Here is an 89,492-nt window from a genome sequence, read left to right as displayed (position 1 = left end):
CCGGCGTGGCGAGCTTGCTCTCCCGCGGTCGTAGCACCCAAGGTGTGACGCTCGACCACGCCGGCTCTCGGCATCTAATCTGGCAGATCGCCAAGAGATAAGGGTGCCGAAGGCGGGTGAGGGGCGACGAAGCCGCCGAATGAGAGAGGCATGCGATGCCATCGAAGCATCGCGCTCGCCCCTCATCCGGCCCCGTATCAAGTACGGGGCAGGCTCTCCGGCCACCTTCTCCCCGCCTGGCGGGGAGAAGGAGTCAATGTTGCCGTTGGCGTGGGATTACCTGCACATGCCCTGATCCAGCGTGGTCGTGGGAGCGACGTGAGTCGCGAGCTTTTCGCTTCCCCCAACGAAAAGCATCGCGACTCACGTCGCTCCCACAACAACCGATCAAAGGCCGATCCACACCCGCAACGGATGCTGCGGATCCGCCAGCAGGCGGATCGCCAGCGCGATCGACACTGTCACCAGCAGCGGCTTGATGATGCGGGCGCCCTGCTTCATTGCGAAGCGCGAGCCGAGTTGCGCGCCGAGGAACTGGCCTGCACCCATCAGCAGGCCGATCTTCCACAGCACCGCACCGTGGACGAGGAACACCGCGAACGCGCCGAGGTTGGAGCCGAAGTTGAGGAACTTGGTGTGTGCCGTGGCCTTGAGGATGCCGAAGCCGGCCAGCGCCACGAATCCGAGCATCAGGAACGAACCGGTACCCGGCCCGAACACGCCGTCGTAGAAGCCGATCGCCGGCACGAAGGTCAGCGCGAACACCTGCGGGCGCATGCGCTGCTGGCGGTCGACGTGGCCGATATCGGGCTTCAGGCCGAAGTACACGGCGATGCCGACCAGCAGGAACGGCAGCGCCCACTTCAGCCACGCGACCGGGATCACCGTCGCCAGCAGCGCGCCCCCGACGGCCCCGAGCGCGGCCGTCAGCACCATCGGCAGCTGGCCCTTGAGATCGACGTGGCCATGCCGCGCGTAGGCCCAGCTCGCGGACCCCGAACCGAACAGCGACTGTAGCTTGTTGGTGCCCAGCACCTGCAGCGGCGGGATGCCGGCCAGCAGCATGGCGGGAATGGTCACCATGCCGCCGCCGCCGGCGATGGCGTCGATGAAGCCCGCCAGCATCGCGGCGAGGAACAGCAGCAGGAGCACCTGCAGGGCGAGGTCGGGCATGGGGGTTCCGGGGCGGTGACGATGCGTGTCCACCCAACGACCGATGGGCACGACGCGCGCTCATTCTAGTGGAGACCGGAACCGCGGGCGTCGTTCGTGGTGAGCGTCGGGCTCCGTTCGTGGTGAGCCTGTCGAACCACGCTTCTCGCGGAAAAGCGGGCCGTTCTGGTGCTTCGATCCAGTGCAAACAGCGTGGTTCGACAGGCTGACCACGAACGGTATCCGGGCACGTTGGCCGACGCGGTGGTCCGTCTCAGGTCGTAAGCGTCGATCTGCTTCCCAACGCCAGAGGACGTATGCGGTTAGCATCGCCGTATCCCGTCCGGAGTCCGACACGATGCGCCACGCACGTCCGTTGATCGTTTCCCTGCTTGCCGCCGCACTGTCCACGGCCTTGCCTGCCGTCGCACAGGACGGCGCAACCACGCAGCGTCCCGAGGTCGCCGCCGCCGGCAAGGCCGTACAGCAGCAGGTGGTCGACTGGCGCCGGCATTTCCACCAGTACCCGGAACTGTCCAACCGCGAGGAACAGACAGCCAAGCGCGTGGCCGACGAGCTGCGCAAACTCGGACTGCAGCCGCGCACCGGCATCGCGCATCACGGCGTCACCGCGGTGATCAAGGGCAGCAAGCCCGGTCCGCACATCGCGCTGCGCGCCGACATGGATGCGCTGCCGGTGACCGAGCGCAACAAGCTGCCGTTCGCGTCGAAGGCCACCGCCACGTACCGCGGCGAAACGGTCGGCGTGATGCACGCCTGCGGCCACGATGCGCACACCGGCATCCTGCTGGGCGTGGCGAAGGCGCTGGTGGCGATGCAGGACCAGTTGCCCGGCGAGGTGCTGCTGGTGTTCCAGCCTGCCGAGGAAGGCGCGCCCGCCGGCGAAGAGGGCGGTGCGTCGCTGATGCTGGCCGAAGGCGTGTTCAATGACTTCAAACCGGAAGCGGTGTTCGGCCTGCACGTGTTCTCGTCCATCCCGGTGGGCCAGATCGGCGTGCGCCAGGGTCCGCTGATGGCGGCGTCCGACAGCTTCACGCTGAAGGTCGTCGGCCGGCAGACGCACGGCTCGCGGCCGTGGGGCGGCGTGGACCCGATCGTGGCGATGGCCGACGTGATCGGCACCGCGCAGACCATCGTCAGCCGCCGCACCGACATCTCGAAACTGCCGGCGGTAGTCAGCTTCGGCGCCATCAAGGGCGGCATCCGCTACAACATCATTCCCGACGACGTGGAAGTGGTCGGCACCATCCGCACCTTCGACGACGGCATGCGGCAGAAGATCTTCGCCGACCTGAAAAACGTCGCCACCCACGTGTCCGCCGCGCACGGTGCGAAGGTGGAGGCCAGCGTGCCCGACAACGACGGCAACCCGGTGACCGTCAACAATCCCGCGTTGACTGCGCGCATGCTGCCCAGCCTGCAGGCCGTGGTCGGCGCCGACAACGTCATCACCCCGCCGCTGCAGATGGGCGCGGAGGACTTCTCGTTCTATGCGCGCGAAGTGCCGTCGATGTTCTTCTTCGTCGGCAGCACCGCCAGGGGCATCGACCCGATCAGCGCGCCCAGCAACCATTCGCCGGAGTTCATGCTGGACGAGGGCTCGCTCGACATCGGCCTGCGCTCGCTGCTGCAGGTGACGCTGGACTACCTGCACAGCGCGCGCTGACACACGTGCTACGCATCGCCTCACAGTAACGGCGCGCCCGCGGCGCACGCGGGGATTGATGCGGCCGCCGCCGGGGACAACAATGCGGCTGTCCGGCACGGACTGCCCAGCAGGGATATGGCCATCGCCACTTCCATCGCGCGCATCATCGGCACCCGGTTCCGCTGCGGGAACGTGGCGGGGCACGGCGGCGGGCCGCGCCTGGGCGCAGGGCCGGCATGAACGCCGCCTTCGCCCGCGCCCTGGCGCTGTTCGATGAAGTCGTGGCGCTGCCCGCCGCGCAGCGCGCGCAGCGGCTGGCCACGCTCGCACGCGAGGAACCGGCGGCGCATGACGCGCTGCAACGGCTGCTGGCGACCGACGACAGCCTGGACGACGACGACGCGCACGCACTGGACGGGCTGCACGACGTGCTCTTCGCCGACACCGGCGCGAGCGGCGCCGATCCGCACCTGGGCGCGCGGCTGGGGCCATGGCGGATCGAGGGGGTCATCGACAGTGGCGGCATGGGGACGGTCTACGAGGCCTGGCGCGACGACGGCCAGTACCGGCAGCGCGTCGCGCTGAAATGCATGCGCCACGAACTGTCCTCGCCGCGGCTGGTGGAAAGCTTCCTGCGCGAGCGCGAGACGCTGGCGGCGCTCGACCATCCCGGCATCGCCACGCTGATGGATGGCGGCATCGACGGCGCGGGACGGCCGTGGTTCGCCATGCGCTACGTCGACGGCATGCCCATCGATGCGTGGTGCCACGTGCACCGGGCCAGCATCGAACAGCGCATCGACCTGCTGGTGCAGGCCTGCGGGGCGCTGGCCTATGCGCATGCGCGGCTGGTGCTGCACCAGGACATCAAGCCGGCCAACCTGCTGGTCAACACCGAGGGCCAGGTGCAGTTGCTGGACTTTGGCCTGACCGCCTCGCTGGCGGCCGATGCGCTGGCGCCGCGCATCGCGATTTCCGAGGGGTATGCGCCGCCGGAGGCCACCCGCGGCGATCGTCCGACCGTGGCGTCGGACCTCTGGTCGCTCGGCATGGTGATGTACCGGCTGCTGTGCGAGCGGCTGCCGACCACCGCCTCGCGGTGGTGGCTGACGGACCCCGCCACGGCGCCGCCGCCCGCCCCGATGTCGCAGCTGGCCGTGGACCTGCCCGAAGCCGAGGCGCGCGTGCGGGGCGCCAGGGATGCGCGCACGCTGTCGCGCCGGCTGGCCGGCGACCTGGATGCCATCGCCCTGCGCTGCATCGCCTTCGATCCCGCCGAGCGCTATCCCTCCGCCAACGCGCTGCGCGAGGACCTGCTCGCCTGGCGCAGCCGGCGGCCCGTGCAGGCGCGCAACGGTGGCCTGCTGTATCGCGGCGGGCGCTTCGTCGCCCGCCATCGCGTGGCGGTGGGACTGGCCGGGCTGGTCGGGCTGACCCTCGCCGTCGGCGGCAGCATGGCCGCCTGGCAGGCCGAACGCAGCGCGCGCGAGGCGGCCGCGACGGTGGCGCTGTCGCAGGTGTTCGAGCAGACCCTGGGCGTGGCCACGCTGTCGGGGCTGGGCGATACCGCGCTGTCCTCGCGCGACCTGCTGCAGGACACCGAACGGCGCGTGCGCGCGGTCGCCGGCGACGGACATCCGGCCGTGCTGGCGCGTGGGCTGGCGATCCTGGCGCGCAACTACACCGTGCTGGGCGACTACCGGCGCGCCACCGCGCTCGCCCGCGAGGCCGCCGCGCTGCAGGGCACCGACCGGCTGGCACGCGCCCAGCAGCAGGCCACGCTGGCGGCCCTGCTCACGCTGCAGGGCGAATCGGCCGAGGCGCACCGCATCGCGCAGGCCACCCTGGCAATGCTCGACGACGCGGACCCGGCGCAGACCGGCCTGCGCCTGCAACTGATGACCACGCTGGCCCGCAGCCAGTGGAACCAGATCGAACGCGGCGAGGCGCAGCGCACGCTCAACGCGGCGCTGGCGCTGGCCACGGCGTCCGGCGATGCGGTCGCCCAGGCCGAGCTGTACCTGCTGCGCGGCTATTGGCGCAGCCGCCTGATCCGCTTCCGCGAGGCCGAGGCCGACCTGCGCCAGTCGATCGCGCTCGCCTCCCCGCATGCACCGCTGGTCGCCAACGATGCGCGCCAGTCGCTGGTCAGCGTGATGCTGCTGCAGGAGCGGCCGGCCGACGCGGCCCAGGTCGCCTCTGACCTGCTGCACGAGGCAAGTCAGCGCCTCGGCGAGCAACACCCGCTGGTGGGCCGCGCCTGGCGCATCGTCGCCAACGTCGAGTGCGTGCGCACCGAGCTGGAAGCCTGCGCCTCGTCGATCGCCCGCGCCGAGGCGATCGTGCGCCGGCACTTCGGCGAGGACCATCCGGAATACGCGGACGTGCTGCGCGTGCGCTCGCTGCTGGGCACCTACGGGCAGGACAGCGCGTCCGACGGCCTGGCGCTGCTGCGCCAGGCGCACGCGATCATGCTGGCCTCGTACCCGGAGGAGCACGAGAACGTGCAGCGCATCCGCAGCTTGCTGGCCGGACGCCTGTTCTTCACCAGCACGAGTGCGCCGCCGGCGCAGCGCGGACCGCTGCGCGACGAGGGCATCGCCCTGCTGGAATCCTCGCTCGCCAGGCCCGCCGTCAACGAGTTGCCGCTGCAACCCGCGCACCGGTCGGTACTGGCGCGGGCGCTGATGGCACGCGATGCCGCCGGCGACCGCACCCGCGTGCGCGTGCTGCTCGACGAGAACGCCCGCCTGATGCAGGCCTACCCCGAGCACTACAGCTTCCGCTTCAACGACCGCATCGGCGAAGCCCGGCTGCGGCTGCGCGAAGGCGATGCCGCTGGCGCCGATGCGCTGCTGGTGGCGCTGGAGCCGGCGCTGCGGCGCCACCAGGGCGTCACCAACAACCGCTTTCTGCTGCGCAACCTCTGGCTGGTGCGTGCGGAGATCGCCGCCCGACGCGGCGATCAGGCGAAGGCACGCGGCTTCATCGCCGAGGCGCTGCGGCATACCGCGTCGGCCTTCGGTCCGGAACACCGCGCCACCCTGACGCTGAAACAGCAACTGGCCGAGTTCGACCGCACGGGCACGCTTCCGTCGCTGCCCTAGCGCCTCTCATCGCCGCCGCTGCGGGCCGTTGCCGCCTGCCGGGCGCGGCGCCACAATGCCGCGCGCATGCACCGCCCTCCTCGCCAGCCCTCCGCCTCCGGCTACGCGGCGTACTTCCCGGTTCCCGGGATCCACGCGCCATGAGCCAGGTGTTCGCGCGCGCGCTGGCGCTGTTCGACGACTGCGTGGCCATGCCGCCCGCCGAGCGCGCCGCCCTGCTGGCCGACCTCGCCCGCCGCGACCCGGAAGGCCATCGCGCGCTGCAGCTGCTGCTGGCGTCGGATGCCGCCCTGCAGCGGGCGGGCACGCGCGACCTGCTGCCCTCGACCTCGCTGGACGCGCTGCGCCTGCGGTCCGCCGCCGCGCGTCGCGATGACGCCGATGCGCTGAACAGCAGCGGCGACGCGCGGGTCGGCAGCCGCCTGGGTCCGTGGCGGATCGAGCGGATCCTCTCTTCCGGCGGCATGGGCACGGTGTACGAAGCCTGGCGCGACGACGACCAGTACCAGCAGCGCGTCGCGCTGAAGTGCATCCGCAGCGAGCTGACCTCGCCGCGGCTGGTCGAGAGCTTCCGCCGCGAACGCGAAACCCTGGCCGCGCTGGACCATCCCGGCATCGCGACGGTGTTCGATGGCGGCATCGAACCGGACGGTCAACCGTGGTTCGCGATGCGCTACGTGCAGGGCGCGCAGATCGATGCCTGGTGCGATGCGCGCAAGGCCGGCCTGCGCCAGCGCGTGGCACTGCTGGTGCAGGCCTGCGATGCACTGGCCTATGCGCATGCCCGGTTCGCCCTGCACCAGGACATCAAGCCGTCCAACCTGATGGTCACCGACGCCGGCCAGGTGCAGCTGCTCGACTTCGGCCTGACCGCATCGCTGGCGGCCGACGACGCCCGGCCGCGGCTGGCCGCATCGCAGGGCTACACCGCACCGGAGGCGCTGGCCGGCGCGCCGCCGGCCGTCACCATGGATGTGTGGTCGATGGGCATGCTGGCGTACCGCCTGCTGGGGGGCACGCCGCCGGCCTCCACCCGCGCTCTGTCGAGCATGCTGGAACGGCAGGACGACCCGCCGCCCGCGATGTCGCAGCTGGCCGCACAGGGCCCGGTGGCGAATGCCCAGGCCCGCGGCTTCGCCACGCCGGATGCGCTGGCGCGCGCCCTGGCCGGCGACCTGGATGCCATCGCGGCGCGCTGCATCGCGCACGCGCCCGCACAGCGCTATGCCTCGGTCGCGGCGCTGCGCGACGACCTGCAGGCGTGGCTGCAGCGCCGCCCGGTCAGCGCGCGCAACGGCGGCATCGCCTATCGCGGCGCACGCCTGCTGGCCCGCCACCGGCTGGTCGCCTCGCTGGCTGCGCTGACCCTGGTGGTGGCCACGGCCAGCGTGGGCGTCCTGGTGTCGCAGGAACGCCGTGCCGCGCGCGAGACCGCCTCCGGCCGGGCGCTGTCGCAGGTGTTCGAACGCATGCTGGGACACGCCACCCTGTCGGGCCTCGGCGATACCCCGATGTCCTCGCGCGCGATGCTGCAGGACACCGAACGCCAGGTCCGCACCCTGCCGCTGCACGAGCATCCGGTGGTACTGGCACGCGGACTGTCGATGCTGGCCCGCAACTACGCGGTGGTCGGCGACTACGACCGCGCCACCGGCCTGGCGCAGGAAGCCGCCCGCCTGCAGGGACACGATCCCGCCGCCCAGGCCACCGCCCGGGCCACGCTGGCGGCGCTGCTCAACCTGCAGGGCCGGCCGCGAGAGGCACAGGCGGCGGCGCGCGCCGGCCTGGCCGTGCCGGGCACTGCCGATGCCACGCCCGCACGCCTGCAACTGTTGACCGAACTGGCACGCAGCCACTGGGACCTGGGCGAACACGACCTCGCCCGGCGTGCCCTCGACCAGGCGCTGGCGCTGTCCGAGCGTGCCCAGCTGCCGTCGTCGCAGGCCGAACTGCTGACCCTGCGCGGTTACTGGAACACGCGCCTGGCCCGCTTCGCCCAGGCCGACGCCGACCTGCGCCGCGCCGCGGCCGTCGCCACGCCCGCCTTCCCGCTGGTCGCCAATGAGGCGCGGCGGGTGCTCGCGCAGAACCTGTTGCTGCAGGAGCACATCGCCGAGGGCCAGCAGGTCGCCGACACGCTGCTGGCCGACTACCGGCAGCGCCTGGGCGATTCGCACCCGCTGGTGGGCCGGGCCTGGCGCGTGGTGGCGAACCTGCAGTGCGCCGGCGGACAGCTGGACGCCTGCGCGGCGTCCATCGCGCAGGCCGAGCGCATCGTCCGGCTGCACTACGGCGACGACCATCCGGAGTTCGCCGATGTGCTGCGGGTGCGCTCGCTGCTCGGCATGTGGGGCAAGAACGACCCGCGCGACGGCATCGCGCGCCTGCGCCGCGCCGAAGCGCTGCTGCTCACCACCTATCCACCGCAGCACGAGACCGTGCTGCGCGCACGCTCGATGCTGGCGCGGCGCCTGCTCTTCCTCAGCGATGAGGGCCTGGACGAAGCCATCAGCCTGATGGAGACGGTGCTGGCAGACCACGAGAAAGGCCACCTGCAGCCGCAGCCCATCCACCGCATCACCCTCGCGGAAGCGCTGATCAAACGCGGACGCAGTGGCGACCTGCCGCGCGCACGCCAGCTGTTCGAGCAGAACGAGATCGCCCTGCGCGCCTATCCGCCGACCTACAGCATGGCGTTCTACAACCGCTATCTGATGGCGGACGTCACCCGCAAGGCGGGCGACCCGGCACGCGCCGACGCGATGCTGCAGGACATGCTGGCGCCGCTGCGACAGCACCTGACCACCACCAACAACCGGCTGCTGCTGCGCGACGTGCTGCTGCTGCGCGGGTTGATTGCCCTGCACCAGGGCGACCGGCCTGCGGCGCGGGCGCTCCTGGTGCAGGCGGTGGACCACGCCAAGACCGCCTTCGGCAGCGAGCACCCGGCCTACCTGCGGACGCGCGCGCAACTCGACGCGCTGGATCGCACCGGAACCTTCGCGTTGCTGCGCTGAGTCCGTAGCGCGCCGGCATCGCGCCGGCATCGCGCCGCGCTTCAGTGGTGCTCGCCGTCCACGTAGTACCAGCGTCCGTCGAAGCGCACGAAACGGCTGCGCTCCTGCATGCGCACCGCACTGCCACCGCCGATGCGATAGCGCGCCACAAATTCCACCTCGGCCGTGTCCGGCCCGGTGACGCGATGCGCCTTCACGGTCAGGCCGAGCCAGGTGGTTGTCGCTGACCCCGGCGTGTCCAGGCCGAGCTCTTCCGGACGCGTGTCCGGATGCCAACTGGCGCGCAGGTAGGCGGCATCGCCGAGCACATAGGCGCTGTAGCGCGAGCGCATCAGCGCTTCGGCATCGGGCGCGGGCTCACCGGCGTGGTACCGGCCGCAGCACGCGGCGTAGTCGCGGCCGGTGCCGCAGGGACAGGGGGTCATGCTTGTGACCCCTGTAGGAGCGACGTCAGTCGCGACCGCGCACTTTCCGACAACAGGACGACGGGCGTCGCGGGATACCTCTGCCAGAAGGACAACGACGTCATGCGGTCGCGACTCACGTCGCTCCTACAACATGGCCCTCGGCTCACCGCCTGCCGTTGCCCGTCTCGATGAAGCGCAGGAACTCGGCCCGCGTGCGCGCGTCCTCGCGGAAGGTGCCCAGCATCTTGCTGGTCACCATGCTGACGCCGCGTTTGTGCACGCCGCGGGTGGTCATGCATTCGTGCGCGCCGTCGACCACGACCGCCACGCCGCGCGGGTGCAGCACGTCCTGGATGCACTGCGCGATCTGCGCAGTCATCTTCTCCTGCACCTGGAAGCGGCGCGCATACACGTCCACCACGCGCGCCAGCTTGCTGATGCCCACCACCTTGCCGTCGGGCAGGTAACCCACGTGGGCGCGGCCGATGATCGGCGCCATGTGGTGCTCGCAGTGGCTCTCGAACTCGATGTCGCGCAGCACGATCATCTCGTCGTAGCCGGCGACTTCCTCGAACGTGCGCGCCAGGTACTCGCGCGGATCGATCTGGTAACCGCTGAACCAGTCGCGGTAGGCCTTGGCCACGCGCTTGGGCGTGTCCAGCAGACCTTCGCGGGTGGGATCCTCGCCCGCCCATTCGAGCAGCACGCGCACGGCGTCCTCGGCCTGCGCCTGGCTCACCTTGGCGGATTTGTCGTCGGACTGGCTCATCGCGTGGATTCCTGCGGGGGGCGTGGAGGATAACGCATCTGTCTGGCCGAGCCCTTACGGCGCCACTGCACGACTGGATGCAGTGCACACGCTTTGCCCCATGTGGCGGCATGGCCTTGCGAGTGCCCTCCACCGCCGCCGGGCACTCGCCAAGCCGCGCTCGCACGCGCACGCTGGGCGCGCCTCCCCGTGACGGGCGCTCCCGTCGTCTTTCCATTGCCTGTTCCGGAGTCACTCCATGCTGCGTACGCTGTTGCTCTCCTCCGCCCTCGCCGTCGCCCTGTCCGCCTGTGGCGACCGCCCTGCCGCCGAATCCGCCATGCCCGCCGACACCGCCCTCCAGGACCACAATCCCCTTTACGTCACCAGCGCGCTGCCGTTCCAGGCACCGCCGTTCGACAGGATCAAGGACGCCCACTACCAGCCCGCGATCGAAGAAGGCATGCGGCGGCACCTGGCCGAGGTACGCACCATCGCCGACAACCCCGCGCCGGCCACGTTCGCCAACACCTTCCTCGCGCTGGAACAGAGCGGCATGTTGCTGACGCGTGCGAGCAGCGTGTTCTTCGCGATGACGGGCGCCCACACCAATCCCACGCTGCAGGCCGCCGAGGAAGCACTGGCGCCCAAGCTGGCCGACCACAGCGACAGCATCCACCTCGATCCCAAGCTCTTCGCCCGCGTGAAGTCGGTCTACGACGCCCGCGACACGCTCGGCCTGACGCCCGAGCAGAAGACCGTGGTCGAACACACCTACGACGGCTTCGTCCGCGCCGGTGCGCAGCTCTCCGATGCCGACAAGGCCGAGCTGCGCGCACTCAACAGCGAGGAGTCCTCGCTGACCACCGCCTTCGGTAGCAAGCTGCTGGCCGCCGGCAACGCGGGCGGTGTGTTCGTTAGCGACAAGGCGAAGCTCGATGGCATGGACGAGGGCGCGATCGCCGCCGCGGCTGGTGCCGCCAACGCCGCGGGCAAGGACGGCCAGTGGCTGCTGAGCCTGCAGAACACCACCCAGCAGCCGGTGCTGGCCTCGCTGAAGGACCGCGCGCTGCGCGAGCAGGTGATGGCCGCCTCGCTGGGCCGCGCCGAGAAGGGCGACGGCAACGACACCCGCGCAACCCTCCAGCGCCTGGCCGAACTGCGCGCACGCAAGGCGCAGCTGCTGGGCTTTCCCAACTACGCCGCCTACAGCATCGCCGACCAGATGGCCGGCACGCCGGAGGTGGCGCTGAAGCTGCTGACCGACACCGTGCCCGCCGCCACCGCGCGTGCGCGTGCGGAACTGGCCAAGATCCAGGGCGTGGTCGACGCGCAGCAGGGCGGCTTCACCGCTGGCGCGGCCGACTGGGATTTCTATGCAGAGCAGGTCCGCAAGGCCGAGTTCGACCTGGACGAATCGCAGATCAAGCCGTACTTCGAGCTGGACCGCGTGCTGAAGGACGGCGTGTTCTTCGCCGCCAACCAGCTGTACGGCATCACGGCGAAGGAGCGCAAGGACATCCCGGTTTATCACCCGGACGTGCGCGTGTTCGACATCATCGACGCCGACGGCAAGCCGTTGGCGCTGTTCTACCTGGATCCGTTCAAGCGCGAGAGCAAGCAGGGCGGCGCGTGGATGGGCAATTTCGTCGAGCAGAACGGCCTGACCGGCGACATCCCCGTGGTCTACAACGTGGAGAACTTCACCAAGCCCGCCGCCGGCCAGCCCGCGCTGCTCAGCTTCGACGACGTCACCACGCTGTTCCATGAGTTCGGCCATGCGCTGCACGGCTTCTTCTCGAAAACGAAGTACCCCAGCGTGGCCGGCACCAATGTGCCGCGTGATTTCGTCGAGTTCCCGTCGCAGTTCAACGAGCACTGGGCGCTGGACCCGAAGGTGTTCGCCCACTACGCCAAGCACCACCAGACCGGCGAGGCGATGCCGCAGGCGCTGGTCGACAAGATCGTCAAGGCGCGCACCTTCAACCAGGGCTACGCCACCACCGAATACCTGTCGGCGGCGCTGCTGGATCTTGCCTGGCACCTGCAGCCGGCCGGCGCCGGCAAGCAGGACGTGGATGCGTTCGAGCAGCAGGCGCTGGCGACGTACAAGGTGGACATCGCCGCGGTGCCGCCGCGCTACCGCACCAGCTACTTCAGCCACATCTGGGGCGGCGGCTACGCGGCCGGCTACTACGCCTACTTCGGCGCGGAGGTGCTGGACCACGACGCCTTCCAGTGGTTCCGCGAGCACGGCGGCCTGACCCGCGAGAACGGCCAGGTCTTCCGCGACAAGGTGCTGTCGATCGGCCACTCGCGCGACCTCGCCACGGCCTACCGCGACTTCCGCGGCAAGGACCCCAGCGTCGAGCCACTGCTGGAGCATCGCGGGTTGAAGTAGCACCACGCCGTCATCGCAACACCGAAGAAGGCCCGCGCGAGCGGGTCTTCTTTTTGCCGACACGCGTCCACGTGAGTGTGGGCCGACGGTTTGTCGTACCTGGGTGTACGCACTAGAGTCTGGCGGCATCGGATAGCCGTGCTTACTTAAGGATCACGTGATGACGGACGCATCAACCCGGAGCCTGCGCTTACCTCATCATCCCCTGCCATGCAGCCTGATGGCGTTCGTGCTTTCCACGCTCACCGCCTGCGCGGACGCGGCCTTGGCACCGGACTACTCCCGGGACGCCGTACAGCCCGTCGTCGTGCAGGCAACCGCTGACGGCGAGGCACGCATCCGCTTCGCCTCGCCGCCGGAAAGTCTGTACTACGCGGCCGGCGTGTCCTACCGGGCGAACGGCGATGAACTGCAGGTCGTGATCGACCGCTGCCCCATCCGCGGCGACTGCACGACGATGGCGAAGGGGACGCGCCTCGGCGACGGGCGCACGACCGAGGTCCGCGTGCCGCTCGATGGCAGGCGTCTGGTGATGATCCATACCGACGACGTGCAGTCCCTCGTTCCGTAACGGCGGCCGAGGCGTCGACGCGGCGTGGATCCGGCGATGCGTATCCTGCACGCATGAAACTGCTGATCATCACCTACGGTACCGAGGGCGATACGCGTCCGCTGGCGGCGCTGGGCCATGCGCTGATGCAGGCGGGGCACCAGGTCGAACTGCTCGGCGATGCCAGCACGCTCGGCGTCGCGCAGGCGCTGGGCTTGCCGTCGCGCGCGCTGGCGGGCGACATCCGCGCGACGATCGCCGCCGACGGTGCGATGCGCGACATCACGCGCAACCTGGCCCGCCTGACCATCGCGCACAGTGGCGACTGGCTGGGTCAGGCCATCGAGGCCGGCCGGGGTTGCGACGCGATCATCGTTTCCGGGCTGGCGGCCTTCGTCGGCCTGTCGGCGGCGGAAGCGCTGCGCGTGCCGGCGATCGGCGCGATGCTGATCCCGATCTCGCCGACCGCCGCGTTCGCGTCGCCGTTCCTGCCGCTCACGCCGCCACGCCTGTTCAATCGCGCCAGCCACCATCTGTTCGGCGAACTCAGCTGGCGCCTGTTCCGCACCGCGACCAACCGGGCACGCGCGCAGGCGGGCCTGCCGCCGCGACGGTCGCTGTCGACCGAGCATCCGATGCTCTACGGCGTCTCGCCCGCGCTGGTGCCGCGCCCTGCCGACTGGCCGGACAACGCGCACGTCTGCGGGCAATGGGTGCCGCCGCTGGCGACGGCGTTCACCCCGCCGGACGCTCTGCGTGCCTTCCTCGATGCCGGCGAACCGCCGGTCTACATCGGCTTCGGCAGCATGGCCGGCTTCGACAACGCGCGGCTGATGAGGGCAGTGGCCGGCGCCGTCGGTGAGCGGCGCGCGCTGTTCAACGCGGGCTGGAGCGGCATCGACGCGACGCGGCTGCCGGCCAATTTCCATGCCGTCGGCCACGTGCCGCACGACTGGCTGCTGCCACGCTGTGCGCTGGCGATCCATCATGGCGGTTCCGGCACCACGCATTCGGCCTGCCGCGCCGGGATTCCCTCGGTGATCGTGCCGTTCGCCGGCGACCAGTTCTTCTGGAACGCGCGCCTGCGCGCTGCCGGCGTGATGCACCACGCGCTGAAGGGCACCACGATCACCGCCGACGCGCTGGGCGCCGCGCTTGCGTATGCCGGCAGCGAGACCGCGCGCGAGAGCGCGAAGGCGCTCGGCCACGCCATGCAGCACGAAGATGGCTGCACCACCGCCGTGCGCCTGGTGGAGCGCTACGCGACGCCACGCTGAGCGGGCTCAGGCCGCCGCCTCGTCTCTGCCTGCATCCTCCAGCAGGAAGTCGCGCAGCAGCCGCGCGCTGGGGCCGATGCGGCGGCCGTGCACCAGGAAGATCTCCAGCGGCGCGGTCTCCACCTCGGGCAGCACGCGGACCAGTTCGCCAGACGCCAGCGGTGCGGCAGCGTCGTAGGCAGGCAAGCGTGCGATGCCTTCCCCCGCCAGCACGAAGGCCAGCCGCGACGCCGCGCTGTCGGTGACCAGGTCGCCCTGCACCGGCACATCGACGGCGTGGCCGTTCTCGCGCACCGTCACCGAGCGCAGGCTGGGCGGATAGATCACCCAGCGGTGCTGGTCCAGCTCCGCCACCGTGGCCGGTGCGCGGTAGCGGCGCAGGTAGGCCGGCGCAGCGCAAAGCAGGGTCGGCTCGCGCACCAGGCGACGCGCGACCAGGTCCGAATCGGCGAGCGGCCCGGCCCGCACCGCCAGCTCGATGCCCTGCTGCACCAGGTCGACGTTGACGTCGTTCATCGCCACGTGCAGGCGGATGGCCGGATAGCGGCGGCGGAATTCCAGCAGTGCCGGCAGGATGCGTTTGTTGCCGAAGTGGTGCGAACAGGTGATGCGCACTTCGCCGCGCGGTTCGGCACGCAGCAGTTCCATCCCGCGGATGCCGTCGTGCGCCTCGTCGAGCAGGCGCTCGCAATGCACGCGGAAGGCCTCGCCGGCCGGCGTCAGGCTGAAGCTGCGCGTGCTCCGCTGCGCCAGCGGCACGCCGAGTTTGGTTTCGAGCACGCGGATGTGGTGGCTGACCACGGCGCGGGTCAGTCCCAGCGCGCGGGCGCCCGCGGCGAAGCTGCCGCTGCGCACGACGGTGGCGAACACCGCCATGGCCCGCAGTTCGTCGAGGATCGGGGACGGATGATGGCTCACGGCGGGATTGTCTTATCCAGTGTGACAATGCGTCAATCGCGGCAGTGCTACTCGCGCCGCCGGCATGCGCCTACTGTTCGTTTCGCCCTGAAACCCCGGGCCCATCGAACCCCAAGGAGTATGTCATGAGTGTCAAGCATGTCCTGTTTGTTGTGACAAACGCCGGCAAGATCGGGCCGCACGAGCGCCCGACCGGCTTCTTCTTCCCCGAGATCGCCCACCCGTTCGAGGTGCTGGACCAGGCCGGCATCGCGGTCGAGTTCGCCTCGCCGCAGGGCGGCCAGACCCCGCACGACGGCCTCGACGGCACCGACCCGGCACAGGCCGCGTTCTTGGACAGCGCCGCGTTCCGCCGCCTCAACCGCAGCCGCCCGTTGTCCGAGGTGGACGTGCTGGACTACGACGCGGTGTTCTTCCCCGGCGGCCTCGGCCCGATGGTCGACATCACCGGCAATCCGGAGGTGCAGGCGCTGGTCCGTCGCGCCTGGGACGCCGGCAAGATCGTCGCCGCCGTCTGCCACGGCCCGGCCGCGTTGCTCGGGGTGACGCTCGCCGACGGCACCCCGCTGGTACGCGGCCGCCAGGTCACCGGTTTCTCCACCGCCGAAGAAGATGGCTACGCCCGCGCCGACGTGCCGTTCGACCTGGAAAGCGCGCTGCGCGAAGAAGGCGGTGACTACGAGGCCGCCGCACCGTGGCAGCCGCACGTCAAGGTCGACGACCGACTGATCACGGGCCAGAACCCGGCCTCGGGCACGCTGGTCGGCGAAGCCATCGTCGCGGCACTGCGGAGCGGGCGCTGATGGACACCGCCACCACGATCACCGTGCTCGCGCAGTGGCGCGTGCGGGAAGGCCGCCTCGACGACGTGCTCGCGCACGTCGCCGGGCTGCGCACCGCCTCGCTTGCCGAACCGGGCTGCCTGCACTACGCGGCCTTCCGCTCCCTCGACGCGGCCGACACGCTGCTGCTGGTCGAACGCTACCGCGACGCCGACGCGCTGGATGCGCATCGCCAGTCGGCGCATTACCGGGCGCTGGTGGTGGAACGGATCCTGCCGCTGCTGGCCGATCGCCAGGTGGAGCTGCTGCAGGCCCGCTGAGCGGTCGCGGGGCGCGTTACTCCGCTGCGACTGGCGCGCCCATGTTGCCCTTGCTGTACATGCCCGAGCGGTCGAAGCAGCAGGCGCGGCGCTTGCCGGACGCGAGCATGTCGCAGGCGGTGGCGATGCGCTTCACGCGCGTCTCTGCCTTCTTGCCCGAGGTGATCCAGTGGATCCAGTCGCGACGCGCCACCGGCGTCAGGCTGGTCCACACCGCCTTGGCGGCGGGCGCGGCGGCGAGTGCCTTGCGGACATCGGGCGGCACCACCGGCTCGGGTTCTTCCTTCACCGGCGCGATCACCAGGGCGACCTTGTCGCTGGCTGCGACACCGGCGGCCTCGCGCAGCGTCTTGTCCACCTTCAGCCAGTGGCTGCCTTCGCCATCGGGTTCCAGCGTGGCCTGGAACGGCGCGCCCGCGAAGGTGCCCTCCACTGTCGTCATGCTGCGCGCTGGCAGCTTCGCGCTGGCCGCCTTCGGCAGGACCAGGAAGGTCCAGCTGGCGTTGTCCGGTTCGGCGGGGCGATGCAGCACCGCCGTGAAACGAATGGATGCAGGCGAGGTCATGGCGTGATGGTAGCGCTGGACGACGGAGGGCGGCTGCGCGCGGCCCGTCTTCATGACGACCCGGGGAACACGCCCTCCATCGCGCAGGATTGATCGCGGCGACCGCGTCCTGCGGCACCCACAGCGCGAACTCGCGCATGTTGGCGTCCTGCGCCGTGGCCAGCACGCATGAATCGGCCGACACGCCGGTCAGCACCAGCCGGCGTACGCCAAGCTTGTCCAGCAGGATCGGCAACGGCGTGGCGAGGAAACCGGAATGCTTCGGTTTCAGCACGTGGTCGTCGTGCGGGCGCGGCGGCAACCGCCGCACGATGGCGGCCGATGCGCCGCCCGCCTCATGGCAGGCCGCGACCAGATCGTCGAATCCGCCCTGCCAGCGCGCGACGTGTTCGTTCATGTAGATCGTCGGCTAGTGCCCGGCGTTGAAGCGTTCACGCAGCGCCGTGATCGTCGCCGCGCCCGTTCCACCTTGTGAACGCCGTGCATGCACGTTCGTCACCTCGTGTTTCCTCCCGTGCGCCTAAAAACAAGGCTCTTTTCCACCACGGAGTCTAGCCATGGCACGTTCCGGCCACGTCAACAAGGCGCAAGTCCATGAACTGCTGCTGCAGGCGCTCGAGACCGAGCGCGGCGGCATCCAGATCTACACCGCCGCGATCAAGGCCGCGGTGAACAAGGACCTGAAGAAGGAGTGGGGCGAGTATCTCGACGAAACCCGCACCCATGAGCAGGTGCTCACGCGCGTGTTCGAGCAACTCGGCATGGATACCGAAGAGGCGTCCCCCGGCCGGGCCGTCGTCGCGCACCAGGGCACCTCGCTGGTGAAAGCCATAGAGATGGCCATGAAGCACGCCACGCCCGCGGCCGCCGAGCTGGTCGCCGCCGAGTGCGTGGTGCTGGCCGAGACCAAGGACCACCAGAACTGGGAACTGATCGGCAAGGTGGTCGAACAGGGCGGCGAACTGGCCAAGGTGCTCGAACCGGCCTACACCGCAGTCGAAAACGACGAAGACCATCACCTGTACCACACGATGGGCTGGTGCCGGGAACTGTGGATCCAGTCGCTGGGCATGCCCGCCGTGCTGCCGCCGCCGGAAGAGGTCAAGCAGGTCGAGACCGCCATCGGCGCTTCGCGGGCCGAACAGGCACGCGACCAGATGCTGGGCCGCAAGCACTGACGGCCGCGCGATGCCACGTCCTGATGCATCCGCCACCGGTATGCACCGCGTCGCCGATGTGCCGCCCGTCGATCCCGCCCTGCTGACGTTCGGCATCGACATTTTCCAGGCGGTGATGACCGGCGCCATGCCGGTGGCCGAGTACGACGGCGACGATCTTCCGTGCCTGGGCATGAACGCAATCACCCGCCAGGTCAGTGGGCACGGACTGACGCCGCAGGAAGAAGCAGCGCTGGTGCTGCGCGTGGTCGCGTTCGGCGAACTGATCGGCCAGGCCGAGAGCGACCGCCGCATCGCCGGACACGTCGCCGCGGCGGGCACGGGCTACCACATCACCCACGCGTTCCTGCAGGCGGCCGCGGGCGCGGACATCGTGCAGCGCGCCGATGGCGGCTTCGCCTACGACCTGGAAAGCGTCGCCGCGCGGCTGGTTCACTGATCGTCGCGCGCGTCCCTGTGCTTGCGGCGAATGAAGGTGATCTCGCCGGACGACTCCAGCACCGCCAGCGCAATCTCGCCCAGCGTGGCGTAACCGGCCGAACGCCGCGCGATGGCGAAGTCGTGTTCGCTCAGCGACTGCCGCGCCAGTTCATCGCGGAACAGCCGGCCGTGGCGCACCAGGATCACCGGCTTGCCTTCCACCACTTCGTCGAAGCGTCGGGAGCGCGAGGACAGTTTGCCGACGCCCCAGTTCAGCCCCAGCAGCGTGGCGGCCAGGATCAGGCCGCCCAGCAACGAGGTGTCCTCGCCGATCAGCGAGTTCTGCACCGCCGTGCCCAGCAGCACCACCACCAGCAGGTCGAACGGCGTGAACTGGCCGACCGTGCGCTTGCCGCTCAGCCGCACCATCACCAGCACCACGACGTACACCGCCACGGCCCGCAACACGAATTCCCACCACGGCATCCCCAACGCGAACAGGCTGCGCACCACACCGTCCATCATCGTCACCTCGTCTGCGCTCAGGGCTTGCCCGCGGGCCGCTCGTCGCCGTCGGCGGCGTAGGCGGGCGGCGAGTAGAAGTTCACCGTCTTCAGCGGCGTGTGGCCGTTGGCGCGGATCTCGTGGCGCTCGCCCCGCTCGATCAGCAACAGACTGCCGGGCCGCAGCGCGCGACGCGCGCCTTCCACGATGGCCACGCCCGTCCCCTCGGCGACGAACAGCCACTGGTCCGCGCCGCGATGACGGTTGTCCGCTCCGCCTTCGCTGTCGCCCGGCGCGATGACCATCTGCGCCGCCTGCACGCCGTTCGCCTCGAACAGCGGAAGAAAGCCGATGCCCATGCGCAGATGCCGGGATTTCATGATGTCGCCGATCGGAAGCCGATGAGGCGTGCAGCATCGATCGCCGCGCGTGCAGGGGCTGTCAACGCATGAAGATCCCGCGCACGCCCGACACCGTAGCCCGGGTCCGCGCAGCGAACCCGGGATGGCTTTCCACGGAAGGTGCCCGAGCCCCCGGGTGCGCTGCGCTTACCCGGGCTACGCCTGCTTCGCGGCGCGCATCTCCATCTGCGTCAGGTACAGGCGCAAATCGAACTCCAGCTGGTGGTAGTCCGGCTCCATGTGCGTGCAGAGCTGGTAGAAGGCCTTGTTGTGCTCGGCTTCCTTGATGTGCGCGAGTTCGTGCACGGCGATCATCTTCAGGAAGTCAGCCGGGGCGTCGCGGAACACGGTGGCGATGCGGATCTCGCGGCTGGCCTTGAGCCTGCCGCCGTGCACGCGGGAGATGGCGGTATGCGTGCCCAGTGCGTGCTTCATCACCTGCAGCGTGCTGTCGTAGACCACCTTGCCCAGCGGCACCGAGCGGCGCAGGTACTGCTCCTTCAGCGCCTGCACGTAGTCGTACAGCTGGCCGTCGCTGCGTACCGCATGCGGCTGGGGGTACTTCTTCGCCAGCATCGGGCCCAGCCCGTCCTGTGCGATCAGCGCGCGCACGCGGGCCTGCAGGTCCTGGGGATAGCCGGCGAGGTACTTCAGGGGTTCCATGGGCGCTGCGCGGACGCGGAGGGTCGGGGACGGCGGGTATGATGGACCGTCACACCCGATCAAGAAACCGCGACATGGCGAAGGGAAATCCGCTGCAGGAACAGCTGCTCAAGGCCGGCCTGGTCAAGAAGTCCAAGCTGGCCGAAGTGGCGCGCGAGCAGAACAAGGCCCGGCATGCCAAGGGCGCGGCCGCGCCCAACGAGATCCAGCGCGAGGCCGAACGCGCGCGCGCCGAGAAGGCCGAGCGCGACCGCGCGCTGGAAGCCGAGCGCAAGGCGCAGGCACGCAGCGCCGAACTGCGCGCACAGGCGCGGCAGATCATCGCCGACCGCAAGGTGCCGCGCAGCGGCGAGCTGGAGTACCGCTTCACCGCGAACGGCGCCATCCGCACCCTGCTGGTCAACGAGGACCTGAAGAAGAAGCTGGCCGCCGGCGTGCTGGTGATCGCACACATCGACGACCGCTACGAACTGCTGCCGCGCGTGGCCGCCGACAAGGTGCGCGAGCGCGATGCCGGCCTGATCGTGCTCGACCACGGCCAGGGCACGCCGGCCGACGCGGCCACCTCCGAGGACGACGACTACTACGCCCAGTTCAAGGTGCCCGACGACCTGATGTGGTGATCCGCCCGGCGTTGCGCTGCTGACGCGCGCGCCGGGATGTGGGGAGACGTCGCCAACCCACACACGATCAGATCCCGTGCGCCTTCCTGATGATCTCCGCCGCCCGCTCGCCGATCACGACGCACGGCGCCATGGTGTTGCCGCTCGGGACGTTGGGCAGGATGGACGCGTCGGCGATGCGCAGGCGGTCGATGCCGTAGACCTGAAGCTGGGCGTCGACCACCGACATAGCGTCGCGTCCCATCTTCGCCGTGCAGGCCTGGTGCCAGAAGGTCACCGCGGCGTCGCGGAGGTAGGCGTCCATCTCGGCCGGGCCCAGGTTTCCCGGCATCGCTTCGCGCTTCAGCAGCTTCCTGAAGGGTGAGGCGTGCGCCATCTCGCGGGCCAGGGCGATGGTCGCCATGGCACCGCGCACGTCGTCGGGGTGCGACAGCGTGTTGGCTTCGATGCGGACGGGCGCGTCGGCATCGGCGCCGGTCAGGTGCACCGAGCCGCGGCTCTTGGGATGCGACAGCCCGGCGAAGGTCATCCAGCCATGCTCCGGCACGCCGCGATGCGCGGTTTCCGGCGTGGGCACCGGGAACTCCAGCTGGCAATGGAAGACGTCGGGCGCGGCCAGTGCGGGGTCGGTCTTCCAGTACAGCGTGGCCTCCGATCCGCCGTTGCCCACGGCCACCGGTGCGTTCGCCTCGAACAGGCAGCCGAAGGACACATGGTCCTGGTGGTTGCGGCCGACGCCGGGCAAGGCCTGGATCACCGGGATGCCGTGCGGCGCCAGTTCCTCTTCCGGACCGATGCCGGACTGCATCAGCACCTTGGGCGTGTTGATGGCGCCCATCGACAGGATCACTTCGCGGTCGGCCAGGATGTGCGTGCGCTGTCCGCCCTGCATGACCTCGACGCCGGTGACGGTGGTGCCGGTGAACAGCAGTCGGCTGACCTGGGCGTGGGTCATCACCGTCAGGTTGGGCTGCCCGAGTCTGGGGAAGATGTACGAACGGAACAGCGACGAGCGCCGGCCCGCCTTCACGATCAGGTCGTTGAGGGCCACGCCGCCACGGCCTTCCATCATGGCGCCGTTGGGACTGTCGAACGTCGGCATGCCGAGGGCTTTCGCCGCCTCGACCATGGCGATGGCCACGGGCTGGGGATGCGGTGGCGTTTCCACGTGCACGGGTCCGCCCTTACCGCGACGGGCGGCGTCGGGCAGGCCGCGCCAGTCTTCGATGCGCCGGTAGATGTCCAGCACCGCGCGGTAGCCCCACGCGTCATCGCCGGCTTCTTCGGCAACATGGTCCCAGTCGGCCTGGTGACCGCGCGCCCACACCATCACGTTGATGCTGGAACTGCCGCCGAGCACCTTGCCCATGTTCAGCGGAATGGCGCGGTGGTTGAGGTGCGGATTGCGCTCGGCCACGAAGGCCCAGTCGCGATCGGAGCCGAGGTTCAGCGGCCACTGCGTCGGCTCCAGGACCTCGGGCACTTCATCCGGGCCGCCCGCCTCGATAAGCAGTACGCGGACGGCGGGATTCTCGGCCAGCCGGCCGGCCAGCGCGCAGCCGGCCGGACCGGCGCCGCAGACGATGAAGTCGTAGCGGCCCGGAGGCCGGGCATCGCTTGGGTGGGAAACAGGAAAGGGACGGTGAGAACGGGACATGGCGGCAGGGACTCCGGGCGCAGGGGGACAGCCGGGCGGCCCGGGGTGGCCGCCCGTCGTGGGGGGAGAAGATGCGAAGGGGACACCTGCGGACGCGCCGGTGAGGCGCGTCCGTAGGCGGGGCTTACCGGGCCGGCTGGCCGGCTTCCCTGGCGGCGCGATCGATCGTGTCGGCCACGACCTTCGGCTGTGTCATGAAGACCGCGTGGCTGGCGGAGACCTTGGTGATGCGGGCTTCGATGCGCTCGGCCATGTGGATCAGCATCGCCTGGTCGAAGGCCTTGTCCTCGGTCGCGATCACCGCCCAGCTGGGCTTGCTGCGCCAGGCCGCGTGCGTCAGCGTGGTGCCGAAGGCGGACATGTTGATGGGCACCTGCGAATCGCGCAGGAACGCCGCGTCGGCATCGGTGGTGTCGTGAGCGAAGCCGGCCTTGAACTTGGCTGGGCTGATGAAGCCGAAGCCGTCGCTGGAGGTGTCGATCACGAACTCCGGCGTGGGCGCGAAGCCGGTGTACTGCTGCGCCGTGGTTTCACCGGCATCCGGTGCGAGCGCCGACACATAGACCAGGCCGGCGACCTTGTCGTGCACACCGGCTTCGGTAATGACCGTGCCCCCCCAGGAGTGTCCGACCAGGATGACGGGGCCGTCCTGCCGATCGAGCACGCGCCGGGTGGCCTGCACGTCATCGGCGAGCGAGGTCAGCGGGTTCTGCACGATCGACACGCGGTAGCCGCGCGCGGTGAGGTCGTCGTAGACCGGGCGCCAGCCGGATCCGTCGGCGAAGGCGCCATGCACCAGCACGACGTTCTTGACCGGACCGGTGCCGCGGGCGGCATCGTCGGCATGGGCGGAGGGCGACAGGCTGGTGGCCAGGGCGGCGGCGAGCAGGGCGGGGATGAGCTTGAACATGGTCGTGTCCTCGGGAAGTGGTGGGCAGCGTTCGGCGTGCGGCGTTGGCCGGCAGGGATACTTTGCGGGCGCATCCGGAACTTTCGGTCACGAATAGTCCTGATAACTTGATCGAACGTACTCTTCCGGCGATGACCTCCTGCCGCGCTGCCCGTCGGGCAAGCGACGGGCAGACAGCTCCTCGGAGGGCGGGGCCTACGCGGTCGGCACGGTGCCGCCGTCGATCACGTGTTCCGACCCCGAGACGGACGCCGCCCGCGGCGACACCAGGAACGCGATGAGGTCGGCGACCTCGCTCGGCTGGGCAGGCCGTCCCAGGGGAATGCCACCCAGCGCCTCCATGACCATCTGTTTGGCGCCTTCGTAATCCGTGCCCGCATTGGCAGCGATGCCGCCGAGGAAATCGACCGAGGCTTCCGTCTCGACCCAGCCCGGCGACACGCGGACCACGCGCACGCCCTTGGGCGTGACTTCCTTCGAGAGCGCCTTGCTGTAGGTCGACAGCGCGGCCTTGGCGGCGGCATAGGCGATCGTGGCGTCGTGCAGCGGCAGCACGCGCTGGATCGACGTCACGTGCAGGATCACGCCGGACCCCTGCGCGATCATCGCGGGCAGCAGTGCGCGATCCATCCGCACGGCCGACATCAGGTTCACGTCGAGCGCCTTCGCCCACTCCGCATCGTCCAGCACGGCGAAACCGCCTGCGGGCGCCGACGACCCGCCGACCACGTTGATCAGGATGTCGATCCCGCCGAGCCGGTGCCGGGCCGCTTCCACCGCTTCGCGCACCCCGTCGGCGGTGGCCAGGTCGGCGGCGACGTAGTGGACATTCCCGATGGACTGTTCCGGCGTCGAGCGCGCGGTCGCCACCACCCGTGCATCGAGCCGGGACAGCAGGTCGACGACAGCCGCACCCACGCCCCGCGTACCGCCCGTGACCAGAACACGCTTGCCCGCCAGCTGGAGGTCGAAGCTCATGGCGCGATCTCCAGCGAGGCGATCTTGCCGCGTTCCAGCGTGAAGCGATAACGCAGGTCCAGCGGACTGCCCGGGAAGTCGCCCGACACCTGGCTGGTCACGAGGTAGCTGCGTCCCTGCGTCTCCAGCGTGTGGGGGGTTGCGGTGTAGGTGTACTTGGATGCCGCGTCGGTTTTCCACGCTTCGATGGCGGCGGGGCCGGCATGGGTGTGGCCTTCGTCCAGGACGACACCGTCCTTGGTGAAGCAGCGGGCGACGGCTTGGCCGTCGTGGCGGTCGGCGTCGAAGTAGGCCGCGATCGGCTCGGGCAGGTCCAGCGCTTTCATTGCGATGCTCCGGTTGGGTGTGTGGAGCCAGCTTGAAGCGTCCTGCCGGGTTAGAGAATCACCTATGATCCGATCAGGCTATGCAGGAATCAGTACACAATGCGCGGCTCCGAATTCGCCGAACTCAAGGCCTTCGTGGCGGTGGTCGACCGGGCCAGCTTCGCCCGCGCCGCCGACCACCTGGGGCTGTCGCGGTCGGCGCTCAGCCAGACCATCCGGCAGCTCGAATCCCGCCTGGGCGTGCGCCTGTTGAACCGGACCACGCGCAGTGTGTCGCCGACCGAACCGGGCCGGCGGCTGCACGCACGCATGGCCCCGCTGCTCCGCGACATGGACGAGGCCGTCGCGCAGGCCGCAGGGACCAGTGCGCGTGCCGCGGGGACGCTGCGGATCAACACGCTCAGCATGGCGGCGAAGAAAGTGATCGCCCCCCGACTGGGACGGTTCGCCCACGCGCATCCCGACGTGGTGCTCGACATCGTCATCGAGGACGGCCTGAGCGACATCGCCGGCGAAGGATTCGATGCCGGCATCCGGGTGGGCGGTCGGCTGCAGAAGGACATGGTCGCGGTCCGGCTCACGCCGGACTTCGAACTCCTCGCCGTCGCATCGCCCGACTACCTTGCCCGGCATGGCGAACCGAAGACGCCTCCCGATCTCGGGCGTCATGCCTGCATCAACTGGCGCTTTCCCGGCAGCGGCAAGATCGCGGGCTGGCCGTTCGAGAAGAAGGACAAGGCGGTCGAGTTCTTCGGCGAGGGCAGCGTGATCTCGAATCACCAGGACATCATCGTGCCGGCTGCGCTGCAGGGACTCGGCATCCTGTACGCGTACAACGACGGCGACATCGCCGACGCGTTGCGCGACGGCCGCCTCAAGCGCGTCCTCGCAGACTGGTCACCGACCGTGCCCGGCCTCTTCCTCTACTACTCGAGCCGGCGCTACATGCTGCCGGCGCTGCGTGCGTTCATCGACTGCCTGCTGGATCGCGATCTTTGAAGGCGTGAAGGCGATTGGCCGGGCGGATACCGCGGCGGCGGCGTGGACACGGCAATCAGCACGAAAGCAGCGTCTGCGCCGCGGCGACTGCACATCGAGCCGATGCAACGACGGATGTTCAGGTGACCGTTCGCCTGTTTGCCAGGCTGGTCGTGCGCAACGTGATCTGCTGCGCCGCTTCGCACACAAAGGCAACCTGCCTGCGCGCCCGTTATCGACGGGCGGAGCGTGCGCGCCCTGCGTCGTCGCCTTGCGTCGTCGCGCGACCCTGGGCGAACTCCGGGAAGGTCTCTGCCAACGAGTCCTTGTCCGGCAGGATGTAGAACACACCGCCACGCTCGAACGTCGGACGGATGATCTGCTCGTAGAACGCGGGCGACACGTTGATGCAGCCATGGGTGACGCGGTTGTCGTCCGGTGTCGCCGACGCGAGGCGCTCGGCGCGCTTCTCGGCCGGAACGCCGGTCGCGGTCGGGTGGATGGAGACTGCGGACTCGTAGTCCACCCACAGCACGCGTCCGGCATCGATCGACGGACCGTAACCACCCACGAAGCGGCCTGCGGGTGTGGTGCGATCACGCCCGGGAATCTCGCGAAGCGCGAGGCCGGCAACGCCGGGGGCGGTGTGATCGCCCTTTGCCGAGCCGAAGAGCCCGGGTGCCGCACCGCGCAGCCGTCCGTCACCGCCGAACACCAGGATCTGCGCGGCGGCCTTGTCGATGACCGCGAACGGGTAGCCCTGGGTGTCCTTGGCGGCGACCACCCAGCCGGCGAGCTCGATCACCGTGGGCGACACCTCCTGCCCTTGCGGAAGTTCGTCGACGGAGGCGATGGGCGGCGTGTCGGCCTTCTTGTCCCTGGCGCTGGCCATACCGATGCTGCTGCACGCAAGCGCGAGCGCCAGCGCCAGCGCGATGGATGCCTTGCGGATCGCTGTGTGCTTGTGCGTACGGATGGGACGGTTCCTTCGAAACGTGGTGAAGACAGGGAATCCGGTGGCAGCAAGGCCACCGGGTCCCGGCTCAGGCCGCCAGTCGCGGCCTGCGCTGAGCGCGGTTAACCGCGCGGCACGCGGCGCGGGGCCGTTTCGAGACGCTGGACGCGGCCTTCGATCTGGTCCAGCCGCTGGTTGGCCTGCTGCGCGGACTGGTTGGCGGACTCGGCGCTCTGGGCCGCGCCCTGCACCTTGGTGTCGAGCTGGTCGAGGCGCGAGTTGATGCCGGCGAACTCGTCGTCGTACGTGGCGCAACCGGAAAAGGCGAGTGTGGCAAGTAGCGCCACGGCGAGTGTCAGGTGTTGTTTGTTCTGAATCATTCCAATCCTCCTTCGTCTGGGGGAACCGGAATATAGCGGCCTTTTCGTTGTCGCCACCAACCGCCTTCAGCTGGAATTGGCGTACGTAGAGACACTGTGAAGATGGTGTTCACGCGTCGGCCGTCCGTCAGAAAGAAATCGCGTCATGCAGCGGCGGAAAGCGTGAAACCTGTTGGAAAACCGCTCGACGGAGGTTGACGTCCCTCGGTGAATCAACGCGGCATTTCGTCCATCCGCTCGCCGACCCACACCTGCATGTCCAACGTCTGCAGCCAACCGTGGTTGGTCAGGAACGCCACGTCGGCGGCATCGCGACCGTAGGCGACCACGATGCGACCGCCGCGGGGTGCGGACTGCGTGGGATCGAAGGTGTACCAGCGTCCGTCCAGATACGCCTCGAACCAGGCGTGCAGGTCCATGGGCTCCAGTCCGTACAGATAGCCCACTACCATGCGGGCGGGAATGCGCAGGCTCCTGCACAGCGTGATGCCGACATGCGCGTAGTCGCGGCAAACGCCTGCCCCGGCTTCCATGGTGCCGAGCGCATCCGTGGTGGCGTCGCTCACCCCGTACCGGTACGCGATATGGGTGCGGATCCATTCCACGATCGCGCCGACCTGGCCACTGCGGGGCGCGGCCGCATCGATGATCGCCTGTGCCTGGTCGAAGGTGCGATCGCTCGGGCAGTAGCGACTCGGCAGCAGGTACTGCAGCGTGTGATCGGGCAGCAGCGCAGCCGGTACCGGCGCGACCCACGGCGCAAGGGCGATGTCGCGCTCGGTTTCTACCTCAAGCTCGGCGCGGATCCGCATGCGTCCACGCCGCACCACGAAACGCTGGCACAGGTTGCCGAACACATCGACGAACTCGGTCGGCCGGACGTGCGGGTCGAAGGCATAGCTTTCGCTGATCAGCCACTGGGCTTCGCCGCTGCGCGGCCGCAGCATGGCGACCACCGCACAGTCCTCGATGGATTCGACAGTCAGTTCGCATCCGGCCAGCAGGCGCATGTTCGATCCGATGGCAGGTGGGAGGTCATTGCGGGGTTGCCGTCCGTTCGAGGCATCGCCGATGTTGCGGCATGCATCCTCGCACGGCGCGCGCAGGTCCGGGTTCGCGTGCCACTGAAGCCTGCCGTGTACGAACGAGGATGCGCAGGGTGCGGGTCATGTCTCCGCACTTCGGGCGCCGATCATGGCGACGCGCAGGCATCCCGTCATGAGCGCGCATTACGGCACACATGCGCTCGTGGACGGCGGCTATCGGCCCGACGCCCGAGCAGAAGCGCCGGCGCCCGGCCAGCGACGCTTCACGACGCCAGCGGCGCCTGCTCGGCCACCACGCGGATCAGCGCGGCCTGGCGTTCCAGCATCCAGCGCGTGGCCCACCCGGCACCCGCGTCCAGCGACCGCACGGCGATCTGCTCCTGGCGCACGCCCTTGCCGCTGATCAGGATCTTCGCCATCCAGCCTTCGCGCTCAGGGCCGATCTCCAGGATCGGCACGCCGTTGCACACCAGCGTGCGGCGGCGCTCGCCGATATCCCAGCTGAATCCCTCCGGCAGCGGCGCGGAAATGCGTGTGTTCACGGTGTGCCCCGGCGAAGATGAGACTCAGCTTCGCACAGCCACCGTACCGGCCGCGTGAGGGACGGAACAGGCCGACAGCGACGTGCGCACCGCGCGGTGACGCGTCAGCGCCAGCTGGCCTTGCGCGACGGTGTGGGCGGCGTGGGGGTGGGATCGATGGTGGGCACCAGCAGCGACAGGCGCGCCTTGGCGTAGTCGCCGCTGCCCTCGACATCCAGCTTGCCGGCGCTGTTGGGGTTGATGAGGGCGGTGTCGAGGAAGACCTCTTCGCCGACCGCCACGCGGTGGCGCGCACTGCACACCTTCACCGGCACCTGCAACACGCTGATGCCGTCGCGCTGCCACTTCGTTTCAGGCGCCAGGCGCCGGACGATGGAGCCGTCCACCCAGACATCCACCGAATCCGATTGCACCGACCGGCACTTGCCGATCCCGACATCAAAAGTCATGCACCCTCCTACAGGGCGGTATGCGTCAACGTGAAATGGAAACCGCGTGCTTCCAGCAGGCTGCGCATGCGCTTCTCCGCCGGGACGCGATGGAACTGCCGGCCCGCCCACAATCCGAAGCAAGGCCGGCCGCTGGCGTGGTGTCCGTGGGCCGGGGGACGTCGCGAAACCGCGATGTCCATCGACTCGCACGCCGTCGCCCACATCACCCGCAGATCGTCCGGACCGATGGATTGCTGCTGCCCGAGATGGAGAATGAAAACCTGGACCTGCTGGTGGGACACATGCACCTCGTCGGCACGCGCGCGATCGCGTCGTCAAGCCGAGAGGGAGAAAGTTCAGCCCGCAGGAGGCGGCGGAGGCGACTGCCAGTCAGCCTGGACAGGTATACGCGGTTGGGGGGGTTATCGCAAATGCGTGAGCCCCATCAGCGCGTGCGGGCGACGAAGCACTGGATCAGGCGTCGGTGGGCTTCATGCGTGCCTTGAGCTGCTTTTCAGCCGCATCCAGCGCTTTCAGATCGTCGGCGTCGGCCGTCAGCGCCGCAGCGCGCCGCCGCTGTGCATCGAACGCGTCGTATCGCTGGTGAGCGATGTCCTTCATGGCGGAATTGCTGACCGACCCGGCGTTGTCCAGCACCGCGCGATCATTGAAGGCCAGCAGGCGATCCATGTTCTCACGCCAGTAGTCCAGCGTGAGGGTCTTGCGATCCTTCACACGCAATTCGGCCTGCTCCAGGAAGATCACGACCAGGCGGTTGAGCGAATCGACTTCGTCAGCGGTCAGGTAGTTCTTGGCGACAATGACGTCCGCCTTGCGCACGCGACCGCCTTCCCACGTGAAGAGCCCCATGTTGGGCTGCGCCGAGTCCGCACGCGCCACCACCAGTTCAGCGGCCGTGCTGCCGGTCACCGCGTAAAGCAGTTTGTTCTGCACTTCGGCGAAGAACAGCGATGCCTGCTGCTCGCTGTCTGCGTAATCGATGCTCAGCGCGAACAGGTCCCGGACCTTCTGGTAGAAACGCTTTTCCGACGCGCGGATGTCGCGAATGCGCGCCAGCAACTCGTCGAAGTAGTCCCCGCCACCAGGATTCTTCAGGCGGGCGTCGTCCATGACGAAGCCCTTGACCAGATATTCGGAGAGCTGCGCCGTTGCCCATTGGCGGAACTGCGTGCCGCGCGAGGAGCGGACCCGGTAGCCCACGGCCAGGATGGCGTCGAGATGATAGTGGTCTACCTGCCGCCTCACCTCGCGCTGACCTTCCGTTTGAACTATCCGGAGTTTCCGGACAGTTCGTTCAGGTTCGAGCTCACCCTCGGCAATGATGTTCTGCAGGTGCTCGCTCACGGTCTTGACGGTGACCTGATAGAGCTCCGCAAGCTGCGCCTGTGTCAGCCATACGGTTCCTCCCTCCAGCCGTACCTGGATGCGCGTCTTGGCATCTTCGCTACGGAACAGGATCAGCTCGGACACCGAGGCCTCGTTCTCTTCTGCGCTCATGCCACCTCCGTGTGTGTGTCCGAACCCGCCATCAGCCTACCTTCTCCGTTCCGTGCCGTAACCGCCACCCCAGCCCCGACCAACGGCTCGCATGCCGGGCCAGTGCCTCGCGGATCACCGCGTCGCTGCCGGCCACGTGCAGTTCGCGACGGGCGCGGGTGATGCCGGTGTAGACCAGTTCGCGCGAGAGCACGCGGTTGCCGCGGGCGGGCAGCAGCAGCCAGACCGTGTCGAACTCGGAGCCCTGGGCCTTGTGCACGGTCATGGCGAAGGCCGATTCGTGCGCCGGCAGGGCGGCCGGATGGAACGCACGCGGCTGGGCGGGATCTTCGCCGGGGAACCAGGCCACCAGCGCACTGCGGTCGTCGCGCAGGCAGATGCCGATGTCGCCGTTGAACAGGCGGTGGCGATAGCTGTTCTCGGTGACGATCAGCAGCTGGCCGTGGAAGCGGCCGCCACTGCCGCGGGGCGTGCCGGCCCCGGTATCGACCAGCAGGCGTTCGATGCGGGCGTTCAAGGTGCGTGCACCCTGCGGGCCTTCGCGCACTGCCGTGAGCAGGCGCAGGCGCGTGGACTGCGCCAACGCTTCGGCCGGGGTTGCGGCATGGGCGAGTGCGCGCCAGTGTGCGAGCAAGGCCTCGCGGTGCGCGTCGAGCGGGTCTGCCAGGCCTTCGTGGAAATGCACGTTCGACAGCGTGTTGCTGCGGAGCAGGTCCAGTGCCGTGTCGGCCTCGCCCTGGCGCACGGCGGCGGCGAGCGGGGCGAGCTGAAGTGCTTCGCTCTGGCGCCAGCCACGTTGCAGGTGCACGCGGATGCCGGGGAACGTCGGCAGCAGCGCCATCGGGTCCCCGCCTTCGCGGGGATGACGGCGGGGAGATTCACCGAGCAGCGGGCGCAGCGCTGTTGCATCGTCCTGCGACAGCCCGTCGCCTTCACCGGCGGCGCCGAGGATCGCTGCCAGCACGTCACCGGCTTCCACCGAGGGGAGCTGGTCGGGGTCGCCAAGCAGTACCAGCCGCGTGCCGTCGGCGACGGCATCGACCAGCTTGGCCATCAGCGGAAGGTCGATCATCGAGGCTTCGTCGACCACCACCACGTCGAACGGCAACGGGTTGTCGCAGGCGTGGCGGAAGCGCGGCGAATCCGGAATCGTGCCGAGCAGGCGATGCAGGGTGGTGCCGGTGGTCGGCAGTGCGGCCAGCAACGGCGCATCCACACCGGCGATCGCCAGCGCGCGCACCGCATGGCGCACGCTTTCGGCCATGCGCTCGGCGGCGCGACCGGTTGGCGCGGCCAGCGCGATGCGCGGCGCGGCGGCACCCGCCTGCGCGGCCTGCGCGGCCAGCAGCACCAGCACGCGCGCGGTGGTGGTGGTCTTGCCGGTGCCGGGACCGCCGGTGACCAGCAACAGGGCATGGCGCAACGCGAGCGCGGCGGCGCGCGCCTGGTGGTCGTCGTCGCGGGCCTGCGGGAAGAGCCTGGCGAACAGCGGCGCCAGCGCGTCCACATCGCCTGCAACGGGCGCGCGCGTGGCGATGCGATGCAGGCCCAGCGCCAGCGCGCGTTCGTACTCGCGGTAGCGGCGCAGGTAGAGCAGGTCGCCTTCCAGCACCAGCGGCGCCTGCGGATCGGATGCCACCACGGCGTCGCGCGGCGTGCCGACCCAGCGCGATGCCACGAGCTGCGCGCGCCATGCCTCCCCGGCGGGCCAGGGAAGTTCGACGGCATCCTCGAGCAACCGCCATGGAGCCGACAGCGCGACCCCGGCGTGTCCCTCGGCCACCGCCAGCGAGGCCAGTGCGGCCGCGGCGAGCACGGCGTCGGGCGTGTCGCGGTCCAGCCGGCGCAGGCTCTGCGCCAGTGCATGGTCGAGCGTGCGCAGGTGGCCGCCCTTGTAGAGCGCGTCGAGCAGGCTCATGCGGCGGCCCCCGGCGATGCACCGGCGAACAACGCATCCAGCGCATGCACCAGGTCGGGCGAAAAGCGCTGCGCATGCACGCCGGGCGAGGGTTGGCGCGCGAGATCCAGGCCCCGGCAGAACAGGTAGCGGATGCCGCCCACATCGCGCGCATAGTCGTAAGCCTCGCCCAGGCGGAAGCGCAGCCAGCGGTGCAGGGCGAGCGTGTAGATCAGCGCCTGCAGGTCGTATTCGCTGTGCGCCATCGCCTGCTGCATGGCCGGAACGTCGTAGCCGGGCAACTGGTTGGACTTGTAGTCGAGCACGTACCAGCGGCCGTCGTGGACGTAGGTGAGATCGATCAGGCCGGTCATCAGCCCTTCCAGCCGCTGGCGTGCACCGAACGCGGTGCGCTGGCGCAGCAGGCCGTGGCGATGCAGCAGCGCGAGCAGGTCGGACACGCGGGTGGGCTGCATGGCGAAATGGAACTCGATTTCCGCACGGCGCTGCTCGACCGGCAGCTCCGCCAGGCGGAGGCCCTCGGGCATCGCGGTACCCAGCGTGTGGCCGACCAGCGGCACCAGCACGGCCAGGCCATCGGCGACCTCGGCTTCGGCATAACCACCCTCGCGCAAGGCCTCGGCGATGACGGCGTCCTGTCCCTCCGGTGCGGCGTCGCCGGGACGCCAGTCGCGCCAGTCGGCGAAGTCGGCGTGTTCCAGCGCGGCATGCATCACCACACCGAAGCGGCTGCCGGCGAAGCGCGGATCGACGGTGGAGGCGGGCAGCGCGATGACGTCGGGCAGCGCATCGACGTCGGACGCCGGCGCTTCGTCCTCGCCACCGGGATCGGCCTGGGTCGAGGCCGCCAACGGATCACCGCCGCCGTCCGCATGCGCGAGCTGGGTGAAGCTGTAAACCCACCAGTCGGGCGCGATGCGACGTGTAGCTGTGCGCGCGGGAGCGACGGCGGAGGCGCGTTCCGGTGGCAGCCTCGACGGCGGCGGTTCGGGCGGGCCTTCGACGATGCGGACGTCGGCATGCGTACCGAGCGCCGCGAGGTCGGCGATGAGTGGCGCGAGCCGGCTCCTGGCGAGGTCGGCCACGTCGCCGGCGGCGATCCACAGCGCGTGTTCGGCGCGGGTCAGGCCGACGTAGAGCAGGCGTGCATCCTCGGCGATGGCCTCGCGGCGAACAGCGTCGCCGGCGGCCTTCCACGCCGGATCGTCCTTGTCGATCTTCCACAGCAGCACGCGCTGCGTGCCGTCGTGGATCACGCGATGGCGCCCGCTGTCGGGACGCGAGGTGCCCAGACCGGCGAACGGCAGGTAGACCAGCGGATACTCCAGTCCCTTGCTCTTGTGCAGGGTGACGATCTGCACGCGCAGCGCGTCGGATTCCAGCCGCAGCAGCTGCGTTTCATCGTTCGCATCGGCCTCGGCGATGCGGGCCTGCAGCCAGTCCAGCAGGCCGTGCAGGCCCAGCGTCTGCGCGCTGGCTTCCTGCAGGTGTTCGCCGAGTTGCAGGTAGTTGGTCAGGCGGCGCTCGCCGTCGAGCAGCCCGAGCAGGCGCTCGGCCTGCCCGGCGCACAGCTCGGACACCAGCGCGAACGGTCCGCTGCGCTGCCAGCGTTCGCGCCAGTGCAGCAGCCGCGCCTGGTGCTGGCGCTGGGCCTCGCCGTCTGCGTCCAGCGCGGCGAGCGTGTTGGCGTCTTCGCCCAGCAGCACGGTGGCGAGCGCGGCGCGCAAGCGCCCATTGTCGGACGGATGCAGCAACCCCAGCAGCAGCGTGCGCAGTTCGCCTGCTTCGGTGCTGGCGAACAGGCTCTGCTTGCCGGCGGCCACGGCCGGCACGCCGGCACGCGCGAGGGTCTGCTGCACGCGGGTGGCTTCCTTGTGGTTGCGCACCAGCACGGCGATGTCGCCGGGTCGGACGGGATGCCCGTCGATGCGTGCACGACCCGCACGCGCGTCGCCGAGCACGCGATGGATGTCGGCCACGCAGGCGGCGGTCGCGGCCTCACGCGAGCCATCGGCATCGAGCGGCGCGCCGTCGCCGCTGCGCAGCAGGCGCAGGGTGAGCGCGGGCGCGGCCGTGTCGCCGTGGCGGTAATCGTCGTCGCCGCGCTTGCCGCCCGGTTCGACCGGCTCGAAGCGGATGTCGGGGTGCGCGAACGCCTCCTGTCCCGCCGCTGCAGCGCCCTCGTACAGGGCACGCACCGCGCGCAGCACGGCCGGACGCGAGCGGAAGTTGTGCGTCAGCCGCGGCGCTTCGTCCGCCGCGCGCCGGGCGAGCAGGTAGGTGGCGACATCGCCGCCGCGGAAGCCGTAGATCGCCTGCTTGGGATCGCCGATCAGGAATAGCGCGGGCGTCTCGCCCAGCGCGCGGACCTCGTCGGAATCGCCGAACACGCGCGCGAAGATCCGCCACTGGCGTTCGTCGGTGTCCTGGAATTCGTCCACCAGGGCCACCCGGTACTGCGCGCGCAGCGCCGCCACCAGCGCGTGCCGGCGCGGACCGTCGAGTGCGATGGCGACGCGTTCGATCAGGTCGTCGTAGGTCTGCACGCGGCGCGTGCGCTTGAGGTCGTCGAGCCGGCGGCGAGCATCGTCGCGCAGGCGATGCAGCAGACCGGCGCGCAGGCGCAGCTGCAGCTGTTGCCAGGCGTCGTCGGCCTCGCACCAGTCGCGCCAGGCGTCGAACAGCGGCGAGGCGGGCACGCGGGCATCGCCCGTGTCCTTGCAGAAGCCACTCAGCGCGTCCGGCAGCAGCTTCTGCACATGCGTCTTGTCGGTGCGCGGCCACTCGGCCAGCGCGGCACCGGCCTGCAGTTCCTCGAACGCCTTGTCGAAACTGGGGCGCCGCGCGCGACGACCGTCGAAGACCTTGTGCTCAAACGCGGCGGCGATCGCCGCCTGCGCGTCGGCCAGGTGCAGTCCGATCATCTCCACCAGATGCGCGGCGCGGCCGGCGCGCGTGGCCTGCACGGCGACCTGGCGTTCGCTGTCGTCGCCGGACGGCGCCGGCGGCAGCAGCGGCAACGGACCGCACAGCGCGGGCAGGTCTTCCGCTAGCGCATCGGGGCTGCTCCACATGCCCACCAGCGCATCGACCGTCGCGGGATCGACCGCATACCGGCGCCACAGGTCCGCGGCGAGTTCCGCATGCAGCGCGCGCGTGTTGCCGAGCAGCTCGCCCGCGTCGAAGCCCTGCCCGGCATCGAGCGCATGTTCGCGCAGCACGCGCGCGCAGAAGCCGTGGATGGTGAAGATGGCGGCGAGGTCGGTTTCCTCGGCGGCGATACGCAGGCGGCGTGCCAGCTGCGCCGCGGTTTCATCGCCCTGGGCGAGCTGGCGCTGGATCACGAAGCGGGTCAGTGCGGCCTCGTGCTTCTCGTCGTCGCGCGGTGGCGTGCCGACCAGGTCGGCGGCCAGGGCCAAGCGCTCGCGGATGCGCTTGCGCAGTTCCTGCGTCGCGGCCTCGGTGTAGGTCACCGCCAGCACCTGACCCATGCGCAGGCGCTGTTCGACGATCAGGCGGGTGAACAGCGTGGCCAGCGTATAGGTCTTGCCGGTACCGGCGCTGGCTTCGATCAACTGCACGCCATCTAGCGCACGCGTCAGGTACGGCTCGCGGGCGGGATCGAACGCGCTCATGCGGCATCCTCCGCACCGGTGCCGACCACGGCCGCATACACGCGCAGGCTGGTGTCGATGAAGTCCTGCATGCCGGCCGCGTCGGCGAGCGGATCGCGGCCGCGGAAGGCGAGCTGGATCGCGTCGCCGGTACTCTCGCCCCAGCGGTAGTCGCCCGGATACCAGGCCTCGCGTGCGGCGGCCTCGCGCGCGCCCGGCTCGGCCGTGTGGATGGCCCAGCCGGTATGCGGCGCAAACAGCAACGGCGCGCGCAGTCCGTCACGGCGCAGACCCAGCAACACACGCAGCGCATCCTGCGCCTGTTCGGCCGGGCGCGCGGGCGTGACGTAGGCACGGACGCCGTCCTCGCCGTCGTGGATCTGCACCAGCGGAACCGGAACGCCGCTGGCGTTGAGCAGCAGCGCATCGAGGCCATGGCGGATGGCGGATGGCCCATTGAGCGCACCGATATGCACGCGCACCAGCCCGTGCGGATGGAGATCCGCGATGCGGCCGTGGACGCGCACACCGTCGAGCATCACCTCGTGGCGCGCGGCGGCCGCCTCCACGGGCACGGTGTTCCCGATCCCGTCGGCGAACGCCTGCGCATACGGCGCCACATCGGCCAGGGCACGCGCCGTGGCATGTTCGCCCAGCGGACCGCTCGGTACGTGGCCGCGGGCCCGCAGGCGCGCGTACAGCGCATCCGCCGCTTGCGCCGGCGGTGCAGGTGCGTGGTGGAGCAACCAGTCGAACACCTCGCGCTGCAGCCGTGCGCGTTCGCGGCCACGCAACGATGCGGCCAGCGGTTCGACATCTTCGACGGTCTCGATCGCCTCGGGCAGGCGCAGGCCGGGGCGGGATGCCAGGAAGGCGCCTGCGGGATCGAGCAGGAAGCGGCGCAGCGCGTCCAGCGGCACGTCGCACTCGTCTTCGACCGGCGCCGGCAACGATGCGGGTGCCCATGGCGGCAGGGCGCCACGTGCGGCGTCGACGCGGTCGGCCGCTGGACGCCAGGCGGCGCGATAGCTGAAACGGCGTGGCTCGTCGGCGCTGCCGAACGCCGCCGGTGCGAACGGCTGCAACGTGTGGCGCACGACCAGTCGCGACTTCGCTTCCGGATCGGCGTGGTAGTGCGCGGCGACATCGAGCAGCTCGCTCACCAGCACCGACGGCTCGCGCACGCTGCCGTCGCGTGGATCGGCACCGAGATAGCTGAGATAGAACACGTCCTGCGCGGCGGCGAACAGTTGCAGGAACAGGAAGCGGTCGTCTTCGCGGGTGGAACGGTCGCCGGCCTTGCGGCGGCCGGCATGCAGCTCCGCGGTCAGCTTGTTGAGGCCGGCGGCGGGATCGCGGCGCGGGAAGTCGCCGTCGTTCATCCCGAGCAGGCAGATGGCGCGGAACGGCAGCAGCCGCATCGGCACCATCCGGCCCACGCTGATGCCGCCAGTCAGCAGCGGCGCGCGCGTGTCGGCCTGCGACAGCTGATCGGCGAAGTGCGCGCGCACGACCTCCGGCGGGACGACGCCCTCATAGCCCGCCGTTGCCGCGTCGCGGGCGAAGCGGTCGATCAGCGTGCGCAGGCGGTCCAGTGCGCGCTGCGCGCGCGGGGCACTGGGCTGTTCCGGCAGCAGCACGGCGAGCAGGTGCAGCAGCCGTTCGCGCCATTGCGCGGGCGTGGCCGCCTCGCCGAGCACGCGGCGCTGGCGGGCGAGTTCGCGCAGCAGGCGCACCAGCGTGTCCAGCGCGTCGAGGGCGCCGCCTTCCAGATCCGGCCAGGGCGCGACGCCGCCGATCATCTCGTCCGCGCCGCTGGCATGGCCCAGCAGCAGGCGATCGAGCGCGAACTGCCAGGTATAGGCATCGTCGGCCGGCGCGCCGGACGCGGCACGGTGGCCGGCATCCAGTCCCCAGCGCGCGCCGGCCTCGCGCAGCCAGCCGTGCAGGCGATCGATCGCGTCGGTGTCGAGGCCCGTTGTTTCGGCCACCGGCGCACTGGCGATCAGATCCAGCACTTCGTCCAGGCCGAAGCGCGACAGCGGCAGGTCGAGCAGGCGCAGGAACACCTCGGCCAACGGCTCGCTCGCCAGCGGACTGGTGTCGGCCAGCGCCCACGGCAAGGCATCGTCGTGGCCGCTGCCGCCGAACACGGCATCCAGGTACGGCACGTAGGGATCGATGTCGGGCGCGAGCACGGCGATCTCGCGCGGCTGCAGCGGCGGATCGAAGCGCGGATCCTCCAGCAGCGCGCGCAGCTGGTCGTGCAGCACTTGCAGTTCGCGCAGGCGCGTGTGGCAGGCGTGGATCTGCAGGCTGGGATCGGCCAGGTCGACGACAGCGCGCGGCGGCGGCAAGGCAGGCGCACGACGATGGAACAGGTCCGACTGCAGCCGGCGCAGCAGGGTGTCCTCGCCGTCGGCGCCGAGCGGATCGGCGTAGACGTCGATCTCGGCGCGCGGATGCACCACTTCGTAATCACCGAGCAGCGACATGAAGTCGCGGCCGGCGGCGCCCCAGGCCTGCAGCAGGGGGTTCTCCTGCACGTCGTCGGCGAACAGCCCGGTTTCGCCTTCCCGGCGACGCTCGCGCAGGGTCTGCAGGTCGCCCCAGTAGCCGCGCGCCGGCGTGGGCAGGTAGAAGTGCAGCGTGCCGACGCGGGCCTGCGTGGCCAGCACGCGCAGCACGTCGGGCGAGATGTTGAGCGTGGCGAACACCAGCAGCCGCGGCGGTAGCCCCTGCGGCAGCGGCCCGTCGTCGCGGCCGAAGCGCGCGAGGTAGGCATCGATGCGGCGCGCGCGGTAATCGCGGCCGGCGGCGACGGCGCGCCACAACCGCGCCTGCGGATCGTCGCGGTCGGCACCGGCTTCCCAGCGCAGCAGCCAGTCGCGGCGCCACGCCTGGTACTTCTCGTACACGCCGGCCAGCTCGCCGGCCAGCCGCCAGGGCTTCAGCGGATCGCCATCGGCCATCCAGTCATCGAGCGTGGCCAGGGCGGGATCGCGGCGCAGGGCCGGTGCGTCCAGCGCGCCGTAGAGCCGCCACTGCAGCGAGGCGGCATCGAGATCGTCATCGCCGGCCGGCCCGAGGTTGGCCTCCAGCGCGCGGGCGACGAACTCGCCGGGGGTGAGGAATTCCAGGTTGGCGGCGATGCCGTATTCGGCCGCCAGCGTGGCCTGCAGCCACCGGCGCATGGCGACCTGCGGAATCAGCACCAGGTCCGGCGCCAGCGGAGACTGTCCCGGCACCGGCCGCCGCAACTCATCGGCCAGCAGCGCCGCCAGCAGCCCCAGCACGTTGGACGGATACAGGCGGAAGTCGGGCGTGGAGGCGGCAGGCATCACGCCATCTTGCCGCAGCCCTGTCGCGAATGCCGAGACATCGGCGACGCGGCGGCAGGCTTAAGACCTTCTTAAAGTGGTCGGTCCAGCATGCACCGGTGGCATCGCGGGCCAGGGAGGCCCGGCACCGATGGACGGATCTGCGCACGCGCATGCGCGACGCCCCGGTGCGATGCCACAATAATCAAACTGCGCGGTACGGTTTATGTTCAGCCGCTGGCCGCGAAGCTACATCGTTGTTTTTCCGTTAACCCCCTTGCTGGTCTGCCGACGACGCCCATGACGCCCGCCGACGCCCCTGCCGTGCACCTGTCCGGCCTCCGCCTTGATCGCGGCGGCCGCACGATCCTGCGCGGGATCGACCTGAGCGTTCCGCGCGGCAGCATCGCCGCGGTGCTCGGTCCGTCCGGCAGCGGCAAGTCGACGATGCTGGCCGCACTGACCGGCGAGCTGCCGCCTGCGGCAGGCACGGTCGAGGTCTTCGGCCAGCCCGTGCCGCACCGCAGCCGCGCGCTGCTGGACATGCGCAAGGGCATCGGTGTGCTGCTGCAGGGCAACGGCCTGCTGACCGACCTGACCGTGGCCGAGAACGTGGCGCTGCCGCTGCGCACGCATACCAAGCTGCCGGATGCCTTGATCCGCCGGCTGGTCGACTTCAAGTTGAATGCGGTCGGCCTGCGCGCCGCCGCCGATGCGTATCCGCGCGAGCTCTCCGGCGGCATGGCGCGCCGGGTGGCGCTGGCCCGCGCGCTGGCGCTGGACCCACCGCTGATGATCTACGACGAACCGCTGACCGGGCTGGACCCCATCGCCTCGGGCGTGATCATGAGCCTGATCCAGCGCCTCAACGACACCCTCGGACTGACCAGCATCATCGTCACCCACCACGTGCACGAGACGCTGCCGATCGCCGACCAGGCGGTGGTGATCGCCAACGGCGGGCTGGTGTTCTCCGGCACCCCGGCCGAACTGGAAGCCAGCGCGGACCCGCTGGTGAAGCAGTTCCTGCGCGGTGAGCCCGATGGGCCGATCGCGTTCGATACGGTGAAGCGCGGGGAGGCGGCGTGATGCTGTTTTTCGCACCCCGGTTCATCCCGCTCGTCATCCCGGCGAACGCCGGGATCCATCTTGATTTGGCTCGCGAGGCCCGGAGCAACCGCAAGAGCACAATGGATTCCGGCTTTCGCCGGAATGACGGCCCGAACGCGGTAGATGGCGTTGTTGGGGAGGTTTGCTGATGCCCTTCGTCGCCGCCACCCGCTCGCTCGGCCGCGCCGGCCTGTTCTCGCTGTCGGTGTTCCGCGCGTCGAAGCCGACCCGCGACTTCTTCGCCGAGCTGACCCGCGAGATCTACAAGATCGGCGGGCGCTCGCTGCCGATCATCGCCGTGGGCGGTGCCTTCGTGGGCCTGGTGCTGACGCTGCAGGGTTACCGCACGCTCACCACGTTCGGCGCCAGTGATGCGCTGTCCACGCTGCTGGGCCTGTCGCTGTACCGCGAGCTGGGCCCGGTGCTGACAGCGCTGCTGTTCATCGGCCGCGCCGGCAGTTCCATCGCCGCCGAACTGGGCCTGATGCGCGCCACCGACCAGATCAAGGCGCTGGAACTGATGGCCATCGATCCGGTCGCCAAGGCCGTGGCCCCGCGCTTCTGGGCGGCGGTGCTGACGGTGCCGCTGCTGACCGGCTTCTTCTGCTCGCTGGCGATCAGCGCCAGCTACTTCGAAGCCGTGCACGTGCTCGGCCTCGACAACGGCACGTTCTGGTCGGCGCTGCAGAACAGCGTGGATTTCTGGGACGACTTCGGCGTGGCCTTGCTGAAGTCGGCCGTGTTCGGCGGCACCGCCGCGCTGGTCGCTGCCTACGTGGGTTTCCACGCCGAGCCGACCATCGAGGGCACCTCGGTGGCCACCACCCGCGCGGTGGTGAACGCCTCGTTGCTGGTGCTGATGTTCAATTTCGTCATGTCTGCATTGCTGTTCAGGAGCTGACCCCATGTCCGTCCGTGGACCCCGTCTTGAGTTCGCCGTCGGCGCCTTCCTGCTGCTGGCCCTGGCCTCGCTGCTGGTGCTGGCGCTGGCATCCACCAACAAGCGCTTCGGCGTGGGCGGCGGCAGCTACGAGCTGACCGCGCGCTTCTCCAACCTGGGCCAGCTGCGCAAGCAAGCGCCGGTGAAGATCGGTGGCGTGGTCATCGGCCAGGTGGCCGACATCCGGCTGGACCCGGTCAAGTTCGATTCCCTGGTGACCCTGTCGATCGACAGCCAGTACAAGGACCTGCCGGCCGACACCGCCGCCGGCATCTTCACCAGCGGCCTGCTGGGCGAGAACTACATTGGCCTCTCGCCGGGCGGTGACCCGGAGGTGCTGAAGCCCGGCGCGGAGATCGCCTTCACCCAGCCAGCGGTGGACCTGCTGCAGCTGGCCGGCAAGTACATGTTCAGCGGCGGCGCCAACAATGCCGACGCAGGCTCCGGGGAATCCCCGGCCAGCGGCGACCCTGCCGCGCCCCCCGTTACGGAAGAACCCACGCCATGAAGAACCCGATCAAGCCCTCCCTCCTGTCCGTCGTGCTGTCGGCCGCGCTGCTGGCGTCCGCGCCGGTCGTCGTGTCGGCGCAGACCGCCGCACCGGCGGCCGCCACCCGGCAGGCCAGCGCCAGCCAGGTGGTGCTGGGCAGCAGCACGCGCATCCTGACCACGCTGGAACAGCGCCGCGCCGAGTTCAAGTCCAATCCCGCCGCGCTGCGCCAGTACGTCACCAGCGAGTTCAACACGCTGTTCGACGGCGACTACGCCGCCCGCCTGGTGCTGGGCGTGCACGGTCGCGGCGCTTCCGAGGCCGACGTGAAACTGTTCGGCCAGGCCCTGACCGAGCGCCTGCTGTCGGCGTACGGCGCGCGCCTTTCGGACTTCAACGCGCGGCTGAAAGTGCGGGTGAAGTCGGAGTCGCCGCTGCCCGGCGGCCGCGGCGTGAAGGTCGACACGGAATTCGTGCAGCCCGACCAGACCGTCACCCCGATCACCTTCTACGCGCGCAATGTCGGCGGCCAGTGGAAGGTGTTCGACGTGCTGCCGGAAGGCGTGTCCTTCGTGCAGACGTTCAAGACCCAGTTCGACACGCCGCTGCGGCAGAAGTCCATCGCCCAGGTGGCGGCGGACCTGAAGTCCGGCAGGCTGCAGGTCAACGGCAGTGCCGGCGGCAACTGACGCCGGCCTCCGCCGCGACGGCGACGCGCTCGTGTTCACGGGCGCGCTGGACCGCAGCGCCGCCGCCACGCTGTGGCCGCAGGCCTCGGCGCAGCTGGCCGGCGTGCAACGCATTGTCCTGACCAACGTCACTACCGTCGACAGCGCCGGGCTGGCACTGTTGGCCGAGCTTGCCGCCCGGCTGCGCGCCAGCGGCAGCGCGCCGCGTTTCGAAGGACAGCCCGCGGGTCTCGCCGACCTGCAGGCCGCTTACCGTTTGACGCCGGAACTGGATTTCCCGGCCTGACCCCTCCCCGCCGTTTCCCAGGAATCAGGATGACTCTGTTCCGCCTCAGCACCGTGGTCCTGCTGGCCGCCCTGGCGACCGCATGCGCCTCGGCCCCGACGCCGTCGGCGAATGCGCCCGCCGAGGCGGTGGTGGTCGACAGCACGGCCACCGCGGCAGCCCCGCTGCCGCCCGAGCCGCCGATCGACCCCGCCACGATCGATGCCGCCCCTGCCGTCGATGCGACCGCGGCCGGCGCCGAAGACGACTTCGCGGCGATCTACGGCCAGGGCGCCTACGACCCGGTCGCCGACCCGACCCTGCCAGCGCCCGCCCAGCTGCCGACCTCCTACGACCCGTGGGAGAAGTTCAACCGCAAGGTGCACGCGTTCAACAACGTCGTCGACCGCGCGGTCGCCCGTCCGCTGGCCCGTGCCTACGTGGCGGCGGTGCCGCGACCGGTGCGCCTGGGCGTGGGCAACTTCTTCGACAACCTGCGCCAGCCGCTGACGATGGTGAACCAGCTGCTGCAGGGGCGTCCGCGTGATGCCACGCAGACCTTCGGCCGCTTCCTGCTGAACTCCACGGTCGGCATCGGCGGCATCTTCGACCCCGCCAGCGACCTGAAGATGAAGCGCCGCAGCGAGGATTTCGGGCAGACGCTCGGTACCTGGGGCTGGAAGCGTTCGCGCTACGTGGAGCTGCCGTTCTTCGGCCCTCGCACCGTGCGCGACGTGCTCGGCCTGGCCGGCGACATGCCGCTCAGTCCGACCCGGTACGTGGAAGAGGACAAGACCCGTATCTTCCTGCAGGGCCTGAACCTGGTGGACACCCGCGCGCAGCTGCTGTCGCTGGACAGCCTGCGCGAAGGCGCGGTGGACGACTACGCGCTGGTCCGCGACTCGTGGCTGCAGCGCCGCAACTACCAGATCGAAAGCCACCGCACGCAGCAGCAGCCCGACGAGGAACTGCCGGAATACCTGCGCGACGACGAGATCAACCCGACCGTCCCGGTGGATGCCATGCCGATGCCGGAGATCAGCGGCGGCGGTTGAGGCCGATCAGATAGAGATGAAGGAAAAACGGCGCCTCTCGGCGCCGTTTCCTTTTAGCTGTTGCCGCCTCCCTGCACAGCGGGGACAGGGTACCGAAGCCTGCCCCGTACTCGATGCGAGGACCGGGGAGGGGCGAATGGAGAGGGGATATCTCCGTTGAGATCAGCGGCAAGCATCCGCCCGCAATCAGGGAGCGGACACTTCTGCACCAACAGCGCCCCTCATCCGCCCCCGTATCAAGTACGGGGCAGGCTCTTCGGGCACCTTCTCCCCGCAGGCGGAGAGAAGGAACATCGACCTGGCGGAGCTGTGTCTGCACTCCCCTCTCCCTGCGCAGCGGGGAGAGGGTGCCGAAGGCGGGTGAGGGGCGAACGGAGCGTTGATGCCTGCGCGCGCAGTTCCTCACCGCGCTCGCCCCTCATCCGCCCGCTGGGCACCTTCTCCCCGCACGCGGGGAGAAGGAACAACGCCCGACGCCTCACTCTGCTTCGTCTTCACCCAGCAGCTTCGTGCCATCGCCGCTGGGCAGCGATTCCACCTCGCGCAGGCTGCGCTCGATGGCGCGCGTACGCACGCCGGTCTGGTCGATCTGCTTGCTGGCCTGGTCGAGCTTGGTCTTCACCGAATCCATCACGTCACCGAACTTGCCGAACTCGCGCTTGGCGTTGGCCAGGATGTTCCAGACCTCCGCCGAACGCTTCTCGATGGCCACGGTGCGGAAGCCCACCTGCAGGCTGGTCAGCAGGGCCAGCAGCGTGGTGGGTCCGGCAATGGTGATGCGCAGATCGCGCTGGATCGCCTCGAACAGGCCCGGACGGCGCAGCACTTCGGCGTACAGGCCCTCGGTGGGCAGGAACATGATCGCGAACTCGGTGGTGTGCGGCACCGAGATGTACTTGCGGATCTCCTGCGCCTGCTTGCGTACGGCGCGCTCCAGCGCGTCGCTGGCCTGCTTGACCGCATCAGCGTCCGCACGCTCCTGCGCATCGAGCAGGCGCTCGTAGTCCTCGCGCGGGAACTTGGCATCGATCGGCAGCCACACCACCGCATCGCCGGTGGAACCGGGGAACCGCACGGCGAACTCCACGCGCTCGCCGCTGCCGGGCACGGTGGCCACATTGCCTGCGTACTGGTCGGGCGCGAACACCTGTTCCAGCAGGCCCGCCAACTGCACTTCGCCGAACACGCCGCGACTCTTCACGTTGGTCAGCACGCGTTGCAGGCCGCCGACATCGGCCGCCAGCTTGTTCATGTCGCCCAGACCCTGGTGCACCTGCGCCAGCATGCGGGTGACGTTGCCGAAACTCTCTGTCAGCCGGGTCTCCAGCGTCGCGTGCAGCTTCTCGTCCACCGTCGCACGCATCTGCTCAAGCTTCTGCGCGTTGTCGGCCTGCAATTCCTTCAGGCGATCCTCCAGCGTGGCGCGCATCTCGCCGATGCGCTGCTCGTTGCGCTGGGTCAGTTCGTTGAGCCGCTGGCCCAGCGTATCAGCGAAGCGCTGCTGCGACTCGGACGCTTCCAGGCGGCCCTTGCGCGCGTCTTCGGTCAAGGTATCGCGCAGCACGTCCAGGCGCTGGTCGGTACGGGTGCTCAAGTCGGCCAGGTTGCGGGCGAAGCCGTCGATGCGCGCTTCCTGCGCTCGCGACAGGCCTTCCAGCTGCTCGCGCAGCTCGCCGCGGCCTTCGCGTTGTTCGTCGCGCAGCGCGCGCTCCAGCAGGTCGCCGATGCGCGCTTCCGGGCGGCGCAGCACCAGCACCGCCAGCAATACCACGGCAATGGCGACGAGGACCAGCAGGAGAATGAGCAGGGTCTGGGAATCCATGCCGACAGTGTAGCCGCTGCCGTCTCACCGCCTGCGCCAGGGTCGGCGGCAAGGGCGTCGCAATGGAAGCGCGCGCACCGTCACGGGACGCGCAGATGCGCATTGACCCGCCGGTTCCGCCAGCGCACAGTCGCCGCGCACTGACCGCTTGGGGAAAGCCGGCATGCTGCAACGCCTCCGCACACTGATGGGCGCCGCGCCCGATCCGTTGCCTGCCCTTGCGGCGGCGCGTGCGGCCGCCTTGCGCGACGCATGGGGCGAACCCGAACGCATCGACCACGACCGCGACCGCCAGCACCGCGTCGACGTGCATGTGTATCGGCGTGCGTTCCCGGAAGGCGATGGCGAGGGCTACGTGCTGGCCACCAGCGGCATGAGCGACCGGCTGATGACGCTGCCGGCCCGCTACGACGGCGACGAGTCGGCCGCGCGCGAGCTGTTCTGGTACGTGCGCGAACCGCATCCGGCCTTCATCGAACGGCTGCGCTGGCTGGCGAAACTGCCGTTCGCCGAAGGCAGCTGGCTGGGCTACGGACACACCGTGCCGCTGCCGGCGCCGCCGCTGGACGGCTCGCCGTTCTCGACCTTCCTGCTGCTGCCGCCCGCGCTGGCCAGCGACCGGCACCTGTTCGACAACCTCCACCTGCACGGCCATGGCGTGGAAGCGCTGGTGGTGCATCTGCTGTCGGACGCCGAGTACGACCTGGTGCGTTCGGACGAAGGGCTGGACGTGTTCCTCGACCTGCTCGACGTGCACCGCTACCCACCGGTGTTCGATCCTGCGCGCGCGTCGTATCTCTGAGCCGCACCGGCGCGGCGTGATGCGCCGCCGATTGCCAGCGCCGGCCCGGGCCGCTTAGGCTGCGGGCGGTCGCGGGCGACACGCCACCGGCTATCCCCCCGACCCGCCTGCGCTGGCGCCCCGCCCGCGCGCTGTTCCGTTGACGCATCCCGAGGAGTTTCCATGACCTGGCTACGGCGCAAATCCATCGACCGGATCACCGAGCATGAAGAAGGCCGTCGACTGGTCCCCACGCTGAGCTGGCCGCACCTGGTGGCGCTGGGCATCGGTGCGATCGTCGGCACCGGCATCTACACGTTGATCGGCGTGGGCGCCGAGAAGGCCGGCCCGGCGGTGCTGATCTCCTTCGTCGTCGCCGGCGTGGTCTGTGCCTGCGCAGCACTGGCCTACGCCGAGCTGTCGACGATGATGCCGGCCGCCGGCAGCGCCTACACCTACAGCTACGGCGTGCTGGGCGAAGCGATTGCGTGGATCGTGGGCTGGAGCCTGATCCTGGAGTATTCGCTGGTGGTCAGCACGGTGGCGGTGGGCTGGTCGGGCTATTTCGTCGGCTTTCTCGAATGGGTGCAGCAGAACTTCGGCTGGAACGTCACCCTGCCCGCGGCACTGTCGGCCGGCCCGCATGCCGGCGGCGTGATCAACCTGCCGGCCATCGTCATCACCTTCCTCGTCGCCGGCATGCTGATCGCCGGTACGCGCGAGAGCGCCACGCTCAATGCCGTCCTGGTGGTGCTCAAGCTGATCGCCCTGGCGGTGTTCATCGCGGTCGCGCTGCCGGCCTTCAATCCGGACAACCTGCAGCCGTTCATGCCGTACGGCTTCCCGAAGTCGATCGGAGCGGATGGCGTCGAGCGCGGGGTGATGGCGGCGGCGGCGATCATCTTCTTCGCCTTCTACGGCTTCGATGCGATTTCCACCGCCGCCGAGGAAACGAAGAATCCCGGCCGCGACCTGTCCATCGGCATCATCGGCTCGATGGTCGGCTGCACGCTGATCTACCTGGTGGTGGCGGTGGCGGCGGTCGGCGCGCTCAGCTACACCGTGTTCGGCCAGAGCGCCGAGCCGCTGGCGCTGATCATGCGCGAACTGGGCCACGGCACCGCTGCGCTGGTGATCGGCATCGTGGCGATCATCGCCCTGCCGACCGTGCTGCTGGCGTTCTTCTACGGGCAGAGCCGCATCTTCTTCGTGATGTCGCGCGACGGCCTGCTGCCGCGCAGCCTGTCGAAGGTCAATCCGCGCACCGGAACGCCGGTGGCGATCACCGTGTTCACCGCCGTGCTGGTGGCCGCGCTGGCCGGCGTGGCGCGGCTGGACGAAATCGCTGCGCTCGCCAATGCCGGCACGCTGGCGGCGTTCGTCGCGGTCGGTGTCTGCCTGCTGGTGCTGCGTACGCGCGAACCGAACCGTCCGCGCGTGTTCCGCACGCCGCTGGCGTGGGTCGTCGGGCCGGTGGCGATCCTCGGCTGCCTGTACCTGTTCTGGAGCCTGCCGCACCGCACGCAGCTCTGGTTCCTGGTGTGGAACGTGGTCGGCATCGTCGTCTATCTGGCCTACAGCCGCCGCAACAGCATGCTCGCCAGGGGCGGCGACGCCTGATCGCGTAGCGTGCGCTGCGCGCACGACCTCGGGATCTTTCATTCGATCCGGGTCGTGCGCATGGCGCACGCTACCTCCATACGCCTGCGTGTGCAGGCGCGGTGCTTCATTCCCGGCGCCCGCGGCACTAAGATGCCGCGCAGGCACACCATCCCCCGGGTTACCACGTTGATCATCCATCCCAAAGTCCGCGGCTTCATCTGCACCACCACCCATCCGCTCGGATGCGAGCTCAACGTGCGTGACCAGATCGCCGCCACGCGCGCGCAGGGCGTGCGCAGCGACGGACCGAAGAAGGTGCTGGTGATCGGCGCATCCAGCGGCTACGGCCTGGCGGCGCGCATCAGCGCGGCGTTCGGCTTCGGCGCGGATACGTTGGGCGTGTTCTTCGAGAAGCCCGGCAGCGAGAAGAAGGCCGGCACCGCGGGCTGGTACAACTCGGCCGCGTTCGACAAGTTCGCGAAGGACGCCGGCCTCTACAGCAAGTCGATCAACGGCGATGCGTTCTCCGACGAAGCACGCGCCAAGGTCATCGAGCTGATCAAGAACGAGATGGGCGGCCAGGTCGACCTGGTGGTCTATTCGCTGGCCTCGCCAGTGCGCAAGCTGCCGTCGACCGGTGAAGTGAAGCGCTCGGCGCTGAAGCCGATCGGTGCGCCGTACACGTCCACCGCCATCGACACCAACAAGGACCAGATCACCCAGGCGACAATCGAGCCGGCGACCGAGCAGGAGATCGCCGACACCGTCACCGTGATGGGCGGGCAGGACTGGGAGCTCTGGATCGATGCGCTGGACCAGGCCGGCGTGCTGGCCGACGGCGCGCGCACGGTGGCCTTCAGCTACATCGGCACCGACATCACCTGGCCGATCTACTGGCACGGCGCGCTCGGCCGCGCCAAGGTCGACCTGGACCAGACCGCGCAGCGCCTGGACGCACGCCTGAAGGCCACCGGCGGTACCGCGAACGTCGCGGTTCTCAAGTCGGTGGTGACGCAGGCCAGCTCCGCCATCCCGGTGATGCCGCTGTACATCAGCATCGTCTTCAAGGTGATGAAGGAACTGGGCCTGCACGAAGGCACCATCGAACAGCTGGACCGCCTCTACCGCGAGCGCATGTACCGCGCCGACGGCGCGCCGGCCGAGACCGACGACGAGAACCGCCTGCGCCTGGACGACTGGGAACTGAAGCCCGAAGTGCAGACGCAGGCCAAGGCGCTGTGGCCGCAGGTCACCACCGAGAACCTGTTCCAGCTGACCGACTACACCAACTACAAGCACGAGTTCCTCAAGCTGTTCGGCTTCGAGCGCAGCGACGTGGACTACGACGCCGACGTCGACCCGGACGTGAAGTTCGATTGCATCGAGCTGTCGCCGGAGAGCTGATCGTCCGGAGGGCCTGGCAGGCCGCTGTAGGAGCGACGTCAGTCGCGACCGCACGGTCGGACGGCAGGCACCTCATCAAACAGTCAGTGGCGCGTCGGATGCATCATCCGGCGCCATCGATACCTGTCAGCGTGTGGTCGCGACTGACGTCGCTCCTACAGTGAAGCCGGCTTGCACTCTGGACCCAGCGCGCGAATGCGCATCTTGCGCAGGTGCACGGGGTTGCCATGGTCCTGCAAGGCGAGATGGCCGCGGCGCGCCTTGGCGAACTCCGGCTGGCCGGCGAACTTGCTCGCCGCCACGCGCCGGCGCCAATCGTCGCTGTCCAGATCGTACGCCGCGACACGCACGCCATTGAGCCAGTGCTCCACGCGCGGGCCGCAGGCGACGATGCGCGTTTCGTTGTACTCATCGATCGGACGCAATACGTCGCGCGCCGGTGCGATCAGGTCGTACACGGCACCGGCCCGATGGCTGGGGATGACGCGATCCTCGGCGTCCCGGTCGTCGAGCAGTTGGTACTCCACCGCGCGCGCCCACACCGGTGACGCATCGACGGCGCGATAGAACAGCCCGCTGTTGCCGCCCGCAGGCAGGCGCCATGCCAGTTCCAGTTCGAAGTCGTCATAGGCCGCGACGCTGATGATGTCGCCGCCCCCCGCCGCCGTCAGCGCGAGCTCGCCGTCGCTTGCCTGCCAGCGCGCATCCAGCGTGGACGCGCCGACGCTGCGCCATTGCGCGGTATCCGCGAGCGACTGCCAGGGGGCGGCCGGCGTGGAGGCACAGCCGGATGCCAGTGCGGCCAGCAGGATCGATACGATCCGCCGGCCGCGCATGCTCAGTCCACCACGCGGCAGAACACCGCCTTCAGGTAGCGCGATTCCTGCACGTGCGCCATGAAGGGATGGTCGGGACCGGCACCGGCGACCTTGAGGATCTGGATGGTGCGGCCGGAGAAGTAGGCGGCACGGCGCAGCATGTCGAGGAACTGCTCCTCGCTGACCAGGCCGGTGCACGAGAACGTCGCGAACAGCCCGCCCGGCTTCACCACGCCCAGCGCCAGCTTGTTCATGTCGAGGTATTTCTTCAGCGCGGCGATCACCTGCTCGCGGTCGCGCGTCATCTTGGCCGGGTCCAGGATCACCACGTCGTACTGCTCGCCGCGGTTCGCCGCATCGCGCAGGTACGGGAAGATGTCGGCCTGCACGAACTTGGGCCGCGCGTTGTTGAGCTTGGCGTTGCCCTTGGCGATCTGGATAACGTCCTGGTCGATGTCCACGCCGACCACCTCGGCCGCGCCGCGCGCCGCCGCATACACCGCGAAGCCGCCGGTGTTGCAGCACAGGTCGAGCACGCTCTTGCCTTCCACCTGCCGGCTGAGCCATTCGCGGTTCTCGCGCTGGTCGGCGAAGAAACCGGTCTTGTGCGCGCCGGCCGGGTCGGCGCGGAACTTCACCCCGTACTCGGTGATCACCGACGCTTCGGTGGTGGTGTTGCCGTGGAACTCGAAGCTCTCCTGCTTCTGCACGTGCTCGTCGGCGAAGCTGTGGAAGCGGCAACCGGGGAACTGCTCGCGCAGCGCCTCGTAGATCCATTCGCGATGGCGGAACATGCCGGCAGCGAAGAACTCCACCACGATCAGGTCGCCGTAGCGGTCCACGACCAGGCCGGACAGGCCGTCGCCTTCGGCATGCACCACGCGCCAGGCATCGCTGATGGCGTCCAGCTTCAGCACGTCGCGGCGCAGCGAGACGGCGGCAGCGATCTTGCGCGAGAACCAGCCGGCGTCGATCGGGATGTCCGGGTGGGTCTCCAGGATGCGCACGGCGATGCGCGAGTGGCCGTTGTAGAAGCCGCGGCCGATCCACTCGCCATCCACGCCGACCACCTCGACCACCGTGCCCGGCTTGGGCTTGGCGGCGGGCTTCTCGACCAGTTTCTGGAAGATCCACGGGTGGCTGGAACGCCAGGCGTTCTTCAGGCGTACGGTCGGGTTGGGCGTATTCATGAACGGCATTTTACCTGCCCGGTTGACCGCGCCGGGCGCCGCCCGGACAATTCGCCGCAGAAGGGGAGTAGCTCCCAACGTGCCGGCCGTCATTTCGAGCAGCGATGCTCCGGTCCCACGGCAGCCCAACGGGCTGTGAGCGAGACCTTCGCCGCGATGGCGAAGGCATACCCCGGATCCCCGTTTCCCGGTTCCGAGATGTCCGCGCCCGCGGCTGTCCTCCACTTTTTTCGGGAATCTCGATGGAAACGATAGGCAACCCCTGGTTGTGGGCCGGCTTCGGCGGCTTGGTGGTGATCGCGCTGCTGGTCGATCTGGTGCTGATGCGCCACGGCGGCGCGCACAAGGTGACGTTCAAGGAAGCGACCTGGTGGAGCCTGGGCTGGATCGCGCTGGCGATGGTCTTCAATGGCGCCCTGTGGTGGTACGTCAACGAGACGGCGGGGCTGGTCGAAGCCAACCGCGTGGGCCTGGAGTTCCTGACCGGCTATCTGGTCGAGAAGGCGCTGGCAGTCGACAACATCTTCGTGTTCCTGATGGTGATGACCTATTTCGCGGTGCCGGAGGAACAGCGCCAGCGCGTGCTGGTGATCGGCATCCTGGGTGCCATCGTCCTGCGCAGCATCCTGATCTTCGCCGGTGCCGCGCTGCTGGCGAAGTTCCACTGGCTGCTCTATGTGTTCGGCGCGTTCCTGCTGCTGACCGGCATCAAGATGTGGTTTGCCGCCGGCCAGGAACCGGACCTGGAGAAGAACCCCGCGCTGCGCTGGATGCGCAATCACCTGAAGCTCACCGACGGTTACCGCGGCGCGGCCCTGAGCGTGCGTGAGAACGGCGTGCGCTGGTACACGCCGCTGTTCGTGGTGCTGGTGCTGATCGGCGTGACCGACGTGATCTTCGCGGTGGACAGCATCCCGGCGATCTTCGCGATCACCTCGGACCCGTTCATCGTGCTGACCTCCAACGTGTTCGCGGTGCTGGGCCTGCGCGCGATGTTCTTCCTGCTGGCCGGCATGGCCGACCGCTTCCACCTGCTGCCGTACGGCCTGGCGGTGGTGCTGGGCTTCATCGGCACCAAGATGCTGCTGATCGACGTGTACAAGATCCCGGTGCCGTGGGCGCTGGGCACGGTGGCGGCGATCCTGGGCATCACCGTCGCGCTGAGCCTGGCGCGGCCGCAGAAGGCCGACCCGGCCGCCTGACGCGATGCCGGCAGACCATCCCGCCCACGGGATGGTCTGTCCATCGTGGCCCGGACTTGCATTCGCGCCGGGCGTCGCCAGAACTGGACCATGGACCTGCACCCCGACGACCCGGCGTTCGACCCGGACACCCAGCAGCGCTACGACCGCCAGCGCCTGCTGCGCGCGCTCAACCTGAGCCTGGCCTTCGTGCTGGTGCTGGCGATGGTGTATTCCGCGCAGAACAGTTTCGACGTGCGGGCGTTCACCATCGCACCGCTGTCGGTGGAGGGCCTGCTCGGCATCCTCACCGCACCGCTGCTGCACGGTTCGCTGGAACACATCGCCGCCAACGCATCGGCGCTGCTGATCCTCGGCACGCTGGCCGGCGCGGTCTATCCGCGCGCGACGCTGTGGGCGATCCCGCTGGTGTGGCTGGGGGCGGGCCTCGGCCCGTGGCTGCTGGCCGATCCGGGCACACACACGCTCGGTGCCAGCGGCCTGACCCACGGCCTGATGTTCATGATCTTCATGCTGGGCCTGCTGCGCCGCGACCGCGCGGCGATCGCGGCCGGCATGATCGCCTTCCTGTTCTACGGCGGCATGGTGCTGACCATCCTGCCGCGCGAAGCCGGCGTGTCGTGGCAGGCGCACCTGGGCGGCGCGGTGGCGGGACTGATCGCAGCGTTCCTGTTCCGTCGCCTGGACCCGGCGTTGCCGAAGAAGAAGTACAGCTGGGAGATCGAGGAAGAAGAAGCCGCCGCTCGCAGCAACGACGAACTCGAACTGCCGGCGCCGCGCGAAGTCCCGCTGCTGTGGGTGCGCCCGGAACATCCGGAAGAAGAACAGCGTGGCGTGGTGCTGCGCTTCCCTCCTCGCGAGCCACCGACATCCTGATGCCTCCTGTGGGAGCGACGTGAGTCGCGAACGAGGCATGCTGTCGATGAGGCACAGGGAAAAGGCAGGCCGTACTGGTCTGCCTTTTCTTCGTGCGAGTGAAGGATCGCGCCCTTTCGCGACTCACGTCGCTCCCACGAGGGACGGCTCGTGCACATAGCGTGCGCCATGCGCACGACTGCGGTGTTTCCCGGGGATCATGAGGTCGTGCGCATGGCGCACGCTACATACAACACGGGCGCCCTGCGGCGCCCGTGTGTCGATTGCGCTTCTGTGTGGATCAGAACTTCGCGCTGAACTCCACGCCCACCGTACGCGGCTCGTTGATGAAACCGGTCAGGTTGTTGAAGTCGATGCCGCCGACGATGCGGCGCTGGTCGGTGATGTTGCGGCCGAACAGGGCCACTTCGTAATCGCCGTAGCCCCAGCCGTAACCGACGCGCAGGCCACCTTCCAGCGACGACTTGCCGGTGAACTCGACGGAGTCGTACAGGAAGAAGTTCACTTCGCTGCGGTAGGCCCAGTCGGTGTAGACATACAGTTCGCTGCCATCGCCCAGGCCGAAGCTGTAGCGGGCGGTCAGGTTGTGCACCCACTTCGGCGCCTGCGGCAGCTGGTTGCCGTCGATCAGCGCCAGCCCGCCCACGTTGCGCGGATCGGTGACGGTGCAGGCGGCGCAGACCGCCACGGCCAGGTCGTTGTCCTGGATCTCGGTGTCGTTGTAGCTGCTGCCCAGCGTGAGCAGCAGGTTGTCGAGCACGTAGGCCTGCATATCAAGCTCGAAGCCCTTGCCCACCGACTTCTCGGCATTGAGCAGGATGTTGGCGTTGGCGGCGCCACCGACGGCCGTCAGCTGCTGGTCCTTGACGCGGTAGTAGAAGACGCCCGCGCTCATGCGCGCACGCTTGTCCCAGAAGTCGGCCTTGATGCCGGTCTCGACCGAGGTGACGGTTTCAGGACCGGCGACGGACTTGCCGTTGAACGCACCGGCGGCCTGGATGCTGCTGCCGCGGAAGCCGGTAGCCGCGCGCGCGTACAGGTTGATGTCGTCGCTGACCGCGTAGGTCGCCGACAGGTCCCAGTTGAACTTCTTGTCTTCCGGCGATGCGGAGAGATCGCCATCGGGCTCAGCCGCGATCAGGTCCTGTTGCGTGCACCGGATCGGCGGCGGAAGGAACCCGAGCGTGGGACCAATGCAGGCGGCGAAACCGGTGTTCCAGTAATCCTCGGACGTCAGCTTCTTCTCGTCGACCGTGTAGCGCAGGCCCGCGCGCAGTTCCAGCTTGTCGGTCGCCTGCCAGGTCGCCGCACCGAACACCGCCCACGCGTCGTTGGTCTGGCGGATGCGCTGGTAGCCGTCCTGCACGCTTGCGTTGGTCGAGTCGTAGCTGAAGCTTTCGACGCGGTAGTCTTCCTTGAAATAGAACACGCCCGCCTGCCAGTTCCACGGACCGGCGTATTCGGATTCGATGCGGAATTCCTGCGTCCACTGCGAGTGGTCGGGAATGCCGTCGGCGGTCTCGGAGGCGAACGGGATGACCCCTGGGCCGGCAGGCGTGCCGCCGTCGATGTCGCCGCGGTTGATCGTCTCGACGCTCTCGTAGCCGGTGATCGAGTACAGCTTGTAGTCGCCGACGTCCCAGTTGAGCCGCGCGCTGGCGCCCTGCGACTCCAGCTCGGAGTAGTTCAGGCCATCCTGCGAGACCTTGTCCTCGTCGAAGCCGGGGACGAAGTTGTTGGTGCCCGGATCGATGATGTTGGCGCGGAACAGGCGCGCGGTGCCGTTGAGCTTGCGCGCATGCGCATTGAGCAGCGCCTCGAAACCGTCGCCCTCGTACAGGAACTGCACGCGGCCGGCGGATTCGTCATACCCCTCGAAGCCATCGTTCGGGCCGGGATAGGTGTTCTCGACCCAGTCGTCGCGACGCTGGTAGAGCACCGACGCGCGGGCGGACCAGTTCGCGCTCAGCGCGCCGCCGACGGCGCCTTCCAGGTTCCACATGTTGTCGCTGCCCACGCCGACCTTGCCGTAGCCGCTGGTTTCCTGCGTCGGCTTGGCCGACTCGAACTTCACCACGCCGGCGGGCGTGTTGCGGCCGAACAGCGAGCCCTGCGGGCCGCGCAGCACTTCGACCTGCTCCAGGTCGAACAGCGGAAAGCCCTTCAGGATGGGGTTTTCCTGCACCACGTCGTCGTACACCAGCGACACCGGCTGCGAGGTGTTGAGGCGGAAGTCGGTGTTGCCGTAGCCGCGGATGTAGAAGCGCGGGAACGCGCGGCCGAACGAGGATTCGATGTTCAGGCTGGGCACGCGGCCGGACAGGAAGCGGATGTCGGTGCCGCCAGAGGCCAGCACGCCGAGCTGTTCGCCATTGATCGTGCTGATGGAGACCGGCACGTCCTGGATGTTCTCGACCTTGCGCTGCGCGGTGACCTGCACGGTGTCGAGCGTGGCGGCATCCTTCTCGGCCGTAGTGGCGGCGTCCTGGGCGAGGGCGGTGCCGAAGGGCAGCAGCGCGGCGATGGCAAAGGCGAGGCGATGCGGCCGGACGGCGGCCGGGCGGACTGGGGACATGGCGGTGGCTTTCCGGGTGGGTGGGAGTCGGGCGCCGGGCGGCGCTAGCACGCGAATGTTGCATTACAGCAACAGGGGGAGCAATGGCCGGAAGTCCCGCTTCGGACGAAGGCCGGGCAAGTCGCCCTGCAACCCCGGCTTTCCATACGGCCGCGGTCTCCCGGGTACGTTCCGCACGGGGTACGTGTCGACGGCCGGGCGGTACCCGAGCGCCTTGGGCGATGGCCACGGTTGGCGCTGGTTGCGACCGCGCACGGTATGCTCCGCCGCTCGTTGCCCTCCCCTGCCTCGCCCCCATGCGCCTGATCCGTCGTTCGCGTCCCTTCCTGTTCGCCTGCTGTGCCGTACTGCTGGCCGCGTGTGGCGGCGACAACGTCAGGCCCGCGCCGCCGCCGGTCCCGGTCGCGACGGTGCCGCCCGCGCCCAAGCTGAAAGTCGGCATTGCACTGGGTGGCGGTGCGGCGAAGGGCTTCGCGCATATCGGCGTGATCAAGATGCTGGAAGCCAACGGCATCGAACCGGTCGTCGTCTCCGGCACCAGCGCCGGCAGCGTGGTCGGCGCGCTGTACGCCAGCGGCATGGACCCGTTCCAGATGCAGAAGACCGCCTTCGCGCTGGACGAGGCGAAGATCCGCGACGTGCGGCTGTTCTCCGGCGGCCTGGTGCAGGGCCAGAAGCTGCAGGACTACGTCAACGACCTGGTCGGCAAGCGCACCATCCAGCAGTTGAAGAAGCCGTTCGCCGCCGTGTCCACACAACTGGAGAACGGCGAGCGTACGGTGTTCGTGCGCGGCAACACCGGCCAGGCGGTGCGCGCGTCGAGCAGCATCCCGGGCGTGTTCGAGCCCGTCGTCATCGGCAAGGCCAGCTACGTGGACGGCGGCGTGGTCAGCCCGGTACCGGTGGATGCGGCGCGCCAGCTGGGCGCGGATTTCGTCATCGCGGTGGACATCTCCACCAAGGCGCCCGGCACCAAGCCCGGCAGCATGCTGGGCATCGTCAACCAGTCCATCGGCATCATGGGCCAGCGCCTGGGTGAACAGGAGCTGGCGCGCGCCGACATCGTCATCCGCCCGAAGGTCAACGACATCGGGCCGGCCGACTTCGAGCAGAAGAACAACGCCATCCTCGAAGGCGAGCGCGCCGCGCTGGCGGCGATGCCGCAGATCAAGGCGAAGATGGCCGAGCTGCAACGCACCCGCACCGCCGCGCATGCGGCGAAGCACGCACCGCCGAAGCCGGACCCGCGCTGCCTGGAAGAACCCTCGCGGCTGGGCCGCCTGTTCGGCCGCGACGTGACGTGCGACGCCGCCGGGCAACCGGTCAAGCAATAAGCCAGCGCGTCAGCCGGTCACGCGGCGCAGGTTGTCGCGCGCCCGCGCCTCGAGCGCGTCATGGAAATATGGCGTGCTGTAGATCGCGGGACGGTCGAGGAAGCCCTTCAGGATTTCGCGCCGCTTGCGCCGGAACAGGAAGCCGGGGACGTAGGCGTATTCCCTGCGGATCTGCTGCTCGTATTCGTCGAAGCGCGTGCGTTCCGCGCCAAGGATCGACAGGTCGATGTCGACCAGCAGTCGTTCGTCATGGCCTGAGGGAACGGCGGTATGCCGCGTCGCCATGACCAGGTCGTGCACGCGCTGCGCCGCTGCGCCTGCCACGCCGGCATCGCGCAACGCCTCGCGCGCCCAGTCGGCACTGCGCTGCTCGTTGTCGTGGCCCTTGATGTCGTAGATCGCGTCGTGGAACCACAGCGCCAGTTCCACCTCGTCCGGGTGCGCTGCCAGCGTGCGTGCCGCGTCGAACGCGGACAGGCATTCGCCGAGGTGCTGCAGCGTGTGGTAGTGGCGCTGCGGTTCGGCGTAGGCCGCCTTCAGCTGCGCGAACAGCGCGCTGCCGTCGCCGGCTGCGCCGATGCCGGTCCATGCGCGTTGCCAGGAGCGGGAGAAAAGATCCATGCGGCAGTCTAGGCCGAGCGAAGCGCAAATGGCGTTGGTGGGAGCGACGTCAGTCGCGAAAACAGATCCGCGATGGTTCATCGCGACTTACGTCGCTCCCACAACGACGCTGCGTTCTCTCAGTGCGGAGACGGCAACCCCTGCCCGCCCACTGGCACGGTCTCGACATGGCTGTCGAAGCCGGCGATCAGCGGCCGTGCCTTCGCGATGGCCTGCTGCACGGCGGGCAGCGACAGTGAGGCCTTGTGGCTGGCCGCATCGGTCCAGACTTCGGTGATCCAGATCGCGTCGGCGTCGGCGGGGTCCTGCGCGATGACATAGCTCAGGCAACCGGGCATGGCGTCGGTGCCGTCCAGCAGGATCGCGAGCAGGGTGTCGCGCTGGCCGGGCGTGGCGCGCATCTTGCCGATCAGTCCGTACATGGGGGATCTCCGAAAGGGGGGACGCGTTGTAGCACGCGATGCGGACAGCCGATGTCCGCGTCAGGCCTTCGGCAGCGGCAGGCCGGCGTCGGTCTTGACCGCGCGCAGCACGAAGCTGGAATTCACGTCGGCCACGCCGCTGGCGTTGAGCAGGTTGTCCAGCAGGAAGCGCGAGAAGTGCTCTAGGTCCTGCACCACCACGTGCAGCAGGTAGTCCATGTCGCCGGTCAGGGCGTAGCAGGCCACCACTTCGTCCCAGGCCCGCACGCTGTCGCCGAAGTGCTGGACGCTGGCCGGGTCGTGCTTTTCCAGCTGCACGCGGACGAAGGCCTGCAGGCCCATGCCGATGGCCTGGGGGTCGACGCGGGCCGCATAGCCGGCGATCACGCCCGTCGCCTCCAGCCGCTGGATGCGGCGCAGGCAGGCCGACGGCGACAGGTTCACCTGGGCGGCGATGTCGGCGTTGGTGGCGCGGCCGTCGCGCTGCAGCAGGGCCAGCAGGCGCAGGTCGGTACGGTCGAGGGCGGTCGATTCGGCCATTTGCTGCGCAGGATAACCTGTTCATGCACGATCATTGCGCCACCAGCCGGAACAGGCGCAATTTTGCAAGCCTGTTGCGCGGCGGTGGCGCTAGCATCGTGGCTTCACCAGTCCGTCCCGGGGGAACCGCCATGAACGAGCCGCGCCGCGTCGAGCACCAGCAGACCGACAAGGGCTACGTGCCGGTCTACACCACCGCCATCGTCGACCAGCCGGCGGACTACCCGGCCGACGACCACGCCACCTGGGGGGCGCTGTACGCGCGCCAGCGCGCCCTGCTGGTCGGCCGCGCCTGTGACGAGTTCCTGCAGGCGCAGGACGCCATGGGCATGACCCCGGACCGCATCCCGCGCTTCGATGCGCTGAACGAGGTGCTGCGCGCCACCACCGGCTGGACGCTGGTCGGCGTGGAAGGCCTGCTGCCAGAGCTGGAGTTCTTCGATCACCTGGCCAACCGCCGCTTCCCGGTGACCTGGTGGATCCGCCGCCCCGACCAGATCGACTACATCGCCGAACCGGACCTGTTCCACGACCTGTTCGGCCACGTGCCGCTGCTGATGAATCCGGTGTTCGCCGAGTACATGGAGGCGTACGGCAAGGGCGGCGTGAAGGCGCACGGCATCGGCCCCGAGGCGTTGCAGCACCTGACCCGCCTGTACTGGTACACGGTGGAGTTCGGCCTGATCGACACGCCCGACGGCCTGCGCATCTACGGCGCCGGCATCGTGTCGTCCAAGGGCGAGTCGCTGTACTCGCTGGATTCGGACGCGCCCAACCGCATCGGCTTCGACCTGGAGCGGATCATGCGCACGCGCTACCGCATCGACACGTTCCAGAAGACCTACTTCGTCATCGACAGCTTCGAGCAGCTGATGAACGCCACGGCGCCGGACTTCACGCCGATCTATGCGGGACTGGAAAGCCAGGACGCGATTCCCGCCGGCAACGTGCTCGAGGGCGACACGGTCTACACCCGCGGCACCGGCGAAGGCTGGGCCGAGGGCGGCGATGTCTGACGGGTGTGCGATCGTGGAGCGGAGCTTGCTCCGCTGCGTCTGCCCGCTGCGTCGAGCGTGATCGATTCCGGGAAGCATTCACCCTCACGGCCCGGGACGGAAGAGCAGCCGAGCAAGCTCGGCTCTACAATCCGCCGTCCCTCCTTCGCACGTACTGCCATGCCCCGAGCGCTTTCGCTTTTCGCCCTGCTGGCGTTCTCGTCCGTGACCGCGCCGGCTCTCGCCCGCAACTGCGTGGTGACGATCGAGGCGACGGACATGATGACCTTCGACCTGAAGACGATCCGCGTGCCCGGCGACTGTGCGCAGCTGCGGGTGGTGCTGAAGCACACGGGTCGCATGCCGGCGCAGGCGATGGGGCACAACTGGGTGCTGACCGAGACGCGCCACCACCGCGAGGTCGGGTTGGCCGGCGGGCGCATGACGCTGGCCGACGCCTACGTGCCGCGCAATGACGCGCGGGTGCTCGCGCATACGCCGGTGATCGGCGGCGGGCAGACGACCGAGGTGGTGTTGCCGACGTCGCGCCTGCGCAAGGGCGGCGACTACACCTTCTTCTGCTCGTTCCCCGGCCACTGGAACATGATGAAGGGCCGCCTCGTCTTCGAGTGAGCCGAGCGACCCGCTCGCCGCGACCTTCGCGGCGGGCCGCCGTTGGTATGATGCGCGCCGGTTCTGTGACGGAGTTCTCGCGATGGCCTCTGCCGAAGCACTGTGGCGCTGGCTGCGCCAATGGCGGCGCGAGCACCTGCAGGTCGACCGGGTCGCGGTGCTCCGCAACGTCGACGAAGGCGGGCAACTCGGCCCGCGCTACGCCTTCATGACCGTCATGGCCTGCGGCATCGCCACGCTGGGCCTGTTGCAGAACTCGGTGGCCGTCATCATCGGCGCGATGCTGATCTCCCCGCTGATGGGGCCGATCGTCGAACTGGGCATGTCGCTGGCCACGTTCGACTTCCGCAGCCTGCGCGAATCGCTGAAGACGCTGGCGGTGGGAACCGCGGTGGCCCTGGCGACCGCGACCGCGATCGTCCTGGTCTCGCCGCTGCAGGAAGCGACGCCGGAAATCCTGGCCCGTACCGAACCCACCCTGTTCGACCTGCTGGTCGCGGTGTTTTCCGGCCTGGCCGGCGCGTACGCCACCATCACCCGCAAGGGCGAGACCATCGTCGGCGTGGCCATCGCGACCGCGCTGATGCCGCCGCTGGCCGTGGTCGGCTTCGGCATCGCCACCCTCAACGCCAGCATCGCCGGCGGCGCACTGTTCCTGTTCATGACCAACCTGCTGGCGATCGCGCTGTCGGTCACCATCATGGCCCGCTGGTACCGGTTCGGCGGCGACGATTCGCCCAAGCAGACCGCGTGGCAGGCCACGATGATCGTGGGCACGTTCGTGCTGCTGTCGGTGCCGCTGGGACTGGCGCTGCGCGACATCGCGGCGCGCGGCGTGGCCGAGCGCACCATCCGCAACGTCATGGACGAAGCGGCGCGCAGCAACGGTGGCCAGGTCACCACCCTGCGCGTGGACCGCAACAACGAGACGCTGCGGGTCGATGCGGTAATGCTGGTGCCCCGGCACCGGCCGCAGCTGGACCGCGAATTGGAGCGCAAGCTCGAAGGCGTGCTCGGCCGGCCGGTGGAGGTGTCGCTGCGCGAATTGCTGACCGCCGACGAGAAGGCGCTGGCAAGCGAACAGGCCTCGCTCGCCCAGCTCCGCGAAAGCGTGCTGCGCCTGCAGAGCGTGGCCGAACGCGACGCGGCCCAGCGCAGCGCCGGCACGCGTGCGAGCGAAGCCATGCATCAGCGCGTGCTCGCGCATTTCGGACAGCTTGAGATCCTCGAAGGCGGGCAACGGGCGCGCTGGCAGCTCAACGGGACGGCCGGCCTCGACATCGTCGAGGCGCGCCGCCTGGAACAGGCGCTGGCGACCGATGACACCGGCGCCCTGCAGGTGCAGGTGGTGCCGGCGCTGCAGGCATTGCCGCCGGTGGCCTTCGGCGACGACCAGTCGGATCTGGATGCGGCGGGCACTGCGCAGGTGGACGCCATCGCGTGGGCACTCCAGCGCTGGGGCGTGAACCAGGTGTCCGTCGACGGATACGCCGGCAACGACGCGGCGCTTGCGCTCGCACGCGCCGAAAGCGTCGTCGCCATGCTCGACAGGCAGGGCATTCGTGGCGCCACGGCGCGGGCCGTGCCGGGCGCCGATGCGCGAAGCGTCGCCGCGGCCGAGGGCTCGACGGTACTGCGCGAAGCCCGCATCCGGCTCGCGTCGCCGTAGCCGCGCACCGCACCGCACCCGCCACGTGTGTCATCGCGTGGCGTGGCGTGCATGTTGACGGAAACCGTCAACGGATCGGGAGAATGCGCGGCGATGTCCGGCAAGCGGACAGGTTTGCGGCGACGCGGCGCGCATAATGGCCTCCATAGCGCGCGCATCGCGCCGCGCGACCTGTTCACAGCCGACGGCACGCCATGAATACCGACTACCGCACCTCGCTCCCGGGCACCACGCTCGACTACTACGACGCGCGCGCCGCCGTCGATGCCCTGCAGGCCGGCGCCTGGGCCACGCTGTCGTACACGGCACGCGTGCATGCCGAGAACATCGTCCGCCGCGCCGATCCCGCGCGCCGCGACGACTACCTGCGCCAGCTCATCGAGCGCCGGCGCGACCTGGATTTCCCGTGGTTTCCGGTGCGCGTGGTCTGCCACGACATCCTCGGCCAGACCGCGCTGGTCGACCTGGCCGGCCTGCGCGACGCCATCGCCGACATGGGCGGCGATCCGGCGCAGGTGAACCCGGTGGTGCCGGTGCAGCTGATCGTCGACCACTCGCTGGCGGTGGAGTGCGGCGGCTACGACCCGGACGCGTTCGCCAAGAACCGCGCGATCGAGGACCGCCGCAACGAGGACCGCTTCCACTTCATCGACTGGACCAAGCAGGCGTTCAAGAACGTCGACGTGATTCCGCCGGGCAACGGGATCATGCACCAGATCAATCTGGAGAAGATGTCGCCGGTCGTGTACGTGCAGGACGGCGTGGCCTTCCCGGACACCTGCGTCGGCACCGACAGCCACACGCCGCATGTCGACGCGCTGGGCGTGATCGCCGTGGGCGTGGGCGGGCTGGAAGCGGAAAACGTCATGCTCGGCCGCGCGTCGTGGATGCGCGCGCCGGACATCGTGGGCGTCGAGCTGGGTGGCCGACCGCAGCCCGGCATCACCGCGACCGACGTGGTGCTGGCGCTGACCGAATTCCTGCGCCAGTCGAAGGTCGTCGGTGCCTATCTCGAGTTCCGCGGCGAAGGTGCGGCGGCGTTGACCATCGGCGACCGCGCGACCATCTCGAACATGGCGCCGGAGTACGGCGCGACCGCGGCGATGTTCTTCATCGACGACAACACGCTGGACTACCTGCGCCTGACCGGCCGCAGCGACGAGCAGGTCGCGCTGGTCGAAACCTATGCGAAGGCCGCCGGCCTGTGGGCTGACGACCTGGCGACCGCGCAGTACGAACGCACGCTGCACTTCGATCTGTCCACCGTCGTGCGCAACATGGCCGGCCCGTCCAACCCGCACAAGCGCCTGCCGACCAGCGCGCTGGCCGAGCGCGGCATCGCCGACGAGGCCAAGCTGGCCTCGGGCCGGGCCGAGGAAGCGCAGGGCCTGATGCCGGACGGCGCGGTGATCATCGCCGCGATCACCTCGTGCACGAATACCTCCAATCCGCGCAACGTCATCGCCGCCGCGCTGCTGGCGCGCAATGCCAACGCGAAGGGCCTGGTGCGCAAGCCGTGGGTGAAGAGCTCGCTCGCACCGGGCTCCAAGGCCGTGCAGCTTTACCTCGAAGCGTCGGGCCTGCTGCCCGAGCTGGAGAAGCTGGGCTTCGGCATCGTCGCGTTCGCGTGCACCACCTGCAACGGCATGAGCGGCGCGCTGGACCCGAAGATCCAGCAGGAGATCATCGACCGCGACCTGTACGCGACCGCCGTGCTGTCGGGCAACCGCAACTTCGACGGCCGCATCCACCCGTATGCGAAGCAGGCGTTCCTGGCGTCGCCGCCGCTGGTGATCGCCTACGCCATCGCCGGCACCGTACGCTTCGATATCGAGAAGGACGCGCTGGGCATCGATGCCGACGGCAATCCGGTCACGCTGAAGGACCTGTGGCCGAGCGACGAGGAGATCGACGCCGTGGTCAAGGCCAGCGTCAAGCCGGAGCAGTACCGGTCCGTCTACAACCCCATGTTCAACGTCCGCGTCGAACATGGCGGCAAGGTCGAGCCGCTGTACGCGTGGCGTCCGCAGAGCACCTACATCCGCCGTCCGCCGTACTGGGAAGGCGCGCTGGCCGGCGAACGCACGCTGCGCGGCATGCGCCCGCTGGCGGTGCTGGGCGACAACATCACCACCGACCACCTGTCGCCGTCCAACGCGATCCTCGCGACGAGCGCGGCCGGCGAGTACCTGGCGAAGATGGGCCTGCCGGAAGAGGACTTCAATTCCTACGCCACCCATCGCGGCGACCACCTCACCGCGCAGCGCGCGACCTTCGCCAATCCGCAGCTGGTCAACGAGATGGCGGTGATCGATGGTCAAGTGAAGAAGGGCTCGCTGGCGCGCATCGAACCGGACGGGCAGGTGGTGCGCATGTGGGAAGCCATCGAGACCTACATGGCGCGCAAGCAGCCGCTGGTCATCATCGCCGGCGCCGACTACGGCCAGGGCAGTTCGCGCGACTGGGCCGCCAAGGGCGTGCGGCTGGCCGGCGTGGAAGCGATCGTCGCCGAGGGCTTCGAGCGCATCCACCGCACCAACCTGATCGGCATGGGCGTGCTGCCGCTGGAGTTCAGGCCGGGCGACACCCGAATGACCTGGGGCATCGACGGCAGCGAGACGTTCGACGTCATCGGCGAGCGCAGGCCGCGCGCCGAGCTGACCCTGGTGATCCACCGGGCGAATGGCGAAACGGTGCAGGTGCCGGTGATCTGCCGACTGGACTCGGACGAGGAGGTGTCGATCTACGAAGCCGGCGGCGTGCTGCAGCGGTTCGCGCAGGATTTCCTGGACGCGTCGAAAGCGGCCTGAGCCGTTCGTCGCATCGGCACACCCACCGCACAGGAAACCGATCATGTCAGACACCCCCACCCCCGGCACCGTCCGCCTGCACCGCGTGCTGCGCGCACCGCCGGAGCGCGTCTACCGCGCCTTCCTCGATCCGGACGCGATGGTGAAGTGGCTGCCGCCGCACGGCTTCACCGGCAAGGTCCATGCGATGGACGCGCGCGTGGGCGGCGGCTACACCATGTCGTTCACCAACTTCGGCACGGGTACCCGCCATTCCTTCGGGGGCACCTACGTGGAACTGGTGGAGAACGAGCTGCTCCGCTACACCGACCAGTTCGACAACCCCGGCCTGCCGGGCCAGATGCAGGTGACGGTGTCGCTGAAGAAGAGCATCGCCGGCACCGAACTCAACGTCGTGCAGGAAGGCATCCCCGCCGCCATCCCGGTCGACTTCTGCTACCAGGGCTGGCAGGAATCGCTGGAACTGCTGGCGAAGCTGGTGGAGCCGGAGATTCCGGACGGGGCGTGAGCGGGCGGGAGGCGCTGGTGTGCGCCCGCCGAGGCGTTGGACCTGGACCCGCTTTGCAGCCCGCCTCTTGCGGCGCGGGTCGTGCAGCCCCGTCGGTTACGATGCCGGCAGGAGTGCCAGGCCCGAGCGCTGGACAACACCAATGCCAACCGGGCCGCCCGCTAAGGTGGCGACGGCAAGTTGATGCGCGTGCACAAGCGCCTGGTGGAATCACGCCGCCCGGGTGCCAGCCAGACCCGGCGGCATGCGACGCCGATCAGCATCAAGCACGCCGTGGATGAGGCCGTGCTGGGCAACCGGGCCTTGCTGGGCAACCCGGCGTTCTTCGAGCGCAGCGCCACGCCCATCGTGTTGCGCAGTTTCCGCAACAGCCCGCCCGGACCGGATGCCGGGACCCGTCGCCTGATCCAGCAGTTGCTGAATAATCCCGGGGCCGGTTGCCGCTGCAGTGAGCCTCAGCGGTGGGCTGGTTGTGCCCGCCGCCGCATGCTAGATTTCGCATTGCAAATGCAACGCAACGCGACAGGAGCTCGCCATGAAAACCGCCAACTTGCCATCGCTGCGCGTGGATCCCGAATTGCGCGAGGCGGCAGAGTCCGTGCTCAACAAAGGTGAAAGCCTGTCCAGTTTCATGGAGCAGTCACTGCGCGATGAAGTGAATCGTCGGCGGAATCGAGCTGAGTTTATCGCCCGTGGCCTGGCATCACGCGACGAGGCAAAGAGAACGGGCGAGTATTTCGACGCAGACGTTGTCCATGCAGAGCTGCGAGGAATGCTGGTTGACGCCAAGGCAAAAGCCAAGAACAAGGGCGCTGCTTGAGCTGGCGGGTCCGCTATACGCGGGCGGCGCGCGAGGATCTGCGAAGGTTGTACGGTTTCATGCTGGAGCGCGACACCTCCGCAGCGCAGCGCGCTCTGGTCGCCATCGACAAAGGGGTTGCCTTCCTTCGCCAGTTCCCCTTTACCTGCCGAAAGGTGGAGACCGACAACCCGTTGCTGCGCGAGATGCTGGTTCCGTTTGGTGATTCCGGCTACGTCCTGCTGTACGAAATCAGCGCAGATAGCACGTTGACCGTTATTGCCGTTCGCCACCAGCGCGAAGACGACTACCACTGAGTCCCATGAACCCAACCAGCATCCAGCAACAGACCCGCGACCTGATCGATGGCCTCGCGACTGGCTGCTCCCCCCTGCTGATGAACGGCCAGGTCCGCGTCGCATGACCGTCCTACGTTGTACGGGCAAACTGCTCAAGCGCTTGCGGCAACCCGCCAAGTTGCCGGAACCGGAAGCGCACACCAACCCGTTGGGCGAGTGGTACGCCGACATCGACTCCTGGAAGCGGCAACCGTTCGTCGTACTTCTCAACGCCGCCACCGGCGCGGTGCTGGTGCTGGCCGGCAACGCCGACAACCTGCGCCGCCTGCACGAACGCGCCCTGATGCAGTTCGCCGCCCTGTGCGGCCACCTCGGCCTGCAGGGAAACGGTGTGGATGCCGAGCTGGCGGGCTTCCACGCCGGCTTCGCGTGGGCCAATACCCGCGACCGCAGCCTGCTGGCCTCGCTCAACCAGCGCAAGTTCGGCATCTGGATGGGCTTTGAACACAACGGCTACACCTTCGCCGACTCGGCCCTGCTGGAGTGGGACGGCATGTTCAGGCACCCCGCCCTGGCCGCCGGTGAAGGACGCTACCGGAACTACCATCGCCCACTCGACTTGATCCGCCGGCACCTGCTGCCGTGGGCAGAGGTGACTCCCTTCCCTGCAGCGCAACCATGAACCATGCCGCGCGCCGCCGACGCGGCACGCGCACCCGCCCGCTCCAGAAAAGGGCGGCAGAAGAACGCCCCACCAAAAGAGTACCCACCATGTCCCACATCCCCCAGATCCGCATCCCCGCCACCTACCTGCGCGGCGGCACGTCGAAAGGCGTGTTCTTCCGCCTGCAGGACCTGCCCGAACGCGCGCAGGTGCCGGGACCGGGGCGCGATGCACTGCTGTGCCGCGTGATCGGTTCGCCCGATCCGTATGGCAAGCACACCGACGGCATGGGCGGGGCGACGTCGAGCACCAGCAAGGTGGTCATCATCTCGGCGAGTTCGATGCCCGGGCATGACGTGGATTACCTGTACGGGCAGGTGCCGATCAACGAGGCCTTCATCGACTGGAGCGGCAACTGCGGCAACCTGTCGTCGGCGGTGGGCCCGTTCGCCATCGCCAACGGCTTCATCGACGCGGCGCGCATTCCCGACAGCGGCATGGTCACCGTCCGCATCTGGCAGGCCAACATCCGCAAGACCATCGTCGCCCATGTGCCGGTGACGAACGGGGACGTGCAGGAAACCGGCGACTTCGAGCTGGATGGGGTTACCTTCCCGGCCGCGGAAGTGCAGCTGGAATTCATCGATCCGGCGGACGAGGGCGATGGCGACGGGGGTGGTGCCATGTTCCCGACCGGAAACCTCGTCGACGATCTCGACGTGCCGGGCGTGGGCGTGTTCAAGGCAACGATGATCAATGCCGGCGTGCCGGTGGTGTTCGTCGAGGCGGGGGCGCTGGGCTACGACGGCACTGAGCTGCAGGGCGCGATCAACGAGGACAAAGCGGCGCTGGAGAAGCTCGACGCGATCCGCGCGCAGGGTGCGGTCCGCATGGGCCTGGTCGCCGATGTCGCGGCCGCGGCCAAGCGTCCGCTGACGCCGAAGGTCGCCTTCGTCGCGCCGCCGAAGGACTACGTGTCGTCGAGCGGCAAGCCCGTGCACGCGGCGGACATCGACCTGCTGGCGCGTGCCATGTCGATGGGCAAGCTGCACCACGCGATGATGGGCACGGCCTCGGTGGCCATTGCGACCGCCGCCGCCGTGCCGGGCACCGTGGTCAATGCGGCGGCCGGTGGCTGCACGCGCGAGGTGCTGGTGTTCGGACATCCCTCCGGCACGCTGCGCGTCGGTGCCGACGTCAAGCAGGCGGACGGCAGCTGGGTGGTGACCAAGGCGGTGATGAGCCGCAGTGCGCGCGTGCTGATGGAAGGCAGCGTGCGCGTACCGGGCGACGCGTTCTGACGACATCCGGCTGACCTGCCGGAAGTCACCACTTGCGCTGAAGCCATTGCCTCGGCGCGGGGCAGGCGACAGCATGGGCGCATGTGGACGGCCCTGACCCGACTTCGCGAACCCATGACGCTTGCCGGCGTGTTCACGCTGGCCGCGGTGTCGCTGGGCCTGCGCTTCCTGCCGGCGGACGTACTCCCGGCCGCCGCCGCCGCATTGGCGGCTTACGCGCTGGGATTCCTCCTGTTCGCGCTGGCACCCGAAACGTGGGGACCGCAGCGACGGGTCGCACTGGTGGCCATGGCCGGCCTCGCCCTGCTGCTGGCCTGGCTGACCCCGCGTGTGGGCACCGCGCAGGTGCTGCTGGTGGTCTGGGTGGCGTGCGCGGTCAACGTGCTGTCGCCACGCTGGGTCGTGGGTGCTGCGCTGGTGTTGAACGTGGCCTTCTACCTGCTGATGGTGCACCACCGGTTCGGTGCGCCCCTGACGATGACCCTGATCAACATCGGGTTCCAGGCGCTGGCCGGACTGTGCGTGCATTACGCGCGCAGCTCGGAGGAGTCGCGTCATCAGCTGGCGCTGGTCAACGCCGACCTGCTGGCCACCCGCGCCCTGCTGGCCGACAGCGCGCGCGATGCCGAGCGCCTGCGCGTGGCGCGCGAACTGCATGACGTGGCCGGCCACAAGCTCACTGCGATGAAACTCAACCTGCGCGCGCTGGCCAGCGACCCCGTGTTCGCCGCGCGCGACGAGGTCCGCGTGGCGCAGCAACTGTCCACCGAACTGCTGGACGACATCCGCAACGTGGTGCAGGCCCTGCGCGATGCGCGCGGACTGGATCTGCAGACGGCGATCCGTGCACTGGCGGCACCGCTGCCGCGGCCGTCGCTGGCCCTCCACATCCAGGACGGCGTGAAGGTCGACGATCCTGCTGTTGCCGAATCGCTGCTGCGCATCCTGCAGGAGTGCCTGACCAACGCCGCGCGCCACGCCGGTGCGGACACCTTGACCGTGTCATTGACGAAGGAGGACGCCGGCATGCGCCTGCGCATCGAAGACGACGGACGCCTCAAGGGCGGCCTGCGCGAAGGCAACGGGCTTTCGGGCATCCGCGAGCGCGTGGCCGCCCTGGGTGGCGAGGTGCAGCTGGGCAGCAGCGCGAGCGGCGGCCTGCGCCTGGACGTGAGGCTGCCCGCATGAGCGTGCGCGTCGCCCTGGCGGACGACCAGGCGCTGGTGCGCGCCGGCCTGCGCGCCCTGCTGAAGGCGCAGCAGGTGGAGGCGGTGTTCGAGGCCGACGACGGCGCCGACCTGCTGGCGAAGCTGGCGTCGCAGCCGGTGGACGTGGTGCTGAGCGACATCCGCATGCCCGGCGTGGACGGCATCGATGCCTTGCTCCGCCTGCGCGAACGCGGCGACCGCACCCCGTTCCTGCTGCTCACCACCTTCGACGACAGTGACCTGCTGCTGCGGGCCACCGAAGCGGGTGCGCAGGGCTTCCTGCTGAAGGACGCCGCGCCGGAAGACCTGCACGACGCCATCCGCCGCGTGGCCGCCGGCGACACGCTGCTGCAGCCGGTCAGCACCGATCCGGTCCGCGCGCGCTTCCGTTTCCGCGATGAAGCGCCGCCCACCGATACCTTCAGCGAACGCGAGGTCGCCATCCTGCGCCTGCTCGCCGGCGGCTACTCGAACAAGGAGATCGCGCGCACGCTGTTCCTCGCCGAAGGCACGGTGAAGAACTACGTCTCCACCATCCTCGACAAGCTCGGCACCCGCGACCGCACCCGCGCCGTGCTGAAGGCGATCACGCTGCGGATCATCTGAGGCGCCGGCTTCGGGGTGCCTGCTGTGGGTTCTTGGTGCCTCCTGTGGGAGCGACGTGAGTCGCGATGCTTTTCCACCGGATGGCCGATCGCGACTGACGTCGCTCCCACTCCCAGCATCACCCGCACCTCAGAACACCCACACCATCGCCGCACCCGCCGCCAGCGCCGCCATCAGGCCTGCGGACACACGCATGCCGTACGCCGCGCCGCCACTGACCCAGGCGATCACCGACTTGGCGATCAGGCTGGCCGCCAGCAACGCCAGCATCCACCAGCGCGCCTCTTCCGCTGCGAGTCCGCCCCGCGCGAACTGGGTGGCCAGCGTGGCCACCGCGGCGTGCAGTTCCGCCAACGCCGACATTGCCGCTGCGGCCATCGCGCCGCGCGGCCCGATCCACGCCGCCAATGCCGCCGCCACAAAGGTCAGCGCCGCGACCAGCAGCGCGAACCCCAGCGCCTGGCCGAAACGGAACATGCGGCTTTCCGACGTCGGCGGTTTCACCGCGTCGTCTTCGCTGCGGTGCAGGCCCAGCAGGCCACCGGCCAGCAGCACCGCGCCAATCGCGCCCAGTTCCGGCAGCAGGTCGCGCACCAGCGGCGGCGACACCGTCCACAGGATCGGCACGCACAGCGTCAGCGAGGCCAGATTGGACAGCAGCGCGGCCGCCACCGCCGAGCGCAGCAGCGCCGGCGTCTCCTTCGCACGTTGACCGAAGCCGATGGTCGCCGCGGTCGACGATACATAGCCGGCGAAGAAGCCGGCCGCCGCCAGTCCCCAGCGATTGCCGACCAGCCGCAGCACGATGTGGCCCAGCGCGCTGACCGCCATCACCAGCACCACCAGCGTCCAGATGGTCGCCAGGTTGATCGCATCGAACGGACCGATCGGGCGGTCCGGCAGGATCGGCAGGATCACCAGCGCCGACGCCAGCAGCAGCAGGCCGTCGAAGACCTCACGCTCGCTGAAGGTGTCGCGGGTGAGTTCGTGCAGCGGCTGCTTGGCGTACAGCAGCACCGCCACCACCACCGCCAGCGCGGTGGCGAGCGCCGGGGTACGCATCGCCAGGGCGCCGAGCAGGAAGGTCACCACCAGTGTCACCTCGCTGGTCAGGCCGGGGTCGTCGCGGCGCGTCGCCCGGTACCCCATCGCCGCCAGCACGCCGGTCACCGCCAGCGCCACCAGCAGCACCGGCTGGCCGAGCGCGGCCGCGACGGCCGCGCCGAGCGCCACCAGCGCATGCGTGCGCAGCCCGGCAATGCCGTGCGCGCGACCGGGGCTGCGTTCGCGCACCAGTCCGATGAGCAGGCCCAGCCCGAGCGCCGAGGACAGCGCCAGCCAGGTGCCGGGAGTTGCTTCGTCCATCCTGCCTTCCTCGTCCAGGGCCGCCAGCATAGCGAGTGGTCTTGCATTGGTCTCGTCAACCCGGACAATGCGCGCCACCTTTGCCGTGGACCCCATCATGCCCGCTCCCGCTCCGTCCGCCGTCTCGCTGAGCCGCTACCTGATCGAGGAGCAGCGCGCCGGCCGCATCAGCGCCGACCTGCGCCAGCTGATCGCGGTGGTCGCCCGCGCCTGCACCAGCATCTCCATCGCGGTCAGCAAGGGCGCGCTGGGCGGCGTGCTGGGCGACGCCGGCACCGGCAACGTGCAGGGCGAGGCGCAGAAGAAGCTGGACGTACTGAGCAACGACATCCTGCTGGAAGCCAACGCCTGGGGCGGCCACCTGGCCGCCTGCGCATCGGAAGAGATGGACCACAGCCAGCCGATCCCGGACGCCTACCCGCGCGGCGGCTTCCTGCTGCTGTTCGATCCGCTGGACGGCAGCTCGAACATCGACGTCAACGTCTCGGTGGGCACCATCTTCTCGGTGCTGCGTTCGCCGGACGGCGTGACCACGCCGGGCGACGAGCACTTCCTGCAGCCCGGCCGCGACCAGGTGGCCGCCGGCTACTGCATCTACGGCCCCAGCACGATGCTGGTGCTGACCACCGGCAACGGCACGCATGCCTTCACCCTGGACCGCGAACAGGGCGCCTTCGTGCTGACCCAGCGCGACATGCGGATTCCGGAAGAGACGAAGGAGTTTGCCATCAACCTGTCCAACCAGCGCCACTGGGAAGCGCCCATGCAGGGCTACGTCGGCGACCTGCTCGCCGGCAGGGACGGCCCGCGCGGCAAGGACTTCAACATGCGCTGGATCGCCAGCATGGTGGCCGACGTGCACCGCATCCTGACCCGCGGCGGCATCTTCATCTACCCTTGGGACCGCAAGGACCCGGGCAAGGCCGGCAAGCTGCGGCTGATGTACGAGGCCAACCCGATGGGCCTGCTGGTGGAACAGGCCGGCGGCGCCGCCAGCACCGGCCGCGAGGACATCCTGTCGCTGCACCCCACCCAGCTGCACCAGCGCGTGCCGGTGTTCCTGGGCTCGAAGCAGGAAGTCGAAGCGGCGGTCGGCTATCACCGGGCGCATGACGCCGCGGCGGCGTGAGCAGAGCGGTAAAGTGGCGACTGGAGTTCGATCTCAAGTGCACACAATATGCAGCGCCACTTCTTTGCGACGCCGGATGACTTGCTGCCCGTCTTCGAGCAAGCAGAGAAGAAGCTCAATCTCGCTTATTCGCTGACCGGACTCTTTGAGTCGCCTCAGCCCATCATCATCGAAGCGGGTGCACGACTTCCCAGTCTCCGCTTGGCCGCAGAGGGCTCGTCGAGCAGCAATCCCACGTACCTGGTCACGGCGTTCGGCCATGCCGTCAACGTCCGCCCAGTCCCACAGAGCACGGGTGATATTCGGTACGCGGTCGATCAACTGGCGAATCCCGACAGCGTCACCATTACGCATGGCGGTCTTTTTTCGCCCGACACACTCATTTCAGGACGAGTCGGCACCGTGTCGGACACACCAATTGCGAGGGCGATTCAATCGGTTTTTTCCAATGCCATCGGCACGCTCTTCACTCGTATCAACGCGTTCTATGTAGGCCCCGGCGCCTCAGAGATGCTCGCACGCGGCTGTAGGCTCACACATGCCGTGCAATCCCCGCGCGAGTACGATCTGCGTCGCATACCCAACAATCCACTCGCAAAGTGACCCGGCAGCCCGCCAGGCCGACATCGCTTGGCGGAGCGACTAGAATCCCGGCATGACCGCTACTGCCGCCGACTTCATCGAGGTCTACCCCGACGCGCTGGACGCGGACACCTGCCGCGCCATCGTGGCGCGTTTCGATGCCAGCGGGCAGGACCAGCCCGGGCGGGTCGGCGGCGGCCTCTACCCCGAGCTCAAGCACAGCCGCGACATCAGCATCACCGGCCAGGCCGCGTGGCGCGACGTGGAACAGCGGCTCAACCTGGCCGTGCTCACCGGCCTGCAGCGCTACCTGCGCACCTATCCCTTCAGCCTGATCGCGCCGCTGATGCTGCAGCAGCCGGATGCGGAAGGCACGTTGCGGCGGTTGCGCCATGACGACATCGCGGGCATGGACGATGCCGCGTTGATGAAGCTGGTGATGAAGGTGTTCGTGCCGGGGCGGATCAACCTGCAGCGCTACACCGACGGTGAGGGCGGTTACCCGTACTGGCACTGCGAGCTGTTCCCGAAGGCGGCCGACGCCGAGACCCTGCACCGCCACGTGCTGTGGACGATCTACCTCAACGACGGTTTCGGCGCGGGCGAGACCGAGTTCTTCCACCAGCAGCGCAAGATCGTGCCGCGCACCGGCAGCCTGCTGATCGCGCCGACCGCCTTCACCCACACGCACCGCGGCAACCGTCCGCTCGGCGGCGACAAGTACATCGCCACCAGCTGGGTGCTGTTCCAGCGCGCGGAACGGCTGTACGGCGGCGGCTGAAGCGGGTTAGCGGCGGCGGCTCACGCGCCGCACGCGCGTCAGAACAGTTCGCCCTGCGGCGAGGGTGCGCGCGGCGGCACGAAGCGCGTCACGTCGAACGGCGGATGCCGCCGTCCCGCGAAGCCATGACGCTTCAGCGCCAGCGCGAAGCGTCGCGCCAGCAGATCCGCATACACGCCCTCGCCGCGCAGCCGCGTGCCGAAGCGGCTGTCGTAATCCTTGCCGCCGCGCAGTTGCTGGACCGTGCTCATCACGTGCGCCGCGCGGTCCGGCAGATGCGTCTGCAGCCAGTCGCGGAACAGCGGCGCCACTTCGTGCGGCAGGCGCAGCAACACGTAACCGGCGGCGGTCGCGCCGGCCTCGCGTGCCGCTTCGAGGACGGCTTCCAGCTCGTGGTCGTTCACCCAGGGAATCACCGGCGCGAACATCACCCCGACCGGCACGCCCGCTTCGCTGAGCCGCTTCACCGCCCGCAGCCGGCTGTGGGGCGCGGACGCACGTGGTTCCAGTCGCGACGACAGCGCGTTGTCCAGGGTGGTGATGGAGAAGTACACGTGCACCAGCCGTTCCCGCGCCATCGGTGCGAGCAGGTCGAGGTCGCGTTCGACCAGCGCGTTCTTGGTGATCAGCGAGAACGGATGCTTCGTCTCCGCCAGCACCTCGATGATGCGGCGGGTCAGCTGCAGTTTCCGTTCCGCCGGCTGGTAGGCATCGGTATTGATGCCCAGCGAGATCGGGCGCGGTTCGTAGCCGCGCCTGGCCAGTTCGCGCCGCAATGCCTCCGGCGCGTTGGTCTTGGCGAAGATCTTCGTTTCGAAGTCCAGCCCGGGCGAGAGATCGAGGTAGGCGTGCGACGGACGGGCGAAGCAGTAACTGCACCCGTGCTCGCAGCCGCGATAGGGGTTCAACGACTGGTCGAACGGGATGTCCGGCGACTGGTTGCGGGTGATGACGCTGCGCGCGAACTCCTCGATCACCTGCGTGTGCGGCGCGGACGCGATGTCGCCCTCGGTGTCGGCGTGGTGCCAGCCATCGTCGATCGCATCCGGCGTGGTCACGGCGAACCGGCCCGGCAGGTAGCCGGTGGACCCGCGTCCCTTGATGCCCGGATGTTTCGGTGCGCCCATCGCCGCACCTTACGGCAGCGGCGTCGCAGCGCTGGAGATCCGCGCGATGGCCTACGGGCGGCGTTCGTCGAAGTGCGTGTTCAGTTCCATCACCAGCCGGCCGATTTCCGGCGTGATGCAAGTGTTGAACTGGGCCGGGTCGTGACAGGCCTGGTCGATCCGCTCGGCATGCGTCCTGAGGCCATAGCGCGCCAGCAGGTTGCGCGCCTCGCGGAAGCAGGTCTCGCCGCGCGAGCCGACGCGCAGCGGACCGTGCGTCTTCATGCAGTACGTCATGGCGGTAGCAAGCGAGGCGGCGTTGACGGCATACAGCGACGCGCTGACGGCGCCTGTCGACGGCGTGGCCGCCGGCCGCGCGGACTGTGCGGCGGCCGGCAGGGCGATGGCGACCGCGAGCAGCAGGACGACCGTGATCGGGGAAGCGAAGACGCTGCGCATGCCCTCACTCCACCACATAGCCACTGAGGCGCGCCGTGCCGTCCTCGTCCATCCGCAGCGACACCAGTTCGCGCACCAGCTTGCCGTCGCTCGCCTGTGCCAGCAGTTCGACACTGACGTAATGGCCGGCAGGCACGCCCTGCTTGCCGTCATGCACCTGGCGGCGCACGGCCAGCCACTGCCGGTTGGCCAGCGCGCCCTGGCGCTTGCGCGCGGCCGAGATGCCCGCCACGAAGACCTCGCGCGTGACCGCACGCTTGGCGACCGCTGAGGCGCCATCCCACAGTTCGCCGACCCGACCGGCGTCGACCATCAGCGCGGCCTGCACGGCGGCATCGAGCGCCGCACCGGGGGCCAGCACGCGTGCGGCGTTCGGCGGTTTCGCCGCCGTTGACGACGCCTGCGCCCATGCAGGACCGGCCGCTACCGACGCCAGCAGCACGGCGAACAGGCACGCCCGGACACCCTCAACGCACGCCATGCGCCAGGACCTCCACGCGGCGGTTGGGCTGCTCGCAGGCGATCCTGGCCGGCAGCGCAAGCGTGGCGTCGCAGGTCTTCAGCGGTTGCGATTCGCCCGCCCCCAGCGCGGTGACCATCGCCGGCGCGATGCCCTGTTCGATCAGCAGGCTGCGCACCGACAACGCACGTTGCTGGGACAGCCGATGGTTGTAGCGGTCGTCGCCCAGCAGGTCGGTGTGGCCGATGACCTGCAACGAGCTGATGTTGCTGTCGCGCAGCTCGGCGGCGATGGCCGCGATCTGTTCGCGCCCGCCGGGCAGGATGTCGGCGACGGCGTGGCGGTCGAAGGCGAACAGCGCATCGCCCGACAGTTCGAACCGGTTGGTCGCGGCCGTCGGCGCGGCGGCGGGCGCGTCCAGCAGCGCGGCGCACGAGGCCGGCGCCCAGTGGAAGCTGCGCCCGGTGTAGTCGCGGTCGAACAGGACCTTGTACTGGCAGGTGGTCAAGCCCTGCGCCGTGCGGAAGTGGAACAGGTAGTCCCACTCGCGCGCGCGCAGGCCTTCGCGGAAATGCGGCCGCCCCAGCAGGTCGTACAGCTGCGGCTTGGTGACGCCGGCGGCGATGGCGCGCAGGTTGTCGCGGTTCGGGAAGGTGCCGTGGTTGAACAGGACGTCGGCCGGGTCGGGAAACACGACCTCTCCGGCAACGCCCGCCGGCGAGATGTCGTGACTGACATGGCGCGTGCCGCACGCACTCAGCGCCAGCCCGACGGCGCAGGCGATCCACAGCGGCACCGCAGGCCGGCGCTTGGACGACAGGGACATCAGCGGACTCCTTGAAGGACGGAAGGGGCGAGTCATGCGATCACCACTGCAGGCCGGCGCCGACCGAGAAACCCCAGTCGCGCGTGGTGTTGCCGGTGGCCTGCGCCTTGTAGACCCAGCGACCGTTGTCGCTGATCGTCGACAGGCCGAACGCCATGCCGTACTCGCCCTGGTAACCACCGAACGCGAACGACAGCATGCTCTTGCCGGGCAGGTAGGCCTGCGGCAGGCCCGCCATCGCCATCGCCGACGCGGTGCCGCCGCGATAGCCGCGTTCGAGGTTCCACATGTCGCCCTCGAACTGGTTGAAGCGGGTGTCGGTGTAGGCGTTGGCCTGGTTGATCGCGTAGTCGACGCCGGCATCGAGCTGGTTGACGTTCACGGCATCGGTGCCGGCGATGCCGGGCGCCACGCCGCTGATCGTGCGGCCGCCGATGTTGACCTCGCCGGTGGACGTGCTGGTGCCGACGTACGCAGCGTTGTAATCGCGCTGCGCGCCGACGGTGGTGGCCGAGCCGCGACCGAGCGCCACGCTGTTGTCGTGGCTGGCGACCGCGCCCTGCCCGATCGCCGTGCTGTTGTCGCCGCTGGCCACCGACTGGTTGCCGACGGCCGTGCTGTTGTCACCGCTGGCGACGGCGCCGTTGCCGCCCGCGCTGGCGTTGGCACCGGTCGGCGCAGGTGCCACGTAGGTTTCTCCCTGCGTGACCTGGAACGGACCGCTGCCGCCGCGTTCGAGGTTGGTCACCCGGTTGTCGAACTGGTTGACGGTGGTGGTGAGGCTGGCCACGTCGCCTTCCACGTCGCCGACGCGCGTGTCCAGATTGGTGATGTCGCCCTCGATGCGCACGATGTCGCCCTGGATGTCGGTGATGTCGCCGCGGATGTCGACCAGGTCGCCCTCGATGGTGGCGATGCGCGCGTCCGTGTAATTGTTGGCCTCGGTGATCGCCTGCGTCACGCCGCCCTGCAGCTGGCTGACGTTGACCGCATCGGTCGCGGCCGAACCCGCGGCGACGCCGGTGAGCTGGCGCCCGCCGATGTTCATTTCACCGGTGGAACTGCTGCTGCCGACGTAGGCACCCTGGTAGCCCGCGCGCGCACCGACCGTGGTGGCGGAACCGGCGCCCAGCGCGATGCTGTTCTCGTGCGAGGCCACCGCACCCGCGCCGATGGCGAGCGCATTGAGCGACAGTGCCTGGGAACCTGCACCCAATGCCATGCTGTCGTCTTCGGTCGCGCGCGCACCGCGGCCCATCGCGACCGCGTCCTGGCCTTCGGATTCGGCGTCCTTGCCGAGCGCCATCGCATCTTCGCCGGTCGCGCCCTCGCCCAGCTGGTTGCCGCCGCCCAGCGAATTGACGCCGTAGTAGCGCGTGGGCGGGGTGAACCCGCTGGTGATCTCGTTGCGCACCAGGCGCAACTGCTCTTCGGTCGCCGCGCGTCCGGCCGTGGCGAAGGTCGGGTCGATCAGGGTCCGGTTCGACAGCCCGGTAATGTCGTTGCTCACGCCGCTCAGCACCACGTTGCCGCTGCTCACGCCGGTACCGCTGACGATGGTCGTCGTGGTGCCGCCGATCACGGTCAGGCCACCGCTGCCAAGCGCCACGTTCGTGCCCACCGCCACGCCCGCGTTGTTCATCAGCGTGTCGCCGGTGGTGACACTGCCTGCGGCCGTCAGGTCCAGGTTGTTGCTCAGCGTGATGTCCACCACGCCATCGTCGTCGGCACCGGTCTGGCTCACCGCGATGTTCGTGTTGCCGCTCTCGAACGTCACCGTGCCTCCGGGACCGATGTTGGCGGCATTGCCGTTGGCGTCGGTCGCGTTCCAGCCGGCGTTGGCCGACTGTTCGACCAGTTGCAGCTGCTCTTCCGTCGCCGCGCGTCCGGCCGTGGCGAAGGTCGGATCGGTCAGGGTCGTGTTCGACAGACCGGTGATGTCGTTGCTCACGCCGCTCAACGCGACCGAGCCGCTGGTCAGTCCATCACCATTGACCACCGTCGTTGTCGTGCCGCCGATGACGGTCAATCCGCCACTGCCGAGCGCCACGTTCGTGCCCACCGCCACGCCCGCGTTGTTCATCAGCGTGTCGCCGGTGGTGACACTGCCTGCGGCCGTCAGGTCGAGGTTGTTGCTCAGCGTGATGTCGACCACGCCGTCGTCGTCCACGCCGGTCTGGCTCACCGCGATGTTGGTATTGCCGCTCTCGAACGTCACCGTACCGTTCGGGCCGATGTTGGCGGTGTTGCCGGCGGCGTCGGTGGCGTTCCAGCCGGCGTTGGCTGTTGTCGCTACGGCCTGCAACTGGGCCACGTTGACCGCATCGCTGGCCTGAGTGCCGGCGGCGACATTGATAATCTGGCGATTCCCGCCCGCCGCGCCCGTGCCGACGCTGACCGCGCCCAGGTTGGTGCTGTTGGTGGCCTGGATCGTGGCAATATCCGTCGCCGTGGCACCTGCCGGCGAATAGCCTGTCGATCCTGCTGCGCGATTCGCGACCGAACCGAAGCCCAGCGCCACACCGAAATCCGCCGCGACGTTCGTCGCCGCACCCAGCGCCACGCCACTCGCCACCGTGGCATTCACCACCGCCGAATTGCCTATCGCGACGCTGCGGGCGCGGATGGCTTGCGAATCGGCGCCGATCGCAATCGAGCCTGCGCCGTTGGAAACCTGGCCGGCAAGCGCGTTGCGCCCGAGGGAGATGGCATCCGTGCCCTGTGATCGCGCCAGCGAGCCGATGGCGACGCTGCCAATGCGACTCGCTTGCGCACCCGACCCGATCGAGACGGCGTCGGCCCCGACGGCTGTCGCGTTGACGCCGGCCGCCAGCGCATTGAGACCGGTCGCGCCATCGTTGTTGTAGTTGCCGGTCGGCGTGCCATTGTCGTTGACGCTGTAGTAGTGCGTGGTGGCCGCATCCTGCGCCGCCTGCAGCTGCGCCACGTTCACCGCGTCGGTGTCTTCGGTGCCTGCCGCGACGTGGGTGATCTGGCGGGTGTTGCCTGCACTGCCCACGCTGACGGCGGCCAGCGTGCTGACCCAGGTGGCGGAGATGTCGGTGGACGGCAGGCCGGTGCGCGGGTCGTAGCCTGCGACGCCCGCCGCGGTGCTGGCGATGGAGCCGCTGCCCAGTGCCACCCCGCCGGCCTGGGTCACGCTCGTGGCGTGGCCCAGCGCGGTAGCGTTGTCGACGTTGAGGTTGGCGTTGTTGCCCAGCACGAACGTGTTGTTGGCTTCGATCACGTTGCCCGAACCGACGGCGTAGCTGTTGCTGTAGCGTGAAGGTGTCGGCTGGGGGGGAGGCTGGATTTCACCGACGCGGTTGTTGAATCCGAACGCGCCGGACTGGTCGCTCCAGACCTGGTTGCTGTCGCCGACCGCCGTGCTGCTCACTGCCAAGGCCAGGTTGTCGTGGCCGACAGCGGTGCTGTACTGACGAATCGCGAAGTTCTGCGAGCCAACCGCCGTACTGCCTTCGCCAAATGCAAAGGTGTCCACACCGGCCGCCAGGGAATTGGTTCCCAGCGCACCATCGTTGTCGTAGTTGCCGCCGATGACGCCGTTGTCGTTGACGCTGTAGTAGTGCGTCGTGGCGGCGGCCTGTGCTGCCTGCAGCTGCGCCACGTTGACTGCATCGGTCTCTTCTGTGCCGGCGGCGACGTTGGTGATCTGGCGCGTGTTGCCCGCGCTGCCCACGCTGACGGCGGCCTGCGTGCTGACCCAGGTGGCGGAGGTGTCGGTGGACGGCACGCCGGTGCGCGGGTCGTAGCCCACGGCGCCCGCGGCCGTGCTGGCGAGCGAACCGCTGCCCAGGGCCACGCCGCCCGCCTGGGTCACGCCGGTACCGTTGCCCAGCGCCGTGGCGTTGTCCACGTCGATGGTGACGTTGTTGCCCAGCACGAAGCTGTTGTTCGCCGCCGCGCCCAGCGTGTTGTTGTTGCCCACGCTGTAGCTGTCGGATGCATCGATGATGCTGGGATCGCCGATCGCTCCGCTGCGGTCGCCGTTCACGACATTGCCTGTGCCGATGCTGATGCTGTTCTCGCCGTTGGCGCGCGCACCGGTACCGATGGCCATGGAGGAGACGCCGTCGGCAATCGCCTCGGCGCCGATCGCCAGGCTCTGGTCGCCATTGGCTTCCGACACCCAGCCCAGGACCGTGCTGCGATTGCCGCGTGCCACCACCTCGGTACCGATCGCATTGCTGTTCTGGCCCAGCGCCAGACCATCGTGGATGGACAACGAAGCGGCGCCGACGGCCCGTCCTCCCAGTGCGGTGGAGGAATCCCCTTCGGCGACACCGTCAATCGCGGTGGACGCCAGACCGGTGGCCTGCCCGCCGATGGCGAGGGAGTCGCCGCCCGAGGCCAATGCATCCCGGCCGATGGCGATGTCGTCCGCGTTCACGGCGCGGGCATTGGTGCCCATCGCCAACGCATTCTCGTAGGTCGCGCTGGCGCCTGTTCCAAGCGCAATCGCGTTGTCCCGGGTCGCCGAGGCGAAGGTACCCATGGCCGTGACGTTGGCTCCCGTGGTAGCTGCGCCGTGGCCGATGGCGATATTGCCCGCGCCTGCCGCCTGCGCCACAAAGCCGATAGCCACCGCACTCTGGCCACTGGCTTCAGCGCTGTAACCCATCGCCGTCGCATGCGATTGCAAGGCGCGCGCCGAGGTACCGATGGCGATGCTGTTGGACCCCGACGCCTGGCTGTCGAACCCCATGGCCGTGTCCGCCTGGCCTTCGGCACGGGCGCCGACACCTGCCGCCAGCGCGCTGACGCCGGTGGCGCCGTCGTTGTTGTAGTTGGCGCCCGGGACGCCATTGTCGTTGACGCTGTAGTAGTGCGTCTGCGCCGCCTGCAACTGCGCCACATTCACCGCATCGGTGTCTTCCGTGCCGGCGGCGACATTGGTGATCTGGCGCGTGTTGCCTGCACCACCCACGCTGACCGCACCCATGGTGGCGACCCATGTGGGCGAGGTGATGGCTGCAGGCAAACCGGTGCGCGGGTCATAGCCGATCACGCCGGCTGCTGTGCTGGCCACCGACGCGTTGCCGATCGCCACTCCATCGACGGCCGTGGTGATGGCGGCGGTACCCAGCGACAGTCCACCGTCCACGTTTGCACGAGCGCCGTATCCGAACGCGGCACTTTGCGACCTGCCAAGGCGGGCATCACTGATGGCCTGCGCACCATAGCCGACCGCCACGCTGCCGCCGCCATAATTGGATGCATCGAAAGAAGGTGTCGTGGTGGCGTTGGCACCAATGGTGACGCTCTGGCTGTGGCCGATGGCGTTGCTGCCGATTGCGATAGAGTCGGCTCGGGCCGCCCCGGCGTTGTTGCCGATCGCGATACCCCCTGCATGCGCGTCGGCAAATGAGCCACCGACACGCGCATTGGTGCCGATCGCGATTGTATTGGCGCTCCAGACATTAGCGCCCTGTCCCATGGCAATGCCACCCGCGCCGCGCGCAGCCTGCGCTGCCGTGCCAATGGCAATCGTGTTGGCCGCTCCTGACGTGCTTGGGCCCGCGCCGCGGCCAGTGTTTGCACCATCACCAATCGCGATGGACGACGTGCCCGTCGACACGGCCGTGCCACGCACCAGGGCACCTTCGCCGATGGCGATGCCCTGCGTGGCGTTGGACTGCACGCTGGCATCAGGGCCCAGCGCGATGGAATCGATGCCCGCTGCCACGGTCTCCACGCCAATCGCGATCGCCCGGTTCGCCAAGCCTGCAGCCTGGTGGCCAATGCTCACCGTTTCGCTGAAGGCGGCGGGGGTGAGCACCGCCGGGGTGCCGTCGGCGGCGAAGGTGGTCAGCGTGCCGGCCTGCCGGCCGATCGCGACATTGTCGTCGCCGGTGACCAGGGCGCCCGCACCGTTGCCTTGTGCGATGTTGTGGTCGCCATTGGCGCCGGCCAGGGCGAACGTGCCATTGGCGACGTTGAAGTCGCCCACCGACTGCGCGCCCGCCCGCGAGCCGACGAAGGCGTTGCTGGTGCCGCTGCTCTGGGCGCCGGCGGCGAAGCCGACGAAGGTTGATTGGGCGACAAGGGTGGAGTTCGCGCCGGCCTGGTAGCCGACGGCGGTGGTCTGGGTGGAACCGGTGGAGCCGATCAACGCGGCGGCGCCGATCGCGACGTCGAAATCACGCGCCTGGGCGTTGTTGCCCATGGCATAGGACGATTGGCCAAGCGCCACGGCACCGCCACCCAGAGCCACGCTGTACTCGTCTTCGGCCCGTGCACTGAAGCCGACGGCCACGGCACCCGTGCCGGTGGCGCTTGCGCGGTCGCCCAGCGCGATGGCGGTGTCCGCCGTGGCGCGGGCACCGGGACCGATCGCCACCGCGCCGTCGGCGCTGGCCTGGGTGGTGGTGGTGCCGATCAGCACGGCGTTCGGGCCCAGTGCGCCCGCCAGGCCCGTCAGGTCGGGCGCACCGGTGGCGGTGGCATTGATGCGGGAAATGATGGCGTAGCCGCCGCTGCCGTTGGGGACCTGGCAGGTCCATGCCGCGACGGCGTTGGGGGCCGGCGTGCCGACCGCACTGCAGATGGCGCCGTCGGGCGACACGAAGCTGTTGCTGCCGATGGTCGTGTTGGCCTGGGCGCCTGCCGCCATGCCGCCCGCCAGGAGCGCGATGACGAGCGCGTGCCGATGCGGCAGCGTCCTTCGCTGCGCGCCGGTGACGCCGGCACTGTCACCACGCGCCAGCTCGGAGGCGACGACCCACTGGCCCAGCGCCCGATTCCATACCTTGCAATAGATCCTGTTCACGGCATTCCCCCTGTCCTTGCCCGTTCGCGGCGCGCGTCGGCCGCAAAGATGTGATGTAAGTCGCAGAAAAGAGACGCAACCTCACGTCATTCGGCGTGCGGACGTTCCACAGGACACGCGGGGAGATCGCGCGGGTCGGCGTGGCCTGCGGCTCGCCGACATCGCCGGGACGCCGGCAGTCAGGACCGCGCCGTCACCTCACGGCGGCAGCCGCCCTCTAGAATCCGCGCATGTCGGAATTCCTGAACGCGGTGCACGGGGCCTGGTCCTCGCTTCCCCACCTGGGCTGGTGGGTGACCCTGGCCTGGCTGCTGTATCTGGTGCCGCTGTGCGCCTGGATCGTCCTGCAGAAGCGGGAACCGGTGGCGACGTTGAGCTGGCTGCTGTCGCTGGCGCTGCTGCCCTACGTGGGCTACCTGATCTACTTCCTGCTCGGCCCGCAGCGCATCAAGCGGCACCAGCTGCGCCGCAGGCGCTCACGCGAGGGCGTGGGGAGTTACGAGGTGTTCGCACCCAGCGACGGCAACAGCGCCGAGCTGCCGATGCTGGCGCAGAAGACGACCGGGCTGCCGCCCGCCACTGCCACGTCGGTACAGCAACTGGTCGACGGCTGCGCCACCTATCAGGCCATCCTCGACGCCATCGCGCTGGCCGAGAACCACATCCATCTGGAGTACTACATCTTCAACGGCGACCGCACCGGCCAGCGCATCCTTGAAGCGCTCACGGTGAAGGCGCGCGAGGGGGTGAAGGTGCGGCTGCTGCTGGACGCCGTGGGCTCGAACCGGTTGAAGAGCCGGGCGCTGCGTGCGCTGATCGACGCGGGCGGCGAGCACGCCTGGTTCCACCCCACCCGCTTCCGGCCCTTCACCCGCCCGTGGCTGAACCTGCGCACGCACCGCAAGATCGTGGTGGTGGACGGGCGCATCGCGTTCACCGGTGGCATCAATGTCACCGACGACGAGGACGAGTCGCTGCGCGAGGACGCCTTCCGCGACCTGCATCTGCGGCTGGAAGGCGAGATCGTGCGCAGCATCCAGCAGGTGTTCGTCGAGGACTGGGTGTATGCCACCGGACAGCAGCGCAAGGACTTCCAGGGCACGCGCCTGTGGAGCGCGGAGGATGCGAACGTGCGCGGCGGCATTGCGGTGCAGGCGCTGGTCTCCGGCCCGGACTCGGCGTGGGAGCCGATCCATCGCGCCAAGGTGGCGGCGATCCACGAAGCGAAGCAGCGCGTGTGGCTGGTGACGCCCTACTTCGTGCCCGGCGAAGCCGCGCGCATGGCGCTGACGTCGGCGGCGCTCGGCGGCCTGGACGTGCGCCTGGTGGTGCCCAAGGTCAGCGACTCGCGGCTGGCCACGCTGGCGGCGCGTTCCTACTTCGACGAGCTGCTGGCGGCCGGCGTGAAGGTGTACGAGTACGGCCCGCGGATGATGCACAGCAAGGCGCTGCTCTGCGACGACACGCTGGCGATCGTCGGCAGCGCCAATTTCGACCACCGCAGTTTCCGGCTGAACTTCGAGATCTCCATGATGTTCCGCGACCGCGGCGTCGCCGGCACCCTGGCGCAATGGATGGAAGGCGAGATCGCCGCCAGCCAGGTCGTCAAGATGCAGCGCGACCGCGCGCTCTGGCGGCACCGGCTGCCCGAAGCGCTGGCCCGGCTGATGTCGCCGCTGCTGTGAAGCACGGCCGTTTTTGATGTCGGAGGGAAGCGGTAAGATGCGGCCACCAAGCTGCGGGGGTGGATGATGCACTGGCTTTTCCTGTTGATGGCCATCGGCTGCATGTTCATGGCCGTGCGCACGACGTCGATGCCGCTGATGGTCGTGTTGATGCTGGTGTCGCTGGGCCTGTTCGTGGCGTGGATCCTGGGCCGGCACGCGCGCCGCCTGGGCGAGACCAGCCGCGACCCGTCGATGATGATCGACCCGGTCGAACTGCGGCGACTGCGCGAGCTGGCCGAGGCGCGCCGCCAGGCGCCGCCGCCTGCGGAGCCGCCGGCCCCGTGACCCTGCTCAGCGTCAACGTCAACAAGATCGCGGTACTCCGCAATTCCCGTGGCGGCAGCGAGCCCGACGTGGTCCGCGCCGCACGCACCTGCCTGGCGGCCGGCGCGCACGGCATCACCGTGCATCCACGGCCGGACCAGCGCCACATCCGCCCCGACGATGTCCGCGCCCTGTCGCAACTGACCCGCGCGCAAGGCGTCGAATTGAATGTCGAAGGCAATCCGTTCGCGCCACCGAGAGCGGGCTATCCCGGCTTCCTCGCGCTCTGCGATGACGTGCGGCCGGCGCAGGCGACCCTGGTGCCGGACGGCGACGGGCAGATCACGTCCGACCACGGTTTCGACTTCGCCCGCGACAGCGAGCGCCTGCGCCCACTGGTGGCCGCGCTGAAGGCCTTGGGATGCCGGGTCAGTCTGTTCGTCGACGCCGGCTGCGAAGGGCTGGAGCAGGCGACGCAGCTCGGGGCGGACCGCATCGAGATCTACACCGGTCCGTACGCCGAGGCGGCCGCACGGGGCGAGCCCACCGGCGAACTCGACCGCTGCGTCGCGACCGCGCGCCAGGCCCAGGCGCTGGGCCTGGGCGTCAATGCCGGGCACGATCTGAGTCAGGAAAACCTGGGCCGTTTCCTGGCCACGGTGCCCGACGTGCTGGAAGTGTCCATCGGCCATGCCCTGATCGGCGAGGCGCTTTACGCCGGCCTGGACGCGACGGTACGCCGTTACCTGGGCATCCTGGACACCGCCGCCGCCGGCCGGCACTGACGCCGGTCCCGGCGTCGCGGGCGGCTCAGTTCCTCATTGCGATGTTGCCGATCCCGCTGGCTTCGGCCTGGGCCAAGGCACTGACCAGCTGCTGGTAGTCGGCGTCATCGGCCGCTTCCACCTGCAGCACGGTGCGAGGATCGGCGATGCGGGCATCCTCCAGCCGGGCGCGAAGTTCGGACAGCGTCACCGGCCGGTCGTCCAGGGTGTAATGCCCGGCCATGCCAACCTTGAGCACCAGGTCGTTGGGAGGCTCGATCCGCGTCACCGGCGGTGTGGCCTGCGGCAGCATCGCCTCGATCGGCCGCGACAGCATGGGCGCGGTGACCATGAAGATCACCAGCAGGACCAGCATCACGTCCACCAACGGCGTGATGTTGATTTCGGCCAGTTCGGAACGGCTTGCGGGAGCGGAGAACGCCATGGCACACCTCCTTCTGTCAGGACCGTAAGCCGGACGCTACGCCCGTCCCCGGGGCGCCGCAAGAGGGTTCGCTTCGTCCAAACAAAAACGCCGCCCCGGAGGGCGGCGTTCAAAACGGCGTTGCGCGTCAGGATTACTGCACGAAACCGATCTTCAGCATCTGCGCGTTCTTGGCGGCGGCCAGGACCCTGGCCATCACTTCGTAATGCGCTTCCGAGTTGGCTTCGATGCGCAGCTCGGGCTGGTTGGTCGGATCACGCTGGACTTCGTTTTCCATGCGGGTCTGCAGGTCCGCCACGTTCACCGGACTGTTGTTCCAATAGATCGTGCCGTCAGCGTTGATCCGCAGGTCGATCGGCGGCGGCGGTTCCTTGATCTGCGGCGGCGGGTTGATCACACGCTGCGGCAGGGCCACTTCGATCGGGTACGTCATGATCGGGGCGGTCACGATGAAGATGATCAGGAGCACCAGCATCACGTCCACCAGGGGCGTGACGTTGATGTCGGCCATGGGGCCCTTGCTTCCACCACTGCTGAATGCCATGGCTTACTGCCCCTTCTCTTTCGTGGCCACGTAGCCGATGTCCAGCATGCCCTGACCCTGCGCGATCTTGGTGACGTCGGCAATGACGCCCATCTTGGTCGTCTTGTCGCCACGCAGGTTGAGCTTCGGCTGCGGCTGCAGCTGGGCGGCGCTGGACAGGCGCGACTCGAGGATTTCCTTGCTGACCGGCTCGTCGCCCCAGTACAGGTCACCGTTCTCCTTCACGGAGATGGTGATCGGCGGGGTCTTCGGACCGTCCTGCTCGTCCTTCGCGATCTGGGGAGTTTCGGGCAGGTCGATCTTCACCTTGTGCGACATCAGCGGCGCCGTGATGATGAAGATGATCAGCAGCACCAACATCACGTCCACGAGGGGCGTGACGTTGATCTCGGCCATCGGGCCACCGCTATTACCACTACTGAAAGCCATGACGGGCTCCGTCTAGAACGTTGCGTTGACTGCTTGTACCGCCGGCTCAGCGAACGCGCGAGCCGGTGGCGAAGAAGTCGTGCAGGTCGTGCGCGAACGTGTCGAACTTGGCGATGACCGCGGCGTTCGTCTTGCTGAAGAAGTTGTAGGCGAACACGGCCGGGATGGCGACGAACAGACCGATGGCGGTCATGATCAGCGCTTCACCCACCGGGCCGGCAACCGCGTCGATCGACGCCTGGCCGGTCGCACCGATGCGGATCAGGGCGCCGTAGATGCCCCACACCGTACCCAGCAGACCCACGAACGGCGCGGTCGCACCGACGGTGGCGAGCAGCGTCATGCCGCCCTGCAGGTTGGTGCTCTCGCGGGTCACAGCCTGGCGCAGGGCGCGGTCCACGAACTCCGAGCGGCTCAGCGTTTCGCCCGAACCTTCCGAACGCTGGTGGTGAGCGGCAGCCTGGGCGGCGTCCAGCGCGATCTTGGAGAACGGCTCGTTCTTCGGCTGTTCTTCCATCAGGCGGATGGCGTCCTGCGCGTTGGGGGTTTCCCAGAAGGCACTCGTCACGCGGTCAGCCTGGCCCTTCAGGCGGCTGCTGCGCAGCACGTTGATGACGGTCCAGTACCACGACATGGCCGACATGATCACCAGGGTGAGCAGCACGACCCAGGAGACGATGAACTCGCCGGGCTTGCTGACCATCTCGGAGATCATGTGCTCGAAGCCCATCTGCGACAGGGCATTCGCGGCGTTGTTGCCCCCGGCGGCGGCGGCGAAAAGGGTTTCCTGCAGCATGACGCTTACCTTTATATAAGTGTTGATTGAGAGTGTTGCGGGTTACGTTGAACTCTGTCGATGCCTGATGGCATCAGCCGCCCATGTTGAAGTCCACCGGCACGCGGACGCGGCCTGCAGCCTTCTGGCCATTGACGACGGAAGCATTGAAGCGCCACTTGCGTGCGGCGTCCATCGCGGCGCGATCGAGATCGCGGTTGCGGCTGGACTTCTCCACCGACACGTTGGTCACGTTGCCGTTGGCATCGACGTCGATGATCAGGATGACCGTACCTTCGATACCGGCGCGCGCGGCGGCGGGCGGGTAACGCGGCGGGTTCATGTTCTTCGACGAGATGTCCACGCTGGCGCCGATGTCCGGCGTCGGAGCGGGCGGAGCCGGCGGCGACGGCGGCGTCACGATATCGGTCGGACGCGGCTCGGCGATATCGACCGGCGGCGCCTCAGGCGGCGGCGGCAGCGGCGTGGTCTTCGGCGGCGCCAGGTTCTTGACCGGCGGCGGCGGCGTGTCCTGCGGCGGCG

General features: G+C 69.1%; 79 protein-coding genes and 2 pseudogenes. 41 read left to right on the top strand and 40 right to left on the bottom strand.

What is annotated here, in order from left to right; translation table 11 throughout:
* Positions 1–387: 387 nt before the first annotated feature.
* Positions 388–1,173 (bottom strand): TSUP family transporter, encoded by a 786-nt coding sequence (locus MMG85_RS10455; RefSeq protein WP_241045989.1) that lies wholly within the window; start codon positions 1,171–1,173, stop codon positions 388–390.
* A gap of 337 nt (positions 1,174–1,510) precedes the next feature.
* Here MMG85_RS10455 and MMG85_RS10450 point away from each other — a divergent pair, with 337 nt between their 5' ends.
* The 3 genes from MMG85_RS10450 to MMG85_RS18465 all read left to right on the top strand — a co-directional run bounded on the left by MMG85_RS10450 (position 1,511) and on the right by MMG85_RS18465 (position 8,945).
* On the top strand, positions 1,511–2,839 hold the full coding sequence (locus tag MMG85_RS10450) for an amidohydrolase (protein WP_241045988.1): 1,329 nt from the start codon (positions 1,511–1,513) through the stop codon (positions 2,837–2,839).
* A gap of 218 nt (positions 2,840–3,057) precedes the next feature.
* Positions 3,058–5,928 carry a serine/threonine-protein kinase gene (locus tag MMG85_RS10445; protein ID WP_241045987.1) on the top strand — a complete coding sequence of 957 codons (2,871 nt, stop codon included), beginning with the start codon at positions 3,058–3,060 and terminating at the stop codon, positions 5,926–5,928.
* Between the two features lie 140 nt (positions 5,929–6,068).
* A complete protein-coding gene (locus tag MMG85_RS18465; RefSeq protein ID WP_277399825.1) occupies positions 6,069–8,945 on the top strand; it encodes a serine/threonine-protein kinase in 2,877 nt (958 codons plus the stop codon).
* Between the two features lie 41 nt (positions 8,946–8,986).
* Here MMG85_RS18465 and MMG85_RS10435 read toward each other — a convergent pair whose 3' ends face one another.
* Together MMG85_RS10435 and folE are read right to left on the bottom strand one after the other, a co-directional pair.
* Positions 8,987–9,370 carry a YchJ family metal-binding protein gene (locus MMG85_RS10435; protein ID WP_241045986.1) on the bottom strand — a complete coding sequence of 128 codons (384 nt, stop codon included), beginning with the start codon at positions 9,368–9,370 and terminating at the stop codon, positions 8,987–8,989.
* Positions 9,371–9,515: 145 nt separating this feature from the next.
* Positions 9,516–10,121 carry a GTP cyclohydrolase I FolE gene (gene folE / locus MMG85_RS10430; protein WP_055938462.1) on the bottom strand — a complete coding sequence of 202 codons (606 nt, stop codon included), beginning with the start codon at positions 10,119–10,121 and terminating at the stop codon, positions 9,516–9,518.
* 238 nt (positions 10,122–10,359) lie between these two features.
* Here folE and dcp point away from each other — a divergent pair, with 238 nt between their 5' ends.
* The 3 genes from dcp (at position 10,360) to MMG85_RS10415 (ending at position 14,328) form a co-directional block, all read left to right on the top strand.
* Positions 10,360–12,501, top strand: a complete 2,142-nt coding sequence (gene dcp / locus MMG85_RS10425) for a peptidyl-dipeptidase Dcp (RefSeq protein WP_241045985.1) — start codon at positions 10,360–10,362, stop codon at positions 12,499–12,501.
* A gap of 160 nt (positions 12,502–12,661) precedes the next feature.
* A complete protein-coding gene (locus MMG85_RS10420; protein ID WP_241045984.1) occupies positions 12,662–13,072 on the top strand; it encodes a hypothetical protein in 411 nt (136 codons plus the stop codon).
* Positions 13,073–13,125: 53 nt separating this feature from the next.
* Positions 13,126–14,328, top strand: coding sequence for a glycosyltransferase (locus MMG85_RS10415; RefSeq protein ID WP_241045983.1), 1,203 nt, complete (start codon positions 13,126–13,128; stop codon positions 14,326–14,328).
* A 6-nt stretch (positions 14,329–14,334) separates the two neighbouring features.
* Here the strand turns inward: MMG85_RS10415 and MMG85_RS10410 are convergent, their stop codons facing one another.
* A complete protein-coding gene (locus MMG85_RS10410) occupies positions 14,335–15,246 on the bottom strand; it encodes a LysR family transcriptional regulator (RefSeq protein WP_241045982.1) in 912 nt (303 codons plus the stop codon).
* A gap of 125 nt (positions 15,247–15,371) precedes the next feature.
* On the opposite strand from MMG85_RS10410, the gene MMG85_RS10405 reads away from it, so the two are divergent.
* Both MMG85_RS10405 and MMG85_RS10400 read left to right on the top strand, forming a co-directional pair.
* Complete coding sequence (locus tag MMG85_RS10405; protein ID WP_241045981.1) at positions 15,372–16,049, top strand: type 1 glutamine amidotransferase domain-containing protein; 678 nt, start codon at positions 15,372–15,374, stop codon at positions 16,047–16,049.
* The gene (locus MMG85_RS10400) at positions 16,049–16,348 is read left to right on the top strand and encodes a putative quinol monooxygenase (RefSeq protein WP_241045980.1); all 300 of its coding nucleotides are present in this window, start codon (positions 16,049–16,051) and stop codon (positions 16,346–16,348) included. Before MMG85_RS10405 ends, MMG85_RS10400 begins: the two co-directional genes overlap by 1 nt.
* A 16-nt stretch (positions 16,349–16,364) precedes the next feature.
* Here the strand turns inward: MMG85_RS10400 and MMG85_RS10395 are convergent, their stop codons facing one another.
* On the bottom strand, positions 16,365–16,913 hold the full coding sequence (locus tag MMG85_RS10395; RefSeq protein WP_241045979.1) for a YdeI/OmpD-associated family protein: 549 nt from the start codon (positions 16,911–16,913) through the stop codon (positions 16,365–16,367).
* A gap of 85 nt (positions 16,914–16,998) precedes the next feature.
* Positions 16,999–17,310, bottom strand: a pseudogene (locus MMG85_RS10390) (isochorismatase family cysteine hydrolase); the annotation flags it as partial.
* Between the two features lie 160 nt (positions 17,311–17,470).
* Between MMG85_RS10390 and MMG85_RS10385 the strand changes: the two are divergent.
* Both MMG85_RS10385 and MMG85_RS10380 read left to right on the top strand, forming a co-directional pair.
* The gene (locus MMG85_RS10385; RefSeq protein ID WP_241045978.1) at positions 17,471–18,091 is read left to right on the top strand and encodes a hypothetical protein; all 621 of its coding nucleotides are present in this window, start codon (positions 17,471–17,473) and stop codon (positions 18,089–18,091) included.
* A 40-nt stretch (positions 18,092–18,131) separates the two neighbouring features.
* Positions 18,132–18,530, top strand: coding sequence for a hypothetical protein (locus MMG85_RS10380; RefSeq protein ID WP_241045977.1), 399 nt, complete (start codon positions 18,132–18,134; stop codon positions 18,528–18,530).
* Here MMG85_RS10380 and MMG85_RS10375 read toward each other — a convergent pair.
* The 3 genes from MMG85_RS10375 to MMG85_RS10365 form a co-directional block, all read right to left on the bottom strand.
* On the bottom strand, positions 18,524–19,021 hold the full coding sequence (locus MMG85_RS10375; protein WP_241045992.1) for a YetF domain-containing protein: 498 nt from the start codon (positions 19,019–19,021) through the stop codon (positions 18,524–18,526). The genes MMG85_RS10380 and MMG85_RS10375 overlap by 7 nt on opposite strands.
* Before the next feature lie 32 nt (positions 19,022–19,053).
* Positions 19,054–19,395: a cupin domain-containing protein gene (locus MMG85_RS10370; protein WP_241045976.1), complete on the bottom strand. Its 342-nt coding sequence runs from the start codon at positions 19,393–19,395 to the stop codon at positions 19,054–19,056.
* 177 nt (positions 19,396–19,572) lie between these two features.
* Complete coding sequence (locus MMG85_RS10365; protein WP_241045975.1) at positions 19,573–20,079, bottom strand: M48 family metallopeptidase; 507 nt, start codon at positions 20,077–20,079, stop codon at positions 19,573–19,575.
* 74 nt (positions 20,080–20,153) lie between these two features.
* Here MMG85_RS10365 and MMG85_RS10360 point away from each other — a divergent pair, with 74 nt between their 5' ends.
* Positions 20,154–20,702, top strand: a complete 549-nt coding sequence (locus MMG85_RS10360; RefSeq protein WP_241045974.1) for a DUF2058 domain-containing protein — start codon at positions 20,154–20,156, stop codon at positions 20,700–20,702.
* Positions 20,703–20,769: 67 nt separating this feature from the next.
* On the opposite strand, the gene MMG85_RS10355 is transcribed toward MMG85_RS10360, so the two are convergent.
* The 4 genes from MMG85_RS10355 to MMG85_RS10340 all read right to left on the bottom strand — a co-directional run bounded on the left by MMG85_RS10355 (position 20,770) and on the right by MMG85_RS10340 (position 24,573).
* A complete protein-coding gene (locus tag MMG85_RS10355) occupies positions 20,770–22,359 on the bottom strand; it encodes a GMC family oxidoreductase N-terminal domain-containing protein (protein WP_241045973.1) in 1,590 nt (529 codons plus the stop codon).
* A 124-nt stretch (positions 22,360–22,483) separates the two neighbouring features.
* Entirely contained in the window at positions 22,484–23,269 is a 786-nt protein-coding gene (locus tag MMG85_RS10350; protein WP_241045972.1) for an alpha/beta hydrolase, read from the bottom strand.
* A gap of 195 nt (positions 23,270–23,464) precedes the next feature.
* Positions 23,465–24,247, bottom strand: a complete 783-nt coding sequence (locus MMG85_RS10345) for an SDR family oxidoreductase (RefSeq protein ID WP_241045971.1) — start codon at positions 24,245–24,247, stop codon at positions 23,465–23,467.
* Positions 24,244–24,573 (bottom strand): nuclear transport factor 2 family protein, encoded by a 330-nt coding sequence (locus MMG85_RS10340; protein WP_241045970.1) that lies wholly within the window; start codon positions 24,571–24,573, stop codon positions 24,244–24,246. Before MMG85_RS10340 ends, MMG85_RS10345 begins: the two co-directional genes overlap by 4 nt.
* 99 nt (positions 24,574–24,672) lie before the next feature.
* On the opposite strand from MMG85_RS10340, the gene MMG85_RS10335 reads away from it, so the two are divergent.
* Positions 24,673–25,572, top strand: coding sequence for a LysR family transcriptional regulator (locus tag MMG85_RS10335; protein ID WP_241045969.1), 900 nt, complete (start codon positions 24,673–24,675; stop codon positions 25,570–25,572).
* A gap of 211 nt (positions 25,573–25,783) precedes the next feature.
* On the opposite strand, the gene MMG85_RS10330 is transcribed toward MMG85_RS10335, so the two are convergent.
* The 9 genes and pseudogenes from MMG85_RS10330 to recC form a co-directional block, all read right to left on the bottom strand.
* Positions 25,784–26,476 (bottom strand): hypothetical protein, encoded by a 693-nt coding sequence (locus MMG85_RS10330; RefSeq protein WP_241045991.1) that lies wholly within the window; start codon positions 26,474–26,476, stop codon positions 25,784–25,786.
* A gap of 152 nt (positions 26,477–26,628) precedes the next feature.
* The gene (locus MMG85_RS10325; RefSeq protein ID WP_241045968.1) at positions 26,629–26,886 is read right to left on the bottom strand and encodes a hypothetical protein; all 258 of its coding nucleotides are present in this window, start codon (positions 26,884–26,886) and stop codon (positions 26,629–26,631) included.
* Between the two features lie 212 nt (positions 26,887–27,098).
* The gene (locus tag MMG85_RS10320; protein WP_241045967.1) at positions 27,099–27,896 is read right to left on the bottom strand and encodes a transglutaminase family protein; all 798 of its coding nucleotides are present in this window, start codon (positions 27,894–27,896) and stop codon (positions 27,099–27,101) included.
* Positions 27,897–28,195: 299 nt separating this feature from the next.
* Positions 28,196–28,474 carry a hypothetical protein gene (locus MMG85_RS10315; RefSeq protein ID WP_241045966.1) on the bottom strand — a complete coding sequence of 93 codons (279 nt, stop codon included), beginning with the start codon at positions 28,472–28,474 and terminating at the stop codon, positions 28,196–28,198.
* 104 nt (positions 28,475–28,578) lie between these two features.
* On the bottom strand, positions 28,579–28,923 hold the full coding sequence (locus MMG85_RS10310) for a hypothetical protein (RefSeq protein ID WP_241045965.1): 345 nt from the start codon (positions 28,921–28,923) through the stop codon (positions 28,579–28,581).
* 8 nt (positions 28,924–28,931) lie between these two features.
* Positions 28,932–29,207, bottom strand: a complete 276-nt coding sequence (locus tag MMG85_RS10305; RefSeq protein ID WP_055938546.1) for a hypothetical protein — start codon at positions 29,205–29,207, stop codon at positions 28,932–28,934.
* A 172-nt stretch (positions 29,208–29,379) separates the two neighbouring features.
* Complete coding sequence (locus tag MMG85_RS10300; protein WP_241045964.1) at positions 29,380–30,423, bottom strand: virulence RhuM family protein; 1,044 nt, start codon at positions 30,421–30,423, stop codon at positions 29,380–29,382.
* A gap of 31 nt (positions 30,424–30,454) precedes the next feature.
* Entirely contained in the window at positions 30,455–32,341 is a 1,887-nt protein-coding gene (gene recD / locus MMG85_RS10295; RefSeq protein WP_241045963.1) for an exodeoxyribonuclease V subunit alpha, read from the bottom strand.
* Positions 32,338–39,296 (bottom strand): annotated as a pseudogene (gene recC, locus MMG85_RS18535) (exodeoxyribonuclease V subunit gamma). Before recC ends, recD begins: the two are co-directional and overlap by 4 nt.
* Positions 39,297–39,575: 279 nt before the next feature.
* On the opposite strand from recC, the gene MMG85_RS10280 reads away from it, so the two are divergent.
* The 6 genes from MMG85_RS10280 to MMG85_RS10255 all read left to right on the top strand — a co-directional run bounded on the left by MMG85_RS10280 (position 39,576) and on the right by MMG85_RS10255 (position 43,824).
* Positions 39,576–40,364, top strand: a complete 789-nt coding sequence (locus MMG85_RS10280) for an ATP-binding cassette domain-containing protein (protein WP_241045961.1) — start codon at positions 39,576–39,578, stop codon at positions 40,362–40,364.
* A 169-nt stretch (positions 40,365–40,533) separates the two neighbouring features.
* Complete coding sequence (locus tag MMG85_RS10275; RefSeq protein ID WP_055938560.1) at positions 40,534–41,286, top strand: MlaE family lipid ABC transporter permease subunit; 753 nt, start codon at positions 40,534–40,536, stop codon at positions 41,284–41,286.
* A gap of 4 nt (positions 41,287–41,290) precedes the next feature.
* Entirely contained in the window at positions 41,291–41,833 is a 543-nt protein-coding gene (gene mlaD, locus MMG85_RS10270; RefSeq protein ID WP_241045960.1) for an outer membrane lipid asymmetry maintenance protein MlaD, read from the top strand.
* A gap of 8 nt (positions 41,834–41,841) precedes the next feature.
* Complete coding sequence (locus tag MMG85_RS10265) at positions 41,842–42,504, top strand: ABC transporter substrate-binding protein (RefSeq protein WP_241045990.1); 663 nt, start codon at positions 41,842–41,844, stop codon at positions 42,502–42,504.
* The gene (locus MMG85_RS10260) at positions 42,488–42,790 is read left to right on the top strand and encodes an STAS domain-containing protein (RefSeq protein ID WP_241045959.1); all 303 of its coding nucleotides are present in this window, start codon (positions 42,488–42,490) and stop codon (positions 42,788–42,790) included. The genes MMG85_RS10265 and MMG85_RS10260 overlap by 17 nt, the downstream gene beginning before the upstream one ends.
* Before the next feature lie 29 nt (positions 42,791–42,819).
* Positions 42,820–43,824 (top strand): VacJ family lipoprotein, encoded by a 1,005-nt coding sequence (locus MMG85_RS10255; protein ID WP_241045958.1) that lies wholly within the window; start codon positions 42,820–42,822, stop codon positions 43,822–43,824.
* 478 nt (positions 43,825–44,302) lie between these two features.
* On the opposite strand, the gene rmuC is transcribed toward MMG85_RS10255, so the two are convergent.
* A complete protein-coding gene (rmuC, locus tag MMG85_RS10250) occupies positions 44,303–45,646 on the bottom strand; it encodes a DNA recombination protein RmuC (RefSeq protein ID WP_241045957.1) in 1,344 nt (447 codons plus the stop codon).
* Positions 45,647–45,809: 163 nt separating this feature from the next.
* Between rmuC and MMG85_RS10245 the strand changes: the two genes are divergently transcribed.
* The 3 genes from MMG85_RS10245 (at position 45,810) to fabV (ending at position 49,433) form a co-directional block, all read left to right on the top strand.
* Entirely contained in the window at positions 45,810–46,448 is a 639-nt protein-coding gene (locus MMG85_RS10245; protein ID WP_241045956.1) for a suppressor of fused domain protein, read from the top strand.
* A 162-nt stretch (positions 46,449–46,610) separates the two neighbouring features.
* Positions 46,611–48,047: an amino acid permease gene (locus MMG85_RS10240; protein ID WP_241045955.1), complete on the top strand. Its 1,437-nt coding sequence runs from the start codon at positions 46,611–46,613 to the stop codon at positions 48,045–48,047.
* Positions 48,048–48,215: 168 nt separating this feature from the next.
* Complete coding sequence (gene fabV, locus MMG85_RS10235; protein ID WP_241045954.1) at positions 48,216–49,433, top strand: enoyl-ACP reductase FabV; 1,218 nt, start codon at positions 48,216–48,218, stop codon at positions 49,431–49,433.
* Positions 49,434–49,588: 155 nt separating this feature from the next.
* Here the strand turns inward: fabV and MMG85_RS10230 are convergent, their stop codons facing one another.
* Positions 49,589–50,269 (bottom strand): DUF1080 domain-containing protein, encoded by a 681-nt coding sequence (locus tag MMG85_RS10230; protein WP_241045953.1) that lies wholly within the window; start codon positions 50,267–50,269, stop codon positions 49,589–49,591.
* Positions 50,270–50,271: 2 nt separating this feature from the next.
* Positions 50,272–51,441: a class I SAM-dependent rRNA methyltransferase gene (locus tag MMG85_RS10225; protein WP_241045952.1), complete on the bottom strand. Its 1,170-nt coding sequence runs from the start codon at positions 51,439–51,441 to the stop codon at positions 50,272–50,274.
* Positions 51,442–51,683: 242 nt separating this feature from the next.
* Between MMG85_RS10225 and MMG85_RS10220 the strand changes: the two genes are divergently transcribed.
* Both MMG85_RS10220 and MMG85_RS10215 read left to right on the top strand, forming a co-directional pair.
* The gene (locus MMG85_RS10220) at positions 51,684–52,643 is read left to right on the top strand and encodes a TerC family protein (RefSeq protein WP_241045951.1); all 960 of its coding nucleotides are present in this window, start codon (positions 51,684–51,686) and stop codon (positions 52,641–52,643) included.
* Positions 52,644–52,733: 90 nt separating this feature from the next.
* Positions 52,734–53,519 (top strand): rhomboid family intramembrane serine protease, encoded by a 786-nt coding sequence (locus MMG85_RS10215; protein ID WP_241045950.1) that lies wholly within the window; start codon positions 52,734–52,736, stop codon positions 53,517–53,519.
* Positions 53,520–53,799: 280 nt separating this feature from the next.
* Here MMG85_RS10215 and MMG85_RS10210 read toward each other — a convergent pair whose 3' ends face one another.
* Positions 53,800–56,094, bottom strand: a complete 2,295-nt coding sequence (locus tag MMG85_RS10210) for a TonB-dependent receptor (protein WP_241045949.1) — start codon at positions 56,092–56,094, stop codon at positions 53,800–53,802.
* A 296-nt stretch (positions 56,095–56,390) separates the two neighbouring features.
* Here MMG85_RS10210 and MMG85_RS10205 point away from each other — a divergent pair, with 296 nt between their 5' ends.
* Complete coding sequence (locus tag MMG85_RS10205; RefSeq protein WP_241045948.1) at positions 56,391–57,428, top strand: patatin-like phospholipase family protein; 1,038 nt, start codon at positions 56,391–56,393, stop codon at positions 57,426–57,428.
* 9 nt (positions 57,429–57,437) lie between these two features.
* Here MMG85_RS10205 and MMG85_RS10200 read toward each other — a convergent pair whose 3' ends face one another.
* The 3 genes from MMG85_RS10200 to MMG85_RS10190 form a co-directional block, all read right to left on the bottom strand.
* Complete coding sequence (locus tag MMG85_RS10200) at positions 57,438–58,049, bottom strand: N-methyl-D-aspartate receptor NMDAR2C subunit (protein WP_241045947.1); 612 nt, start codon at positions 58,047–58,049, stop codon at positions 57,438–57,440.
* Positions 58,050–58,168: 119 nt separating this feature from the next.
* A complete protein-coding gene (locus MMG85_RS10195; RefSeq protein WP_241045946.1) occupies positions 58,169–58,471 on the bottom strand; it encodes a putative quinol monooxygenase in 303 nt (100 codons plus the stop codon).
* 60 nt (positions 58,472–58,531) lie between these two features.
* Complete coding sequence (locus tag MMG85_RS10190; protein ID WP_055938612.1) at positions 58,532–59,011, bottom strand: Lrp/AsnC family transcriptional regulator; 480 nt, start codon at positions 59,009–59,011, stop codon at positions 58,532–58,534.
* A gap of 131 nt (positions 59,012–59,142) precedes the next feature.
* On the opposite strand from MMG85_RS10190, the gene phhA reads away from it, so the two are divergent.
* From phhA to MMG85_RS10135, 11 genes are all read left to right on the top strand, one after another.
* Positions 59,143–60,027 carry a phenylalanine 4-monooxygenase gene (gene phhA / locus MMG85_RS10185; protein WP_241045945.1) on the top strand — a complete coding sequence of 295 codons (885 nt, stop codon included), beginning with the start codon at positions 59,143–59,145 and terminating at the stop codon, positions 60,025–60,027.
* Between the two features lie 159 nt (positions 60,028–60,186).
* Positions 60,187–60,639: an azurin gene (azu, locus tag MMG85_RS10180; protein ID WP_241045944.1), complete on the top strand. Its 453-nt coding sequence runs from the start codon at positions 60,187–60,189 to the stop codon at positions 60,637–60,639.
* 82 nt (positions 60,640–60,721) lie between these two features.
* Positions 60,722–62,308 (top strand): TIGR00341 family protein, encoded by a 1,587-nt coding sequence (locus tag MMG85_RS10175; protein WP_241045943.1) that lies wholly within the window; start codon positions 60,722–60,724, stop codon positions 62,306–62,308.
* A 194-nt stretch (positions 62,309–62,502) separates the two neighbouring features.
* On the top strand, positions 62,503–65,118 hold the full coding sequence (gene acnD / locus MMG85_RS10170; protein WP_241045942.1) for a Fe/S-dependent 2-methylisocitrate dehydratase AcnD: 2,616 nt from the start codon (positions 62,503–62,505) through the stop codon (positions 65,116–65,118).
* 43 nt (positions 65,119–65,161) lie between these two features.
* Positions 65,162–65,626 (top strand): SRPBCC family protein, encoded by a 465-nt coding sequence (locus MMG85_RS10165; protein WP_241045941.1) that lies wholly within the window; start codon positions 65,162–65,164, stop codon positions 65,624–65,626.
* 535 nt (positions 65,627–66,161) lie between these two features.
* Positions 66,162–66,446, top strand: coding sequence for a YlcI/YnfO family protein (locus MMG85_RS10160; RefSeq protein WP_241045940.1), 285 nt, complete (start codon positions 66,162–66,164; stop codon positions 66,444–66,446).
* Positions 66,443–66,742: a type II toxin-antitoxin system RelE/ParE family toxin gene (locus MMG85_RS10155; RefSeq protein WP_241045939.1), complete on the top strand. Its 300-nt coding sequence runs from the start codon at positions 66,443–66,445 to the stop codon at positions 66,740–66,742. Before MMG85_RS10160 ends, MMG85_RS10155 begins: the two co-directional genes overlap by 4 nt.
* A 103-nt stretch (positions 66,743–66,845) precedes the next feature.
* Positions 66,846–67,406 carry a hypothetical protein gene (locus MMG85_RS10150; RefSeq protein WP_241045938.1) on the top strand — a complete coding sequence of 187 codons (561 nt, stop codon included), beginning with the start codon at positions 66,846–66,848 and terminating at the stop codon, positions 67,404–67,406.
* 89 nt (positions 67,407–67,495) lie between these two features.
* Positions 67,496–68,689 (top strand): 2-methylaconitate cis-trans isomerase PrpF, encoded by a 1,194-nt coding sequence (gene prpF / locus MMG85_RS10145; RefSeq protein WP_241045937.1) that lies wholly within the window; start codon positions 67,496–67,498, stop codon positions 68,687–68,689.
* Positions 68,690–68,770: 81 nt separating this feature from the next.
* Complete coding sequence (locus MMG85_RS10140; RefSeq protein WP_241045936.1) at positions 68,771–69,877, top strand: histidine kinase; 1,107 nt, start codon at positions 68,771–68,773, stop codon at positions 69,875–69,877.
* Complete coding sequence (locus MMG85_RS10135) at positions 69,874–70,503, top strand: response regulator transcription factor (RefSeq protein WP_241045935.1); 630 nt, start codon at positions 69,874–69,876, stop codon at positions 70,501–70,503. Before MMG85_RS10140 ends, MMG85_RS10135 begins: the two co-directional genes overlap by 4 nt.
* Positions 70,504–70,632: 129 nt before the next feature.
* On the opposite strand, the gene MMG85_RS10130 is transcribed toward MMG85_RS10135, so the two are convergent.
* A complete protein-coding gene (locus tag MMG85_RS10130) occupies positions 70,633–71,868 on the bottom strand; it encodes a DUF4010 domain-containing protein (protein WP_241045934.1) in 1,236 nt (411 codons plus the stop codon).
* 97 nt (positions 71,869–71,965) lie between these two features.
* Here MMG85_RS10130 and MMG85_RS10125 point away from each other — a divergent pair, with 97 nt between their 5' ends.
* From MMG85_RS10125 to MMG85_RS10115, 3 genes are read left to right on the top strand one after another with little or no spacing between them, the layout of a single operon-like run.
* Positions 71,966–72,997 (top strand): class 1 fructose-bisphosphatase, encoded by a 1,032-nt coding sequence (locus MMG85_RS10125; RefSeq protein WP_241045933.1) that lies wholly within the window; start codon positions 71,966–71,968, stop codon positions 72,995–72,997.
* Positions 72,998–73,045: 48 nt separating this feature from the next.
* Positions 73,046–73,600 carry a hypothetical protein gene (locus tag MMG85_RS10120; protein ID WP_241045932.1) on the top strand — a complete coding sequence of 185 codons (555 nt, stop codon included), beginning with the start codon at positions 73,046–73,048 and terminating at the stop codon, positions 73,598–73,600.
* A gap of 52 nt (positions 73,601–73,652) precedes the next feature.
* Positions 73,653–74,360 carry a 2OG-Fe(II) oxygenase gene (locus MMG85_RS10115; RefSeq protein ID WP_241045931.1) on the top strand — a complete coding sequence of 236 codons (708 nt, stop codon included), beginning with the start codon at positions 73,653–73,655 and terminating at the stop codon, positions 74,358–74,360.
* Between the two features lie 38 nt (positions 74,361–74,398).
* On the opposite strand, the gene MMG85_RS10110 is transcribed toward MMG85_RS10115, so the two are convergent.
* Genes MMG85_RS10110 through MMG85_RS10090 form a run of 5 tightly spaced genes read right to left on the bottom strand, consistent with a single transcriptional unit; the run spans position 74,399 to position 84,001 of the window.
* On the bottom strand, positions 74,399–75,487 hold the full coding sequence (locus tag MMG85_RS10110) for a PA0069 family radical SAM protein (protein WP_241045930.1): 1,089 nt from the start codon (positions 75,485–75,487) through the stop codon (positions 74,399–74,401).
* Between the two features lie 51 nt (positions 75,488–75,538).
* On the bottom strand, positions 75,539–75,925 hold the full coding sequence (locus tag MMG85_RS10105; RefSeq protein ID WP_241045929.1) for a hypothetical protein: 387 nt from the start codon (positions 75,923–75,925) through the stop codon (positions 75,539–75,541).
* Between the two features lie 4 nt (positions 75,926–75,929).
* Positions 75,930–76,406 (bottom strand): DUF4019 domain-containing protein, encoded by a 477-nt coding sequence (locus MMG85_RS10100; RefSeq protein WP_241045928.1) that lies wholly within the window; start codon positions 76,404–76,406, stop codon positions 75,930–75,932.
* A complete protein-coding gene (locus tag MMG85_RS10095; RefSeq protein WP_241045927.1) occupies positions 76,393–77,211 on the bottom strand; it encodes an OmpA family protein in 819 nt (272 codons plus the stop codon). Before MMG85_RS10095 ends, MMG85_RS10100 begins: the two co-directional genes overlap by 14 nt.
* Positions 77,212–77,251: 40 nt before the next feature.
* Complete coding sequence (locus MMG85_RS10090) at positions 77,252–84,001, bottom strand: YadA-like family protein (protein WP_241045926.1); 6,750 nt, start codon at positions 83,999–84,001, stop codon at positions 77,252–77,254.
* Between the two features lie 230 nt (positions 84,002–84,231).
* On the opposite strand from MMG85_RS10090, the gene cls reads away from it, so the two are divergent.
* The 3 genes from cls (at position 84,232) to MMG85_RS10075 (ending at position 86,777) form a co-directional block, all read left to right on the top strand.
* Positions 84,232–85,686 carry a cardiolipin synthase gene (gene cls, locus MMG85_RS10085; protein WP_241045925.1) on the top strand — a complete coding sequence of 485 codons (1,455 nt, stop codon included), beginning with the start codon at positions 84,232–84,234 and terminating at the stop codon, positions 85,684–85,686.
* A gap of 66 nt (positions 85,687–85,752) precedes the next feature.
* On the top strand, positions 85,753–86,013 hold the full coding sequence (locus MMG85_RS10080; RefSeq protein WP_241045924.1) for a hypothetical protein: 261 nt from the start codon (positions 85,753–85,755) through the stop codon (positions 86,011–86,013).
* Positions 86,010–86,777 carry a pyridoxine 5'-phosphate synthase gene (locus MMG85_RS10075; RefSeq protein ID WP_241045923.1) on the top strand — a complete coding sequence of 256 codons (768 nt, stop codon included), beginning with the start codon at positions 86,010–86,012 and terminating at the stop codon, positions 86,775–86,777. The genes MMG85_RS10080 and MMG85_RS10075 overlap by 4 nt, the downstream gene beginning before the upstream one ends.
* A 25-nt stretch (positions 86,778–86,802) precedes the next feature.
* On the opposite strand, the gene MMG85_RS10070 is transcribed toward MMG85_RS10075, so the two are convergent.
* The 5 genes from MMG85_RS10070 to MMG85_RS10050 form a co-directional block, all read right to left on the bottom strand.
* Entirely contained in the window at positions 86,803–87,201 is a 399-nt protein-coding gene (locus MMG85_RS10070; RefSeq protein WP_241045922.1) for a biopolymer transporter ExbD, read from the bottom strand.
* Between the two features lie 133 nt (positions 87,202–87,334).
* The gene (locus MMG85_RS10065) at positions 87,335–87,745 is read right to left on the bottom strand and encodes a biopolymer transporter ExbD (RefSeq protein ID WP_055938717.1); all 411 of its coding nucleotides are present in this window, start codon (positions 87,743–87,745) and stop codon (positions 87,335–87,337) included.
* Between the two features lie 3 nt (positions 87,746–87,748).
* Positions 87,749–88,174: a biopolymer transporter ExbD gene (locus MMG85_RS10060; protein ID WP_241045921.1), complete on the bottom strand. Its 426-nt coding sequence runs from the start codon at positions 88,172–88,174 to the stop codon at positions 87,749–87,751.
* A gap of 46 nt (positions 88,175–88,220) precedes the next feature.
* Positions 88,221–88,970, bottom strand: a complete 750-nt coding sequence (gene exbB / locus MMG85_RS10055) for a TonB-system energizer ExbB (RefSeq protein WP_241045920.1) — start codon at positions 88,968–88,970, stop codon at positions 88,221–88,223.
* A gap of 73 nt (positions 88,971–89,043) precedes the next feature.
* Positions 89,044–89,492, bottom strand: a 449-nt coding sequence (locus MMG85_RS10050) for an energy transducer TonB (RefSeq protein ID WP_241045919.1), incomplete at its 5' end; no start/stop codon positions are given.

This window comes from Pseudoxanthomonas sp. LH2527, from assembly GCF_022539275.1.
In the GTDB taxonomy this organism is placed as follows: Bacteria; Pseudomonadota; Gammaproteobacteria; order Xanthomonadales; family Xanthomonadaceae; genus Pseudoxanthomonas_A.
The sequence above is the reverse complement of the archived record's forward strand: the minus strand, read 5'-3'. Positions and strand labels throughout refer to the sequence as shown.

Bases quoted from the DNA above. Each gene is read 5' to 3' on its own strand.
- MMG85_RS10455 (WP_241045989.1), bottom strand. From the start codon at position 1,173: ATGCCCGACCTCGCCCTGCAGGTGCTCCTGCTGCTGTTCCTCGCCGCG.
- MMG85_RS10450 (WP_241045988.1), top strand. From the start codon at position 1,511: ATGCGCCACGCACGTCCGTTGATCGTTTCCCTGCTTGCCGCCGCACTG.
- MMG85_RS10445 (WP_241045987.1), top strand. From the start codon at position 3,058: ATGAACGCCGCCTTCGCCCGCGCCCTGGCGCTGTTCGATGAAGTCGTG.
- MMG85_RS18465 (WP_277399825.1), top strand. From the start codon at position 6,069: ATGAGCCAGGTGTTCGCGCGCGCGCTGGCGCTGTTCGACGACTGCGTG.
- MMG85_RS10435 (WP_241045986.1), bottom strand. From the start codon at position 9,370: ATGACCCCCTGTCCCTGCGGCACCGGCCGCGACTACGCCGCGTGCTGC.
- folE (WP_055938462.1), bottom strand. From the start codon at position 10,121: ATGAGCCAGTCCGACGACAAATCCGCCAAGGTGAGCCAGGCGCAGGCC.
- dcp (WP_241045985.1), top strand. From the start codon at position 10,360: ATGCTGCGTACGCTGTTGCTCTCCTCCGCCCTCGCCGTCGCCCTGTCC.
- MMG85_RS10420 (WP_241045984.1), top strand. From the start codon at position 12,662: ATGACGGACGCATCAACCCGGAGCCTGCGCTTACCTCATCATCCCCTG.
- MMG85_RS10415 (WP_241045983.1), top strand. From the start codon at position 13,126: ATGAAACTGCTGATCATCACCTACGGTACCGAGGGCGATACGCGTCCG.
- MMG85_RS10405 (WP_241045981.1), top strand. From the start codon at position 15,372: ATGAGTGTCAAGCATGTCCTGTTTGTTGTGACAAACGCCGGCAAGATC.
- MMG85_RS10400 (WP_241045980.1), top strand. From the start codon at position 16,049: ATGGACACCGCCACCACGATCACCGTGCTCGCGCAGTGGCGCGTGCGG.
- MMG85_RS10395 (WP_241045979.1), bottom strand. From the start codon at position 16,913: ATGACCTCGCCTGCATCCATTCGTTTCACGGCGGTGCTGCATCGCCCC.
- MMG85_RS10385 (WP_241045978.1), top strand. From the start codon at position 17,471: ATGGCACGTTCCGGCCACGTCAACAAGGCGCAAGTCCATGAACTGCTG.
- MMG85_RS10380 (WP_241045977.1), top strand. From the start codon at position 18,132: ATGCACCGCGTCGCCGATGTGCCGCCCGTCGATCCCGCCCTGCTGACG.
- MMG85_RS10370 (WP_241045976.1), bottom strand. From the start codon at position 19,395: ATGAAATCCCGGCATCTGCGCATGGGCATCGGCTTTCTTCCGCTGTTC.
- MMG85_RS10365 (WP_241045975.1), bottom strand. From the start codon at position 20,079: ATGGAACCCCTGAAGTACCTCGCCGGCTATCCCCAGGACCTGCAGGCC.
- MMG85_RS10360 (WP_241045974.1), top strand. From the start codon at position 20,154: ATGGCGAAGGGAAATCCGCTGCAGGAACAGCTGCTCAAGGCCGGCCTG.
- MMG85_RS10355 (WP_241045973.1), bottom strand. From the start codon at position 22,359: ATGTCCCGTTCTCACCGTCCCTTTCCTGTTTCCCACCCAAGCGATGCC.
- MMG85_RS10350 (WP_241045972.1), bottom strand. From the start codon at position 23,269: ATGTTCAAGCTCATCCCCGCCCTGCTCGCCGCCGCCCTGGCCACCAGC.
- MMG85_RS10345 (WP_241045971.1), bottom strand. From the start codon at position 24,247: ATGAGCTTCGACCTCCAGCTGGCGGGCAAGCGTGTTCTGGTCACGGGC.
- MMG85_RS10340 (WP_241045970.1), bottom strand. From the start codon at position 24,573: ATGAAAGCGCTGGACCTGCCCGAGCCGATCGCGGCCTACTTCGACGCC.
- MMG85_RS10335 (WP_241045969.1), top strand. From the start codon at position 24,673: ATGCGCGGCTCCGAATTCGCCGAACTCAAGGCCTTCGTGGCGGTGGTC.
- MMG85_RS10325 (WP_241045968.1), bottom strand. From the start codon at position 26,886: ATGATTCAGAACAAACAACACCTGACACTCGCCGTGGCGCTACTTGCC.
- MMG85_RS10320 (WP_241045967.1), bottom strand. From the start codon at position 27,896: ATGCGCCTGCTGGCCGGATGCGAACTGACTGTCGAATCCATCGAGGAC.
- MMG85_RS10310 (WP_241045965.1), bottom strand. From the start codon at position 28,923: ATGACTTTTGATGTCGGGATCGGCAAGTGCCGGTCGGTGCAATCGGAT.
- MMG85_RS10300 (WP_241045964.1), bottom strand. From the start codon at position 30,423: ATGAGCGCAGAAGAGAACGAGGCCTCGGTGTCCGAGCTGATCCTGTTC.
- recD (WP_241045963.1), bottom strand. From the start codon at position 32,341: ATGAGCCTGCTCGACGCGCTCTACAAGGGCGGCCACCTGCGCACGCTC.
- MMG85_RS10280 (WP_241045961.1), top strand. From the start codon at position 39,576: ATGACGCCCGCCGACGCCCCTGCCGTGCACCTGTCCGGCCTCCGCCTT.
- MMG85_RS10275 (WP_055938560.1), top strand. From the start codon at position 40,534: ATGCCCTTCGTCGCCGCCACCCGCTCGCTCGGCCGCGCCGGCCTGTTC.
- mlaD (WP_241045960.1), top strand. From the start codon at position 41,291: ATGTCCGTCCGTGGACCCCGTCTTGAGTTCGCCGTCGGCGCCTTCCTG.
- MMG85_RS10255 (WP_241045958.1), top strand. From the start codon at position 42,820: ATGACTCTGTTCCGCCTCAGCACCGTGGTCCTGCTGGCCGCCCTGGCG.
- rmuC (WP_241045957.1), bottom strand. From the start codon at position 45,646: ATGGATTCCCAGACCCTGCTCATTCTCCTGCTGGTCCTCGTCGCCATT.
- MMG85_RS10245 (WP_241045956.1), top strand. From the start codon at position 45,810: ATGCTGCAACGCCTCCGCACACTGATGGGCGCCGCGCCCGATCCGTTG.
- MMG85_RS10240 (WP_241045955.1), top strand. From the start codon at position 46,611: ATGACCTGGCTACGGCGCAAATCCATCGACCGGATCACCGAGCATGAA.
- MMG85_RS10230 (WP_241045953.1), bottom strand. From the start codon at position 50,269: ATGCGCGGCCGGCGGATCGTATCGATCCTGCTGGCCGCACTGGCATCC.
- MMG85_RS10225 (WP_241045952.1), bottom strand. From the start codon at position 51,441: ATGAATACGCCCAACCCGACCGTACGCCTGAAGAACGCCTGGCGTTCC.
- MMG85_RS10220 (WP_241045951.1), top strand. From the start codon at position 51,684: ATGGAAACGATAGGCAACCCCTGGTTGTGGGCCGGCTTCGGCGGCTTG.
- MMG85_RS10215 (WP_241045950.1), top strand. From the start codon at position 52,734: ATGGACCTGCACCCCGACGACCCGGCGTTCGACCCGGACACCCAGCAG.
- MMG85_RS10210 (WP_241045949.1), bottom strand. From the start codon at position 56,094: ATGTCCCCAGTCCGCCCGGCCGCCGTCCGGCCGCATCGCCTCGCCTTT.
- MMG85_RS10205 (WP_241045948.1), top strand. From the start codon at position 56,391: ATGCGCCTGATCCGTCGTTCGCGTCCCTTCCTGTTCGCCTGCTGTGCC.
- MMG85_RS10200 (WP_241045947.1), bottom strand. From the start codon at position 58,049: ATGGATCTTTTCTCCCGCTCCTGGCAACGCGCATGGACCGGCATCGGC.
- MMG85_RS10195 (WP_241045946.1), bottom strand. From the start codon at position 58,471: ATGTACGGACTGATCGGCAAGATGCGCGCCACGCCCGGCCAGCGCGAC.
- MMG85_RS10190 (WP_055938612.1), bottom strand. From the start codon at position 59,011: ATGGCCGAATCGACCGCCCTCGACCGTACCGACCTGCGCCTGCTGGCC.
- phhA (WP_241045945.1), top strand. From the start codon at position 59,143: ATGAACGAGCCGCGCCGCGTCGAGCACCAGCAGACCGACAAGGGCTAC.
- azu (WP_241045944.1), top strand. From the start codon at position 60,187: ATGCCCCGAGCGCTTTCGCTTTTCGCCCTGCTGGCGTTCTCGTCCGTG.
- MMG85_RS10175 (WP_241045943.1), top strand. From the start codon at position 60,722: ATGGCCTCTGCCGAAGCACTGTGGCGCTGGCTGCGCCAATGGCGGCGC.
- acnD (WP_241045942.1), top strand. From the start codon at position 62,503: ATGAATACCGACTACCGCACCTCGCTCCCGGGCACCACGCTCGACTAC.
- MMG85_RS10165 (WP_241045941.1), top strand. From the start codon at position 65,162: ATGTCAGACACCCCCACCCCCGGCACCGTCCGCCTGCACCGCGTGCTG.
- MMG85_RS10160 (WP_241045940.1), top strand. From the start codon at position 66,162: ATGAAAACCGCCAACTTGCCATCGCTGCGCGTGGATCCCGAATTGCGC.
- MMG85_RS10150 (WP_241045938.1), top strand. From the start codon at position 66,846: ATGACCGTCCTACGTTGTACGGGCAAACTGCTCAAGCGCTTGCGGCAA.
- prpF (WP_241045937.1), top strand. From the start codon at position 67,496: ATGTCCCACATCCCCCAGATCCGCATCCCCGCCACCTACCTGCGCGGC.
- MMG85_RS10140 (WP_241045936.1), top strand. From the start codon at position 68,771: ATGTGGACGGCCCTGACCCGACTTCGCGAACCCATGACGCTTGCCGGC.
- MMG85_RS10135 (WP_241045935.1), top strand. From the start codon at position 69,874: ATGAGCGTGCGCGTCGCCCTGGCGGACGACCAGGCGCTGGTGCGCGCC.
- MMG85_RS10130 (WP_241045934.1), bottom strand. From the start codon at position 71,868: ATGGACGAAGCAACTCCCGGCACCTGGCTGGCGCTGTCCTCGGCGCTC.
- MMG85_RS10125 (WP_241045933.1), top strand. From the start codon at position 71,966: ATGCCCGCTCCCGCTCCGTCCGCCGTCTCGCTGAGCCGCTACCTGATC.
- MMG85_RS10120 (WP_241045932.1), top strand. From the start codon at position 73,046: ATGCAGCGCCACTTCTTTGCGACGCCGGATGACTTGCTGCCCGTCTTC.
- MMG85_RS10115 (WP_241045931.1), top strand. From the start codon at position 73,653: ATGACCGCTACTGCCGCCGACTTCATCGAGGTCTACCCCGACGCGCTG.
- MMG85_RS10110 (WP_241045930.1), bottom strand. From the start codon at position 75,487: ATGGGCGCACCGAAACATCCGGGCATCAAGGGACGCGGGTCCACCGGC.
- MMG85_RS10105 (WP_241045929.1), bottom strand. From the start codon at position 75,925: ATGCGCAGCGTCTTCGCTTCCCCGATCACGGTCGTCCTGCTGCTCGCG.
- MMG85_RS10100 (WP_241045928.1), bottom strand. From the start codon at position 76,406: ATGGCGTGCGTTGAGGGTGTCCGGGCGTGCCTGTTCGCCGTGCTGCTG.
- MMG85_RS10095 (WP_241045927.1), bottom strand. From the start codon at position 77,211: ATGTCCCTGTCGTCCAAGCGCCGGCCTGCGGTGCCGCTGTGGATCGCC.
- cls (WP_241045925.1), top strand. From the start codon at position 84,232: ATGTCGGAATTCCTGAACGCGGTGCACGGGGCCTGGTCCTCGCTTCCC.
- MMG85_RS10080 (WP_241045924.1), top strand. From the start codon at position 85,753: ATGCACTGGCTTTTCCTGTTGATGGCCATCGGCTGCATGTTCATGGCC.
- MMG85_RS10070 (WP_241045922.1), bottom strand. From the start codon at position 87,201: ATGGCGTTCTCCGCTCCCGCAAGCCGTTCCGAACTGGCCGAAATCAAC.
- MMG85_RS10065 (WP_055938717.1), bottom strand. From the start codon at position 87,745: ATGGCATTCAGCAGTGGTGGAAGCAAGGGCCCCATGGCCGACATCAAC.
- MMG85_RS10060 (WP_241045921.1), bottom strand. From the start codon at position 88,174: ATGGCTTTCAGTAGTGGTAATAGCGGTGGCCCGATGGCCGAGATCAAC.
- exbB (WP_241045920.1), bottom strand. From the start codon at position 88,970: ATGCTGCAGGAAACCCTTTTCGCCGCCGCCGCCGGGGGCAACAACGCC.